This is a genomic window from Chloroflexota bacterium (assembly GCA_015478725.1).
In the GTDB taxonomy this organism is placed as follows: domain Bacteria; phylum Chloroflexota; class Limnocylindria; order Limnocylindrales; family CSP1-4; genus C-114.
In genome coordinates, this window is record JADMIG010000005.1 from 55,953 (window position 1) to 145,386 (window position 89,434).

Sequence of the window (89,434 nt, forward strand, 5' to 3'; positions counted from 1 at the left end):
GCTGCGGATCGGGCCTGCCTCGTCGCGAAGCGGTCAGGCCAGGGCCGAATCGCGACCGCCGACGAGGGCCGCTCGCTCGCCTCGGAATTCTCCCTTCAGCAGCCGACGCCGGTCGACCCACCGAGCCTCCCCGTCTGAGCGGCGACGGTCCACTGCGGCCGCGCCGGGTCGTCGCGCCTGGCGCTACAGGCGTCCGGCCTCCATGACTCGCTGGAGGAAGCGACGCGTCCGCGGCTCCGCCGGCGCCCCGAAGATGACGGCGGGCGGTCCCGACTCGAGGATCCGGCCCGCGTCGAGGAAGCAGACGCGGTCCGCGACGTCACGGGCGAAGGCCATCTCGTGGGTCGCGATGATCATCGTCATGCCCCCTCGAGCGAGCTCGCGGACCTCGTCGAGGACCTCGGCCACGAGCTCCGGGTCGAGGGCACTCGTGATCTCGTCGAGGAGCAGGAGATCCGGCTCCATCGCGAGGGCCCGCACGATCGCGACCCGCTGTTGCTGGCCGCCGGACAGACGGTCCGGATAGTCGCGGGCCTTGTCCGCGAGGCCGAACCGCTCGAGGAGCGCCGTGGCTCGGGCGGCAGCCTCCCTCTCGGACAGCCGGAGGACCTTGCGGGGCGCGAGGGTGACGTTGTCGAGGACGCGCATGTGGGGGAAGAGATTGAACGCCTGGAAGACGATCCCGACGCGCCGCCGGATCCGGTCGACCGGCGCACCCGGCGCGGTGATCTCCTGTCCCTCGAGGATGATCCGACCGGCGTCGATCGGTTCGAGGAGGTTGATGCAGCGGAGCAGCGTGGACTTGCCGCTTCCCGAGGCGCCGATGAGGCAGACGACCTCGTGTTCGCCGACCTCGAGATCGATGCCGCGGAGGACCTCCGTCGGGCCGAACGACTTGTGGAGGCCCTCGATCCGGACTGCCCGGCCGGTCGCGGGCGTCATCGGGCGACCCCGGCGAGCTGGCGGCGCCGCTCGCGGGCGACGAGCCAGTCCGTGAGACGCGCGAGGGGCACGGTGAGGATGAGGAAGAACGCCGCCGTCACGAGGTACGGCGTGAAGTTGAACCACCCGGATTCGTCGATCTGGGCCTGCTTGAAGACCTCCACGACCCCGAGGAAGCCGATGAGCGCCGAGTCCTTCTGGAGCCCGATGAAATCGTTGAGGAGGGGCGGGATGACTCGCCGGATCGCCTGTGGGACGACGACGTAGCGGAGCGCCTGGGCCCGGCTGAGTCCGAGCGAGCGGGCGGCCGCCTCCTGGCTCGGGTGGACCGACTCGATCCCGGCCCGGTAGACCTCCGAGACGTACGCCGTGTAGAGCAGGACCAGCGAGACGAGCCCCCAGAAGAAGGGATCGCTCGGCATCCAGTCGATGCCCAGGGTGGGCATCCCGAACCCGAGGGTGAAGACGATGAGGATGCCGGGAACGCCACGGAAGAAGTCCGTGTAGAGGATCGCGAGGAGGCGGACCGGGAAGAACACGGGGCCCGGCAGGCTGCGGAGGATCGCGAGCACCATCGCGAGCGGGAGGATGAGCACCTCCGCGATGAGGAACGCCTGGATGTTCGTGACGATCGCGGGCGCCTGACGCGGCCACGACTGCCACCAGTAGTTCGCGTTGAAGAACGCCTGCTGGACGAGCGGCCAGCCGGGCGAGCTCACGACGACGAGCGCGATCGCCCCGAAGACGACGACCGTGCTGGCGATGGCGATGACGACCGCGCCTCGTTCGCGGCCGGACTGGCGCGTCGCCATCGTGACGGCTCGGGCAGCGGCGCCGCCGCTACTTGAGCATCGGCACGTCGCCCTCGGCCTTGACGATGTACTCCTGGCGGAGGCTCTCGAGATCGCCGTTCGCGGTGAGGGCGGCGATCGCCTGGTTGACGCAGGCGGTGAGGCTGCTGCCCTTGTTGAGGACGACGGAGAAATGCTCCTGGGCTCCGACGGTCGGCAGCTCGCCCACGATGACGCCGTTCGTCAGCTCCACGTCCCGCACGAAGTACGCGGTCCCGAGGTCGACGACGACACCGTCGATCTGATGCGCCTTGAGCGCCGCCACCGCGGCGTCGAGCGTGTTGTAGACGAGGGGCGCCTTCGTGGGCTGGATGTTGTTCTGGATGTACGTCAGGCTCGTCGTCCCGACCTGCGTCCCGAGGCGGAACGCCTTGAGTCCGGCGACCGTGGTCACCTTCGAGATGGCGTTGCTCTTGAAGCCGACGACGGCCTGGTTGTCGTTGAAATACCCGTCGGACAGGTCGACCGCCTGGGCACGCTCCGGGGTGTACGAGACCTGGGTGAGGTAGATGTCGAACTTCTTCGGCCCGGGCTGGATCGCGTTCGCGAACGGGACCGCCGTCCACACCACGTCGGCCTTCGGGAAGCCGAGCTCCTGGGCGATGAGGTACGCGGTCGCCGCCTCGAGGCCGAGGCCGTTGTTCGGGTCGGCGTTCTGCCAGACGGAGCCGGAGGCCGGTGCGGGACCGGCGAACCACGGGCCGTAGGCCGGGTTGTCGGCGCCGATGGTCAGCGTGCCGGGCGTCATCGTCCTGAGACTCGGGCGGCTGCAGTCGAGGGCAGAGGCGCTCGCTGCGGCGGACGCGCTCGCTGCGACGCTGGCGGAGGCGGACGGAGCCGCAGCGCTCGGGGCGGCCGAGGCGGCGCTCGGTGGGGCCGCGCTCGGCGCCGGCGTCGCGGCGCTCGAGCAGCCGGCGAGGATGAGAGCGGCGCCGAGGACGGCGATCCGCGACAGGATCTTCATGTGAATTCCTCCTCCTCCGATCACGAACCCCCGAGAGTGTAGCGGGCGGGCCGCAGAATCCGAAGCGGCGCCTGGAGGAGGCCAGGCGCCGCTTCGGCTCTTGGTGGTCGTCTCGGCGGGAGGAGGGAGAACGCCTCGACGACCCGGGGATATTCGGTGCTGCGAGTCGGCCCGCCGTCCCCGTGCTGTGCGGTCCGTCCCGGTGCGGTGACCGCGTCATCGTTCCGGTGAGGGAACTCTCGCCCCCGCCCCGGGCCGCGGCGATGACCCATCCGTCCTGGTGGACCAGGTACTTCCGGCGCCCCGGGTAGACTCGCCTCCACGATGCGGGTCCGGACCTTCGAATTGCGGCTCATCGCGGCCGGGCTGACCGCGCTGTGGACGGTCGTCGCCGGACTGCTCCTCGTCGGCTACCGGCCGGGAGGACCGATCGACGTCCTCGTCGGCATGACGGCGATCCCTCCGGTGGCGATCGCGGCCGTCGCCCTCCGCTGGCCGCCGACGGCCCGCGACGATCGGGTCTTCGCCGGCACGCTGTGGCTCGGACTTCTCGTCGGGCTCCTCCTCATCCCGTCCATCGGCGGAGTCATCGGACAGCTGACGGCGCGCGGGCCCCAGACGATCGTGCCATCGTGGGAAGTCGCGTATCCGTGGCTCCTCGCGCTCGCCGGGACGAGCATCTTCAGCGGTCTCGGCATCGCCCGCCACACGCTCGGGCCGGGCGCCGCGCGACGGCGGCGGCTCGCCCGCGGCCTCGCGACGGGCATCGTCCTCACCGTCGCCGCCGGTTCGATCTTCGCCGGATCCGCGTTCGCCAACGGCCTGGCCCTCGCCGACCATCCCGCCGCGTCGTCGAGGTTCGGGCCGACGGATCCGGCCCTTGCCATGCCGCCGTGCGAAGGACCCATCCTCGACGGCTCGAGCGCGTCCGTCGAGCTGGACCTGACCGCCGACGTCGATCGACGACCGATCGGATCCGCCCGGATCGTCGGCCTGCGGGCCGGCTCGGACGTCCGCTGGACCGCGGATGTCGCGACGAGCGACGTGCTCGGTCAGTTCAGCGCGATCCGCTCTGGCGGTTTCGGCTGGCTCAAGGAGCCGGGCGGTCCGTGGACCCTCACGACCTTGAGCCGGATGAACGAGCTCACGCTCGACCGGCGGGCGATCCAGGTGGCGCTCACGGCCGGCGACCGGGCGGCCGCCGAGAACCGCGGCATCGAATTCGTCGAGGGCGCTCGCGCGCGTCACTGCCGGATCGCGATCGACGGATCGACGTTCGCCCGCGCGTTCCCCGAGATCGCGTGGTTCGCGAACGGGACGCCGGACCTCCATCGCTGGCGCGGCGAGCTCGACTACTGGATCTTCGGCGACGACGAGGTCGGCCAGATCCAGGTGACGGTCAACGGCGACGCGGCGGGTCTCGGGGCCACCGGCCTGCAGGCGACGATCAGAACGGCCATGATCGCGACGGATCGGGACCGCTCGATCACGATCGCGCCACCGGGCTGACCGGCTGGCGCCGCGGCACGCGAGGAGGGACGCGAGTGGACGACCGCGATCGGTTCGAGGGCAAGCGCGATCGCGTCGCCCGCATGCTCCGCATCGTCCGGTACCTCGAGGAGCGTGGCGAGAGCGGCGCCCGGCCGGACGAGATCGCCCGCGCCGTCGCGATGTCCCGCCGGACCGTATACCGCGACCTCCGAGCGATCGAGCGCGAGCTCGAGCTGCCCCTCTGGTCGATGAACGGCATCTGGGGTCTCGCCGAGCGTGGCCTCCTCCCGCCGCTCAAGCTCACCCTCGATGAGGCGATGGCGGTCTTCCTCGCCGCGCGGCTCATCGCCCGCTACGCGACAAGCCACGACCCGGACCTCATGGGGGCCTTCCAGAAGCTCGGCTCGGGGCTGCCGGAGGCGCTCGCCGAGCACGTCGCGACCACTCTCGACGTCATGGCCCGCCAGCCACCGGACGACCGGCTTCGAGCGCGGGTCCGGACGCTCACGCGAGCCTGGGCCGAGCGACGGGTCGTCTCGATCACCTACGACCCGGGGACCTACGACCCGGGCCGCGAACTCCGGGTGGCGCGCGTGCGGCCTTATCTCATCGAGCCGTCGTCCACGACGCACTCGCTCTATCTCATCGGCCATGACGAGACGCGAGCCGCCCTCCGGACGTTCAAGATCGAGCGGATCCTCGACGTCGCGATGACCAACGACCGATTCGAGCCGCCGGCCGGAGGCGCCATCGAGGACGCCCTCGCCCATGCCTGGGACATCATCGCCGACCAGCCGGCGGTGGAGGTCGTGCTCCGCTTCGCGCCGTCCGTCGCGGGCCGGGTCGCGGAGACGCGCTGGCATCCCTCCGAGCGTCGGGAACCGGCGGCGGACGGCTCGCTCGTCTGGCGGGCGACGGTCGCGGGCGTGCTCGAGGTCCGCCTGTGGGTCCTCTCATGGGGTGCCGACGTGGAGGTGCTCGAGCCGGCGGACCTCCGCCGCGAGGTGGCGCGGACCATCCGGGCGGCCGCCGCCCGCTACGCCGGCGACGGACCCGACTGAGACGCGGCGGAACCCGTCGCCGGGACGCCTTCCGGCCAGCCGGGGTACCCTTTCCGCGGATGACGTCTCGAGCCAGACCGCGAACGCCAGCTCCCCTCTTCAGCGCCACGATCCTGGCGAGCCTCGTGTTCGCCACGGCCGGCGCGACCGGGGTGGGTGCCGTCGGAGCGAACGCCGCCGTGTCCGCAGCTGCCGTGGTACCTGCCATCGCAGCGGCCGTCACGGCGATCCCCGCCTCGCCGAGCACGACCTCCGTCGAGGGCTATCTCCTCACCTGGGTCAACGCGGATCGAGCGGCCCTCGGCCTCCGGCCGCTCCGCCTCGACGGGCGGCTCCGCACGGTCGCCCGGACGCGTGCCGCGACGCTCGCGACGCTCGGCATCCTCAGCCATACGGCTCCCGGGGACCTCGCGTCCCAGCTCGCGGCGGCCGGCGTCCAGCGGTACGCCTGGGGCGAGGACATCGGGTGGACCTCGTACGCCTGGGGATTGAGCGCGGCCCGATCGCTCTACTCGATGTGGAAGGCGAGCCCGGAGCACTGGACGATCCTCACGAACGCGACGTACAACTACGTCGGGTTCGGACTCGGCTACCGGCCGAGCGGCGGCGCGACCTACGGGTCCGCCGTCCTCACGGAGTCGAGCGACCAGACGGCGCCTGCCGCGCGGATGACGAGCGCCTCCCGGATCGGCACGACGGTGCGGTTCACGTGGACCGGCACCGACGTCTCTCTTCAGACGCACACGGCGGGGTTCGTCTCGTTCGATCTCCTCTATCGCGCGAGCAACGGCGTGTCGCGGGTCATCCGCACCGGAACGACCGCGACGGCCATCTCGATCGCCTCGCGCCCTGGCGGGCACTCGTACTATCTGAGCGTCCGGGCGCGTGATCGCGCCGGCAACGTCTCTCCCTGGAGCGCGCCGCTCCACGTCTGGGTCCCTTAGGTCGCACGCGCTCCCGGAGGCAGGATGGGCCGCCACCCGTTCTCGGCGGTCAACCTCATCAGCGATCCGATCCACGGCTACATCGAGCTGACCAAGCGGCTCTCGGCCGCCGAAGCCGCTGCGGCCGGGCTCCCGACCGAGACCGCTGCTGAGGAGGACCTCGTCGATTCGACGTGGCTTCAGCGGCTCCGCCGGATATCCCAGCTCCAGAGCGCCCGCTGGGTCTTCCCGAGTGCCGAGCATTCCCGATTCACCCACGGCCTCGGCGTCATGCACGAGGCCGGCCTCTGGGCCCGCCAGCTGTACCCGTCACTGCGGGCTCGGCTGCTCGCCGACGGCGCCGCCCCAGGGGGCGGAGGAGGTCCGCCGGCTCTCCCGTCGGAGGGCCTCGTCGTCGAGACGATGCGGGTCGCCGGGCTCCTTCACGACGTGGGCCACGGACCATTCGCCCACTTCTTCGACGAGCACGTCCTCCGCGACTTCTCGGCGCCACCGGATCGCCGCCGTGACGGCGCGAAGCCGCTGACCCACGAGGATCTCAGCCAGCTCATCATCGAGCGCGAGCTCGGCTCGACCATCTCCGCCCTTCGCCGCGCACCCGGCGCCACGGCGGCGCGCGACGCGTTCGAGCCGGGCGAGGCGATCGATCCGCGCTGGGTCGCCTTCCTCGTCTCGAAGCCGGCCCTCGTGGACCCCACGATGCCACCCTGGGTGCGACTCCTCCAACCCCTCCTGTCCGGCGTCTTCACGGTCGACAACCTCGACTACGTCCGCCGCGACGCCTACTTCACCGGCGTCGCGACCGGCCCGGTGGACGTCGAACGGCTGCGGCGGTACGCGTTCGTCGGCGAGCGGGGCCTGACGCTCTACGAACCGGGGCTCGGCGCCCTGGAGGTATTCCTCTCCAGCCGCCTCTTCCTCTACCAGCAGGTGTACTTCCATCGCACGGTCAGGGCGATCGACCTCGACCTCGGCGAGGTCTTCGGCCCGAGCATCGGGGCGATCTTCGGCCTCCGCTCGCCGGCCGAGCACTTGGGGGCCTACGCCGACCTCGACGAGTACGCCCTGCTCCACCAGGCCGCCCTGTGGTCGCGGGGCGAGGCCGTTCGCGAGGACCCCACCCCCGGCGACGGGACCGTCACCCGTGCCGTGGCGGATTCGTGGCGGGCGATCCTCCTGCGCCGCCCGCGATGGCGGAGCGAGGCGGAGATCCGGCTCTCCTACGAGGACGTCGTGCCGGAGGCGGAGATCGCCGCGCTCGGCCCGCCCGAACCGGGCCGGGTCGTCATCGATCTCGCGGTCGTCGACGCCCGACCGGCGGACGCGACCGCCACTGATTCGCTGCTCGCCGTCGAGGGCCGCGACGGGCAGCCCGCGGCACCGCTGAGCCGGACCATCGGGCGGCTGCCGGCCTGGTCGCTGATCGCGCGGCGGTATCGGCGGATCGCGACCTGATGCCGCGCACCGCCTGCGTCGGGCGGGCCACGCCCGGCCTGCCGAACGCCGGATGGTGACCGACGGTCGCAGCGGCGACGGCGCGGCGGCCGGGGCAGCGGCCCTCTTCGGGTCCGCGTACGTCGCGACCGCGGTCGCGCTCCAGTCGTTCGGACCGCTGCCGATCGCCCTCTGGCGCGGCGTCGGCGCGGCCACGATCGTCGGCGTCCTCGTCCTCCGCGATCGGCGCCGCCTCGCCAGTGTGTCGACCGTCCATCGCGGTGCCGGGGTGCCGGTGCGGCCGTGGGCGGGGTGGCTCTCGTCGCGCCGGCTCTCGATCGGACGGCTCGGGCGCCTCGTCGTGCTCGGGCTCCTCGGCGGACCGGCCTTCATCGTCGGGATGAACCTCGCCGTCAGCGCGTCGGGTGCGACGATCGCCTCGTTCGTCGCCGGCCTGTACGCCGTCCTCGCCGCGGTCCTCGCTCCGTTCGTCCTCCGGGAGCGCCTTGGGCCGAGCGCGATCGCCGGCTTCGCCGTCGCCCTCCTCGGCACCGCGCTGCTCGCGGAACTCGATCCGGCGTCAGCGTCGATCGCCGGCATCGTGGCCGGACTCGGTGCGGCAGCAGCCTTCGCCGCCTATCTCGTGCTGTCGCGCCGCTGGGCCCGCGACCTCGGCCTGTCCGGGCTGGCCATCGTCGAGACGAACTTCACCGCGACGGCGCTCGTGCTCCTCCCCCTCGCGCTCGTCGTCAGGCCGGAGCCGGTCGTTCCGGCCACCATCACCCCGGATGCGCTCCTCGCGCTCGGGTGGCTCATCGTCGCGAGCGTCGGCGGCCAGCTGCTCATCGTGGCGAGCGTCCGTCGCATCGCGGCGCGGCGCTCGGCGGCCTTCCTCCTCGTCAACCCGATCACCGCCACGGTCCTGGCGGCGATCCTCCTCGGCGAGCGCCTCGCGCCGATCCAGCTCGTCGGTGCAGCGCTCGTGCTCGTCGGCATCGCCCTCGCCAGCGATCTCGCCGCGTCCGTCCGCGGATGGGTCGCGGTCCGGGCGGGCGCGCCGTCGTAGCTTGCGCGTTTCCCGCCGTCGCGCGTCGCTCCGCCGCTACGGCCCGAAGCCCGGCAGCCGCGCCCCGAGATACGGAGCGACCGCCGTCGAGAAGACCGCCGTCAGATGCTGGTAGTCGCGGTAGATCAGGACATTCCCGACGATCGCCGGGCACGGCTCGGACGGGCAGACGAGCCGCCCGGGATCGAGGAACGAGACGCCCGCCGACGCGGCCGCGGCGCCCTCAGCCGCGAGGTACACCGGATCGAGGGCCGTCGCCGTCAGCGTCGCGCAGGCCAGGGCGTCCGTCAGGTGGGCGGACAGACAGACGGGTGGATCGACCCCCGATCGAGGCGTATCCCCGATGAGGAGGACGTGCGGGGCGAGCTTCGCGAGGCGACCGAGCGTGCGAGCGAGCGCGGCGTTCCAGAGGGGCATCCGATCGGCGACCGGAACCGGCGAGCCGGCGATGGCGAGGGTGTACAGGCTGTCCGAAGCGACGATGAGTCGCGGACGCTCGGCCGCGATGCGGGCGAGGACGTTCGTCCGCCACGTCCCGCATTCGGTGTACGTTCGGCCGAGGGCGCTGTTCCAGACGTTGACATCCGCCGTCGGGCAGGCCGATTTCGTCAGCGACACGAGGCGCCACCCGTCCTGGATCGCAAGGCGCTCGAGGGCCGGGAACCACTGGGCCGCGTGCGAATCGCCGAACAGGATCATCGTCTTCGTCGAGGTCGTGAGGCCGAAGGCGCACGGACCCGGTCGAGTCGCCGCGAAGTCGAGATGGCAGCCGTCCGCGTACGTGACGGGAAGGCTGCCGCGAGCGGCCGCGAGCGATGGTCGGAGGTTCGCGGGAACGCGACCGGCGGCGGTCGGGGGCCGCGTGGGAGTCGCAGGCGGCGAGTCGGTCGGGCCGTTCGCTGCGGTCGCCGACGGCGCGGCGCCGGGCGTCGGGGCAGTCGGCGTCGAGCCCGAGGAGGCCGAGCCCGAGGAGGCCGAGCCCGTCGTCGGTGCCGACGACCCGAGGATCGTCCCGAGATCCGCCGGGAGGCTCGCCCCCGGACCGCCGCCGGTGGAGGCGAAGGCGGGCGACGAGAGGGCCGCGTTCCCGATCCCGATCGTGAGGCTCGCCACGAGGACCGTCGCGACCCCGGCGATGGCGAGGCTCCGGCCCGGGCGGAGTCCGACGAATCGACCGCGCCGGATCGGCTCCTCGACGAAGCGCTGGCTCAGCGCGGCGATCGGGATCGCCACGAGGGCGAGGAGGATCCGGACCGGCAGCGGGAGCGTCGTCTCGAGGGCGGCGGCCGGGATGACGAGGATCGGCCAGTGCCAGAGATAGAGGGAGTACGAGATCCGGCCGAGCCAGCGGAGCGGCGCCGTGGACAGCACCCGCCCCGCGACACCGAGCGAGCGGGTGAACCCACCGGCGATGACGAGCGCGGCACCCGCCGTCGGCAGGAGGGCGGCGGTCCCGGGAAAGGCGGTCGTCGTGTCGAAGATCATCCCGGCGATCACGATGAGCACCACGCCGATGGCGGTCAGTGCGGTGGCCAGTGCGGCCGGCAGCTCGAGCGATCGGAACGCCGCGAGCGCCAGGAGCCCGCCGAGTGCGAGCTCCCAGGCCCGGGCCGGGAGCGAGTAGAACGCCCACGGTTCGGCGACCCCGGTGAGGACGATCGAGAGAGCGAGCGAGGCGATGCCGACGCCGGTGATCACGGCGGCCAACCGGGCGACGCTCAGGGTTCCCGCCGACGACCTGCTGCCGGCCTGAACGCCGGGGAGTCGCGCGGCCTGTCCGCCGGAGCGGCGCCCGGACCACCGCACGGTGAGGAGGAGCAGGGCCGGCCAGAGGAGATAGAACTGCTCCTCCACGCCGAGCGACCAGTAGTGGAGGAGCGGCGACGGTGCGAGCTCGGACTGGAGGTAGTCGGTGGCCTGGAACGCGAAGCGGAGGTTCGACACATAGAGCGCGGCGGCCGTCCCGTCTGCGGCGATGTCCGGGACGCGGAGCGGCGGCAGGAAGATCGCGGCGGCGGCGACGGTGACCACGATGACGAGGGCGGCCGCCGGGAGGAGCCGGCGGGCACGTCGTGCATAGAACGCGGCGAGGGAGACCGTCCCGGTCCGCTCGAGCTCGCGGGCCACGAGCCCCGTGATGAGGAAACCGGACAGGACGAAGAAGACATCGACCCCGATATATCCGCCACCGAACCCGGGCACGCCCGCGTGGAACAGCAGGACGAGGAGGACCGCGACCGCCCGAAGCCCCTCGAGATCCGGCCGGAACCGATCGGTGGTCGTGTCCGGTGCGTGACCGTGGCCGGGCTCGGCCCGGGGCAGATCCGGATGGCGCGAGTCCGGGCGGCGGAGGTCCGAGCGGCGCGGGGCCGAACGGCCCAGGTCGAGTCGAGTCACCAGGTCGGGATTCTGACCGCTCCCGCCGATGACCGCCGTCGGGGGCGGAGTCGTGGACCCTCGGCCCGGGCCGGCACCTGGCCAGTCGCACGCCGCATGAGCGTTGGGACCGACGTCCCGCCCCCTCGGGCTCGATCCGGTGCGCTCCCTGGCGGCAGCCAGGGTGCTCCACGCACGGATCGGCAGGCCGCGACCCGTGCCGGCTCATCCGAGCAGCCACCGGACCGACCTTACGTTCGCTCGGCGTGCAACTAGCCACGTTCCGCTGCTTCGGGGTCGCGATCTCGACCCGACCCCGAACCCTCGGGGTATCATCGCCGCCCGCGCCCGTAGCTCAGTGGATAGAGCGACTGACTTCGGATCAGTAGGTCGGGGGTTCGAATCCCTCCGGGCGCGCCATGACAACCTGGGGCAGCGCGAGGGCCAGGCCGTTCGAATCGGGAGCTCGTGCGCATCGCCCCGGGCTGGCCCAAGGCGGATGCAGTGCATGCGGTGTCAGAAGACGATGCGTGTCCCGAGGATCTCCTCGCGCACGGCGCGGCCACTCAGGGCACGGACGAACTCGACGGCGTCGATCTCGGTCGGGGGCTCGCCAGTGCCGGCTTCGAACCGGCCCCCGGCCGGTCCGCCCAGCACCAGGTTGAAGGGGCGGCGGTGCTTCCTGGCCCAGTCCAGGACGCAGTCCTCAACGATGCGGCCGTCGTGCTCCGGCGTGAGGACCATGTCACGCCCGGTTGCCCGAGCGATATCCACGTGTTGGATCCATGTGTCGCGGGTGAGGATCACCTCGAACGGCTCGCGCAAGGTGAAGCGACCTCCGAAGTCGTTGGCTCAGCTGCCGAGCCATCAGCCTGAGGGCTGTCCCGAGCCTCCCGACCCAGAGAGTCCGGCCGGCCGACGACGAGACGGATCGCCTTGCGACCGCGTTCAAGCGCCAGCGTGATACCAGTCCCGAACTTCACGACCAGATGTGAAAGAAGATCCACGGCGCGATCGACGCCAACACCGAACGCTCACACGACGACGACGACCGCTGACCGCGGCCGCTGGAAGCCGTCCCAGGATTCGTGAAGGTCGAGCTTGCGATGCCCCTGCGGTGGCGGCCGGGCGGCTACTCCGCGCGGCGGCGCTTCGGACGCTCTTCCACCTTGACCTTGGGCTCATGGCCGGGTCGTGGCGGGCGCGGAAGGGTCCCCGGCGCCATGTCCGGGCGGCGAGGCTCAGGGCCTCGCGTGCGCGCACTCTCGACGGCCGCGGCGAAGGCCTTCGCGACGGCGGGCGGGACACTGGCGATCCACGCGGCCTCGACCTGGCGGACCCGCTCGTTGTCCGCAGCACGCCGCTCGCGCTCTCGCCTGGAATGTTTCGTCGCCACCGGTTCCTCCTCTGAGCATGACCCCGTCCGACGTGAGTGTACGAGCTATTCGCCGAGCAGCTGGAAATGGACGGTCCGATCGCGCGGGCGGACGGCGTCGAAGTCGACGAAGTAGACGTGACCGAACTCGCCCAGTTCGATGACTCCATCCACGATCGGGATCGTCTCCGAGCGACCGATCAGAGCGGATCGAATGTGCGCGTCGGTATTCAGACTCCAGACCGCCTGTTCCCCGAGATCCTGCTCGGCATGCTGGATGTGCTTCGGTCCTGGGTGCAGGTACTGACCCTCGCGTCGGCACGTCGGCACGATCGCTTCGAGGCGATCCAGCATGTCCTGGAGGAGATACTCCGTGCCGTCGAACAACGTGTCGTGCGATTCCTCCTGGATGATCACGCTGCACGTGGTGTGCTTCGAGTAGACGGTGATCGTGCCCATGAGGATCGCGGATCTGGCGACCGCCTCCCGAGCCGCCTCGGTCACATCGTGGAACATCGGCTTGTTGAGGTGGCTGTGAACGTCGACGGTGTGGTGATGGACGGTCATCTCATCGATCCTCTCATGTGCGACACACGGACTGCCCGATCGCTCCTGCGGTCCGCTGCGGACCGTTCCTCATCGGGCTCCGACGGCCGGATGCGCTCTCATCCAGGCGTGCTGCATGGCGGCGATCATGGCCTGCATCTGGGCGATCGGATCCGCCGCCCTGAGGATGCCGCTCGAGGACCCGGTCGCACCGACGCCGAGAGCGACCATCTGCGCAACGTCATCGGGCGTCTGGATCCCGGCGCTGCACATGACGATGATCTCGGGATCGATCCGGCTCACGAGGGCGATGGTTCGCTCGACGAAGCCCCGCATCGCGGTGGCTGCCGAGTGAGCGGCGCCGATCAGCTCAGGCGGCTCGGCAAGGACGATGTTCGGGCCGAGCTGGGCGACGGCCGCCGCCTCTTCCGGCGAGTCCGCGCAGACCATCGTCGCGAGACCGACCTCATCGGCTCGCCTGATGGCCCGGTGGATCTCGGCGAGCGTCATCCTCCGTTCCGAGTGGTTGAGCATCGTGCCGACCGCCCCGGCCTCCTTGAGCGCCTCGGGCAGGACGCTTCCTGCTCCGCGGCCCACCTCCACAGGGTCCATGTGCTGGGCGAACACGAGCAGGTGCCGGGTCTCCCGGGCGATCGCCGGTATGTCCACGTGCTGCGGATCGAAGATGACGGTGACGCCGTGCTCAAGGCTCAGGCGGTCCGCCTCTTTCGCCAGTCGCACGGCCTCGGCGCCGTAGAGGTAGCCCTTCAGGCCGATCTCGAACACGGGCGCCCTGAGGCGCGTCAGGTCATGCATCGTGGCCCTCGGCGGGTTTCGCTCCCGCCAACGCAGCCTCGTTCGTGCTCAAACGACGACCGCATCGATGCCGAGCATGCGGGCGAGATGGAGGAGCTGCGCCGTCCATCGCCCTGCCGCCGCGCCCATGTGGTGGGTCGCTCCGGCACGCAACCAGGCGTCGCACCAGCCGGCGATCGGCAGGGTGTCATGCCTGAACAGGGTCTGAGGGGCGGAGATGGGTCGGGGCGGGAACGGCAGGAGCTGGCCCTCGGAGATGACGAACCGCCACCGTCCGTCACCCGTCGTGACGAGCGCGAGATTGGTGATCGGGCCGGGCCGGTAGGCGAATTCGAAGCCAGCGCCGAAGCCATGGACACCACGGTAGTAGATCGAGTGCTTGACCTTGATCTCGCCGGGTGTGCCGAGGGCCGGGTTCCCGTGGCCGTCGTGCGAGAACATCACCGCCTCGTTGTCGAAGTCGATGACGTAATTCTCGAGGGTGGTGGCCTGGCCGGCGAGTTCCTGCAGGATCAGCTGCGCAACGGCAGTATTCACATCGCCCTCGGGTGAGGCGGGAATGCCGATCTCGCACAGGCGACCCGTCCCATACGAGGGGATGATCCCGATCCTCGGATCGCTCAGCCACACCTGGTCGAATGCGGTGAACGCATCGAAGCGGCGCTCCTTCGCCACGGACTCCAGGGCGAGGGCGAGACGGACGGAGCGCTCGAAGAGGGCGGGCTCCATCTCGACCGCGTACCTGGCCCGCTCCGCCTTCATCGTGGCGTCGACGTCGTCCTGCGCGATCTCAGCGAATCGTTCGGCGACCTTCTCGGGCTCCAGGGGCCACACGACCGGGCCGATCGCCTGGCGCAGCGAGAGTCCGTCGAACATGAGGTCCGTCATCCCCTCGAACGGGTGACCGACCAGGGCGATCCGCGCCTCGCGGAGCCGCCGCCGGATGGCGGCCGCCTGGATCACCTCACGGACTCGCCGGCGCCCGTCCGAATCGTCGAAGCGGGAGGTGACGAGCGCGAACTCACGCCCTGTTCGAACGAGCATCGCCGTGAGCTCGGGCATGCCGGCCATGCCGCTGTTGAGCATCACCACGTCGAAGCCGTCGTCCTCACCGAGCCGCCCGATCCGCTGGGTGTTCCACACGAGCACCGGGGCGGTGGTGTCGAGGAGACATCGTGCCGGCACGATGCCCTTCGTGTAGGCGAGTTCCGCGGCGACGATGATGTCGACGTCCTCGGCGTTGAAGCGGCGCGCGGCGGCCGCGGCCTGCTGCTCCTCCTCCACCAGGCCCGGGTGGACGACGTCGCCGTATTCGGCCAGCGCGTCGGCGATCTCCTGGGCAGCCGCGGTGGCGGCCGGGCGCATGTGGGCAGTCTTGTTGTAGTCGTCCTCGAGGAGTGCCGTCACGAGGACGCCGATCTTTGCCTTCACCGCCACGGTGCACCTCCCGTTCGTCCGTCCATCAGATCCGTCATGTTGACCAGGGTCAGCCGGCCGCGAAGAGTGGCCGGAGTGCGTCGAAGAGCGCGAGATAGCGAGCGTAGGCGTGATCGTAGGTGCCACGCACGGCCGGGTCGGGCTCGTAGCGGTCCGCGATCGCAACCATCGCCGCGCTCGCGGCAGCGAGGTCAGGGTAGATCCGGGCGGCCACACCCGCGAGCATCGCATCGCCCCGGATCGCGGCGTCCTCGCCCTCGAGCGTGACGACGGGGAGCCCGCAGGCGTCCGCCTTGATCCGGTTCCAGAGCGCGCTTCGCGACCCGCCGCCGTGGGAGCGGATCTCGACGGCCGCGGGTCCCACATCGGCCAGCTGCTCCACGTTGCGTCGGAGCATGAAGGCCACCGCCTCGAGGATCGCCCGCACCAGGTGACCCTTCCCATGACGCAGCGTCAGGCCGTAGAAGGCGCCGCGCGCCTCAGGCTCGTACTCCGGGCTGAAGGCGCCCATGAGGTGCGGCAGCATCGTCAGGCCTTCCGCTCCGGGCGGCACGTCGGCGGCGAGGGCGGTCAGGAGATCGTAGGCGTTGACACCGTCGTGCTTCCCCCGGGCGATCTCTTCGCCACCGAACTGGTCGCGGAACCATGTCAGCGCCATCCCGCCGGTCGGGCAGACCGGGCAATACAGGTAGCGATCAGGCGCCGAGTGGATGTAGACCGGCGTTTGCCGCGATCGATCGGCGCCGTGGCGATCGACCGAGGACTGCAGCGTGAGTGCGCCCCCGGTGCTCTCGGAAACAACCCCCGGACCGATGTTCCCGACCCCGACCGCTCCCGCGCCCTGGTCCATGCCACCGGCCACCACGAGCACGGTCGCGGGCAGGCCGAGCGCCTCGGCTGCATCCGGAGTGAGCGTGCCGACGACGTCGCCCGGCTCCACGAGCTCGGGCAGCCGCGCGGGATCGATCCCGACGGCCTCGAGCATCGGGTCCCACCAGCGCCGGGTGCGGATGTCGTAGAGGAGAGAGGTGCACTGGACGCCGCCCTCCGAGACGAACCGGCCAGTCAGCCGGTGGAGCATGAGTTCCTCGACGAGGAGAAAGCGCGCGGTCGCGGCGAACAGCTCCGGCTCGTGTCGTCGCCACCACAGGATCTTGCAGGCGGTCCACGTCGGGACGACGGACGGGACGCCCGTCGCGTCGTAGATCGCCGCGTCCCCGAACCGCTCACCGATCTCGCGCGCCTCGGCCGCGGCCCGGTTGTCCAGCCAGACGAGCGCGGGGCCCAGGGCCCGGCCACTCGAGTCGACGGGGATCACCGTCTCGCCCTGGCTCGAGACTGCGAGCGCGGCGACGCCCTCCGGGTCGATCGCGGACGCGGCGAGGGCTCCGCGGATCGCCCTTCTTGTGGCCGTCCAGTAGACCTCCGGGTCGAGCTCGGCCCGATCCGGCGCCGGGTGATCGATCCGATACTCCTCGCCGGCCGCAGCCACCTGGCGCCCGGCTGCCTCGAAGATGCCGGCCTTGACCGACGTGGTCCCGATGTCGAGGCCGATGAGGAGGGACATCGCCGCGTCGGCGCGGCGGTCAGCCGAGTCCGTGCTTCGCGGCGGCCACCGCCGGCTCCGCGCCATTCTTGACGACCTCCTGGAGCGCCTCGAGGAACCGTTCCGGGTCGCGCGCCTGGATGACGTTGCGACCGAAGACGACTCCCCGGGCCCCGTCGCGGACGGCGGTGGCGGCCAGTTCGAGGGCATCGACTTCGCGGGGCAGCTTCTTCGAGCCGAGCGCGAGGATCGGCACCGGCGTCGAGCGAACGATCTCGGCGAAGCGCTCGCCCGTATGGAAGGTCTTGACGAGATCCGCCCCCAGCTCGGCGGCGATGCGGCAGCCGATCGAGATCTGCTCGTGGCGCTCCTCCGGCGCCACGTCCTCATGGCCGGCCGGGTAGACCTCGCCCACGATCGGCACGCCGATCTCACGCTTCTCCGCCACGCACCGCGCGACGAGGGCGACGTTCTCTGCGTCCACCGCCTCCGAACCCGTCTTGATGGACATCCCGACGAGGACGACGTCCGCGCCGAGGGCGGCCGCCTGGCTGGCCGAGATCATCGGAACGCTGCGGCTCTCGTGGTACCCCCACTGGGTCGCGTACTGCGTGCCCCAGTTGAGACGGACGATGAGGGCGGGCGATCCGCGGTGCTCGAAGACCGATTGGAGGTGGGGCACCATGCCCGGGCTCATGAGGATGGCGTCGGCTCCGCGCAGGCGGTCGACGATCGGCCGAAGGTCCTCGAAGCCCGGTCGCGGCCCGTTGTACAGACCGTGATCGATGGCCACGACGACGACGTTCTGGCCGCCATCGAAGAGCCGCCGAAGCCTGATCGACTCGCCCGTCGACACCGAATGATCCCTCCTTCAGGTCGCTGCCACCGATCGGCGATCCGCCGCCCGTTTCCTGAGGTCTCGACCCAATGGCGTTCACATTCGAGCGGTCGCGCCTCTGTTGGACAGGCTACCACAGGGGTTCTGACCGTCAAGTCAAATTGTTCTGATTGACTTCCACTACGCGTTTGTCTATGTTCTGATATGTGCTCGATTGACCAACCACGTGAGCCCAGCGAGCACCAATCAGTCACGCTTGGGAGGTGAGAGTGGAGGCGGCGACGGCCTCGCGAACCCAGTCGGCTCGGCGCATGACGGCCACACTCGAGCGGACGATTGAGCAGGACGACAACCCACGCGCGGCCGAGAGCGTAGAGGCAGCGCCAAGGGTCCTCGCCCACGTGACTCCGCTTCAAGGCTGAGGTTCCGACACCCGTCGTGCGCAGGCATCGCGTTCTACAGGCGCAGAACTGAAGGAGGTACCAGTGAGACGGCAGAGGCGGGGCAAACTCAGCGTTGGAGTCCTGACGTTGGCGATGCTCGCGGCAGCGTGTGGGTCCGGATCAACGAGCTCCCCCAGTACGGGCGGAGGAGGCCCAGGAGGATCGCCCAACTCGGGCAAGGTCACCCTTACCCTCTGGCAAAACCTGGGGCAGGGCAACCAGGCCCTGGTCGTACCACCCCTCATCGCGGCGTTCGAGAAGACCCATCCGAACATTACGATCAACAACGTCCAGCAGCCGCGCGCGAATTACTTCGCCCTGCTGTCGGCGGCCGCGATCTCCCAGTCGGGGCCGGATCTCGTCAATATGTGGACCGGTCTGTTCACCATGCAGTACCGCTCCTACCTGACGAATCTGAAGTCCCTGGTTCCCAGCGCGGACCTCGCCAATGTGACCGGCCTTGAATGGAGTTCCGTTGGCTTCAACGCTCCAGACAGCCCCTATGTCCTTCCCCTGCAGGTGCAGTTCTACATCGGCTTCTATAACAAGAAGATCTTCAGCCAAGCCGGGATCGCGGCAGCGCCGACCACCTGGAGCGAGCTGACCAGTGATTGCCAGAAGATCCAGGCTTTGGGCATCACGTGCATCCAGATGGGAACTCAGAACCTCAGCGGCGAATTCTCCCCGTGGTATGACCTCTCCTACCTGATGGCCGGCGCTTTCTCTCCCACCCAGTGGCAGGACCTGTACAACGGAAAGATCCCGTGGACGGATCCAACCGTCCAGTCGCAGCTCGAGAAGTGGCATCAGCTGTACGTCGCTGGCTACATCAACAAGGACGCACTGACGGCGACGAACGTCATGAGCCGCTTCATCAATGGTCAGGCGGCCATGATCATCAAGATCAATAACGACGCCGGCCCCTTCTCCGACGCACTCGGGAGCAACGTCGGGGTCTTCGTTCCCCCGTTCTCGGACACCCCGATGCACAAGGTCGTTGAGTTCGCGGGAAACGGCTTTGCGATCACCAGCTACTCGCCGAACAAGGCAGCAGCAGCGGAGTTCCTTCGTTTCATGACCACCCCAGAGGCCGGCCAGATCATCGCGCAGGGAGGCCTGATCCCCGCCGTGAAGGGCGTCGCTGCCACGAACCCGCTCGCCAAGGACATGCTCTCGCTCGTGAGCGACCAGCAGTTCCAGGTGTACCCGATGCTCGACAACGTGCTGGCGACGCCGTTTGTCGACGCCGGAAGCAAGGTGCTGCCTTCGCTCCTGGTCGGCGGCACCACGGTCCAAAGCACCACCAGCGGCCTCGTGCAGACGTGGCAGCAACTCCCGGCCTCGGAGAGAACGCAGAGCTGGGCCGACTATCAAGTTCCCTGATCGTTACATTCGGAGTCGAGGCCGGCGGTGGAAGGAGTAGATGGGGACGCCCGCCGTTCCCCGGCCGGCCAAAGACGCAGCGGCCCTCTCAGCGCGCCAGCGTTGATGCGCGGGTCGGCTGTGCGACTCCAGGCGACGGCACACGGAGGGTCAACGCAGGGGTCTGACGGGAGTGTCAGCGTCGCGGTCCGCGCCGCGAGGCCTCGCCCCCACAGCGGTCGGGGCCTCCATCAGGACCGCGAGCGAACGGGTGCCCTGTTGGTCTTGCCGGCCCTCGTGGTCGTCCTCATCTTCATCCTCGTTCCGATCGGAGAGGCCGCCTATTACAGCATGACCAATTGGAATGGAATCACCTCCCATTGGATCGGCCCTGCGGCATATGTGGCGATGTTCCAGGACCCCACGTTCTGGCGCGTCCTCGGGAACAATGCCATCCTCTTGCTCGCCGTTCCGGCGACGCTCGCGTCCGGTGTCTTTCTTGCCGCTCTTCTTCACGAACGAGTATGGGGATGGCGCATCTTCCGCGCCGCGATCATCATCCCGACCGCGGTCTCATGGGTGGTGTTGGGCATCGTCGGGATCCAGGCCTTCGCGCAGAATGGCCTGATCAACCAGGTGTTGGCCGGCATCGGCCTCACGGCACTGACGCAGAACTGGCTGGGCAGCCCCTTGAGCGCTCTGGCTGCGGTGGCGCTCACGTTCGTGTACTCACTCGTCGGCATCAATACGCTCATCTTCGTGACCGGAATGTCGACCATCGATGCGTCGATTCTCGAGGCCGCCAAGATCGATGGCGCAAGCTGGGCACAGGCATTCCTGAAGATCACGATCCCGCTCCTCCGCCGCTACTTCCTGTTCGCCTTCGTCGTGACATCAATCAGCGCATTCACGGCCGTGTTCAGCCTCATCTACACGATGACGGGCGGGGGTCCGGACTACGGGACGACCACGATCGAATTCCTGGTCTACCAGCGGGCGTTCGCAACCGGATCGTTCGGACAGGGAGCGCTGCTCGGGATCGTGCTCTTCGGGATCTTGTTTGGAGTCACCGTGACCCAACTCCGATTGATGCGCCGAGACTCGTGACATGAACGCGCTCATCGACTCGCGGCGGCTTCGATCGAAGGCAGGGCGGCCCATGATCTTCGTGGTATTGGCCGCCGTCTCCGTCGCCCTCATGTACCCGTTCTACTTCATGCTGCAAACGTCCTTCATGTCGAATTCCCAGTATCTGCGCGGCAGTGGATTCTCACTGGACAGTTGGGGGGTGCTGTTCCGCAGCGTTCCTGTCGCTCAGGAGATTCTGAACTCGCTGATCCTGTGCGCTTGCGCCATCGCAGCCACCCTTGCCCTCGCAACGCCCGCCGGGTTCGCGCTGGCAAAGTTGACGTTTCGTGGGGAGCGTCTGGTCTTCCTCGGGATCGTGGGGAGCATGATGATCCCGCTGCAGTCAATCATCATTCCGGAGTACGTGAACTTCGCGCGGCTGCATCTCATCAACACGTACGTAGGCGCGATTCTCGTCTATGTGGCCATTGGCACGCCGTTCTCGACGTTCTTGATGGCGACATACTTTCGCGGGCTGCCAGACGAGTTGACGGACGCCGGGCTATGTGACGGGCTGAGCTATTGGGGCGTCTTTCGGCGGATCGCGCTGCCGCTCGCAGGCCCCGCGCTCGCGACAGTGATCGTGCTGCGATTCATCCCGGTTTGGAACGACTTCCTGATCGGGTTGCTCTTTCTGCAGGATCCCAACCTCCGACCCCTGACCGTCGGACTGGGTGTGCTCGCCTCGTCGCAGCTCGTGAATGTGCCGGCGCTGATGGCGGGAAGTCTGCTGAGCACGATCCCGGCGGCCGTAACGTACGTGGTGTTTCAGCGTTACCTGGTGAAGGGGCTGACGCTCGGTTCGTCGCTCTAGGGTTGGCGGCGTGGCGTGCGGAGCGACCGCGCGGACCGAAAATGGCGAGTCGATCTCCAAGGGAGGTTACATGGGCATCTACCTTCGGGCCGAACCCGGCGCCTATGCGGAGCGGGTACTCGTCGCCGGCGATCCTGGAAGGATCAGCCGACTGGCGTCGCTGCTGGAAGGGCCAACGCTGGTGACGGACAACCGTGGACTTCTCGGCTACACGGGACGCTACCGCGGAGAAGCGGTGAGCCTCCAGTGCACCGGCATGGGTTGTCCGAGCATGGCCATGGTCGGAGCAGAGCTGCTCGAGTACGGGGCGCGCACCATCGTGAGGATCGGCACCTGCAGCTCGTTCGCCCGAGGAGTGCGAAACGGAGACCTGGTCGTCGTGACTGGGTCCGCCGCCGCGGACGGGACGACGCGTAGCATGGCTGAGGGAATGCCATTCGTGGCAGTGCCCGACTTCCGCCTCACGAGTGCGCTCGTGGAGGCCGCCCAGAAACGAGGACTACCGACGCATGTCGGGCCGGTGGTGACCGTGGACGTTGAGCCACACCTTACGACCCTCTCGACGCAGGGTTGGCGTGAACGTGGTCTGCTTGCGGTCGAGATGGAAGCCGCCGCGCTCTTCTACCTTGCGCTGCGCGCAACGGCCCGTGGGCCACGCCGCGTGGAGGCAGCGTGTGTGCTCACGGTGAGCGATGGCTTGGAAGGACACCCAGACGGCCCGCAGCGCTATCTGTCCGACACAGAGCTCGAGGCGGCGACGGACGAGATGCATCTCGTTGCGCTCGATGTGGTCACGGCGCCGACCGTGGCGGTCACCTCGTAGCGGGGTCCGGGGATCTCGGCTTCGGACAACGTACCGATTTCGGGTTCGTGCGTGGCTCGTGGAGACGTGATCAGTTCGATGAACGGCAACGAGAGTGACAGGACGAACGTCGATGGGCGCTGCCCGGAGCAGTGGCCGTGACCACGGCACGCGAGCGGCGAGACTTCATCACGCGACTCGTCGAGGAAGCGGAACACGTCTCCGTCGCGGATCTCACCGAGCGTTTTCGCGTCACCGACACGTCGATACGGCGCGACCTCCGTCTGATCGAGGAACAGGGTCGCCTGAAGCGTGTCCACGGCGGCGCGGTCGCCATGCCGGGCTCGCCGCGTCTGGGAGTCAACACGGCCAAGGCGCGCGAGCATCTCGCCGAGAAGCGGCGCATCGCGGCAGCCGCTGCGACGCTCGTCGCTCCCGGGAACGTCGTCCTGTTCGACTCGGGGACCACCGTCGCCCAGGCCGCGGCCCAGATCGCCCGCGGCCTCCGAGTCGCGAACGCGATCACCGCCGTCACCCACTCGCTTCCGGTCATCCAGGAGATCGGGGCGTGGCCGGAGGCGAACCTCGTCTGCCTCGGCGGGCTGTACCTGCCCGACTACCAGGCGTTCGTTGGACCGCAGACGCTGTCGAGTCTCCGTGAACTCTCCGCCGACATCGTCTTTCTCGGCTGCGACGGCCTGACGGTAGAGCTGGGGATCACGACGCCACACGTGCTCGTGGCCGAGGTCGGCGCGATGATGGCGCGCCGCGCCCGCCGCGTTGTGGCGCTGGCCGACTCGTCGAAGCTGACTCGCTCGGGTTTCACGCCGATCATCCCGCTCAGCGCGGTGGACCTGCTCATCACCGACGACGCCGCAGATCCGGAGAACGTGGCCCGGATCCGGAAGGCCGGCTGCGAGGTCCTTCTCGCGTGAGCGAGCCGTACACGAGCCCGCCGATCACCGACGCTGCTCCGGACGAACCCGCGCACTGGACCGCGTCACGCCGCAGCGGCGCGAGACCGGCGCATCATTTGTGTTTCGCATCACTTCGGATTGACGTTCGTTCTTTGCACGGATATAAACACATCGAGCAGCCGATGTTGCTCGACACACGCGCCCCAGACCATGGCGGTCGGCAACCGTGATGCGCGGACCAACCCCGACTCGCCCCGGGCCAAGGCCCACGGAGGAGGAAGAGAAACCGATGGTGTACCGAAGGTTCGCCGCCCTGCTGGTCGCCGGCCTCCTCGCCGGCTGCAGCGCGAGTGCCACCCCGACTCCGAGTGCCAACCCGAGTACTGCCGGGTCCGGGGCACCCTCCGTCACGACCTCGGCGGCGCCATCGGCGTCCCCCACGACGGCGGCCCCGGTCAGCATCACGCTGTGGCAGAACTACGGCACGGAGGCGAATGCCCCCGCGACGTACGCGTTCGTCAAGGCCTATGAGGCGCTCCATCCGAACGTGACGATCGATGTCGTCAGCCAACCCGCGGCGAACTACTTCGCGCTGCTCACCGCCGCGGCGATCTCCAAGACCGGCCCGTGCCTGGCGACGCAATGGACCGGCCTGTTCACGCTCCAGGACAAGAGCTACCTCGAGCCGCTCAACAACTACATCCCGATGACCACGCTCAAGCAGTTCAAGGGCATCGAGTGGGGTTCCAACAACTTCAACCCCGACAGCGGCGTCTACGTGGTGCCCTGGGAGATGCAGACCTACAACGGGTTCTACAACAAGAAGCTCTTTGCCCAGGCCGGGATCACGTCCCTGCCGACGACGTGGGCCGAGCTGGCCGTGGTCGACCAGAAGCTCAAGGCTGCCGGGATCCAGCCGTTCGTCTACGGGACCGGGGCCCAGGGGTTGACAGCGGGCTTCTACCCGTACTACGACCTGAGCTACCTGATGATGATGATCCCGGTCACGGACTGGCAGAAGCTCTACGACGGCTCGCTGCCCTGGACGGACCCGACGATCCAGGCGCAGCTCGACAAGTGGGTCGCCCTGAAGGCGAACGGCTACACGAACAAGGATGTTCTCAACGACACGCAATCGTTCCAGCAGTTCCTGGCCGGCAAGGCAGCCATGACCCTCGAGGGAACGTGGGCGATCTCGGCCGTGGAGAAGGCGATGGGAAGCAACGTCGGCGTCTTCCTCCCGCCATTCGTCGATCAGCCGCTCAAGGGCATCGTCGAGTTCCCGGGTGACGGCTTCGCGATGACGAACTACTGCCAGCACAAGGATGTCGCCGCGGACTTCCTGAAGTTCCTGGCCGACCCGGCCGCCCAGAAGATCGTCGCAGACGAGGGGCTCATCCCGTCCGTCCTCGGTTCCTCGGCGAGCGATCCACTGGCCAACGCGCTCCTGAGCTTCGCTGCGACCCAGGGGTACACCCGCTACCCGATGATCGACAACGTGATCCAGGGAGAGGTTCAGGCGGTCGGGGCGACGGTCCTCGTTGCGGCTTTCGCCGGAACGATGTCGACGCACGATGCGCTGCAGAAGATGCAGGACGCCTTGATGGCGCTTCCGGCCGATCGGCGGTCTTCCTCGGGCTACAAGTAGGTCGCCCCTTACGTCACGGTGCTCACCCGGCGCGGCCCACGGCCTCGACGCTCGCGGCTCGGTTGGTCGCGGCGTCGCGCCGGGTTCCTGTTCTCGCTACCGGTGATCCTGCTGGAGCTCGGCCTCCTGGGTCTGCCGATCCTCCAGACGTTCTATTACAGCTTCACGGATTGGAACGGCCAGACGTCCAGCTGGATCGGCCTCGACAACTACGCACGGCTGTTCAACGACTCCACCTTCTGGCAGGTCCTCGGGAACAATGCCCTGTTGCTGGCATCGATCCCGATTGCCATCGTCATCCCGCTGGCCGTCGCGTTCCTTCTGAACGAGCACGTCACTGGCTGGCGATTCTTCCGCTCGGCCTATTTCCTCCCGACCGCGATATCGTGGGTCGTCATCGGCATCGTCGGGATCCGGTTCTTCGCGGCCGAAGGAATCCTCAACGGCGTTCTGAGGACAGTCGGACTCGGTGGGGTCCAGACAGACCTCCTCTCCAGCGAGGTCGGGGCGATGGTCGCGGTCATCATCACGTTCATCTGGTCCGTCTTCGGGACGAACACCATCATCTTCATCACCGGGATGGCCACCCTGGACCGGGAGGTGTACGAAGCGGCCCATGTGGATGGCGCGGGGGCCTGGGCGACGCTCGTCCACGTAACGCTCCCGATGCTCCGCAGGTTCATCCAGTTCGCGTTCATCCTGACGCTCATCACGGCGTTCACCGCGCTGTTCAGCCTGATCTTCGTCATGACGAGCGGCGGGCCAGGCTTCGGGACGACGACCCTGGAGTTCTTCGTCTACGAGAAAGCCTTCGCCACGGGCGTCTTCGGCCTGGCCGCAGCGATCGGCGTCGTCCTGTTCGTCATCGTGTTCGCGATCAGCATCACGCAGCTCCGTCTCTTCCGGAGTCGGGCTGACTAGGAGGTAGCAGCGCCCACATGATCCAGGCCAGGAGGCGGCTCAACCGGACGGCGATCTTCCTCGTGCTCGCCCTGATCGCCGTCGTGATGCTGTTCCCGTTCGCCTTCATGGCCCTGATCGCGAACCAGTCGTACGACCAGTACCTCGCCGGATCCGGGTTCTCCCTGGACAGCTGGCGGCAGCTCTTCGATACCATCCCGGTCCTTCAGGAGCTGCTCAACTCCGCCATCGTCACTGCCGGAGCCGTGCTCATCATCCTGGTCGTGAGCTCGATGGGCGGCTTCGCGTTCGCGAAGCTCGGGTATCCCGGCGGGTCGGTCGTCTTCCTGCTGCTGCTCGCGGGCATGATGGTGCCCGTCCAGTCGATCGTCATACCGGAGTTCGTGAACGTCAGCCAGCTGGGGCTGATCAACCAGTACCCGGGCGCGATCCTCGTCTACGCGGCGCTCGGGGCGCCGTTCGCGACCTACCTGATGACCACCTATTACCGTGGTGTCCCGACAGAACTCATGGAGGCCTCGCTGATGGACGGCGCCTCATACCTGCAGATCTTCGTCCGGGTGATCCTCCCGCTGTCCGTCCCGGCGATCGTCACGATCACCGTCCTGCAGTTCATCCAGATCTGGGACGACCTGCTGATCGGCCTCCTGTTCCTCCAGACGCCGGACGTCCGGACGATCACGGTCGGGCTGGCGACGCTTCAGAGTGGGCGCATGGTCAACGTCCCCGTCCTGATGGCCGGGTCCCTGGCGAGCGCGCTGCCGGCGATCATCGTCTACCTCATCTTCCAGCGGCACCTCGTGCGCGGACTCACGATGGGGATCGGCAAGTGAACGCCGGCCGACCGGCGGCGATGCGGCCGTGACGGCCGCACGAGAGCGCCGTGCCCGGATCGCCGAGCTCGTCGCGGAGTCCGAGGAGGTGGAGGTCTCCGCGCTCGCTCGACGCTTTGGGGTGACCGACGTCTCGATCCGGCGTGATCTGCTCCTTCTCCAGGGGCAGGGTCGGGTCAAGCGGATCCACGGCGGTGCGATCGCCCCACACCTCGCCCTGCGCCACGGGGTGTTCGGGACGAAGATCCGCGAGCATCGCGACGAGAAGCGACGCATCGCGGTCGCCGCCGCGGAACTCATCCATCCCGGCGAAGTCGTCCTGTTCGACTCCGGAACGACCGTCGCCCAGGTCCCGGCCCAGGTGGCGCCCGCGCTTCGGTCAGGGAGCTCGATCACCGCGGTGACCCACTCGTTGCGGGTGATCCAGGAGATCGGCTCCTGGGAGGGCCCGCACCTGATCGCCCTCGGCGGCCTGTTCCTCCCCGACTACGAAGCCTTCGTCGGGCCACAGACGGTGGCGAGCCTCAAGGGCCTCTCGGCGGACCTCGCCTTCCTGGGCTGCGACGGTCTGACCCTCGAGGCGGGGATCACGACGCCACACGTCCTGGTTGCCGAGATCGGTGCCACCATGGCCGCTCGCGCCCGGCGGGTGGTCGCCCTGGCCGACGCGTCGAAGCTCGGCCGCTACGGGTTCACGACCATCGTTCCGCTCAACCAGGTGGATGTGCTCATCACGGACGCCGGGGCCTCGCCGGAGCAGGTCGCCACGATCCGGGCGGCCGGCATCGAAGTGATCATCGCTTGAGCGCGCGGGTCACGGAGGGATGGAGCGTTCACGACAGCCCGGCGCTGATTCTCGAGAACGCCGCGCTGCGTGTCACGGTGCTGGCCGAACTCGGCGGGCACGTGCTCGAGCTCATCGACAAGGCTGCCGACCGGGATCTCCTCTGGGTGAACCCGCGCACGCGACCGCGACGGGCGCCGTACGGAGCGCACTTCGACGATTGGTGGTCCGGCGGCTGGGATGAGATCTTCCCGACCGGCGATCGGGCAAAGCTTCACGGCGAGGAGCTGCCGTACATGGGCGAGCTCTGGTCGGTCCCCTGGACGGCGGAGGCTGGCGCGGTGGACGACCGGGCCTGGGTCGCGGCAGCAGGTCTCGCGACGATGGCACCCGCGCGCCTCGAGCGGACCCTCGAGCTGCGCGACGACGAGCCCGTCCTTCGGGCCCATTACCGGCTGACGAACCTCGACGTTCGACCCCTTCCCTTCCTGTGGGGCATCCACCCGTCGTTCGCCATCACGCCTGCCCATCGGATCGACGCACCGGCCAGGGAGATGCGGGTGGGAGTCTCGTCCGGTCCGGCCATGGGCGTCGTCGGGACGACGTACTCGTGGCCCGCACAGCCGGACCAGACCGCCTCTGGAGGGCTGCGCGACGTCCGGCGGGTCCTGCCCGCGTCCGCCGCGGTCTTCGGCGGCCATTGGGCGACGGACCTGGCGGCCGGGTGGCTCGCGTTGACCGACACGTCGGCGCGCCGCGGCATCGCCATCGCCTTCCCCGTCGACGTGTTCCCGCATGCCTGGCTCTGGCAGGTCTATGGCGGCTGGCGAGGGCACCATCACCTCTGTCTCGAGCCGTGGACCGGATACCCGATGCAGCTCGAGGAGGCCCAGGCAGCGGGTCGGGAGCGAGTCCTTCAGCCCGGCGAGTCGCTGGAGGCCGACGTCGCCTTTGTCCTCTTCTCCGGGCTCGACGCCGTCGCCGCGGTCGAGCAACGGGGTGACGGCTTCCTCGTCCGCTGAGCCCGGACGTTCGCGCCTGACGCTGTCGCGGGGAGCGCCTGGGCACGACCCTGACCGACATGAGCAGGAGCCGGTCGAGTCGCCGCGAAACGATCGCCAGGCCGATGAGACCCATCGCCACGAGATATGCCACGTCGAGGACCATGGACGGACCAAGGACGCCGGTCGTGAAGCCACGGATGAGGTCCGTGCCCCGGTAGAGCGGCGTGAGCTGGACGATCGCCGCCAGCGGCCCGGGGTAGGCGGACAGCGGGTAGAACGTGCCGCTGAACAGGAAGAGCGGCAGGATGACGAGCTGGACGAGATCGAAGTCCTGCCACGTTCGCATGAAGGAGGTGGCCGCCATGCCGACCCCGGCAAACCCGAACCCGACGACCATTGCCGCGGGGATGGCGAGGATCGCGAGCGGCGAGGTGGTGAGGCCGAGGATGAGCATGACGACCATGAACCCCGTCGCGTAGAGCGTTCCCCGGATGATCGCCCAGCCGATCTCGCCGAGGGCGATGTCGCCCACACCGAGCGGCGTCGAGAGGATCGCGTCGTACGTCTTCTGGAACTTGAGCTTGAAGAACACGTTGATCGTGCTGTCGTAGATCGCGCCGTTCATCGACGAGGCGGCCAGCAGCGCCGGGGCGACGAACTGGGCGTACGTGATCGGTGTCCCGTTCGGCCCGGTCACGTTCCCGACGAGCGCACCCAGGCCGAAGCCGATCCCGAGCAGATAGAAGAGCGGCTCGAAGAAGCCCGACACGATCACGAGCCAGGTGCGGCGATACACGTAGGCGTTGCGTTCGATGAGGAGGCCGGCTCTGCGGCTCCCGATGCCGGCCGGCAGGACGCGCGCGAAGCCGCCCGCGAGCGTCACGAGACGAGCCGCCGCTGGAAGGTCACGAGGCAGGCGACCGTGCCGGCCGCGGCGAGGGTCGCCAGGTAGGCGATGTGGACGACGCCCGTTCCCGGATCGAGTGTCCCCAGGGCCAGACCGCGCGTCAGCGCGACGCCGTGGTAGAGCGGCGTGAGCGCCGCCACCAGCTGGAGGAATGCGGGCAGGCGCTCGATCGGGAAGAACGTCCCGCTGAAGAGGAAGAGCGGCGTCATCCCGAAGCGGAAGAGGGCATTGAAACTCTCGGCGTTCCTGCGAGTCGCCGAGTACGCGGCGATCGGCGTCGCGAATGCGAGCCCCGTGAGGATCGCAGCGGCCCAGGCGAGGATGAAGCCGCCGGGGCTGCGGTCCACGCCGAAGGCGAGCGTGACCAGGCTGAAGATCCCCGTCACGATCCACAGCCGGAACAGGATGAACGCGATCTCGCCGACGGCGATGGCGCGCGGCGTGACGGGTGTCGCGATCATCGCGAAGTACGTCCGTACCCAGTTGATCGCCGCGACGATGCGGTACGTCCCCTCGCTGAACGCCGTCTGCATGCCGGCAGAAGCGAGAAGCCCCGGCGCGAGGAACGCAAGGTACGAAACGCCCCCGAGGGAGACCGCGGCGCCGGACCGATCGACGATCCCGCCAAGGCCGAGGCCCATGGCGGCCAGGAACAGCGTCGGCTGGACGAACGAGCTGAAGAGCGACGCTCGGAACGACCGCCGATACGCGAGCAGGCAGTACTCGAGGACGTGGGCCGCCGACCGCAGGAGACCGGGCTCCGAGCGAGTGGCGGATCGAGTCGCGCCCTGGCTGGCCATCGGACGACTCAGTCGATCAGGCTGCGGCCGGTGAGCCGGAGGAAGACGTCCTCGAGCGAGCTCCGACGGACCAGGACGCTCTCAGGCCGAAGACCGAGGTCATGAGCCGCGACGCTCGCCGCCTCGCCGTCCTCCGCATACACGAGGACGCGGTCTGGCAGCCGCTCGAGGCGCCGGGCGTTCGTCCCGTCGACGAGCGCTTCGAGTTCGCGGTCGACTGTCTCCTGGACGCCGACAGGGAAGCGGAGTTCGAGCACCTCGCGGGTCGAATAGCGCTCGATGAGCTGGCGCGATGTGCCCTCGGCCACGATCGTCGCCTTGTCCATGACGACGAGCCGATCGCACAGCTGCTCAGCCTCGTCCATGTAGTGGGTCGTGAGGACGAGCGTGACGCCCCGCTGCTTGAGCCGGTAGAGCCGATCCCAGACCTGGTGACGAGCCTGGGGATCGAGGCCGGTCGTCGGTTCGTCGAGGAGCATGAGGCTCGGTTCGTTGATGAGCGAGCGGGCGATCGTCACCCGCCGCTTCATCCCACCGGACAGCGGTTCGACCTTGGACTTCGCCCGATCCGTCAGCTGGACGAAGTCGAGCAGTTCATCGGCTCGCCGGCCCGCCTCGCGGTACGAGAGATCGAAGTATCGCCCGTAGATGACGAGGTTCTCGCGGACGGACAGGTCCGTGTCGAGCGTGTCCTGCTGCGGGACGACCCCGATCTTCGCCCGGATGCGCGGCCCGTCGGCAGCCGGATCGAGGCCGAGCACCTGGAGCGTTCCGCCGCTCGCCGGCGAGACGCAGCCGATCATCCGCATCGTCGATGTCTTGCCGGCGCCGTTGGGCCCGAGGAATCCGAACGCCTCGCCGGGTCCCACCTCGAAGTCGATGCCGTCGACGGCGGTGAACGCCCCGAACCGTTTGGTCAGACCCTGGGCAAGGATGAGTGGTGTCGAGGGGGTCTCGGGCATGGGCGGGCATCGTACCCCAGCGACCCGGCCGGCCCGTACCGCCCCGGCCTCCCTTACTGCAGGTCGGTCGCCGGGTGGACCGGCAGCACCACCGGCTGCCGGGGTGGCTGGCTGAAGTCGAAATCGGCGACCAGGTTGCCCAGGCCGGGCGCGTTCTCGCGGACGTCGGGGCGCGGATCGGGCCGGCCGTCGGTCGCCGGATCCAGGCGTGCCCCGCCGAGGAAGTCGTCCTCGATGAACTTCAGGTAGGCGTCGAAGGACAGTGTCTGATGGTCGATGAAGCCGGTTCTGGCGTAGGGGCTGATGACGAGACCTGGGACGCGCAGTCCATACCCGTTCTGGTCGACCGACGGTGGCACGACGTGATCGTAGAAGCCACCCCAGTCGTCCCAGGTGAGGAAGATCGCGGTGCTCGACCAGTCGGGCCCCTGCATCACCGTGTCGATGAGATTCGTGACGTAGCTCTGGCCGGTCGAGATGAGGGCCGGCGGATGCTCGCTGTCCTTGCCGTTCGGGACCACCCAGCTGACCGCCGGCAGGGTCCCGGCCGCGGCCGACGAGGTGAAGGACGAGATGTCCTGGATGTTTCCCAGCTGGCCGTCCTGGTGGACATCGGTGAAGCCGGGCAACGGGTTCCAGATCTGGGGAACGCCGACCTTCTGGGGCTGCGGAGCGCAGCTGATCGCGTCGTTCGCACAATCGGGTTGGAACCCCTGATCGAGGTAGTAGCCCCAGCTGACACCGTGCTGATGGAGGAGGTAGGTGAAGTCGGTCCAGGCATAGGGTTGGGGTCTGGTCACCGTCGGGACGCCCGGCTGGTTGATGTCACTCGAACAACTCTGGGGATCGGACGGCACGGTGCACCTGGCGGACCAGGCGGATACCGTGAAGAGATGGGCCGGCAGGCTCCATGAGGCGTCAGGCTCGAACATCGCGTCCTGGAGCACGAAGTCGTGGGCATATGCCCAGTAGTTGGGGATCTCGCCGCCATCCACGTACCCCATCACGTCGGGCGTGCCTGCGCCCGCGCAGCCCGGGTTGAATGCGTTCTGGCAGCTCTTCTTCGCCTTCTCCGCCTGAGCCACGAAACCGTCCATCCGCCCGCCGTTCAGATCGGCACTGGCATTGGCCTGGCCGTGCGGCCCGCCGGCGGTGAGGTCGTGCAGATCATGGAAGGGTCGGTCGCAGCCACCGGTCGCGGGATCCGGCACGCAGGCGGCCGGCACACCGTTCGCCATCGGGATGCCGTTGGCGCCGGGGAAGGTCCCGAAGTAGGTGTCGAAGGAGCGGTTCTCCTGCATGATGATCACGACGTGCCTGATCTTCGAGATGCCGTCGCCGCCCGCTCCCGACGCCGCAGAGGATGCGGGCGGGCTGACGCTCGCGGTACAGGCGGCGGCCATGAGGGCCACGGCCGCCAGCACGATCGAACCTTTGCCGGGGGCGGATCGAACCATGCCGGTGAGGATGGGCCTCTCCTCGACGCCGTCAAGCCGGCAAAGGTCAGGCGGATGTAAGAAACGGCGCCACCTGGCGAAGCCCGAGCCGGTGCTCCGTCCGTCGTCAGGTACCGGGCTCGCCGAGCCCGCCGGGGTTACGGCTGCCGAATGACGGCGCAGCTCGTCCGGGCAGCGGCGCGGGGATCACATCGGCGTTCGGAGCGCGTTCGGCGTGCCGCGGGGCGACGAGGCCCTGCCGATACGGCTCGACGAGTGGGGCGAGGAGCCGCGCCGAGCGAGCCGTCGGAGCCCATCGGATGATGAGCCGCACCGCCACGTAGGCCGCGATCGTCGCCGTCGGCAGCCCCACGATCGGCAGGGCGAGGCCCACGGCGAGGATCGGGTTGACGAGTGGCAACGCGGCGACACTTGCGTACCAGCCGTTGATCGGGACGACGACGATCGTCGCGAGGAAACCTGCCTCGCGCCGGTCGACGGTGGCGAGGGCGAGGACCGAGACGATGCCGACCACGAGTGCGATCGCCGTCCCGCCGCTGGAGCCTCCACCCGACTCGACCGCATATCTCGCCGCGATCGTCGGCAGATCGCCCAGGAACGTACCGACGGGAAGGACGGCGATGAGCAGGAGTCCCAGGAGTGCCGTGACTGCGACGGCGCGCCAGCGTCCCTCGCCGAGGAGGGCGAACCCCATCTGCGGTCGGAGCAGGAGCCCGAGCGGACCGGCGACGCCAAGCATGAGAGCGAGGCTGACGATCGCCGGGTTGCCGTTGAGGATCCCATGGACGAGCGGCGGAAAGAGGAGCCAGGCCCAGGACAACCCGCACCTCCGAACGATGTACGCCGCGGCGAGCAGGTCGAGCGCGATCCAGAGCGCGACGGCCTGCCCTTCGCGGAGGGCGACGAAGGGGGCGAGCAGCGGGAGGACCCACGGCGGCGCGGCGAAGTGAAGGCCGTGGTAAACGGCCTGCCATGGGTCGCCGCCCTTGAGCCAGGCGACAGCTCCGCGGTAGTAGATATGGGCGTCATTGCCCAGCTGGTATCCGTGATGCATGAGCGGGTGATCGGCGAGGAGCCAGGCGCCGAGGAGGATGAAGGGTGCCGGCAACCAACGAACGAGGCGATCCCATCGGCGCTGACCGGACCGGGCGTTCGTGGGCTGGCGCGCTCGCCCTATGGGTTCTCGATCGAGGGAGTCATGGGGGACGGAGGATACCCGGAGCACGTCGATCGCGCCCCCGACGCCCTCTGGCGCGCGGGACGTCGTCGTCCTGAGCGTATGGACACGAGGGAACCGGTGTCGCACCATCGACCGCGTGTCGGAGCTCATCCTCGTCGGCCAGCTCGTGCGTCTTCGGCGCGCCGAGCCTGTCGACCGCATTCGCCTCGAGGCCATCCTCAGCGAACCGCCCGTCGCCTGATGGTGGAACCCGCCGGGGATCGATGGGGCCGCCGCGGACTGGCTCGCCGACGTCGGCCAGGTCACATTCGTCATCGAGCGCGCCGGGGCCGTCGTCGGGAGCATCCAGTTCGACGAGGTCACCGACGCCGACTATCGATGCGCGGCCATCGACCTCTTCCTGACCGCCGTCGCGCAGGGACAGGGCCTCGGCACGGACGCGATCAGGGCGGTCGCCCGCCACCTGTTCGAGGAGCGCGGGCATCACCGCCTGACGATCGACCCGGCGGCCGCCAACGAGCGGGCGATCCGCGCCTATCGGAAGGTCGGATTCCGCCCCGTCGGCATCATGCGCGAGTACGAACGCGGCGCCGACGGCGCGTGGCACGACAATCTGCTCATGGACCTGCTCGCCAGGGACCTGACCTGACCGCGCATCACGGCGGCGAGCTGGAGACAGGAGCGGTGACCCGGGGCGACGGCGCGTAGGTCGCGGAGAGCACGCCGCCGGTCGGATGGACCGCGCGTGGCACGGTCGCGAGCATGAGGGCGAGGAATCCGCCGATCACGAGCACCGCGGCGGTATCGCGGACGAGCCGTCGTCGCACGTCGTCGAGCACCGGGGCGTCGTCATCGGTCGGGCTGGTCCGAACCGGCGTCGGTCGGGAAGGATCCGCGTGGGCGATGCGGCCGAGACCGTCGCAACGGTCACCACCGCAGAACCGACCGCGGGACGGGCGCTCTCCCCCGCAGGACCTGCAATAGCCGTGGGGCGCAAGGGTCCGCGAAGCGGGCGGCTGAGTGCGATCGTCGCGATCGAGGAGCGCCATGTCGAAGTGACCTTCGGAATGCTTCGGACGGGTCCGCATCGTCGATGCCGCACGCGGTTCTGTCAATCTACGCTCGTCGACATCTATGCTCGTCGACGATGACTCATAGCGCACTGCGCCGGTTGACGCGCAACGCCGAGGCGGCCCCGCTCCTCGAGAGCTTCTTCATCGCGGCCGTCGTGTCGTTCCTCGGGATCCGCGGGTTCCTCGCGCTCACGGGCTACCCACGCATCGGATCCGGCGGGATCCACGTCGCTCACATGCTGTGGGGCGGCCTGCTCATGCTCCTGGCGCTCATGCTCATGCTCGCGTTCCTCGACCGATCCGTCCGGCACCTCGCGGCGGTGATCGCCGGTCTGGGCTTCGGCACGTTCATCGACGAGATCGGGAAGTTCGTCACGGCGGACAACGACTACTTCTATCGACCCGCGGTCGCCTTGATCTACGGGCTGTTCGTCATCGCGTTCTTCGTGGCTCGGACGTTCGTCGGTCGGCGCCGTCTCAGCGCGCACGAAGCACTCGCGAATGCCCTCGACCTGCTGGCGAGAACACCGCATGGGGCGATCGAACCCGACGACCGGACGCGGATCCACCGACTCTTCGAGCTTGCCGACCCGGATGAGCCCCTCGCCCGGCTCGGCAAGCGGTATCTCGCCGAGCTGCCGGAGACGACGGAGCGCGGCACCTTGATCGCCACTGCCTACCAGCGACTCGCGAACGGTTATGAGGAGCTCATGGCGAACCCGTGGGCCGAACGGGCCCTCACCGTCAGCGTCGTCGCGTATACGGCCCTGACGGTCGCAAGCATCGCGCTCCTCGCGACCGCGGTCCCGGCCCGTGGGGCGGCCGAGACCTCGAGCGTCGCGACGATCGGCCAGATCGGTTCGACGATCGTGGGTGCGGCGTTCGTCGCCCTGGGCATCGTGAGCCTCGCTGACTCGCGATCCGCCGCCTACCACTGGTTCATGCGCGGCCTGCTCGTGTGGATCCTCATCACCCAGATCTTCGTCTTCTACAGCTCGCAACTCGCGGGCCTCGGAGGGCTGGCCATCAACCTCGTGGCCTACGGCAGCCTCCGATTCGCGCTCAGCCGAGAGATCGTCGCTGGACGACGGCCACAAGGCACCGCCGTTCGCCACGGATGAGGACGCGGAGGACCCGCATCTCGAGAGCCGGGACTACCCGCTGGATCCACCACCTGCGTCGCCGGGCGAACCATCGGCGTCGCCGACGATCGCCTCCGCCTCGATCTCCACCTTCCAGCGTGGATCGAGCAGGCCGGCGACGACGATCATCGTGCTCGCCGGGCGGATCTCGCCGAAGACCTCCCCGTGAGCGCGGCCGATCGCCTCCCAGTCGTCACGGTGAACGAGGTACGTCCGCGTCCGGACCACGTCCGCGGGATGCCCGCCGAGCTCGGCCAGCGCGGCGAGGATGATGGTGAGGCAGCGGCGCGCCTGGTCGGCCGGGTCCGGATCGACGGATCCGTCTGGCCACACCGGCGCCGTGCCGCTGACGAGGACCCGCTCGCCGACCCGCACCGCCCGGCTGAACCCCACGCGAGGCTCGAACGGCGATCCGGACGACACCCGGCTGCGCTCCATGGCCGCCAGCGTAGCAGCGAACGGACCGCCGAGCGTCGGACGGCCGAGGACGCGGGACGGCCAGCGAACGGACCGTCCCGCGTGCGTTCGTCGATTGGACAGGTCAGCGCGCCGACCCGAAGTCGACCTCAACGCCGCCCCGGTGGGTAGGTCGCGCGAAGCCGTTGGATCTCGGCCGCCGCGGCCGCCTTGGTCGTGAAGCTCCGTTCCACCTGGTACTGACCCTTGCCGGTCATCTTCTCGCGCTCGACTGCGTAGCCCTTGAAGCCGTGGGCGCCGAGCCAGGCCACATACGTGTGGGCCACGGTCGGCAGGGTGAAGTTCCCGGCCATCGCCTCATATCGCGGGCTGGCCGCGAGCACGGACGCAGCGAGGACGGGGGTGGCGAGGGCGCCGAGTGCGATGCCGGCGGCGATCCGTCGGGTGTTGCCCATGATCGATCCCCTCTGGATGCAGTGGACTGGTCAGCGGGCATGTCCCGGACCTGTTCTCCACCTTCGACCGTCTTCATGAATCCCCGGTGAAGCGCCGATTCACGGTGGCTTCACGGGCGGCACCCTACGGTGGCCCGATGCGGACGCTGAACAACGACGTGACCAGCCGGCGCGTCGGCGCGTGGGTCGCCGATCGATGGGCACGCCCACATCCAGGTCTCGCCGGGATCGCGGTCGCCATCGCCGTCTTCGACCTCATCGTCGTCGGTGGTGGGCTCGACCAGCTCCAGGCGACACTCGGAGCGATGGGGTTCGACCCGGACCGGGCGCGGTTGCTCGTCGCCCTGGTGACGGCCGGCGCGACGGCCACCGGAGCGGGCTTCGCGAGTCGCCGATGGACATGGGGGGTCCTTGCGAGCGTCGCGACGGTGGCCGCCTGCTTCGGCCCGACCTTCGTCGGCGAGACGCGGATCGCCATCGCGTCGCCCGCCCACGATTTCGATCCACTGGGCTGGGCCGTCGCCGCGTTCAGTCTCCTGACGGCGGCGACCGTCGTCGGCTGGGTGACAGCAACGCTCGGGATCCATGTCCGGTCCGGCCTGGGTGAACTCACGGCGGCCATCGCGACGGTGAGGGCCGATCGGTCGCGCCGATCCATCGCGGGGCGCGCGGCGGTGCGGGCCATCGCGGTGATCGTGAGCCTCGCGATCGCGGTACCGGCCATCGGCGACATGGTCAACTTCAGCCCGGACATCGCGATGCACCACGGCCCGCCGACCGTCCCGGGACTCGTGACCGCTCCCGGGCGCGGTGGTGCCGGTGGCGGGCTCGCCGGCGTCGGAGCCCTGATGCGTGACGCCCTCGCCGGAATCGCCGTCCCCGGCGTCGCCGTCGTTCCCGGCGCCGTCATTGCCGGCAACGCCCTGCCAGGCGTTGGCGCAGCACCCGTCGCAATCCCGACACTCGACCCCTCGATGGTTGCCGGCCCCGTGCCGGGATCAGGCGTGACGGCCGGTGCGGTCTCCCTCGAAGCGCCATGGGCGAGCCATGCGCCGAGCGGCGCCGGCCGGGTCGTCACGGTCGGGTTCCCCGCTCCATGGATCGGCGGCATCTTCCCGACGGCCCTGGTGGACGTCTATCTGCCGCCGGGCTATGACGCCTCGGCCACGAGGCGCTATCCCGTCGTCTACTCCGCGCCGTGGGCGCTGGCACCGTGGGACAAGGGCACCGGTTTCCGAGGCCTGCTCGACCGACTCGTCACCTCCGGCGCGCTGCCTCCCGCACTGTTCGTCTTCGCCTCGCAGTTCGGCGCGCTCTATCCGAGCAGCGAATGCACGAACTCGTACGACGGGCGCCAGTGGTTCGAGCGCTACATCGTCGGGACGGTCGTCCCCTACGTGGACGCCCACTACCGGACGGTGCCACGGCCGGCGGGCCGCTCGCTCCTCGGGTTCTCCGAAGGCGCCTACTGCGCGGCATCGCTCCTCGTCCGCCACCCGGACGTGTTCGGCCAGGCCGCGGCCCTGAGCGGCTACTACCAGGCGGGCCTCCGATCCGCCGCGACCCCGGCCGCCTGGCGTGTGTTCGGTGGGGACGCCGCTCGTCTCGCGGCCGCCTCGCCGGCGCTCGTCGTGGGGACCCTGCCGGCCGCCGCCCGGAAATCGCTGTTCATCGTCCTCGAGGCGCAGCCGAACGACCCACTGTTCGGAGCCGAATACGCGAGGTTCGCGACCGCCCTCAGCGGCGCCGGGATCGCCCACGCCACGATCCCGATCCTCGGCGTGGGACATTCATGGTCCGCGGTCCGGACCACCCTCGAGTCGGTGCTCCGCCTCCTCGCCGAGCGTCAGGTCCGGATGGGCGTCGCCTTCTAGCCGTGATCGCCGGACACGTCGTTGACGAGGATGCCCATCGGATCGAGCCCTCCGTCCCAGGGTTCCGGCAGATGGCCATCAGGCGGGCACTGGTCTGCAGGTCGGTGACAGGTGGCCCTCACCCGGGCATCTGGCAGGATCGACGTGCCGACCCGGCCCGCTCCACGCTCAGGTCTACGAGCGCCCCGTGGAGAGTCGGTGACCAACGCCCGCCTGGGGGTCATCTGGCACGAACGGCATGCCGCGCGGTACCCCGTCCGATGGAACCGGAGCCGGCAGAAGCCGGGCGGGCCTGCGCTGTCGACCACGTCCGCGGGGATCACGGCGAGTGTTCCCCGGACCCCGGGATCAGGCGGCCGGCCCGTCGCCGAGCCGATCGAAAAGGTTGCTCGTCATGATCCCCACCCGCCGATCGAGCGGGGTGACGTAGCCTCGCCACGCCCGGGCACCGAAGTCATCGAGCGCCCACGACCATTGGAACGTCCCCGCCGCGAACACCGTCGCCCCCGAGTCGGCGGTGTACATGGTCGCCGTGTGGATCGGTGGACTCTGGACATTCCCGGAGCCGTCCGGGTCCGTCCCGACGGCTTCGACCCGGCCGCGAGCGAGGAGAATCGTGCCCGGAGGAGCCAGCTTCGGGAAGAACGTGTCGTACTCCTGCCCCACGAGGCGCTGAATCCGGTCGCCGTCGCGAAGACCGGTGCCCGCGTAGAGCCAGTGACCGGCGTTCCGGACGACCCACGGGCCAGGCGTCCGGACGACGTGGCCGTACATCTGGCCGATGATCGCCGCCTCCGGATCGGAGACCGGGGCCTCGCGCCATCGACATGTCGCGAGCGTCGGATCGGTCTTCGTCAGCGGGTCGCGGCTGGCGGACTTGTAGCAGGTGATCCGTCGCGACGACCCGCTCGGGGCGTCACCGAGGCGGACCTGCCAGTAGATCTCGTTGGCCGACAGGAAGGCGACATTCGTGCCGGACGCGATGAGGCCCGCCAGGGTCGAGCGCATCGGGCGTGACCAGTATTCGTGATGGCCGGCGAACACGATGAGCCGGCGACCCTGGAAGACCTCCGGATGCAGGGCGAGATCGACATCGGCGACGTACTCCACGTCGCGACCCATGCGCTCCTGCCAGCGGATGAACTGGAGCTCCCAGTTGAACAGGAAGCCCGCTCCCCGGGCGCGGTCGTACGGGCGGTCGAAGCCCACGGTCACCGCCGCTCGGGTGCCGGACGGCATCCGCGCCCCGTATGAGTTGTACGAGTAGAGGCTCTTTCCGCCCCAGCCGTTGTAGGCCTGGTAGGTCATCGCGGCGTGCACGAAGAGGATGGGCGCGCGCCCATTCGGCGCGGACGGGTCGACGCTCGGCCGCACGACGAACGGGACGTATCCCACGCCGCCGGCCGGTCCCGTGAGCGCCGCGACGTGCATCCCGCTCACCCACGACGGGTCGACTTTCAGCTGGACGGACGGGTCCCAGCCCGCTTCGACCAGGCCCGTGGCCGAGTCCGGAGCGGGCCGCAGGCGCGGAACCGTGGCGACCCCGCGATCCACCCGGAGGAGGCGCGCTCCCGTTCCGCCGTACCACCCGAGGCGGTACCAGGAGACATCGACGGGAGCGCCGTCCGCGCCGACATGGAGCGAGAAGGACTCGCCGGGGGCCACCGATGTACGCGACGTGTAGCCCTCGGCGGGAACCGGGCCTCCGAGACCGAGGAGCCAGCCCGTCGTGCCACGCCGACGGTTCTCCCGCCGCACCGGATAGTCGGGCCGGCGCGCCGGCGACGACGTCGGGACCGGCGCGGGTGACGTGATCGCCGCCCCGGTCGCCTTCGGCCCGGCCACGGTGCCACCTCGCCCCGCCAGTTTCGAGGACACGGGCGGGATCAGGCCGACGGACCCGCAGGCGGCCAGGGCGACCGATGTGAGCGCGGCCGCGCCGGTGCGGAGGAATCGTCGTCGGCTGACCAAGATGTCTCTCTTTCTGGGCGTCGGTCCGGGCCCGGGCGGGCCTGACGCAGGCACGCGAGGACCGACCGTAGCAGGTGCTGCGCCGGACGTCAGCGGATCGATCGACAGCCGGCCGGATCCGGCTCAGATGCAGCATGGGTCCGCGTATGTGAATCCCGGATGAACGCGGCCGTGGTCGATCTCCGCGCCCGTGACGGTCCATGCAGGCACGCACACATCCGAAGCGTCCGGCGGTCAGGACATCGGTACGCTTCATCGCGTGTCAGGGACCTACGATGAGCGTGCGCTCCTCCTCGAGCTCGAGCCTGAGGCCGGCCGCCTCTACGATCGCCACCTCACGGTGGCCCAGGAGTGGTTCCCCCACGACTACATCCCGTACCGGCTGGGCCGCGATTTCGACAAGGACCCTTGGACGCCGGACCAGCCGCGGCTGACCGGGGTCGCCCAGACCGCATTCGAGATCGGGCTGCTCACGGAGGACAACCTGCCTTCGTACCACCGGCTCATCCATGGCATGTTCGGGCGGGGCGATGGGGCGTGGATCGGCTGGGTCGGGCGCTGGACCGCCGAGGAGGGGCGCCACGCGATCGTCCTCCGGGACTACCTCACGGTGACCCGCAACATCGACCCGGTCGCCCTCGAGCGGGGCCGGATGACACAGCTCCAGCAGGGCTACGAGCGCGACGCCGGGGACACGCTCCACGGCCTGGCCTACGTCGCCTTCCAGGAGCTTGCGACGCGGATCGCCCACCGGAACACCGGTCGCTACTCAGCGGATCCGGTGGCCGACCGGATCATGGCCCGCATCGCGGCCGACGAGAACCTCCACATGGTCTTCTACCGGGACATCCTCGCGGCCGCCCTGCAGATCGAACCGTCAGCCGCGGTCCGGGCCATCGTCGACGAGGTCCTGGCGTTCCAGATGCCGGGCGCGGGCATCCCCGGTTTCCTGCGCAAGGCGGCCCAGATCGCCAGGGCCGGCATCTACGACCTCCGGGTCCACCGCGACGAAGTCCTCCTGCCGATCCTCCGGCACTGGCGGATCTTCGAGCTCGCCGGCCTCGATGGCGCCGCCGAGGAGGCCCGCCGCCGCCTCGCCAATCATCTCGAATCGCTCGATGTCGCCGCTCGGAGACTCGAGGCACGCCTCGCCGGTTCGACCACTCCGCGCCTCACCGAGACGGGATAGCGAGGCTGGACGAGGCCGGAACCAGGACCGGGGGTGTATACTGCCCGGGCTGTCGACTGTCGATGGCGCGTCGCGTGGTTCACCCATCTTCTCGGACGGGCCTTGCGTGCAGTTCGAGTTCGAGAAGACATGGAGGTCACTGTGACCACCGGCACCATCAAGAAGGTCGTCTCCGACCGCGGCTTCGGCTTCATCACCGCAGCCGACGGCAAGGAGTACTTCTTCCACCGCAACGCCCTGCAGGCGTCGCTCGACTTCGACCGCCTCATGGGCGGCGAGCAGGTCGAGTTCGACATCGAGCAGAGCCCCAAGGGCCCGCGCGCTTCGAGTGTCCGCCCGGCGAGTGCGACCGTCGCCGGCTGATCGCCGACGTTCATCGCCTGCGGCCCCCGGTCACGACCGGGGGCCGTTTCGATTCCCGGCCGTGCGCGACCTGTCGGTCGGCAACGGCGCGAGCGCATGGCTGGCGCAAGCGCATTCCGGGTGCGTCGGCTATCCTTCGATCGTTCGTACTCGATGGGCGCTCCGGTCCGCGCCCCGGTATCTCACCGCTCGACCTCGAACCACCATCTCGCCCTGACCGGGCCCCGCGACGCGCGGGAGGGCCCCCTCAGGAGCGTACCGTCATGTCCTTCGATCATCTGGGCCTTGCGCCCGAGCAGCTCCGCGCCGTCTCGGACGAGGGCTACGAGACTCCGACGCCCGTCCAGGAACAGGCGATCCCCCTCATCCTCCAGGGCCGCGACGTGCTCGCCGCCGCCCAGACGGGCACCGGCAAGACCGCCGCCTTTGTCCTGCCGATCCTCCAGATCCTCCACGGTCGACCGCCGACGGTCCGCCCAGCCCGTCCGACGACCGGCGGCCGACCCATCCGCACGCTCATCCTCGCGCCGACGCGTGAGCTCGCTGTCCAGATCGGCGAGATGATCAGGGTGTACGGCGCCCACCGGCCGATCCGGACCGCCGCGATCTACGGCGGGGTCGGCTTCGACCCACAGGTCCGGGCCCTGCGAGCCGGTCCGGCGATCGTCGTCGCCACCCCCGGCAGGCTCCTTGACCACGCACAGCAGGGGACGATCGACCTGAGCGCGGTCGAGATCCTCGTGCTTGACGAGGCGGACCGGATGCTCGACATGGGCTTCATCCAGCCCATTCGCAGGATCCTCGGCCTGCTTCCGCCCGAGCGGCAGAACCTCCTCTTCTCTGCGACCTTCAGTGACGACGTGCGCCACCTCGCGACCGGCCTCCTCCGAACGCCCGCCTCGGTCGAAGTCGCCGTGCGGAACTCGGCTCCCGAGCTCGTGGACCAGCTCGTGCTGCGGGTCGACCGCGAACGGAAGCGCGAGCTCCTCAGTCACCTCGTCCGGACCGGTCGGATCGATCAGGCGCTCGTGTTCACCCGCACGAAGCATGGCGCCAACCGGCTCGCCGAGCAGCTCGTCCGGGACGGAATCGTGGCGACCGCGATCCACGGCAACAAGAGCCAGGCACAGCGAACGCGCGCCCTCGCCGACTTCAAGGCCGGACGGGCCGCGATCCTCGTCGCGACGGACATCGCAGCCCGCGGGATCGACATCGACAGCCTGCCGCACGTCGTGAACTACGAGCTGCCGATGGTCGCCGCGGACTATGTCCACCGCATCGGTCGGACCGGCCGGGCGGGGGTGGACGGGCAGGCGATCTCGCTCGTCTGCGTCGACGAGGCGCCGCTGCTCCGCGAGATCGAGGCGATCGTGCGACATCCGATCCCGGCGAGCGTCATCCCGGGCTTCGAGCCGGACCGGACGATCCGCCCCGAGCCGATCCGCCTGCGGAGCGTTCCCGTGCGACCGATCCCGAGCCGTCCCTTCGCGGGTCGACCGCTGCCGGCGCAAGGTCGACCAGGGCCGGGTCGTCCCGCACAAGGCCGCCCGATGCAGGGCCGCCCGATGCAGGGCCGCCCGATGCAGGGCCGACCGATACAGGGCCGGCCCGGGACATCCGTCGGCCAGGCCGTCCGCCCGGGGGGCTCGGACCGGCACGTGACGGAGTTGCCCGGCGAGCGGATCGCGCGTGCTGCCCGCGGAGGGATCGTCGGACCCCGCCGGGGCTGACGTTCATCGATCGAGTCCCGCGGCGGACGGTCTACAGTGGATGCGTGGACGTCGCGCCGCGCCTTCGCCCGGCGGTCGCACTGAGGCGCCGCGCCGGCGTCTCGCGGTTGGTTGCGGTGGCGATCGTGGTCGTCCTCGTCGCGGCCTGCGGCGCGTCGACCCCCGGACCGTCCTTACCCGGCGCGAGCCGGACGGACGCGGCAGCGTCGCCGGGCGCCACGGCGGGCGCATCCACCCTCGGCACCTCCACGACCGGCGCGTCGTCGGTTCCCGCGCGAGCGACGACCAGCTCGCTCGCCGTCGTCACCGGCTTCTCGAACTATTCGGTGACGAGCGTCACGATGGCCGCGCTCGCCGCCGATCTGACCGCGGGGTCGCTCCTCGTCCCGTGCGGGGCGGAGGCCTTCGTCGCCGCCGCGCTCGGAGCGGCGGTGGCGCCGACACGGCAGGCGTGCGTCCCAGCCGATGGAATCCCGGCCCGGCTCGACCCGTCGTCTCGAACCCTCGCCCTGCTCCCGCCGGGTCTCGTGACACCCCGCGTGCGGGTCCTCCCGATCGGGCCCGCGGACCTGTTCGGTGAGACGCCCGCCCGGTCCCTTCCCTATCCCCTCGGTGTCCCGGTGCCGGCGTCATGGCCCGCCGCGTGGACGACCTACGATCCCACGGACGTCCGCGTCATCGTCACGACCGGCGTCAACTGCCCGGACCGCGGGGTGAGTCGCGAGACGAACGTCCTCGGCAAGGGCTGGGACTGGCTCCTTCAGGCGGGCACGGCTCGGTACACCGGCCGGCACTGGGATCCGGCATTCGGCTGGTGGGTGGTGGATGCCGTGCGGACCGGTCACGCCGGCGCGCTCGCCTCGCTCATCCGCAACGCCGACATCGCCGAGAGCGACTTCGAGTGCTCGATGACGACGGGTTTCCGGCAGCACGACAGCGGCACGGTCTTCTCGATCGACCCGCGCGTCGCGCCGCTCATGGCAAAGGCGGGCTTCGATGTGGCGACGATCGCCGCCGACCACAACACGAATGTGGGCCTCGGCCCGGTCGTCGAGACGGCGGATCTCTTCAGGGCGAACGGCATCCAGACCGTCGGCGGCGGGAAGGACCTCGCCGCGGCGCTCCGGCCCGCGGTCATCGACGTCCGCGGCGTGAGGTTCGGCTTCGTCGGCTTCGACGCCATCGGCGGGTCGGTGGCAGCGACGACAAGCCATCCGGGCGTCGCTCCGCTCACCGAGGCGAACGCACGGGCCGCGATCGCCGCCGCCCGACGCGCGGGTGCCCAGGTGGTGTTCGCCCTCCCGCAGTGGAGCTCGGTCGAATATCGGGCCGCGTTCACCGGCTTCCAGCGCGGGCTCATCGCCATGCTCACCCGCGCCGGTGCCGACCACATCATCGGTGCCGACTTCCACTGGGCGGGGGCGATCTCGATCACGCCGGGTTCGGCGTCCGGCGTTCGTTTCGTGACCGCGAGCCAGGGGAACTTCTGGTTCGGCCAGGACTGGAGCCGCCAGACCGAGGAGGGGATCGTCACGGTCCTCACCTTCGTCGGCACCAGGCTCGCCCAGGTCCGGCTCGTGCCGACGGTCGTCCTCGACAACGCCCAGCCGAACCTCATCGATCCGGCGACGGACGGTCGGTTCGTCCTCGACCAGGTCCTGTCCGTGTCCACCATGCTGCCGCGCTGACGCTGGTGTACCGTGACGCGTCATCGGACGCCGACGGCTCGCGTTGGACCGAGCCTGGTCGAGGCCGAGCGTCGAGGAGGTACATCGTGGGCGACAAGACACCGAAGCGACCCCCCAAGCCGAAGAAGCCGAAGACCGCGACCCGCTGATCCCGCGATCGGGGGCCGCCACCCCGGTCAGACGAGGCGGTAGAACCGCCAGGTCGGGTGCTCGACCGGGAGGATCGCGACATCGGCGAACCCCGCTGCCTGCGCGTACGCCCGGAGGGCGGCCGGTCGCATGACGGTGCCGGTCGCGACGGACGGATCCTCGGCCATCGAGTTCGTCAGGCAGAGGAGGATGCTGAACCCGTACATGAGCCGTTCGACATCGTCACCGGGGGCGGTGAACTCCTCGGCGACCCGTTCGTCCATGACGATCATCGCCCCGCCCGGCGCGAGGAGCGAGCGCGCGGCGGCGAGCACCTCCACCGGACGAGCGAGGTCGTGGACCGCCTCGAAGATCGTCACGAGGTCGTAGCGTCCCGCCAGGACCGGGTCGGCCGCGTCCTGAACGGCGAACGTGACCCGATCGCCGAGCTCGCTGGCGCGGAGGTTCAGCCCGGCGGCCGCGATGGACGGTTCGTCGAGGTCGATCCCGTCCACTCGGACCCGAGGGTACGCGCGGGCGATCGCGATGCTCGACCATCCTGCGCCGCACGCGATGTCCGCGACCCGGGCGGGTGGATCGGCTCGCAGCCGGGCATCGATATCGGGCATCGCCGGGAACCACTCCCGGCCGAGGAGCGCGGCGAACGCCGGTCGGTTGCCGGCAGCCTGTCCTTCGCGGATATCGGAGCCGTACACGCCCCAGCCGAGTCCACCGCCCGTTCGAACCACGTCGACGAGCTCCGGCAGGCGAGCGTGCGCGCCGATGAGGAGTCGTGCCATCGGGGCCAGATAGTCGAGGCTCGAGGCGTCGAGGAGCACCTCGTCATGACCGGCCGGCAGCGAGTATCGCCGCCGGAGTGCATCGCTCTCGCGGTCAGCCTGCAGGATCCCGGTGACCGCCTGTTGCTCGAGCCACTCGCGCACATAGCGCTCCACCGTGTCGGTCGCCGCCGCGAGCTCGACGGACGTCAGGGGGCCGCTCGCGGCCAGCGCGCGGTACAGGCCGAGACGATCCCCGAGGTAGACGGCCGCGAGATCCATCGAGCCGAGGGTCGCTTCGAGGAGACGCCCGGCAAGCGCGGCTCGTCGCACGGCCGGCTCCGGGCTCACATCGACCGGCATCGACGCCTCCTGTTCGTCCAGGGCGCTGCCAGGGTCCACCTCGGCGGGTGCGGAGCGGTCGCTCGCGCGGCAGGCTGGACCGAGGGTACGCGTGTCCGCAAGCGGTCCGGCGGGAAGAACGACCTGCCATCGGCAGGTCCGACCTGCCGATGGCGATAGACCTTTCGGCCCGGGGCGACGACAATGGATGCCGCGACTCGCCGCGGGGAACACCCTCCCGGGCTCGCATCGTGAGGAAACCATCCGATGGGCGCGATCACCCCGCTCCACCTTCTCATCGTCCTCATCGTCGCCCTGCTCGTCCTGGGGCCGGGCAAGCTCCCCGAGGTGGGGGCCGCGCTCGGCAAGACGATCCGCGAATTCCGCAAGGCCACGTCCGACGTCCAGGAGGCGACCAGCCTCAACCCGACGCCGTCGATCCCGGCCGCGTCGAGCGCCGTTCCGGTCGCGCCCGTGGCGGCACCGGCGCCCGTGGCGGCACCGGCGCCCGTGGCGGCACCGGCGCCCGTCGCGGCACCCGCGGCGGACACCGCGGAGACCACCCCGACGACCTCCGAATCGAGCCCCGCCTCCGGACCGACCGCCTCGGCGTCCTGACCACCCTGGCGTCCTGACCGGGCGCACCGCCGACACCACCGTCGGTGTCAGGCGCGTCATGCGGCTCCGTTGACCCTCAGGACGGGCGCGCCCGAGGTGCTGCGACCCGTGGCGCGGCGACCGGGTTGCGGATCCGGCCGACTCGTTCCACCTCGACCTCGATCGTGTCGCCCGCCCGGAGATAGACCGGCGGCGTCCGCTTGTACCCGACCCCCGGCGGCGTGCCCGTGGCGATGATGTCGCCGGGCTCGAGCGTCATGACCCGGCTGAGGAAGGCGATCGTCGCCGCCACGGAGAACACCATCTGCGCGGTGGTCCCGTCCTGCATGACGGTCCCGTTGAGCCGGCTCCGCACCCGCAGGGCCTGTGGATCGCCCACCTCGGCGGAGAGCGTGATGCCGGGACCCATCGGGGCGAACGTGTCGAGAGCCTTGCCGACGGTGAACTGGCTCGTCCGGAACTGGAGATCGCGGGCGCTCACGTCGTTGAACGCAGCGTATCCCGCGACGTACCCGAGGGCATCGCGTTCGCTGACATCCCGACAGCGCTGCCCGATGACCGCGGCGAGCTCCGCCTCGTAGTCGATCTCCGTCGAGGCCGCGGTGAGGACGATCGGGTCCGCCGGGCCCACGAGCGCGTTGCGGAACTTCGCGAACACGTTCGGGGCGACCGGCACATCCTCGCTGAGCTCCGTCGCGTGCTCGGCGTAGTTGAAGCCGAGACAGAGGATCTTGTCCGGATCCGGGAGCGGTGGACCGAGCCGCAGTCCGTCGAGCTCGCGGACCGGATCGGATCCCCGCAGCATTGCCGCGCCGGCAGCCGTTGCCGCCGCCGCGAGCGCGTCCGGTCCCGCCTCGAGCAGGCGCCGCACCGTGGGCTCCCCGGCGAACCGGTGGACCGACTCGGCATCGACGACGCGCCCGGCGTCCTCGAACGCCGGTCGCAGGGCGCCGTCCAGCCAGTAGCTAACGAGTCGCATCCCGATCCATCCCTCCCGGTTGTGAAACTGCCGCCGCCGGGGCCTGGCCGAGGAAGACCTGGCCGAAATCGCGCCGGGCGAGCAGCTCGCGGGCCGACCCGTCGAGGCTCGCGGTGCCCGACACCATGACGTAGGCCCAGTCCGAGATCTCCAGGGCCGCCGCAGCCCGCTGTTCGACGAGCAGGACGGCGGTCCCGGCGTCCGCGAGCCGGCGGACGTGGTCGCGGAGGAGGACCGTCGCGAGCTTCGGCGAGAGGTTCGCCGTCGGCTCGTCGAGGATGAGGACCTCCGGCTCGAGCATGAGGACTCGGGCGATGGCGAGCATCTTCCGTTCACCGCCGCTGAGCTTGAGTGCCCGCCTGCCGAGCATCTCGCCGAGGGCCGGGAAGACGGCAAGGACGCCAGCCATCCGATCCCGGACCTCGGCGGAACGGAGGAGATAGCCACCCATCTCGATGTTCTCGGCGACGGTCAACGGGTCGAAGATGTCGTTCACCTGCGGCACGTAGCCGACGCCACGCCGGGCGAGCCGCTCCGGGGCAAGGTTCGTGATGTCCGCACCGCCCAGGGTCACGGAGCCGCTCGTCGCCCGGAGCATCCCGACGATCGCCTTGAGGAACGTGCTCTTGCCGGCACCGTTCGGACCGATGATGCAGGCGACCTCGCCGTGCCCGACACTCGCCGACATATCGACGATCGTGGGGGTCGGGCCGTAGCCGGCGGTGACACCGCTGACGACGAGATGTGCCGCTGGCCGCCCGTCAGCCGACAAGGTAGGCCTCGAGGACCTGCTCGTTGCGCCGGACCTCCGCCATCGTGCCCTCGGCGATGATCCGGCCCTGGGCCATGACGACGACCGGATCGCAGAGGCGATCAACGATCGAGAGCTCGTGCTCGACCATGAGCATCGTGAGGCCCTCGTCGCGAAGACGCTCGAGGTAGGTCGCGATCGACTGGGCGAGGTTCGGATGGACGCCGGCCATGGGTTCGTCGAGGAGGAGGAGCCGCGGTCGGGTCATGAGCGCCCGCATGATCTCGACGAGCCGCTTCTGGCCCCCGCTGAGATTGCCCGCGTAGTCGGATTCCCTGGCCTCCATGCCGAACCGCGCGAGGAGCTCACGGGCCCGCTCGACGAGCTCGCGCTCCACCGCGCCCCAGTACCGCTCGCCGAGGAGCGCGCCCCACAGGCTGTCGCCGCGCTCGTGTCTGGTGGCGGCGAGGAGGTTCTCGAGGACGGTGAGGCGCGGGAACTCGCTCGACAGCTGGAACGTGCGGGTGAGGCCGAGCCGGGCCCGCTCGTGGACCGCGAGGGACGTGACGTCGCGACCGTCGAACGTCACCGTCCCGCCGGTCGGGGCGATCGCGCCGGCGACGATCCCAAGGACGGTCGACTTGCCGGCGCCGTTCGGCCCGATCAGCCCCCGGATGCCGCCCGGGCGCACGTCGAACGAGACGCCGTCGACCGCCTGGAGTCCCCCGTACGAGCGCCGCAGGTCCCGGATCGAGAGGAGCGCGCCAGTGGCCGGTGTCGCACCACCGGCCACCGGCGATGGCGAGAGCGTCATCCGGCGCCTCGCGATGGACGCTCGGTCGATCGGGCGAAGATCCGCCGTCGCTCCGGGACGATGCCCTGCGGCCGGAACCACAGGAAGGCGAGGATGAGCACCGCGATGACGATCCACTGCAGTGCGTCGACGAGGACCGGGTTGCCGATCTGCGGCAGGAACCGGGTCGCCTCGTTGAACGCGACCGGGACGAGGAGCGCCCCGACGGCGGCGCCGAAGTTGTTGCCGCGCCCACCGATGATGACCGCGGCGAAGACGACGAGCGTCTCCGGGTAGAGCCACGCCGACGGCGCCCACAGGCCGATGAACCCGACGAGCATCCCGCCGCTCGCCGCCGCGATGACGCCGCCGACGACGAACATGAGGAGGCGCAGCCGGGCGACGTCCTTGCCGACCGCCGCCGCGGCCGCCTCGTTCTCGCGAACGGACCGCAGGCTCCGTCCGAACGGCGAGTTCACGATCCGCTGGACGAAGAGGAACGTGACGAGGGCCACGACGGCGACGAGGCCGACGTACAGCCACGACTCGAGGAGTGGGTCCACGCCGAGGCCGTCGAGCGGGTTCGGGACGAGGGAGACGCCGGCCGATCCGTTGAAGATCGGGATGGCGTTCGAGACGACGGTCGTCGCCATGATCGACACGACGAGCATGACGACGGCTTCGTAGTCGCTGCGGAGTTTGCGGAGGCTGATGAGGCCGATGATGAGCGCGAGGAGCCCGCCGGCGATCCCGGCGCCGATGACGGTGATCGGGAACGGCAGGCCGAAGCCGAGGATGTACTGCTGGAACCCGCCGTTGGCCGTGTCGGGCGGCAGGGCGAGGACGGCGGCGGTGTAGGCGCCCGCCGCCTGGAAGAGGATGAACGCGACGTTGAGGAGCCCCGTCACCCCGTACTGGAGGTTGAGTGCCCAGCAGGCCATCATGTCCACGCCGGCATAGACGAGCAGCGTCGTGAGGTAGTACGCGACGGCGGTGCTCATCGGTCAGGCGTTCGATCGGACAAGGGAGAGGATGCCCTGTGGCCGGAGCAGCAGGACCACGACGAGGATGAGGAACGCGATGACGTCCTTGTAGCTCGGCGTGATGATCACGGCGCCGATCTCCGTGGCGAGGCCGACGATGAGGGCGCCGATCATCGCCCCGTTCGGCTGGCCGACTCCGCCGAGCACGGCCACGGCGATGACGACGACGAGGAACGTGCTCCCGGTCACCGCCGTGAACGATGCGGTGTTGATGACGAGGACCACGCCCGCGATCCCGCACAGGGCACCCGAGATCGCCCAGACGATGTCCGTCACGCGATCCGTCCGGATGCCGCAGCTCCGGGCGAGGGGAGCATTCGCCGCCGACGCCCGCATCGCCTTCCCGAGACGCGTACGGGTGAGGAGGATCGCCAGGGCGGCCATCGCGAGGACGGCGATGACCATGACGACGACCTGCGAGACGGTAAGGACGATCGAGCCGAGGCGGAGCGTCGGGCCCGGATCCATCTGGTAGCTGAACGCGGTGGGGCCGCCGATCCCGAGGAGCGTGTTCTGGATCGCGAGGCCCACGGCGAGCGACACGATGACCATCCCGAACGGCGACGTCCCGCGGCGAAGGAACGGCGTGTACACGATCCGGTTGAGGGCCACGGAGGCGACTGCTCCGAAGAGGCCGCCGATGAGGATCGCGATCCAGATGCTGACGCCGAAGGAGTTGGCGACGTAGGCGACGAACGCCGAGGCCGTCATGAGATCCCCGTACGCCAGGTTGAGGATGTTCGTGATGCCGAACTGCATCGTGAAGCCGACCGCGGCGATGGCGAGGATGCTCGCGGTGACGAGCCCGAAGCCGAAGGCGGCGGCGTAGAGGTCGAGGGACACGTCGTCTCCGGGTCGCTGTCGGGGAGGCTGACGATCAGGGGGTGGTGGATCGGCGCTCCCGGTCGGGCTGGGACTCGACCGGGAGCGCGAGTCGAAGGAGGATCTGCTGATTGACCTACGGCGCGGCGGCCTGCATGTCGGCAGCGGAGATCGAGCCCGTCGTCGTGATCGAGCCGTCCGTGCCGTACTTCACGACGCTGAAGCCGCCCGGCGAGTTGTGCCACTGGTTGAGCACGGTCTGGTCTCCGGGGCCGACGAAGTCGATCGTCTGGCCCGCCTGGAGGGCCTTCACCCCGTCGGCGAAGCTGTGGACGACCGTCGCGCCCGGCGATGCGGTGCAGACCTTCGCGATGAACGGCTGGTACGTCGCCGGGGACGTGCTGTTGGCCGCCACCATGGCGAGTGCACCGATCGTCACCGAGTCGTAGATGTGCATCGTGTACGGCACGGTGAGGTACTGGGTGATGTTCGACATCTGGGCCGTCGAGGCGTTGATCCCGGCGGCGAACGGGTCGTACGGCGCTCCGCTGAGGATGACCGACGGGTTATCTGCCGAGTAGGCCGCCGCGAGGTCCGCCGCGCCGACCGGGCCGGACGCCGCCTTCCACCACAGGGGATCCACGGTGGCGTCCGTCCCGACGATCGGAAGGAGCTTGCCGTTGTTGAGCTGCTTGAGCTCGGAGAGGTAGGTCCCGGCCGTCTGGCCGTCAGTCTCGGTGATGATCGCGTCCGGATGGGTGGCGAGGAGCTGGGTGATCTCGGTCCGGTAGGAGCTCTGGTCGAGGGCGATGGCCTGGTTGATGGCGATCGTGCCGCCGAGCTTCTGGAATGCCTTGGTGACCGTCGGCACCGTCCCCTGGGAACCGATGTCGTTGCCGAACACGAGGGCGACGTTCTTGTAGCCGAGGTTGTGGGCGATGATCGCGACAGCGACGCCGGTGAGGTTGTCGGCCGCGATGAGCCGGTAGTAGTACTGGAACGTCGACTTGTCGAACTCGGCCTGGCCACTCACGGAGAACATGACCATCGGGGCCCGGTTGAGGATCGGGACGACGGACGATGCCTCATCCGAGGTGACGCCGAAGACGAGCGCGAGGTTCGGGTTCGTGGCGAGCATCTGCTGCGCCGCGGGGACGGCATCGGCCGGATCGCCACGGGTGTCGAAGCTCTGGCAGTTGACGGGATGACCGAGGACGCCGCCGGCCGAGTTGATGTTGCTCGCCCCGGCGTAGCAGCCGGCCAGATAGCGCGGTCCGAGGAACGCGTCCGGCCCGGTGAACGGCGCCAGGTCGCCGAAGACGAGCGGCGCGCCGGGGGTGGCGCTCGCCGCAGCGACACTCGCGGGCGCCGACGGCGCACCGCTCGCCGCGGCCGGGGATGCGGTGGGTGCAGGAGTGGCGCTGCTGCCCGAGCACGCGCCGACCAGTGCTCCGACGATCGCCAGGGCGACCATCCGGCTGCCGATCCTGCCGAAGACGCCGGTGATCATGTGCACGCCTCCTCCGAGTGATGCGACCTCCGTCGCTGCGGGCGCACTGTAGGACGCCGATAGTCGACTGTCAACTCCAGAAACGATTACCAAGGGCTTGATAGAATCCACCGATGGCTCGCCGCGGACCCGCCAAGACCCTCACGGAGGGCGTGTACCTCCAGCTGCGTGCGGACGTGCTCGCCGGCCGGTTGTCGCCCGGCGAGCCGCTCAAGGCCGCCGAGATCAGCACCCGGTTCGCGGTCAGCGTCGCGGTGGTCCGCGAGGCACTCACCCGTCTCACCGAACAGGGGCTCGCACAGTCGGAGCCGAATCGCGGGTTCGTCGTCACCCCGCTCTCCCACGACGTGCTGCAGGCGCTCGTGGGGGCTCGTGCCATCAACGACGGGGCGGCCCTCCGCAGTTCGATGGAACGAGGCGATCTCGATTGGGAGGCAAACGTCCTCGCCGCCCATCACCGCCTCGCTGGGACACCAGAGTACGAGACCGATGATCCGGCCCGCATCACGGAAGACTGGGCCGCCGCCCACACCATGTTCCACGCCAGCCTCCTTCAGGCATGCGGGAACGCGACGCTCCTCGATATCTGCGCCCGGCTGTGGAGCGCGACGGAGCTGTACCGACGGTGGTCGCTGCCGCAGGACGCCCGCCGCGACGTGCGGGCCGAGCACGCTGCCCTCATGACGGCCGCGCTCGACCGCGATGTCCCGCGAGCCGTGGAGCGCCTGCTCGCCCACATGTACCGCACGACGGACGCCCTCCGCGAGATCACGGCCCGCACAGATTGACCGGCCCGCGCCTCGAAGCGGATCCCGCCGGGCCGTCTTCCGCGCCGCTGCGGCCGCCGCCGGATCAGGCGGCGGCGCGCGCCTGGGCCATGATCGCCTTCGCCGCGTCGATCGGGATCGCGAAGCCGAGGCCCGCGGCATTGCCGGCCGTCGCGGTGTCGATGCCGATCACTGCTCCGTTCGCGTCGACGAGCGGGCCGCCGCTGTTGCCGGGGTTGATCGCGGCGTCCGTCTGGAGAAGGTTCGTCAGCGTCCGCGGTTGCCCGGTCTGATCGTCGGCGACGGTGATCGATCGGCCCTCGGCCGAGAGGATCCCGCTCGTCACGGTGTCCGTGTACGTGCCGAGTGGGCTGCCGATGGCGACCACGAGCTGGCCGACCCTGAGCGCGTCGGATCGCCCGATGGCCGCGGTCGGAAGCCCGGTGGCACCGACCTTGACGACCGCGAGGTCCGCCGCGGGGTCGGCGACGACGACCGTCGCCGGGAGGACCCGGCCGTCGCTCAGGGTGACCGTGAGCGACCTCGCGCCTTCGACGACGTGTGCGTTCGTGAGGATGTAGCCGTCCGCGGCGTAGATGACACCGGAGCCCACCCCCACTCCCGTGCCACCGAAGCGGCCGCCCACGGCGATATCGGTGGTGATCGTCACGACGGCGGGCGTCACCGCGGCGGCGACGCTCACCACAGGATCGAGCGCGCGCGTCGCGGCGGACGAGCCGGTCGTGGCGGTCACGGCGGCTGCCTGCGCTGTGGTCACCGAGGTGCTCGACCCGATCGGTGTCGTCGTGGCGGGCGCCGCCTGAGACAGGACGACGATCGCCGTCGCGGTGGAGGCGACACTGGCGGACAGGAGCGCCGCGACGAGGACGAGGACGAGCTCGCCGCGGCGCCGCGGCGAGTGCGAAGAGTGGCCGACGTGCCCGATCGCCTCGTCTCGAGGGTCGGGCGGGGCGGGTGCGGTGAGGGGGGCGGGTGGGCCGAAGGGATCGATCGGATCGAACGGGTCCATGGCGGATGCCTCGATGCAGGTGGCCGTCGGCGGCCTGGTCCAGTGGTGGGGAGGATGAAACCGCGGACCTGTCGAACCGGTTACGGTGCGCCCCGTCGCGGGCGGTCGCGACCGACCGGCACATCCGCTACGCTCAGGACCCCGATCAGCCAGCCCGTCCGACAGGAGTCTCCGTGACGAATGTGCCCGCCGGGGTTCCGTACTGGATGACGATCGGCGACTCGCCCGAGGAGCCGCCGCTCACGGGCCGGACGGACGCCGACGTGGTCATCATCGGCGGCGGGTTCACGGGCCTGTGGACGGCGATCCACCTCACCGATACGCGGCCGGACATCCGCATCGAACTGCTCGAGCAGGAGGTGGTGGGTTTCGGGGCGAGCGGCCGGAATGGTGGCTTCTGCGAGGCGAGCCTCACCCACGGTCTCGCCAACGGCCTGCGCCACTTTCCGGATGAGATCGCGATCCTCGAACGAGAGGGAGCGGCGAATCTCCGGGCGATCGTCGCCTTCACCCGCGACCACTGGATCGACTGCGACCTCGAGGAGACCGGCACGCTCCGGGTGGCCGACCACCCGTGGCAGGTCCCGCAGTTCGAGGCCTGGGTGGGAACCGCGCGGAGTCACGGTCTCGACCTGCGCTTCCTCGATCGCGACGCGATCCAGGCGGAGGTCCACTCCCCGCGCTGGCTCGCCGGGATCGCCGCCCCGCCTACCGACAACGTCATGATCGACCCGGCAAAGCTCTGCCGGGGCCTCAAGCGCGTCGCACTCGAGCGCGGGGTGCGGATTCGCGAACGGACGCCGGCGATGTCCATCGAGGCCGCCCGCGGCGGCGTGGCGGTCGCGACGAGCCGCGGGCTCGTGCGGGCCGGTCACGCGGTCGTCGCGACCTCCGCGTACTCGGGCTGGCGTCGCGACCTCCGCTCGCGCTTCATCCCCGTCTACGACTACACCCTCGTCTCGGAGCCGCTGACGCCCGAGCAGCGGACGGCGATCGGGTGGCGAGGGCGCCAGGGGATGTCCGACGCGAACAACCGGTTCCACTACTTCCGGCTCACCGCCGACGACCGCATCCTGTGGGGCGGCTACGACGCGATCTACCACCCCGGAAGCCGGGTCGGGCCGGCGTACGACACCCGGGCGGCGACGTTCGCCCTCCTCGAGCGGCAGTTCCACGAGACATTCCCCCAGCTCTCGACCCTCCCCTTCCCGTACCGCTGGGGCGGCGCGATCGATACGACGACGCGCTTCACGGTGAGCGTCGGCACGAGCATGGGCGGTCGGGTCGTCCACGCCCTCGGCTACACAGGCCTCGGCGTCGGAGCGAGCCGCTGGGCGGCCGGCCTCGTCCGCGATCACATCCTCCGCCCGGATTCGGACCTGCTCAGGCTCCGCTTCGCCCGGTCCCGCCCGTTGCCGTTCCCGCCGGAGCCGCTCCGGACGCTCGCCGTCGCGGTCATGCAGCGTGAGCTGGCCCGCGCGGACCGCGACGACGGGCGTCGCGGTCTCGTCCTTCGGACGCTCGACCGGATCGGGATCGGCTTCGACAGCTGACCGGTCCGCGGACCGGCGCTCCCCTACCGGATCGCGGCCCGCCCGCGACGGGCGACCGCGTCGATCGTCACCGCGGCGAGGAGGACGATCCCGGTGATCATCGACTTCACGGCCGGGTCGAACGAGAGGAGGTCCATCCCGTTCGAGATCGACTGGATGACGAGGATCCCGAGCAGCGCCGCCCAGACCGTGCCCCGACCGCCGAACAGGCTCGTCCCGCCGATGACCGCCGACGCGATGGCGTTGAGGAGGACGGGGCCGCTCCCCGTGGATTGGGCGACGCCGAGGAGCCGCGAGGCGGCGAGCACACCACCCCACGCGGACATCGTCGAGGCGATGACGAAGACGGTCACCCGGACCCGGTCGACCGGGATGCCGGCCCGCCGGGCGGCCTCGGCGTTCCCGCCCACGGCGAAGACCATCCGCCCGAAGCGCGTCCGCTTGACGATGTAATCCATGGCGACGATGACGCCGACGAACAGGACGAGCGAGAGCGGCAGGCCCCGATCCTGCTGCAGGACGAAGAGGGCGACGAAGACGAAGATCGCCACCACTGTGATCCGGATGACGAGGGCCGGGGCACCCTCCGCGCCGAGCCCGGCGGCGAGACGGCTGCGGCGGGTGAGGAGCCACGAACCGGCAAGGTAGAGAACGAAGAGGACGCCGAGGCCCCAGGCGGCGATGCCGTTGAAGAACGTGCCGGCGAATCCGACGAGGAACGGGTCGCGGATGTTGATCGTCCCGGTGTCGCCGAGGATGAAGAGGAGGGCACCCTCCCAGCCGATGAGACCGGCCAGGGTAACGACGAACGACGGGATCCGGAACCGCGTGATCCAGAGGCCCTGGAGGAGGCCGATCGCGACGCCCGAGCCGAGCCCGGCGAGGACGGCGACGGGGCCCGGGAGCCCCATCTTCACGTTGACGACGGCCATGATCGCCGAGGTGACGCCGCTGACGATGCCGATCGTCAGGTCGATCTCGCCGAGCAGGAGGACGAAGACGACGCCGATCGCCATCGTCCCCACCGGCGCCATCTGGAGGGCGAGGTTCACGAGGTTCTCGGGCTTGAGGAAGATCCCGTTCGAAGCCCAGAAGAAGATGCCCCAGATGAGGATGAGCCCGATGACGACCGGCAACTGGCCGATGTCGCCCTGCCGGACGCGCCGCCGGTAGCCGGCGATGGCGCCGCCGAGACCGGGCTGCTCGCCGATGAGTCGCGGATCGGTGGGGAGCGTGCTGGCTGACATCAGTCGACTCCCTGGCCCGCGGCCGAGCTCGTGGCGCCATCCCCGTTCGACACCGCGCGGGCAGCGACGCTCTCGCCCGGGACGGCACCGGTCATGAGGCCGACGAGCTGCTCGCGGCCGACCGTCTTCGCGTCGTAGGTGCCGACGAAGCGGCCGAGCCGGAGAACGGTCACCCGATCCGCCACCTCGAACACGTCGGCGAGGTTGTGGCTGATGAGGACGACGGCATGGCCCTCCTCGCGGAGCCGCTTGACAAGGTCCAGCACCTCCTTGGTCTGTGCCACGCCAAGAGCCGCGGTGGGCTCGTCGAGGACGACGACCCGGTTCTCCCAGAGCACGCTCCGGGCGACGGCGACGGACTGGCGCTGGCCGCCGGAGAGCGACGCGATCGGCGTCCGGACGCTCGGGATCTTCACGGACAGGCGGCGGAGGACTTCGATGGATCGACGCTCCATCCCGACCTCGTCGAGAAGCCCGGCGGGACCGGCCGGGCGGCCGGCCTCCCGGCCGAGGAAGAGGTTCGCGACGACATCGAGGTTGTCGCACAGGGCGAGGTCCTGGTAGACGGTCGCGATCCCGAGGGCGGTCGCGTCCTTCGGGCTGTGGATCGCGACCTCGCGGCCGTCGAACCGGATCGTTCCGGCGTCGGCCGGGAAGATCCCGGAGATCACCTTGATGAGGGTCGACTTACCGGCCCCATTGTCCCCGACCAGCGCGACCACCTCGCCCTGGAAGACGTCGAAGCGGACGTCCATCAGGGCCTGGACGGCCCCGAAGGTCTTGCTGATCCCCGACAACTCCAGGAGCGGCGTGCCCGAGACTCCGACCATCGTCTCCTCCGCGGAATCGAAGCGGCGAGGAGCTGGTCGCTCCCCGCCGCGTATCTTGCGCTCGAACGGCGGCGGCCGCCCGACCCTGCGGTCAGGCGGCCGTCGGGTCGAGGCGCGCTACTTGACGCCGGCCGCCGTGCAGGCGGCCTGGAACGCGCTCGTGCAGATCTGCGAAACGGTGTTCGCTCCGTAGAACTGGTCCTTGACGACCGAGTTCTCGACGGAGGTGGTGCCGTTGCTCCCGTCCACGGTCACGGCGATCGGGGTGAGCAGGATCGATGGGACGTCGATCGTACCGTTGTTCACGGTCGAGGTCGACGTCGGGACGGTCCCGCCGAGGAGCTGGCAGGCGAGGTCGGCGGCCTGGGCGGCCTCCGGCTGGATCGCCTTGTAGACGGTCATGTACTGCTGGCCGGCGACGATCCGCTGGATCGCGTCGAGCTGGGCGTCCTGGCCCGTCATCGGCTTGGTCTTGGGATCGATGCCTGCAGCCTGCTCGGCCGCGTAGACGCCGCCCGCGCCGCCGTCGTTGGCGACGTAGACGCCGTCGTAGCCGGCAGCGCCGAACTGGGTGATGGCCGCTTCCATGATGGCCTGGGCCTCTTCAGGCTTCCAGTTCGCCATGGCGTCTTCCTTGACGATCGTCACCTTGCCGTCGAGGACCTTGTGGGCGCCCTGCTTGAAGAGCGTCGCATTGTTGTCCTGCGGCGAGCCGTTGATCCAGACGAGCTTGGGGTTCGTCTTGCCGTCGGCGGTGAGCTTGGCGAGGAGGGCCGTTCCCTGGAGTTCGCCAACCTTCTCGTTGTCGAAGGAGATGTAGTAGTCGGGCTTCGAGTTGGCCGCGGTGATGAGCCGGTCGTAGCTGATGACCTTGATGCCCTTGGCCGCCGCGTCGGTCATGACCTGACCGAGCGACTTGCCGTCCTGCGCGTCGAGCACGAGGACCTTGGCGCCCTTGGCGATCTCGGCCTCTGCCTGCTGCTGCTGCGTCGGCGCGTCGCCGCCGGCGTTCTGGTAGTCGAGCGTCGCGTTCGGGCAGACCTTCGCGAACTCGGCCGCGAAGAAGGGCTTGTCCGCCGCTTCGTAGCGAGCGGTCTGCTTCTCCGGGAGCAGCAGGGCGACGATGCCCGTCGCGCTGCTGCCGCCCGCGGCGCTCGACGCGCTCGGGCTGGGGGTCGCCGCGCTGCTGCATGCCGCCGCCACGACGGCTGTGACCGCGATCACCGCGGCCACGCGCTTGAGACTGGATACCATGCTCGGGGTCCTCCTCCAACACGTCGGGATCGCTGATGCGAGTCCCGTCCGTCCGGTCGTCGACCTCGACGACCGTGCCTGTGATCTCCTGGTATCGTGCCACCGATCGCGATCCGGTACCGCCGGCTCACGCCGGCACGCCGGCCTTCACCTCCTTTCCGACGAGGCGGCCGAGGGTGCCGGCCGGTCCGCTCGGCAGACCGGCGTCGGTGAGCGACGTCGGGTCGTCGAGGATCTGTTCGAAGGCGAGCTCGGCGGCGCCGTGGAGCGGGGCATCGAGCCCGAGCGCCGTCGGGACGATCTCGACCATCGAGCGAGGGGCCGCCATGGCGAGCTCGTCGAGGATCGCCTCGATCTGCGCGTCGACGAACGGGTGGATCGCTGCGAACCGCCCGCCGAGAGCGATCCGGCGAGGATTGAAGATATTGACGATGCCGGCCAGGCCGACGCCGAGCCACCGACCGACGGCTTCGAGAGCGGCGAGCGCTCGGGGGTCGCCACGCCCGGCCGCATCGAGGACGGCATCGAAGCCGGGCCTGCCACCGGCCGCGCCGAGCGATCCCGCATGGCCGAGGAGGGCGTCCTCGCCGATCTCCGTCTCCCAGCAGCCGCGGGCCCCGCAGTGGCAGGTCCGTCCGTCTGGACGGACCGAGAGGTGGCCGATCTCACCGGCGAAACCGGAGACGCCGGTGAGCGGCCGACCGTCGGCGATGATCCCGGCGCCCACGCCTACCTCACCCCACAGACAGATGAAGTGATCGCAGCCGGCACCGGCGCCTCGCACGTGCTCGGCGAGGGCCGCGAGATCGCCGTCGTTCGCGACGTGGACCGGGACCGCAAGCGGCAACGCCGTCCGGAGGAGGCGAGCGAAAGGTGCCTCCCGCCAGCCGAGGTTCGGGCCCACCATGACGACCCCGTCGCGTCTCCGGACGACGCCGGCGACGGCCACCCCCACGGCGACGATGCGTGGCGGCCGGACGGCCCCGGTGGGGTGAGCGTCGTCCGTGGGAGTCCGTGTGAGGCCTCCGAGCAGCGGCGACGAGAGCGCAACGAGCGCCTCAACGGTCGCCTCCGGCGAGAGCGGCGTCCGCGAGCGGTCCGTCCGCGTCGTCGCCCGCACGAGTCCGCCGATGCCGATCGTCGCCGCGGCGAGGGAGTCCGCGAACACCTCGAGCGCGAGGACGGCAGGCCCGTCTGGATTCGGCTCGACGACCGGTGACGGCCGGCCGGGGATGCCGACCGTGCCGGGGTGCCGTTCCCGGACGAGACCCCGGGCGGCGAGATCGGCGACCAGGGCGCCGACCGTGCTCCGATTCAGGCCCGTGTACGCGGCGAGTCGCGATCGCGAGGCCGGCCCGCCGACGTGGATGCGCCGGAGAACCTGGCTGAGGTTCCGGCGACGAACGTCGTCCTGCGGGACGCGTTCGGGCCGCCGTTGACCGATGCTCGCGGACTCGTCACGCACGATGGCGACACCCTGACAGGAGCGATGAGGCCGTCGCGGCCTAGGTTTGACGGACGATGCAACAAACACCGACCGGCTGTCAACCGGAACGCCTCCGCGATGCCGAGGGACAGCGACCCTGGAGGACGCCGTTCAGCTGGTGCGGACGCGCCCTCGCGGGACGGACGCTGATCGACGGCCGTCGATGACCGTCACGCGGCTCGCGCGGGCGGCATTGTTCCGATAGCCAAGCGGGTCGCGGACGGGCTCGAGCGGCTGACGACGGCCGGCCGCGTCCACGGCCAGCGCGACGATCACCGCCGGACCCGTGGATCGCGGACGCCACGTGAGTCGCCATTCGCGCCACGCATCTGGCGAGATGGCACGTCCGAGCTGCGCTCGTCGCCACGTCGCGCCCCCGTCCGTGGTCACCTCCACCCGGCGAACGCCGCCGCCCCCCGACCACGCGTAGCCGCGGATCACGACCGTGCCGCGTGCGACGATCGCCGCGTCCGCAGGCGCGACCACCACCGCTCGCGGCTCGATCCGTCCGAGCGGTTCGTCGCCGGCGACGTAGCGCTCCACCTGGTAGAAACCGCCGAACGGCTCGCTGGCTGCGGTGATCCGAGTGAGCCACTTGACCGACGCCATCCCGTACCAGCCGGGGACGATGAGCCGAACAGGCGCGCCGTGCTCCGCGGGCAGCGGCCTGCCGTTCATCGCCACCGCGACGATCGCGGTCCGGGCGACGCTCGGCGAGAGGGAGCGCTCGAAGGCGATCGTCCGATCGAGGTCGGCTGGCCGACCCTCGTCGGCGCCACGGAACCGGATCTCGACGACCCCCGGCCGGACACCGGCCTCGTCGAGCAGTCGGCCGAGTCTCACTCCCGTCCATTCTGCGGTGCCGACGGCCCCGAGAGCCCATGGCTCTCCCGGCGGCCTCGGGTCGAGGAACGCCCGACCGTTGCCGGCGCACTCGAGGGTGACGATCGCGGTCTCCATCGGACGGCTGGTGAGATCGTCGATGGTCAGCGTCAGAGGCCGGCGGACCGCACCGTCGAGCTCGAGCCGGCCGGGATGGTCCGGGCGGGGGAAGTGATCCCGGACAAAGTGCCGCTCGATCGGGGTGACGATCCCCACGAGGTCTTCGAGCGGCGTCTCGGCGTTGAATGGTTCGCGGCTCAGGATGCGAAGTTCGTCCCCGATCATCGGTGTCATGCGCCGCGACCCGGATCAGGCGGGCGCGGCGCCCAGGACTCCCGCAGGAACGTGACCACTCGCGGCGACGGCCGGACGGTCGTAGGGCTCGAAGGAGAACGCCGCACTGCCGAGGGCCAGCACGACACGATGGAATCCGAGCGTGTACGACTCGTACATCTCGCCGACGATCGCTGCCGCCTCGGCATGGGCCCGCCTGCCGGACGCCTCCCGGGCGCAGGCACGACTCTCCCACAGGCAGAACGACAGGCAGTCACCGGTCGCGTTCGCCGGCCCCTTGAAGTAGTGGACGAAGCCAGCCGATCCGCTCGCCTCGAGATGGGCGAGATCGTCGAGTGCGGTGAGACGGTCCTCGTCCGCTCCCGGCCTGCGCCGCGACCGGAACACGACGAGGTACCACTCCCCGGCGACGGACTCATCCGCGATGTCTGACCAGTTGAAGGCGGCATCCACCGGCAGCGTCGCATAGGCGTCCGAGACGGGCTCCAGGCGGTCGAAGTCGGGTCGGGCGGTGGCCATGGCCCGGGAGCATAGCGCCTCCCGATGAAGATTTCCACCGGTTGGGACCAGTACCTCCGTCCATGCGAGAAGGATCCATCCGGGTCAGCGGGGCTGGTCGGTCGCGAGGGTCGCGATGAGCGACGCCGCCGCCGTCTCGAGGAGCCGGCGACTCCGCGTGCGCCACGCGAGACCGCACCGTGTCGCCGGCCCGATCACCGCGAGCGATCCGACGATCTCGCCTTCCTGGAATATGGGAACGGCCACCGTCACGGATCCGGGAATGAGCTCGCCCTCGCTCGTCGCGCCCCCTGCGGCCACGATCTCCGCCAGTCCGTCTCGGAGGACGGCCTCGTCCGGCGTGTCGCGGCTCACCGGGACGAGCCCACCGCCGAGCACCTCGCCCAGGATCTCGACCGGGGCGAAGGCGAGGAGGACGCGCGACATCGCACCCGCGTAGAGCGGCGTCATGGCGCCCGGATCGAGTGCGACCCGGAGCGCCTGCGAGGACTCCACCTGATGGAGGCACACGGCGGAGAGGCCGATGCGGCGCATGACGAGCGCCGTCTCGCCCGTCTCATCGACGATCGCCCGGAGGACGGGGTCGGCGAGGCGGATGAGCCGCTCGCTGCTCACCTGTGTGCCGCTCCCGATCATGAGCCGGGGGCCGAGCCGGTACTGACCACCGCGCCGCTCGACGAACCCGAATTCGACGAGGGTCCGCAGGTAGCGATAGACGCTCGAGAGCGGCGTCTCGAGGAGGGTGCCCAGCTCGTCAGCCCGGACCTCGCCACGGTCGGCGACGGTGAGGAGGAGCCGAAGGCCACGAGCGAACGAGGTGTCCTCGGCCGCTTCCTCGGGCGGGCGATCGCGGGCCGTCATCGGGCGAGTCGCTCCGGCGCGAACGCACCGCTCGCGACGATCGCGACGAGCGCCTCGAGGTCCGGCACCGTCCGCTCGGCGGTGAGGTACGGGACGACATCGCGGATCACCGCCGCGGCCCGTCCGGTCCCGATCCCGCGCGGGCCGATCGCGCGGAGCTCGGCCGCCTGGGCCGCCACCGCGAGCTCGATCGCGACGACGCGCCGGCCGAGATCGGCCATCTCGGCGAGCCGCCGCACCGAAAGCGGCGCCATCGTGGTGCGATCCTCGATCCCCTCGGCATGGGCGGTCGAGACAAGGTCGTGGGAGACGGGCGTCGCGATGGACCGCGCCTCAGCCGCGAGCGCCTGGCTCGCGATCCCGAGGTATGCGAGTCCGGGCTCGGCCCCGTCCGACGTCGCGACGAGGCCGGTCGGCAGCCCGGACCATGGGGTCTCGAGGAGCTTGACCGTCCGTTCGCTCGAGGAGCTGAGCGCGGAGGCGAGAGCCGTCCGAAGGTGGTCCGTCGCGAGGACGAGCGGCAGGACCTCGTGGTTCGCGACGGAGATGAGGCGATCCTCGTCCACGACGACGATCGGGTTCCCCTGCGACGCGTTGAGCTCGATCGCGAGCTGGCCCTCCACGTGGGTGGATACGTCGCGGCACGCTCCGAGGATGTGCGGCAGGTTGCGGAACGTGAGCGGGTCCTGTAGCGATCGCGCCCGCGCGTCCTCCCAGATGAACGAACCGGCGAGGAGCATCCGAAGGCGGTCGAGCTCGGTCCGCAGGCCGGGATATGGGCGGACCCGGGCGATCGCCGGGTGCAGCATCGACGGGTTCGCGGCGAGTGCCTCGAGGCTCATCGCTCCGGCGGTCGTCATCGCGTCGAGCAGATCGAACGCGTCCGTGACCGCGAGTGCGGCCCATCCGGTGGAGAACGAGTTGCTGCTCACGAGGGCGAGACCCTCCCCGGGGGCGAGTTCGACGTCCGCGAAGAGGTCGATCGCGATGTCGGCCATCTGGGAGAGGTCCGCCTGGCCCACGGAGCCGAGGATCCGGACGATCGGGGTCCGGCCATCCTCAAGAGCCGCGACGAGTCGCTCCGCGAGCTCTGGCCGAACGCCCACGATACCGCTCGCGAACCCGTTCGCGAGCCGCAGGATCGTCGCCCGGACGACGTCCGGTGGCGCCGGCGGCCCCTGTCCCACGAGATGATGCCGGATGATCCGCCGCGACAGCTCGCCCGCGGATCCAACGTCCACCGCGACCCGTTTGAGAACGCCGACGGCGGTCGTGAGGCCGTAGACCGGATCCTGGCGGGCGAGGGCGTGGTCCACGACCGTCCGGGCGGCCGCCATACGCTCGACGGCCGCCGGTGCGAGCCGGACCGGCGCCCCGCTTCGCGCGACCCTCACCACGTCCCCGCGGGTGAGATCGCTCCCGGTCAGGACGACGGTCACGGTGAGCTCCGATGATCGCTCATGCTGACGGCCAGCCTAGACGCTCGACGGTGGGTCTGGCCAGCCTGTCCCCCCGGACCGCAGCGCTTCCGCGGGCGGTGAGCGCGATCCCGAGCGGGTGCGGTACAACGTGACGATGCAGCCCCGGACCGCGGTCCAGCTCGAGGTCGCCGCTCACCGTGCGTTCGCGTCCGCGCTCGAGTGGCCGGGCTGGTGCCGCAGCGGCCGCGACGAGGCGACCGCCCTCGCCGCCCTCATCGCCGTCGGACCGCGCTACCGGACTACCGTCGGCCGCACGGCAGCGGATCTCACGACCTCGGACGACACGAGTCGCTTCGAGATCGTCGAGCGCACCCCAGGCACCGCGACGACGGACTTCGGAGCCCCGGGCGTGCCCGCCTCGACCGACGATCGACCGATCGATGCCGCCGAGCTCGATCGACTCAGCGGCCTCCTTCGGGCGTGCTGGACGGCGTTCGACGCGGTCGCCGTGCGCCACGCCTCCGCCGTCCTGCGGAGCGGGCCACGCGGCGGCGGACGTGTGCTCGCCACGATCGTCGACCACGTCGACGGCGCGGATCGCGCCTACCTCGGGGCGCTCGGCGGGGCGCACCACCTCGCCGACGATGTCGCCGCGGCGACCTCAGCGACCCAGGCCCTCCGAGCGGCGTTCCTCGCCACGCTCGTCGATCGCGCCAGCCGCGTGCCGCCGCCGCCGAGCCGCCGCAGGAATCCGGTCTGGAGCGTCCGATACGCGATCCGGCGGTCGGCCTGGCACGCGGTCGACCATGCCTGGGAGATCGAGGACCGGGTGACACCCGCGCCCTGAGCGCGTCCCCTGGGCATGCTCAGGGACGAGCGATCCGCAGCAGCCAGATGCCGGACGCGGCATCGGCGAGGATGGGGACGATGCGGATGGAGCCGACGACCGTCGGTCGACTCACCTCGAGGACAGCGTAGCGACCCCCGCGACCGTCGACCGTCGCGTCGTGGAAGACCCACTGGCCCGGGCGGAGCAGCGTCGCCGGGTCGGTAGCCCGGAAGGCGAGGAAGGAATCGCCGATCGCCGGCAACGGGACGCCCGTGTCGGCGACGATCCGCCACAGCTCCGCCCGCGGTGCGATGAGCCGGGCCGCCGTCGGGTCGACGAGCGGCAGCTCGACGCCGGGCGCGACGACCACCGCACCCATCGCCCCGGCGAGGATGGGCCCGAGACGCGGCTCGACGAACTCGAGATGGGTGCTGGCGGTCCGGGACGCGGCGAGTGGCTCGTCGATCTCCGCCCGACCGATGACCGACCAGGCCAGGACGAGGGCCACGGCGATGCTGATCCCGGCGAGCGCCGGCTTCCGGAGGCGATCCGCGACCGAGTCGCGACCGAGGAGCGTACGGGCACGGCGCCCTGCGAGGCGGACCAGCCACCCCGCGCCGACCGCCGCCGCGAGCCGGAGCGCGACGTCCGCCTCCTCCCAGTAGCGATCGGAGACGTAGACGCCGCGGACCGCGAGCAGCGCGAGCGTCACGAAGACGCCCGCGGCGAGCGTGACGATGGCGGTCGCGAGGAGCCAGCGTCGGGACGCCGCGAGCCCGCCGATGCCGACGATCGCGAGGACGAGCGTCGGGACGTCGTGGGCATAGTGAGGGACGACCAGGCGGCCCCAGAACTCGCGGAGAGCGAGTGGCCGCAGGCCCGGATCCACGATCGCGGTGTAACTGGCCGGGACGCCGGCCCAGAAGAGCGGCTGCCCGGTGAGCAGCCAGTCATGGAGACACATGACGGCGAGCGCGAGCGCGCCCCCGATGACGACCGGCACCAGTCGGCGGATCGCGGCCACTCCCTCACCGCTGGTTGCCGCGGTGCGATGTCGCCCGAAGCCGCGCATCCCGAGGACGGCGATCGCCACAGCGGCCGCACCGACGAGCCAGAACGTCTCGATCCTCGCGAGCGCCGCGAGGAGCACGGCGCTTCCGACGAGCCACGGCCGCGGCGATCCGCGATCGAGTGCCCAGGCGGCGATGAGCCACCCGGCGAGCGCCCAGACGAGGGAATTCGCGTGAGCCACCTCGACGAGGAGCTCGGGCCAGCCCACGAGCGCGACGACGGCGAACGCGGCAGCGGCGGGCAGGCCGATGCGGAGCATGATGCTCGTCGCGAGCCCGACAGCGAGGGTGAAGACGACGATCGTCTCGAGGGTCAGGGCGGACCATGCGCCGGTCAGCCACCACGTGATGCCATAGACGATGGTGAGGAGCGGCTTCGGCGTCGTCGTCACCATCGCCTCGAGCTGACGCCCGCCGACGAGGTGCTGGAAATAGACGACCGACGCCGCCGAATCGGAGTCGTTCATCGCCGGGCCGAACGGCCGAAGGACGACGAGGCAGACGAGGAGCGTCGCGAGCATCGCTCCGCCGACCACGATCACGCTCGCGTCGAGCGGCCTCCGCGATCCCCCGAGCTGGAGCGTCATCGAGGGACGGGCTGGAAGGGCCGGTCGACGACCCGACTCACACCGGGGCGGCCGATCCCCGATCGGCGCCGCGGACCGCACGGATGTAGACGGACGGTCCCGGAGCGAGCGGGCCGAGCGGACCCTGGAGCCGTGCCTCGACGGCGGTGAGGAGGTGCGTCGGGACGTGCGCCTTGAACCACGGGGAGCGGAACAGCGAGACCGTGCGCGTCGCGTCGGCCGTGAGCCCCGCCTCGGCAAGCTGGCGGCGCACCGTTCCCGGCTGGTGGGCGAAATGGCTGTCGCGATATTCGTGTGATCCGCGACCGAAGGGCGACCACGGTTGGCGCCGAACGAGATACCGGGCGATCGCCAGGGCGTGCCGCCGATTCGCGAACTCGACGATGAAGACCCCGCCCGGGCGGAGGACCCGGCGGACCTCGCGGAAGAGCGGCTCGGGATCGCCGAGATGGACGAGCAGTCGGATCGCGACGACCGCGTCGAACGTCGCGTCCGGGAACGGCAGCCGGGTCGCGTCGGCCTCGACGACGCGGATCCGCGGGTCGGCGCCGACCCGCTCCCTGGCTGCCGCGAGCATCTCCGGTGAGGCGTCCGCGAGCACGACCCGCTCGAACGCCCGGTATTCGTCCACGAGGCGCCCGAATCCGGCGCCGATGTCGAGGATCTCGACGCCGGCGAGCGGCAGGAGCGCCCGCAGGGCGAGCCGATCGCAGCGGTCCTCGTAGTCGCGGGCCGGCCAGAACCGGTCCCGGTAGCTGAGGTCGTACTCCGGAGGCGCGTCCGTCGTCGCCCGTTCAGGCGGCGGAGGCGCCGCGGCGGCCGTTGTCGCGGCGGCCGCTGTCGGGCGGTCGAGCTCGGTCATGTCGGTGGTCACCGGCTCCCCGTGAAGACGCCGAGCGTCACCTGGCGCGCGGCGAGCATGGACAGGACGGCCGGGATCCCCTCCCGGACGGCAGCCCACGAGTGGCCGAGCGGCGTCGGCAGGATCGCGACCGACACCCCGTTCGCGTCGAGCACCTTGGCGAACGCCGTGATCTGCGCTCCGTAGAACGTGTTGCCCGGGTCCGCCGAGAAGGCGACGAACATGGACGATCGTACCGCGGCCGGGAGGTTCGCGACGATGTTGATCGGCGACAGCTTCGCCTCGAGCACGGGATCGTTGTTGAACGGGCGATATGCGGTCGGGGTCGTGGACGTGCGGATGCCGGTGACGAAGTAGCCGCTGAAGATGATCGCCGAACCGAACACGTCCGGGTGATGGGTGAGCGCCGCCGCCGCGCAGTAGCCACCGGTCGAGAAGCCGAGCAGCGCCCGCGCGGCCCGGGTCGGGATCGTCCGCAGGTTCGCGTCCACCCAGGCCGGCACGATCTGGCCGAGGTAGCGGTCGAACCACTCCTTGCCGTCGTAGCTGTCGGCACACTGGCTGTCGGCGTACGGTCCACCGTACTGGTCCACGAACACGACGATCTCGGGCGGCATGGCGCCGGTCCGGATGAGGTCATCGAGGATCGACGTGAAGTGCATCCCCTGCTGCCAGGCCCACGCCGGCTGATGCGGCTCGTAGATGACCGGGTATCGGGCAGTGCTCTTGTCGTAGCCCGGCGGCAGATAGATGTCGATCGTCGCGTGTTTCGTCAGGCCGCCGACCCACGGCGCCGCGAGCGCGACCGAGTACACCCGTCCGCCGCCGGTCGGGGGATTCGCGGCCCACGGACGGGCGGTCGAGAGCGCCCCCGCCGTGACGAGCGAACCCGGGACCGGACCCGGGACGAGGTCCGCCGGTGGCACAAGCACGCTCGCCCGGGTCGAGGTGGGTCCCGACGATGCGCCGGCCGCGGATCCCGTGGCAGAGCCCGGAACGAAGAGGCCCACCTGGCCCGGCGCGTCGCGACGCATGTGGACGTCCGGGGCGAAGTTCATCATGTCGCCGAAGATCGGGATCGCGATTGCGAGGAGGACGGCGGCGAGGATCGCCGCACCGACCCTCGGGAGCGCGCGCCGCCGACCCGTCCGATCGCGGACGAGAGAGCCCGCGGCGGCCGCCACGGCACGGATCGCGCGTCGGACGTCCGCGCCGAGGACCGCGGCCGCCCAGCCGACGATGAGGGCGGCGACAACAAGGGTGAGGACGGTGAGCGTCCAGCCGAGCGGGTCGAACACCCCGTCGGGCGGCTTGGACTTCAGCGCGGTGCCGCTCTCGTGGCGAAACGTCTTCCAGAACCCGGCGCCCACGGCGGCGGCGGCGGTCAGGGTGGCGACGATGAACCGCCCGCCGGCGAGCGAGACGATGGCGCCCGCCACCGCGCCGGCGGTGAGCGCACCGATGAGCGCTGCCCGGTCGGGATCGAAGCCCATGACCTGGAGGGTGTTCTCCGTGTCCGCCATCGATCCCGAGACGTAGAGGAGGGCGACGGCGACGGCAGCCACGGCGACCCCGATGACGGTCGATCGCTCGGACACGACGATGCGGCGGAGTCGCGTGGCGACCTCGCGGGGGCCGATGGGATCCTGGGTCATGAGTGGCGGGCGCTCTTCCTGATCGTCATGCGTCCCTTTCAGTCCACCTGAGATAACCCTGAGCCGCAACCGGCGAGGGATGAAGTCAGGATACGATTTCGTTAACCGAGCGCCGACGACGGAGGGGCGCCAGGAGCGCGCCGATCGCACCGCCGAGCCGCCCGTCGCTGCTCAGATGGAGTCGGACGAGCGCGACCGCCACCGCGAGGACGTCCCGGCGATGCCGGATGGCGATCGATCGCTCGATCCAGACGGGATCGAACTTCGCCTTGAAGAACGCGAGCCCGTCGATGTCGTACCAGCGTCCGACGGCCTCCGCGGCCCACCTGATGGACCGTTCCTCGATCGGACCGGCGTCCGAGCGCAGGCCATGGATCGGGGCGAGGCCGAGGGACAGCCGCAGGGCCCCGGCCGCGCGGAACCCGAGTGCCGCCTCGGCGATGCACGCCTCCACCGCGCCGGGCACGCTGCCGGCCCGACGACGGATGAGGTCGAGGACGAAACCGCCGTCGGCGCCGGTCGGGCGGAACGTCACGAACGCGATCGGGAGGCCGGCCGGATCGAACGCGACCGCGAGCGGCACGGTTCGGATGTCCGACGGCCGGAAGGCGCCGATCGTGAATCCGAGCTCCGGTCCGGCCGCGACGCGCCATGCGGCATCGATGCCGGCGAGCTCGGACCCGATCGAACCGGCCGTTGCGTCGTCGAGCCCCTCCGGGAACCACGCGGTCGAGCCGCCGTCACGCCGGAGCCGGGTGACCGTGTGCCGGAGGTTGGCCCGCCGCGAGCCGGCGAGGCTGAAGGTCGTCAGCTCGACGATCGCCTCCTGGCCGATCCGGAAGATCCGTCCGAAGCCGGCCGCTCCGAGAGCGTCGCGGGCGTCCACGGTGGCCTGGTACACGGTGACGATCCAGCCGGCCCTGCGAGCCGCGGCGCCGAACTCGCGGAGGACCTCAATCCAGCGCTCGGGCGGTCCGATCGGGTCGCCGAGGATGACGACGGTCCGGCCGGCCCGCGCGTACACGACGACGCAGTCCCCGGACCGGGCGACGAACGACCGCATGCCGGGCCGCCGCTGGAACGGGAGCAGCGCGCCGGTCCCCGACGCCGCGATGACCGCCTCGGCGGCGCCCGCCGACCCCTCGCCCACCGACCCCTCGCCGCCGGACGCGCTGGGGGCCGGCCGAAGGATGCCGATCGCCGCGATCGCGACCGCCACTCGAGCAACCTGCGGGAGCATTGGCACGGCGTCGGCGATCGGTCCGAACGAGCCGAGCCCGAGGAGGACGAGCGCGACCGCGACCCACCGACCCCAGCCGGGAGCCCCGCCCACGTCATCGTGGCGGCCGCTGACGAGGAACCCGACGACGAGAACCGCGAGGACCGCGACCCCCAGGTCCGCTCGACCGGCCACACTCGAGGGCAGGTCCGCGAGGACCGCGAGTGCGACCACGACGAGGGTCATCCACCAGGCCAGGGAGTTGCCGCGGGCGATCCCGACGGCCAGCGACCAGAGGGCGACCGCGCCGAGGATCCGGAGGAACGCCGGCGTCAGCGGGGCGACAGGTGTCGTCGGGACATCGACCGGTGGGCCGAGCGCGGACCACCCGAGGGCCGCCGCGAGGACCGCGACGCCGAGCAGACCGACGGTGACGACCGCGCCCACGCGCACGGATGTGCGGAGGATGTTCTTCGGCCCGACGCCAGCGGGCCGCTCAGGGATCGAGAAGCTCGCCGTGCTGCGCCTCCAGTCGGCTGGGGCCGGGATGATAGCGCGACGCCGGCGATAGGCCACGGTCACCGTCGGGAGGCAGGACGCGTCTGACGTGGAAGGACCCCCGGCCGAGTCGTTCGATCCGGGGGTCCCTTGGGTGAGTGGACGGTTCGGTCAGCCGCTCGTCGAAGGTGACGCGGGCGCCGCCGACGAGCCCGGGGTAGAGGAGCCGTTCCCATCGTTGTCGCCGGGCCGATGGCCCATGGCGGGTCCGTCCTTGCCGGGCCCGGGACGGGTGTTGTTCACCTGGTCGGTGGCGTGCTGGACGAGCTCCGCCTTCTCGGTGTCTGCCTGAGCCTGGGTCATCGTCCCGGCCTTGACCGCCGCGTCGAGCTCGCTCTGGCCGTCGGCCACGAGGGCGGCGATGACCGTCGCCGGATCGACGTTGTGCGCCTTGGCGATCGCGGCGAACGTCTGGCCCGTGCCGAGGGCGGTCGTGAGATCGGACTCGCTGATCCCGATCGCCTTGGCGACCACCGAGGTGTCGCTCACGGCCTCCTGGTGCCGGAAGCCCGGGCCACCCTTGCCGGGTCCGGGGTGGCTGTTGTTGACCTGATCGGTGGCGCGCTGGGTGATCTCAGCCTTCTCCGCGTCGGCCTGGGTCTGGGTGATCCTGCCGGCCGCGACCGCGGCCGCGAGTTCGCTCTGATCGTCGGCGACGAGGGCGGCGATGACCGACCCCGGATCGACGTTGTGCGCCTTCGCCACCGCGGCGATCGTCTGGCCGCCGCCCAGCGCTGTGGCGAGGTCTGACTCGCTGATCCCGATCGCCTTGGCGGCGACCGCGAGATCCCCGATGTGAGCGGTTCCTCCGCCCGCGCCGCCGTTCGTCGTACCCGGCGCGAACGAAGCGGTCGCGGTGGCGACCGCCGGCGCGGTCGGCGAGGCGGTGCTCGACTGCGCGCTGGCCAGCGCCGGGACGAAGACCGCCGCGCCGACGGCTCCGCCGATGAGGATGGAGCCGGCGATCATCGCCGCGGTCTTCGCCCGTGCCGCCTTCCGCTTCACGGCCGGGACCGGAGCGAGCTCCGGGATCTGGTCTTCTGGGGTCATTCGTTGCCTCCTGAGCGGCCGCGAGGGTCGCATGCGGTTGTGACGCAGCCGACTCTCGGGGAGGGCACCTTTCGGATGGGTTACGCCAGGCGGCGGTCCACCGCCAGTGCCACCGCCAGCGCGCCGTCACCGCCATCGCCATGTCGTCACCGCGCGCAGGCTGCCGCCCGGTTCGAGGCGGACGAGGCCGGTGCCCGTCACGCCAGCCGCCGCGAGCGCCGCCGCGTCCGGCCAGCCGGTCATCGGTTCGACGCAGACGGCCGCGCGGGGCGTGTAGACGACCACCGTCGAGACGGGTGGCATGAACTCCATCGTGAGGGTGAGGTCCGGCCACGCCAGTCGGACGGGAGACGCGACGTCGACGTAGACGGTGTCGAGACGACGGTCGGCGAGGGCCGGGCCGGCCCGGAGGTCCGAGTTCGCATCGACGGCGAGCCGGCGCCCGGTGGGGATGAGGTCCGTCGTCAGCTCGAGCGCCTCGCTCGCCGCGACGGTCACGGCGATGTCACCCGTGGCGGGCCTCCGGAACCACGGATGCCAGCCGAGCGCCGCCGGCATGGCGACGACGTCCGCCCGGAGCTCCGCGGTCATGGTCAGGTGCCCGGCAGTGAGGCGGATCGACTGGCGCGCCCGTCCGCCGAACGGCCAGCCAAGCGGTCCGAGCGCGATATCGAGGTCGACGCGGCCATCGCCGGCCTCGGTGACGCTCCACGGGCGGCCGAGCACGAGGCCGTGGAGCGCGTGGCGGCCATGGTCCGCCGGCAGCCGGTGGATTCGACCGTCCCACGCGAGCCTCGCCTCGGCCATCCGGCCGACCCATGGCGCCATGAGGAACGATCCCCAGTGGACGCTCCGATCGTCCGGGGCAGGCGAGCCGACGAGCCGCTCCTGGCCGCCGAGGACGAGCGACGCGAGCCGACCGCCGGCGCCGATGTCGACCACGGCGACAGCGTCTCCACCGGGAGCCCGGAGCTCGACCTGGGACGGGACCACGATCAACCGGTCGTCTGCAGGCCGGCGGCGATGCCGCCGAGCGTCGCGCCGACGAGGCGCCGAAGGAGCTGTTCCTCCGGTTCGCCCGAGCGGGTCGATCGAAGCCGGCCGAGCAGATCCACCTGGAGCGACGAGAGCGCGTCGATGTACGGCGAGCGGAGGGCGATCGACCGGGCGAGCGCCGGATCGTCGGCGAGGAGCCGATCGCGGCTGGACAGCGCGAGGATCGCCCGAACGGACCTCTCGTATTCCGTGGCGATCTCCGCGCCGACCGCCCGCGCCTCCGGCCCCTCGGAGAGGGCGAGATAGCGCTCGAACGTCGCGATATCCGTCCAGGCGAGCGAGATCTCCGCGGCGTCGAGGAGCGAGGCGAAGAACGGCCACACCGCCCGCAGGGCCCGGAGCCGGGCGAGGCCCTCCGGCCCGCCGGCGGCGATCGCCTCCCCCAGCGCGGATCCGATCCCGTACCAGCCGGGCAGGTTGACCCGCACCTGCGACCAGGCGAAGACCCACGGGATGGCCCGCAGGTCCTCGAGTGCGGCGGATGCGGCCGCCGGACGCGACGCGGGACGGGACCCGAGGGCGAGCCCGGCGATCTGCCGGATCGGCGTCGTCTCGGCGAAGACCCGCAGGAACCCCGGCGATCCGACGAGATCGAGGTAGGCCCGCAGGGCCCGGTCGGCGAGGTCGGCGAGGATCGGCGCTCCGTCGACCGCAGCCCGGTCGACCGCCGTTTCGTGGGTCGGGCTCGATGCGAGGAGGGTGGCGGCCGTGATCTGCTCGAGGTGCCGGCGGGCGAGGTCGGGGCTGCCGTAGTGGGCGGCGATGACCTCGCCCTGTTCGGTGAACTTGAGCCGCCCGGCGACCGAACCGGCAGCCTGGGCGAGGATCGCCCGATCGGCCGGCCCTCCCCCGCGGCCGATCGACCCACCCCGGCCGTGGAAGAGGGTGAGGCGCACGCCGTGGCGACGAGCCGATCGGATGAGGCCCTCCTGAGCTCGATGGAGGAGCCAGGTCGCGGCGAGGAATCCCGACTCCTTCGACGAGTCCGAGTAGCCGAGCATGACCTCCTGCCCGTCCGGACGGGTGTCGAGGTGACGGCGGTAGCCGGGATCATCGAGGAGGGCGTCGAGGATCGCCTCCGCATGCTCAAGTGCCACGGCGGATTCGAGCAGCGGCACGACGTCCAGGCTCGGCGTCCCGGGCGGGAGATCGGCGAGGGCCGTCGCGGCCCCTGGGACGATCGACGGGTCAGCGGCCCGTTCGGCGAGCTCGAGGACCGCGCGGACATCCTCGATCGACGTGGTGAACGAAACGACATAACGGCGGCAGGCATCCTCGCCGTGGCGGGCCTGGATGCGGGCGATCGCACGGAACGTCGCGATCACCTCGCCGAGGGTCACCCCCGGGGCGATCTCGGTTCGGAGGTCGACCTCGGCGCCGGGGCCGTGGCGGGCGGCGAGCGCGGCGAGGGCCGCCCGATGGACCGCGGCATGCTGGCGGATCTCGAGCGACGCGAGGTGGAATCCGAAGGTCGCGACCTGCCACCGCAGCTCGGCCACCTCGCCCCAGGCGACGCGTCCGAGGCCATCCGCGCCGAGCGCTGTCTCGACCACCGTGAGCTCGGCATCGAAGGCGGCCGCGTCCGGGTAGCGGCCGGTCCCGGGTCCGGGCTGTGCGGTCAACCCTGCCCGCGTCCGCCGAAGTCGCTCGCCCATCGCCCCGAATCGCTGGCGATACGGCTCGTTCGGGAAGCGCCGGGCGAGCTGACGGGCGGTGTCGGGCAGCTCCTCCGCGTCGCGGGCGAGGGCGCGCGCGAGTCCGGGATCGACACGATCCGGTGCGACCGCGACGGCGATCGTCTGCATGAGACGGGCTGTCACCGCCTCGTATCCGCGAAGGACGTGGTCGGCGTGGATCCGGATCGCGTGGACGGTCGCGTCGGCCGTCACGTGGGGGTTGCCGTCGCGGTCGCCGCCGATCCACGAGCCGTAGCGGAGGAACGGCCGGATCGCGGGCGGCCGCGCGCCGGTCCGGCCGGCGTCGGTGGCCACGGCCGGCGCGGCGGGCACGGTCCGCGCGGCAGGATCCCGCTCCGCGAGGGCGGCGCACGCCCGGTCGTACGCCGCGTCGAGCGACCGATAGAGCCGCGGAGCGGACGTGAAGAGCGACTCGTCGAAGAACGCGAGACCGGCCCGCACCTCGTCGAGCGGACTCGGTGCCACGGACCGGATCTCGGCCGTCCGCCAGAGAATGGAGATCTCCTCGCGGAGGCGGCGGCGGGCATCCGCGTCCTCCTCCAGCGTGGCCCGCGCATCCTCGAGTCGCCCGAGCAGGCGGCCGATGCGACGGAGCGCCACGAGGAGGGTTCGACGCCGAGCCTCCGTCGGGTGCGCCGTCAGGACCGGCGTGACGGCGAGCTGTCGGAGCGCCGGCCCGAGCGCGCCGACGCCGTCGTCGCGGACGAGCCGGAGCAGGGCCTCGTCGACGGAGCCGGGAAGCGGCGCCGCCGTGCGGCGCGCTGCGGTGCGGAGGCGACGCGTCCGGTCACGCTCCTCGGCGAGGTTGACGAGCTGGAAGTACAGGGTGAACGACCGGGCCACCGTCTCGAGCCGCTCGAGATCGAGTCCGGCGATCTCCGCGGCGACATCCCTCGCGGCACGATCGCGGGCTCCGGGATCCTCCGCGCGGCGAGCGAGGACGAGGCGGCGGCGGGTCCGTTCGACGACGTCGAAGAGCTCCCGCCCGCCCTGTTCCGCGATGACCTGGCCGAGGAGCGCGCCGAGGAGCCGGATCTCCCGTTCCAGGATGGCCCGGCCGCCGCCGATGCCCGGTCCGGCGGGTTCCGCGGCGACGGCCGGGAATCGTCTCTCGCGGCGTCCCGGCAGCCGGCGCGATCCTGGGCGGCCCGGTCGCGTCACGATCCGCCCGCTGCCGGCGACGGTCTGTCCACCACGGCAGCGATCCCCGCGATGGTCGCCGGGGTGACGCGGCAGCAGCCGCCGACGAGCCTGGCGCCGGCCGTCACCCACCGACGCGCCGCCGCTCCGTCGACCCGCGAGGACGGCGCCGCCGGCACCGCCTGCCACTGCCCCGCGACGGGATCCCATCGCTCGCCGCTGTTCGGGTACACCACGAGCGGCCGATCCGTGACCGAGCGCGCACGGGCAAGGAGCTCGTCAACGTGCTCGGGCGCCGTGCAGTTGACACCGATCGCGATGACCCGCGGTGACGACTCGGCCAGCGCGAATGCGTCCTCGACCGGCGCGCCGCCTGCGAGACGCTCGCCATCGGCGCAGGTGAAGCTCAGCCAGCCGGAGGTCTCGAGCTCCTCGAACAACCCGACGAGCGCGGCTCCCTCCTCGAGCTCGGGGATCGTCTCGCAGGCGAGGACATCGGCGCCCGCGCCGGCGAGGACCGCCATCCGGGGAGCGTGGAAGGCGCGGAGGTCGGCGGTCGAGAGCCCGTAGCGGCCTCGATACTCCGAGCCGTCGGCCAGCGTCGCTCCGTACGGCCCGACGGAGGCGGCGACATATCGAGCGACGGTCGCACCCGCCGGAGCCGGGCCGCCGGTCGCACCCGGCGGAGTCGCACCGGCGGCGACCTCGTCCGCGCAGCGGTGGCGAGCCTCGTCGGCGAGGCGCACGCTGAGCGCAAAGAGGTCCCTCGCTGCCGCGGCGTCGATCCCCCGTCGGGCGAACCCCGCGAACGACGCCTGGTAGCTCGCCGTCGTGGCGACCCGAGCTCCGGCTCGATAGAAGGCGAGATGGGCCCGCACGATCGCGTCCGGATCCTCGACGAGGAGCCTGGCCGACCACAGGGCATCGCGCAGATCGGCACCCTGCGCCTCGAGCTCGGTCGCGAGCCCGCCGTCGAGGACGATCGGGCCCTGGGTGACCGCGAGGCCGAACGACCGGCCGCCGTCAGCCCGATCGATCGACATCGCCCGTTCGCCCTCCTGTCCGCCCTGAGCGTCGGAGTGTAGCCGCGGTGTAGTCTCGAAGTCGTGGACACGTCCCCCGCCGGAGGCTCCGGGCCGATCTGGTGGCGCCGGCTCGGCCGGGCATTCGTCGCCGCCGCACCCCACCCGGGAGTCGCCGTCGTGACATCCCGGGATCGGGCCACGATCCGGCTCGCCGGCCTCGACCTGCCGATCCGCCCGGCGATCGCGATCGTCGCCACGGTCCTTGTCCTCCTCGCCGACTACCACCGCAACTTCCTGCCGGCGGACATCCTCTTCAGTCGCGACCCGGCGGCGATGCGGACGGTCGCCCTCGAGCGGCTTGCGCTCTTCGGGATCGTCCCGCTCGCCATCGTCGTCGGCCTGTTCCGCGACGATCCGCGACGCTACGGCCTCAGGCTCGGCGACTGGCGAGCGGGGGTCACCCTCGCCGGGATCGGCGTCGTCGTCCTCGCCCCCGTCGTGATCTGGCTCGGCCAGCGACCGGATTTCGGCGCCTACTACGCTCCGAGCGCGACCGGCGCCCCGGACCTCATCCTGACGAACACCCTCGATCTCGGGGCTGCCGAGTTCCTCTTCCGCGGCTTTCTCATGTTCGCCCTCCTGCGGACGATCGGCCCGCTCGCCATCCTCGTTGCGGCCGTGCCGTTCGCGTTCTCGCACCTCGGCAAGCCGGAGCTCGAGACCCTCTCCGCACTGTTCGGCGGCACCATCTTCGGGTGGCTCGACTGGCGGACCGGCTCGATCCTCTACAGCGCGGCCGCCCACGTCGCGCTGCTCACGCTCGTCACGCTCGCGGCCGGCGGCCGGATCTGACGTACCCGTCGAGCGGGCATGGCCGACGTTCGTCGATCCCACCGATTAGACTGCGCCCCGACACTCGAACCAACCCACGGATCCCTCTTCCCCAGGTGGTGGTGCCCATGAAGGTCGGCGTCGCCAGGGAGACCGCGGCCGGTGAACGGCGCGTCGCCCTGGTACCCGAAGCGCTCGGCAAGCTGACGGCGGCCGGGCTCGAGATCCTCGTCGAGGCCGGCGCCGGAGCCGGTTCTTCGATCCCCGACGCGGCATATGCCGACGCGGGCGCCACGATCGTGACGACGAATGCGCTGTACGCGACCGCCGACGTCATCCTGCGGGTCCAGAAGCCGTCCGCGGCGGAGGCGGTCAGGCTGCGATCCGGGCAGACCGTGATCGGTCTCCTCCAGCCGCTGCTCGATCCGCACCTCATGGCGGCGCTCGCGGCGGCGGGGGTGACCGCCATCAGCCTCGACGCGCTGCCGCGGACCCTGAGCCGGGCGCAGACCATGGATGCCCTCTCGAGCCAGGCGAATGTCGGCGGCTACAAGGCAGTCCTCATCGCGGCGAACGCGTACGGGCGGTATTTCCCGCTTCTGACGACCGCCGCCGGCACTGCCAAGCCCGCCAATGTCCTCATCCTCGGCATCGGCGTGGCCGGCCTCCAGGCGATCGGCACCGCGCGGCGGCTCGGCGCCGTCGTCAAGGCGTACGACGTGCGCGCGGAGACGAAGGAGCAGGCCGCCAGCCTCGGCGCGCAGTTCCTCGTCCTCCGCTCCGTCGCCGACGCGTCCGGGACCGGAGGCTACGCGCGCCAGCTCACCCCGGAGGAGCAGGCCGCCCAGCAGGCCGAGCTCAACGGCCACATCGCGGCCATGGACATCGTCATCACGACCGCCCAGGTGCCCGGACGGCGTCCGCCGCTCCTCGTCACGGCAGCGGCGGTCCACGGCATGAAGGCCGGGTCGGTCATCGTCGACATGGCGGCCTCCGCGCTCGGCGGCAACGTCGAGCTGAGCCGGGCGGGCGAGACGATCGTCACGGACAACGGGGTGACGATCATCGCCCCGGACAACCTGCCGGCCACGATGCCCGCCGGCTCCTCGATGTTCTACGCGCGGAACATCGGCGCGCTCCTGCTCCACCTCGTGAAGGACGGAGCGCTTGCCTTCGACTTCGGCGAGGAGATCACCGCCGGGACCGTCATCACGCACGGCGGCGCGGTGGTCCAGGAGGCGACGAAGAAGCTGCTGCAGCCGGCGACGCCGGCCGCCGGAGGTGCCACCGCATGAGCCCCGAGCTCCTCAACTCCCTGGCGATCTTCGCCCTGGCGATCCTCGTCGGGTTCGAGGTCATCAGCAAGGTCCCGGCGACGCTCCACACGCCGCTCATGTCCGGCGCGAACTCGATCCACGGCATCGTCCTCGTCGGAGCGATGCTCATCGCCGCGGACGCGAACGACCCGCTCGCCTACCTCCTCGCCTTCGTCGCGATGGTCTTCGGGGCGATGAACGTCGTCGGCGGCTACGTCGTCACGGACCGGATGCTCCAGATGTTCCGCAAGAAGCCCGTGACCCCGAAGGTCGCCGCCGATCCGGAGGGCGCCCCCGGGTCCGTCGGCGCCCCCGGCGCGTAGCCCAGGACCGCGCCGATGTCCCAGGAGTGGATCACCACCATCGCTTATCTCGCGTGGCTCAGCGGGGCCGCGTGCTTCGTCCTCGGCCTCCACCAGATGAACTCGCCGGCCACGGCCAGGAACGGGAACCGGCTCAGCGCCTCCGGGATGGCGATCGCGGTGGTTGCCACGCTCGGCTGGCTCGCCCTCCGTCCCGGAGGCATGAGCGCCGCGGCCTGGATCATCATCGTCGTCGGCTTCGCCATCGGCGGTGGAGCCGGACTCTACGCCGCGCGGAACGTGAAGATGACCGCGATGCCGCAGCTCGTCTCGCTCTTCAACGCGGTGGGCGGTGGGGCGGCGGCGCTCGTCGCGACCAGCGACTTCATCCGCCTCTCGAGCATCGGCGCGGACCTCTCGACGACGATCTTCGTCGTGCTCGGAGCTGTCATCGGGTCGATCACGTTCAGCGGCTCGCTCATCGCCGGCGGCAAGCTCCAGGGACTCATCGCCGGCAAGCCGATCCAGGTGCCCGGCGGGCGGGCCGTGACAGTGGCGATCGCGATCGTCGCGGTCGTGGGAACGATCGCCCTCATCCTCGACTCCGCGGGCAGCCTGAGCCTCGGCAGCGGGGCGACGGTCGTCGTCCTCGCGGTCGTCGTGGCGGCGGGACTCGTCTTCGGCATCACGATGGTCCTGCCGATCGGCGGTGCGGACATGCCGGTCGTCATCAGCCTGCTCAACAGCTTCACCGGGACGGCGGCGGCGATGGCCGGCTTCGTCATCGGCAACCCCGTGCTCATCATCAGCGGCGCCCTCGTCGGCGCGTCGGGCGGGATCCTCACGAAGCTCATGGCGGACGCGATGAACCGCTCCGTCCTCAACATCATCGCCGGCGGCTTCGGCGGCGGCGAAGGCGTCGTGTCGGCCGTCGTCGGCGCGGGAGGATCGGTCCGCGAGATCACCGCGGACGATGCCGCCATCCAGCTCGCCTACGCGCAGCACGTCATCGTCGTCCCGGGTTACGGCCTCGCCGTGGCCCAGGCGCAGCACCAGGTCCGCGAGCTCGCCGAGCTCCTCGAGTCTCGCGGCGTCGACGTGAAATACGCGATCCACCCGGTGGCCGGGCGGATGCCGGGCCACATGAACGTCCTCCTCGCCGAGGCGAACGTCCCGTACCCCCAGCTCAAGGAGATGGAGGAGATCAACCCCGAGTTCGACCGGGCGGATGTGGCGCTCGTCGTCGGCGCGAACGACGTGACGAACCCGGCTGCCCGGCGGCCCGGCTCGCCGGTCTCCGGCATGCCGATCCTCGACGTCGACCACGCGAAGTCCATCATCGTCATCAAGCGCTCCATGGGTCGCGGCTACGCCGGCATCGACAACGAGCTGTACGCGGACCCGAAGACGGGGATGCTCTTCGCGGACGCCAAGGACGGTCTCCAGGCGCTCGTCACCGCGGTGAAAGCGGTCTGACCCGGCGGTGGCGCGGCGCCTGAGCTCGTCCGCCTCCGTCAGGTCGGTTCCGGGTGGCGGATCCTGCCAGATGCGCATCAGGCGGGCGCTGGTCCGGCCGATCGTGCCAGATGCGCTCCAGGCGAGCGTTCGCCACGTTCGCGAGGCCCACCTCCCCGACGCCACGCTCAGCCACGGGCCCGGAGGATCGTCGGGGCCGACGCCGCGGTGACGAGCGCCCACCTGGTGACCATCTGCCGGTTTCCGAACCGCCCACGACGTGCGGACCGCCCACAACGTGCGGACCGTCAGCAACGACCCGTGGCGCTCGCCTGCCTCCCTGCGGCGGTGCCGGGCCTCGACCCGCTGGCCTTCAACCGGCCGATGGCTCGTCCAGGACCTCGACGCGGATCCGCTTGTTGATCCGACCCTTGCTCTCGTAGCCGGTGACCCGGATCGTGCCGACCTCCCGCGTGTTCGCGACGTGGGTGCCCCCGTCCGCCTGGAGGTCGAGCCCCACGATCTCGATGGTCCGGATCCGATCGATGCCCGCGGGCAGGAGGTTGATCTTCGTCCGGATGAGATCGGGGATGGCGAATGCTTCGTCACGCGGAAGGATGGCCACCCGGACGTCTCGCTCCGCACGAAGCTCGCGGTTCACGGTCTCCTCGATGGTCGCCACGAGCTCGCCGCTCATCCGCTCGAACTCGAAGTCCATCCGGCCCGAGCCGGGCTCCATGTTGCCGCCGGTGACCTGCGCCCCGAAGTCGCGCCACACGACGCCGCACAGGGCGTGGAGCGCCGTGTGCGTCCGCATCAGGAGGTGACGTCGGGCCCAGTCGAGCTCGACTTCGAGGAGATCGCCGACCGCCGGCGGATCGTCCTGGCCCAGGTCGAGGAGGTGGACGACGTCCGATCCCGCCCGGCGGGCGCTCGCGACCGTCCAGCGTCGTCCGTCGACGGAGCGGAGGAACAGTCCCCGGTCCGCGGGTTGGCCACCACCGCCCGGATAGAAGACGGTCCGATCGAGGACCACGAGGGACCGATCCGCCGGATCGATCGAGAGGACGCGCGCCTCCACGGACCGAGCGTAGGCGTCGATCGCGGCGATCGAATCAGCCACCGGCGAAGCCTCCGATCCCGAGAAGCGGGTCCCGATCCGGCTACTTGACCGTCAGCGTCCCGGTCATGTTCGGATGGACCGTGCACTGGAACGGGTACGTCCCTGCCGCCAGCGCCGGCACGTCGTACGTCGTCGTGATGACACCGGTGACGATGGCACCCTTGAAGGCGACGCTGCCGTCCGCCTGCTTGATCTCGATGTTGTGAGGGACGCCGGGATCCTCGTTGTCGAACGTGATCTGGAAGGCCTGGTTCGCGGGGGCCGTGAGGTCGGCCACGACGAACGCGATGTTCTGGGCCGTCTCCTTGATCGCGGTTCCGCCGCCGCCGCTGCTGGCGGGGGCGCCCGCCGACGATGCCGCGGACGGCGAGGCTCCGGTCGAGGCCCCGGCGGATGCTCCCGCGGATGGAGCGGCTGAAGCAGCCGGCGACGGCGTCGCCGGCGGGGGTGGCGCGAAGGTCCAGCCGGGTGCGGCCGTGCTCGTGCATGCCCCGGCCGCCAGGCCGATGGCGAAGGCGAGCGGGAGGAGTCGGGCGGGGCGCAGGTTCACAGATGAACGCATGTCGTCGATCAACCTCACAGGCGGGCGGTCGGGGGAGGAGGCGGACTCCGGGCGACGCAGGTCGATGGGTTCCGCGCTCACTCTACCGCCCGCCGCAGCAACGCGTTCAGTTCCCGTCGGTGATGCCGAGCCGGATGGCGACGGCAGCAGCCTCGACGCGGCCGGAGACCGCGAGCTTGGCGAGGATGTTCCCGACGTGGACGCCGACCGTCTTCTGGCTGATGAACAGCCGCTCGCCGATCTCGCGGTTCGTCCGGCCCTGGGCGATGAGGAGAAGCACCTCGCGTTCGCGCGGGCTCAGCCCGAACGGATCCGGGCGTCGAGGCGACGGGTCCCCGATGAACCCTCGAACCAGGTCCGAGATGGGCCCGGGCGTCGTCCGGATGGTACGTTCATCGCGGGCGAGCAGGGCGCTCGTCGCGGCGGCCCCGATGTGGGCGAGGGCGCCCCCGACGGGCGCGGCGGTGGTCGCCGACCCGGCCGTCCGGGTGCCGGCGAGAGACGCCTGGCTCGCCTCGTCCTCCGACTCGGATGTGGCCGCGAGACGGATCAGGGCCCTGCCGGCGAGCTCGATGAGGGTCCGCTGGAGCGGTCCCGCACCGAGCCCGACGGCGATGTCGTAGGCCTCGATCAGCGGCTCCCGAGCCTCCGATCGATTCGACCGCGCATCTCGACCGCCGCCGAGGTACGCCTCCGCCTGATGCCAGCGGGCCCGGGCGACCTGGTACGGCTCGTGCAGTCCGGCCCAACGATCGCCGACCGCGGCCCAGACGGTCGGGTCGTCGCGCCCGTCGAGTCGCAGGCGGAACGCGCGGGCCGTCGCGATCGCCGCATCGGCGGCCCGGCGTGAACCGATCGTCCTCGCGACCCCCGATCCCTCGACCGCCGCCTCGGCTTCGCTGAGGATGTCGCGGCCACGGGTCCTCGCCGCGGCGATCGTCGCGAGGTCTCTCCGGCTGCGTGCGTCGAGCGCGATCGCCGCCTGCACCTCAAGCGCCGTCTGTGCCGTCCGGGCGATGAGGACCCAATCCTCGGTCAGACGCGCGGCGGTCCACGCCCGCTCACTCGCCCGTCGCGCATCCCCGACATCGGTCCGCCAGAGGGCGTATGACGCCGCGGCCAGGTACACGGGGACGGACGACTGCGCATCGGGGACCACCTCCACCTCCACGAGGAGCTGTCCGAGGAGCCGGCCCGCTGTGTCGCCGCCATCCGACTCGATCTCGACGACCGCGAGGTTGACGATCGCGTTCACGAAGTCCGCGCCGCTGAGGCTCCACTCGAGCGCCCGAGTGGAGAGCGATCGGCTCTCCGGCCAGCGGCCGAGGAGGAACAGCGATTCCGCGGCGTTGCCGCGGAGGAAGTTGCCGAACGCGGCCTCGAGGCCGGCCATGCGCGCCTCGGCGATCCCGGTCTCGGCGATCGTCACCGCCTCGTCGCGACGGCCGATGAGATCGAGCACCGTCGTGAGATTCGCGAGGACGCGGAACCGCTCCTCGAGGTCACCCCGCTCGATCGCCAGCTGTCCGGTCTCTCGCAACTGATCCACCGCCGACTCGGGGTCGTCCCCCCAGCCGAGACTCACGCCGAGAGTGGTGAGCACGTGCGTCTCGACGTCCGCGGCGTCGAGCCCGACCTCGCGGGCGATGCGAAGGGCCTCCTCGCCAGTCTGTCGAGCCTCCCGGAACGATCCGTCGAGCATCTGGACCTGGGCCAGCGAGGCGAGGACGAGGGCACGCTCTCGCGTGGACGTCCTGGGTGCGAGCTCCACGGACCGACGATGGGCGACGAGCGCGCCCTGTGGATCGCCGAGCGAGCGTCGATACCGGCCCAGCCGCTCGTGGAGCAGCGCCAGGCGAACGAGATCCCGACGCTCGTCGAGGCGGACGATCGCGGCCTCCGCGAGTGCGGCGGCGCGCGGCGCGCGACCGGCGGCGAATGCAGCCTCGGCGGCGCGCGCCAGCAGCCCCGGGAGGCCCTCGGCCGCCGTGGTGCCGCTCGTCAGGTCCGCGGTCCGGCCGACGGGCTCGACGAGCTCGAGGGCGAGCTCGAGGAACCCGAGCGCGTTCTCCGCGGCGCCGACCGCCTCGGCCTCTCCGGCCGCCTCGAGCGCGGTGGTCCGTGCGCGACCGACGTCGTGGGCGGCGAGCCAGTGACCGACGGCCGCGGCCGGACGATCGTGGAAGGCTGCCGCGAGCGCCGCCCGGTGTCGCCGCAGTTCGTGCGGCAGGAGATCGGAGGCGACCGCACGACCGATGAGCTCGTGCCGGAACCCGATGACCGGGATCCCGCTCGCCGCCGTCGACTCGACGACCCAGTCCGATCCGATCGCCTCCTCGAGACCGGCCTCGAGGCTCGGATCGAGATCGTCGGCAGCCCGGCGATGATGCGCCGGCGTCTGGCGCAGCTGGCGCTCGGTCGGGACATCGACGCCGGCGGCGATGATCGTCAGCTCGCGGCGGGTCACGGGACCCTCGGCGACCGAGAGGAGGCGCAGGACCGCGCGGCATTCAGGCGATCGACGCCTGAGGCGGGTGAGGACGGGTTCCTCGAGTCCGCCGGCTCCCGTGCCGCCGCCGCCGTCGCGACGCGCGAGCAGCACCTCCTCCGCCACGAGGGGATTGCCGCGCGAGCGCTCGGCGACGAGGAGGAGCAGGGCCGCGGACGGCCGCTCGCCTTCGATCCCTCCGACGAGCTCCGCGAGCTCGGGTCGATCGAGCGGGGCCAGGTCGATCCGTTCGGCCGGATGCGGCGTGGCGGCCATCGCTCCAAGGTCCGCGCTGAACGGATGAGGGCGGGTGATCTCGTCCGGCTGGAACGTGGCGAGTACGGCGAGGCGTCCGCGCCGCGAGATGCGGGTGATGAACGTCACGAGCGATCGAGTCGCCGGGTCGGCCCGGTGCAGGTCCTCGATCGCGAGCAGGACCGGCCTCCGCTCTCCGAGCGCCCACAGGACGCCGAGAAAGCGTTCGAGGACCCGCGTCTGTCGACGTTCCGGGGCGATGTGCGCGCTGTGGCCGATGGCGACCGAGCGCTCGAGGCGCGCCGACTCGACCGGAAACAGGCGGCCGAGCTCGGCGATCCCGGGACCGAGGATCGCGCCCAGGTCCTCGTCGTCCAGCGCGGCGAGCACCGGTGCCAGTCCGGCGACGACCGGGCCGTAGGGCGATTCCCGGTCGGCGGCGCGAACGGTGCCGCGGATCATCGTGAACGGATCGGTCAGCGACGCGAGGCGGAGGCTCGTTTCATCGAGCAGACGCGACGACCCGATGCCTCCGGAACCGGCGAGGAGGAGGGTCGTCGAGGTCCCCTCGCTGGCGTGCTCGAGGGTCGCCGCCACCCGGGCGAGCTCACGCTCACGGCCCACGAAACGGGCGCTCGTGTAGCTGCTGGGCATGGGCCCATTCTATGGTCGGCCTCTGCCGGGCGTCCTCATCCGACGCCCGCGCGCATCACCCGGTGAACCTGGCCGATCGCGCCGGACGCGCTCGCCGGGTACGCTCACGCGATGACGGAACCGCGCCGATCCGCCCACCCGGCGAACACGCTCAACGAGCTGCCTGGCGAAGAGTGGCTCTACTTCACCAAGTCCGTCTGGACCACCGCGTATCCGTCGGAGCTCGGCCACGCGCTCCGCAAGGTCCACGGGGCGAACAAGCCGCCACGTCTCATGGCCCGCCTCATCGAGTTCTTCAGCCGCAGCGGCGAGATCGTCCTCGACCCGTTCGCTGGCGTCGGTGGGACGCTTCTCGGCGCGGCCATCGCCCGGGGCCCGCGCCGGGCACTCGGCATCGAGCTCGATCCCCGCTGGATCTCGACCTACGAGAACGTCGTCCGAACGCTGTGCGCCGAACGGGATGGCCGGGGGCCGCTCCTCGTCGACCTCGGCACTGCCGATCCCGGCGGGGTGCGGTCGTTCGACCCGGCCGGCTGCGACCTTCGCCTCGGCGACGCCCTCGCGATCCTGCCGACCCTCCCGGATCGCTCGGTCGATGTCATCGCGACGGACCCGCCGTACAACGTCCAGCTCGCGCTGACGATGGCGGGCGGACCCCTCGCTACGGCGCATCCGAACCGCCGGACCGACTACGCGATGATCACGGCCGACCCCGCCGACCTCGCGAACAGCCCCGACTATCCGGCCTTCCTCGACCGGATGACGATCGTCCTCGGGGAGCTCCGGCGCGTCCTCCGCCCGACTCGCTATGCGTGCCTCATCGTGCGGGACGCCTACCAGGACGGTCGGTACTGGTTCACCGGTGCGGATCTTGCAGCCCGGGCCGCGGGTGTGGGGCTCGTCCCGAAGGGCGACCTCATCTGGTACCAGGCGGGGACCCGCCTGCGCCCATACGGCTACCCGCGATCGTTCGTCCCGAACATCGCCCACCAGCACATCCTCGTGTTCCGTCGCGAGGACGCGGGGGGCGCTCGTCGACGGGCGCGCCGATCGACCGAGGTCATGCCTCCTGGCCGCGGATCCTGAGGTAGGTCTGAAGGAGGTCGGGAGCGAGATCGTCCGTGGCCTCCGCGAACGAACGGTCCGCCGACGCGGCGCCCTCATCCACGGCGTCGTCGAGGGTCATCCTGTGGACCCAGCCGCGCCCGCCGTCCGGACAGAGCACGAGCCAGTAGGCGCCGGAGCGCTCGAGGAGCTGGACCTCGTCGCCCTCGTCGAGGGCGCCGATCTCGGACGAACGGAGCTCGTCGGGGGCGTCGAGGAGACGAACGACCCGGTACCGGATCCGGCGGCGTTCCCGGCCCTCGATCGGCCCGACGAGGCCGTGTTCGAACGACAGCCGAACCTCCGTCGATCCATAGCGGAGCGGGTCGGACTTCCGGGCCGCCATGAGCGACGGACGCCGCCACCGCGGCATCGCCAGCTCGTCGGCCGGGATGCCCAGGGTCGTGCCGGCGCCGCGGTTCGTGCCCATGCCCATCGCCGCATCGGCGCTCGATGTCGTCGCCATGCGTCGCGCGTCCGCGGCGAGGGCCTCGTCCGGCGCCGGCGGCAGTCCGTCGCGCCGCCGCTTGTTGAAGAAGAGGAACGCCATGGCGGCGGTCGTCGTCGTGGTCGTCGAGATCGCGGCGATGATCATCCGCTCGGTTGCCGGCATGCCCCCACCGAATCCGAGCCCGGCGATACCGCGGTCGGTCGGCGTGGAAGCCTGACCACCGCCGGTGGTCCCGGCCGGCGAACCGCCGACGCCGAGGATCCCGGACCCCGCAGCCGCGCCGCCATCAGCGAGAGGCCCGACGCCCGACTGCGTGCCGGCCGAGCCCGGCGAACCGGCCGGACCGCTGCCGCTGGATCCGAGTGTGCTGCCAGCGCCCGCCGGATTCGGTCCCGGACCGCTCGGGGTGGGACCCGTCTGTCGCGGCGGCTGGCCCGTCGTCGTGGCACTGGCCGCCAACGGCGTGGCCGACGGCGTAGGTGCCGGCGTCGACGACGGCGAGGCCGCCGACGGCGTGGCGGTGGGGATCGGCGCCGGCGTCGGGAGGACGGACGGGGCCGGGGTCGGCAGGGGGACCGGCGAGGCGCTCGGCGGTGGTGGTGGCGGCGGCGGCGGCGGCGGCGGCGGCGTGTTGAACGTGCAGCCGTTCGCGGGGGTGCACGGGATCGGGATCGGGGTGGGCGT

The 89,434-nt window shown here is 70.6% G+C and carries 79 protein-coding genes, 1 tRNA gene and 1 pseudogene (1 of these 81 running past the window's edge); 33 read left to right on the plus strand and 48 right to left on the minus strand.

The window, feature by feature from the left end; genetic code table 11:
• Positions 1-138: the 3' end of a GAF domain-containing protein gene (locus IVW53_05815; GenBank protein MBF6605083.1), read on the plus strand. 2,751 nt of this gene lie to the left of the window's left edge; only the last 138 of its 2,889 coding nucleotides appear in the window; its start codon lies off the left edge, out of view; it ends in the stop codon at positions 136-138.
• Between the two features lie 45 nt (positions 139-183).
• On the opposite strand, the gene IVW53_05820 is transcribed toward IVW53_05815, so the two are convergent.
• The 3 genes from IVW53_05820 to IVW53_05830 are packed head-to-tail and all read right to left on the minus strand — an operon-like array spanning position 184 to position 2,757.
• Complete coding sequence (locus IVW53_05820) at positions 184-942, minus strand: amino acid ABC transporter ATP-binding protein (protein ID MBF6605084.1); 759 nt, start codon at positions 940-942, stop codon at positions 184-186.
• Positions 939-1,754 (minus strand): amino acid ABC transporter permease, encoded by an 816-nt coding sequence (locus IVW53_05825; GenBank protein ID MBF6605085.1) that lies wholly within the window; start codon positions 1,752-1,754, stop codon positions 939-941. Before IVW53_05825 ends, IVW53_05820 begins: the two co-directional genes overlap by 4 nt.
• 28 nt (positions 1,755-1,782) lie before the next feature.
• Entirely contained in the window at positions 1,783-2,757 is a 975-nt protein-coding gene (locus IVW53_05830) for an amino acid ABC transporter substrate-binding protein (protein MBF6605086.1), read from the minus strand.
• Between the two features lie 324 nt (positions 2,758-3,081).
• Between IVW53_05830 and IVW53_05835 the strand changes: the two genes are divergently transcribed.
• From IVW53_05835 to IVW53_05855, 5 genes are read left to right on the plus strand one after another with little or no spacing between them, the layout of a single operon-like run.
• On the plus strand, positions 3,082-4,266 hold the full coding sequence (locus IVW53_05835; GenBank protein MBF6605087.1) for a hypothetical protein: 1,185 nt from the start codon (positions 3,082-3,084) through the stop codon (positions 4,264-4,266).
• 35 nt (positions 4,267-4,301) lie between these two features.
• Positions 4,302-5,309 (plus strand): WYL domain-containing protein, encoded by a 1,008-nt coding sequence (locus IVW53_05840; GenBank protein MBF6605088.1) that lies wholly within the window; start codon positions 4,302-4,304, stop codon positions 5,307-5,309.
• 59 nt (positions 5,310-5,368) lie between these two features.
• Positions 5,369-6,253 carry a CAP domain-containing protein gene (locus IVW53_05845; GenBank protein MBF6605089.1) on the plus strand — a complete coding sequence of 295 codons (885 nt, stop codon included), beginning with the start codon at positions 5,369-5,371 and terminating at the stop codon, positions 6,251-6,253.
• Positions 6,254-6,277: 24 nt separating this feature from the next.
• Positions 6,278-7,708 carry an HD domain-containing protein gene (locus IVW53_05850; GenBank protein ID MBF6605090.1) on the plus strand — a complete coding sequence of 477 codons (1,431 nt, stop codon included), beginning with the start codon at positions 6,278-6,280 and terminating at the stop codon, positions 7,706-7,708.
• Positions 7,709-7,760: 52 nt separating this feature from the next.
• Positions 7,761-8,753 carry a DMT family transporter gene (locus IVW53_05855; protein ID MBF6605091.1) on the plus strand — a complete coding sequence of 331 codons (993 nt, stop codon included), beginning with the start codon at positions 7,761-7,763 and terminating at the stop codon, positions 8,751-8,753.
• 36 nt (positions 8,754-8,789) lie between these two features.
• Here IVW53_05855 and IVW53_05860 read toward each other — a convergent pair whose 3' ends face one another.
• Positions 8,790-11,150: an acyltransferase gene (locus tag IVW53_05860; protein MBF6605092.1), complete on the minus strand. Its 2,361-nt coding sequence runs from the start codon at positions 11,148-11,150 to the stop codon at positions 8,790-8,792.
• A gap of 323 nt (positions 11,151-11,473) precedes the next feature.
• Between IVW53_05860 and IVW53_05865 the strand changes: the two genes are divergently transcribed.
• Positions 11,474-11,549, plus strand: a tRNA-Arg gene (locus IVW53_05865).
• A 96-nt stretch (positions 11,550-11,645) separates the two neighbouring features.
• Here IVW53_05865 and IVW53_05870 read toward each other — a convergent pair.
• The 7 genes from IVW53_05870 to IVW53_05900 form a co-directional block, all read right to left on the minus strand.
• Positions 11,646-11,954, minus strand: coding sequence for a hypothetical protein (locus IVW53_05870; GenBank protein MBF6605093.1), 309 nt, complete (start codon positions 11,952-11,954; stop codon positions 11,646-11,648).
• A 307-nt stretch (positions 11,955-12,261) separates the two neighbouring features.
• A complete protein-coding gene (locus IVW53_05875; GenBank protein MBF6605094.1) occupies positions 12,262-12,525 on the minus strand; it encodes a hypothetical protein in 264 nt (87 codons plus the stop codon).
• A 45-nt stretch (positions 12,526-12,570) separates the two neighbouring features.
• Entirely contained in the window at positions 12,571-13,071 is a 501-nt protein-coding gene (locus IVW53_05880; GenBank protein MBF6605095.1) for a YjbQ family protein, read from the minus strand.
• A 69-nt stretch (positions 13,072-13,140) separates the two neighbouring features.
• Complete coding sequence (locus IVW53_05885) at positions 13,141-13,866, minus strand: triose-phosphate isomerase (GenBank protein ID MBF6605096.1); 726 nt, start codon at positions 13,864-13,866, stop codon at positions 13,141-13,143.
• Positions 13,867-13,914: 48 nt separating this feature from the next.
• Positions 13,915-15,303 carry a hypothetical protein gene (locus IVW53_05890; protein MBF6605097.1) on the minus strand — a complete coding sequence of 463 codons (1,389 nt, stop codon included), beginning with the start codon at positions 15,301-15,303 and terminating at the stop codon, positions 13,915-13,917.
• Between the two features lie 49 nt (positions 15,304-15,352).
• Positions 15,353-16,870, minus strand: a complete 1,518-nt coding sequence (locus IVW53_05895) for a hypothetical protein (GenBank protein MBF6605098.1) — start codon at positions 16,868-16,870, stop codon at positions 15,353-15,355.
• A 19-nt stretch (positions 16,871-16,889) separates the two neighbouring features.
• Positions 16,890-17,705: a hypothetical protein gene (locus IVW53_05900; protein ID MBF6605099.1), complete on the minus strand. Its 816-nt coding sequence runs from the start codon at positions 17,703-17,705 to the stop codon at positions 16,890-16,892.
• 512 nt (positions 17,706-18,217) lie between these two features.
• Between IVW53_05900 and IVW53_05905 the strand changes: the two genes are divergently transcribed.
• The 9 genes from IVW53_05905 (at position 18,218) to IVW53_05945 (ending at position 27,360) form a co-directional block, all read left to right on the plus strand.
• Entirely contained in the window at positions 18,218-19,513 is a 1,296-nt protein-coding gene (locus tag IVW53_05905) for an extracellular solute-binding protein (GenBank protein MBF6605100.1), read from the plus strand.
• A 258-nt stretch (positions 19,514-19,771) separates the two neighbouring features.
• On the plus strand, positions 19,772-20,599 hold the full coding sequence (locus tag IVW53_05910) for a sugar ABC transporter permease (GenBank protein ID MBF6605101.1): 828 nt from the start codon (positions 19,772-19,774) through the stop codon (positions 20,597-20,599).
• A gap of 1 nt (position 20,600) precedes the next feature.
• Positions 20,601-21,434, plus strand: coding sequence for a carbohydrate ABC transporter permease (locus tag IVW53_05915; GenBank protein ID MBF6605102.1), 834 nt, complete (start codon positions 20,601-20,603; stop codon positions 21,432-21,434).
• A 70-nt stretch (positions 21,435-21,504) separates the two neighbouring features.
• Positions 21,505-22,257, plus strand: coding sequence for a purine-nucleoside phosphorylase (locus tag IVW53_05920; GenBank protein MBF6605103.1), 753 nt, complete (start codon positions 21,505-21,507; stop codon positions 22,255-22,257).
• A gap of 137 nt (positions 22,258-22,394) precedes the next feature.
• The gene (locus IVW53_05925) at positions 22,395-23,171 is read left to right on the plus strand and encodes a DeoR/GlpR transcriptional regulator (protein ID MBF6605104.1); all 777 of its coding nucleotides are present in this window, start codon (positions 22,395-22,397) and stop codon (positions 23,169-23,171) included.
• A 271-nt stretch (positions 23,172-23,442) separates the two neighbouring features.
• Positions 23,443-24,801, plus strand: coding sequence for an extracellular solute-binding protein (locus IVW53_05930; protein MBF6605105.1), 1,359 nt, complete (start codon positions 23,443-23,445; stop codon positions 24,799-24,801).
• 102 nt (positions 24,802-24,903) lie between these two features.
• On the plus strand, positions 24,904-25,722 hold the full coding sequence (locus tag IVW53_05935; GenBank protein MBF6605106.1) for a sugar ABC transporter permease: 819 nt from the start codon (positions 24,904-24,906) through the stop codon (positions 25,720-25,722).
• Positions 25,723-25,739: 17 nt separating this feature from the next.
• Complete coding sequence (locus IVW53_05940; protein MBF6605107.1) at positions 25,740-26,555, plus strand: carbohydrate ABC transporter permease; 816 nt, start codon at positions 25,740-25,742, stop codon at positions 26,553-26,555.
• A 28-nt stretch (positions 26,556-26,583) separates the two neighbouring features.
• Positions 26,584-27,360, plus strand: a complete 777-nt coding sequence (locus IVW53_05945; GenBank protein MBF6605108.1) for a DeoR/GlpR transcriptional regulator — start codon at positions 26,584-26,586, stop codon at positions 27,358-27,360.
• A gap of 495 nt (positions 27,361-27,855) precedes the next feature.
• Here the strand turns inward: IVW53_05945 and IVW53_05950 are convergent, their stop codons facing one another.
• From IVW53_05950 to IVW53_05970, 5 genes are all read right to left on the minus strand, one after another.
• A complete protein-coding gene (locus IVW53_05950) occupies positions 27,856-29,226 on the minus strand; it encodes an ABC transporter permease (protein MBF6605109.1) in 1,371 nt (456 codons plus the stop codon).
• Complete coding sequence (locus IVW53_05955; protein ID MBF6605110.1) at positions 29,223-30,050, minus strand: ABC transporter permease; 828 nt, start codon at positions 30,048-30,050, stop codon at positions 29,223-29,225. Before IVW53_05955 ends, IVW53_05950 begins: the two co-directional genes overlap by 4 nt.
• Positions 30,051-30,058: 8 nt before the next feature.
• Complete coding sequence (locus tag IVW53_05960; GenBank protein ID MBF6605111.1) at positions 30,059-31,012, minus strand: ABC transporter ATP-binding protein; 954 nt, start codon at positions 31,010-31,012, stop codon at positions 30,059-30,061.
• A gap of 53 nt (positions 31,013-31,065) precedes the next feature.
• A complete protein-coding gene (locus IVW53_05965; protein MBF6605112.1) occupies positions 31,066-32,469 on the minus strand; it encodes an alkaline phosphatase family protein in 1,404 nt (467 codons plus the stop codon).
• Positions 32,470-32,575: 106 nt separating this feature from the next.
• Positions 32,576-33,577, minus strand: a complete 1,002-nt coding sequence (locus IVW53_05970; protein MBF6605113.1) for a hypothetical protein — start codon at positions 33,575-33,577, stop codon at positions 32,576-32,578.
• 67 nt (positions 33,578-33,644) lie between these two features.
• On the opposite strand from IVW53_05970, the pseudogene IVW53_05975 reads away from it, so the two are divergent.
• A pseudogene (locus IVW53_05975) lies at positions 33,645-34,298 on the plus strand (GNAT family N-acetyltransferase).
• 7 nt (positions 34,299-34,305) lie between these two features.
• On the opposite strand, the gene IVW53_05980 reads toward IVW53_05975, so the two are convergent.
• Entirely contained in the window at positions 34,306-34,488 is a 183-nt protein-coding gene (locus IVW53_05980; protein MBF6605114.1) for a hypothetical protein, read from the minus strand.
• Positions 34,489-34,796: 308 nt separating this feature from the next.
• On the opposite strand from IVW53_05980, the gene IVW53_05985 reads away from it, so the two are divergent.
• On the plus strand, positions 34,797-35,843 hold the full coding sequence (locus IVW53_05985) for a hypothetical protein (GenBank protein MBF6605115.1): 1,047 nt from the start codon (positions 34,797-34,799) through the stop codon (positions 35,841-35,843).
• Positions 35,844-35,876: 33 nt separating this feature from the next.
• On the opposite strand, the gene IVW53_05990 is transcribed toward IVW53_05985, so the two are convergent.
• Both IVW53_05990 and IVW53_05995 read right to left on the minus strand, forming a co-directional pair.
• Positions 35,877-36,302 (minus strand): RidA family protein, encoded by a 426-nt coding sequence (locus tag IVW53_05990; GenBank protein ID MBF6605116.1) that lies wholly within the window; start codon positions 36,300-36,302, stop codon positions 35,877-35,879.
• A gap of 128 nt (positions 36,303-36,430) precedes the next feature.
• Positions 36,431-36,736, minus strand: coding sequence for a hypothetical protein (locus IVW53_05995; GenBank protein ID MBF6605117.1), 306 nt, complete (start codon positions 36,734-36,736; stop codon positions 36,431-36,433).
• Between the two features lie 137 nt (positions 36,737-36,873).
• Here IVW53_05995 and IVW53_06000 point away from each other — a divergent pair, with 137 nt between their 5' ends.
• Positions 36,874-38,610: a hypothetical protein gene (locus IVW53_06000; GenBank protein ID MBF6605118.1), complete on the plus strand. Its 1,737-nt coding sequence runs from the start codon at positions 36,874-36,876 to the stop codon at positions 38,608-38,610.
• Between the two features lie 348 nt (positions 38,611-38,958).
• Here IVW53_06000 and IVW53_06005 read toward each other — a convergent pair whose 3' ends face one another.
• Entirely contained in the window at positions 38,959-40,455 is a 1,497-nt protein-coding gene (locus tag IVW53_06005) for a hypothetical protein (protein ID MBF6605119.1), read from the minus strand.
• 385 nt (positions 40,456-40,840) lie between these two features.
• Here IVW53_06005 and IVW53_06010 point away from each other — a divergent pair, with 385 nt between their 5' ends.
• The 4 genes from IVW53_06010 to IVW53_06025 all read left to right on the plus strand — a co-directional run bounded on the left by IVW53_06010 (position 40,841) and on the right by IVW53_06025 (position 45,551).
• Positions 40,841-41,770 (plus strand): acyl-ACP desaturase, encoded by a 930-nt coding sequence (locus IVW53_06010; GenBank protein MBF6605120.1) that lies wholly within the window; start codon positions 40,841-40,843, stop codon positions 41,768-41,770.
• A gap of 129 nt (positions 41,771-41,899) precedes the next feature.
• Complete coding sequence (locus IVW53_06015) at positions 41,900-42,133, plus strand: cold shock domain-containing protein (GenBank protein ID MBF6605121.1); 234 nt, start codon at positions 41,900-41,902, stop codon at positions 42,131-42,133.
• 263 nt (positions 42,134-42,396) lie between these two features.
• Positions 42,397-43,863: a DEAD/DEAH box helicase gene (locus tag IVW53_06020; GenBank protein MBF6605122.1), complete on the plus strand. Its 1,467-nt coding sequence runs from the start codon at positions 42,397-42,399 to the stop codon at positions 43,861-43,863.
• A gap of 44 nt (positions 43,864-43,907) precedes the next feature.
• The gene (locus tag IVW53_06025) at positions 43,908-45,551 is read left to right on the plus strand and encodes a CapA family protein (GenBank protein MBF6605123.1); all 1,644 of its coding nucleotides are present in this window, start codon (positions 43,908-43,910) and stop codon (positions 45,549-45,551) included.
• 176 nt (positions 45,552-45,727) lie between these two features.
• On the opposite strand, the gene IVW53_06030 is transcribed toward IVW53_06025, so the two are convergent.
• The gene (locus IVW53_06030) at positions 45,728-46,822 is read right to left on the minus strand and encodes a class I SAM-dependent methyltransferase (protein MBF6605124.1); all 1,095 of its coding nucleotides are present in this window, start codon (positions 46,820-46,822) and stop codon (positions 45,728-45,730) included.
• Positions 46,823-47,068: 246 nt separating this feature from the next.
• Between IVW53_06030 and tatA the strand changes: the two genes are divergently transcribed.
• Positions 47,069-47,419 carry a twin-arginine translocase TatA/TatE family subunit gene (tatA, locus tag IVW53_06035; protein MBF6605125.1) on the plus strand — a complete coding sequence of 117 codons (351 nt, stop codon included), beginning with the start codon at positions 47,069-47,071 and terminating at the stop codon, positions 47,417-47,419.
• A gap of 76 nt (positions 47,420-47,495) precedes the next feature.
• Here the strand turns inward: tatA and IVW53_06040 are convergent, their stop codons facing one another.
• The 6 genes from IVW53_06040 to IVW53_06065 all read right to left on the minus strand — a co-directional run bounded on the left by IVW53_06040 (position 47,496) and on the right by IVW53_06065 (position 53,317).
• Positions 47,496-48,398 (minus strand): fumarylacetoacetate hydrolase family protein, encoded by a 903-nt coding sequence (locus tag IVW53_06040; protein MBF6605126.1) that lies wholly within the window; start codon positions 48,396-48,398, stop codon positions 47,496-47,498.
• Positions 48,385-49,170, minus strand: a complete 786-nt coding sequence (locus IVW53_06045; GenBank protein ID MBF6605127.1) for an ABC transporter ATP-binding protein — start codon at positions 49,168-49,170, stop codon at positions 48,385-48,387. The genes IVW53_06040 and IVW53_06045 overlap by 14 nt, the downstream gene beginning before the upstream one ends.
• Entirely contained in the window at positions 49,160-49,963 is an 804-nt protein-coding gene (locus IVW53_06050) for an ABC transporter ATP-binding protein (protein MBF6605128.1), read from the minus strand. Before IVW53_06050 ends, IVW53_06045 begins: the two co-directional genes overlap by 11 nt.
• Positions 49,960-50,943 (minus strand): branched-chain amino acid ABC transporter permease, encoded by a 984-nt coding sequence (locus IVW53_06055; GenBank protein MBF6605129.1) that lies wholly within the window; start codon positions 50,941-50,943, stop codon positions 49,960-49,962. The genes IVW53_06050 and IVW53_06055 overlap by 4 nt, the downstream gene beginning before the upstream one ends.
• Before the next feature lie 3 nt (positions 50,944-50,946).
• The gene (locus IVW53_06060) at positions 50,947-51,828 is read right to left on the minus strand and encodes a branched-chain amino acid ABC transporter permease (GenBank protein ID MBF6605130.1); all 882 of its coding nucleotides are present in this window, start codon (positions 51,826-51,828) and stop codon (positions 50,947-50,949) included.
• 115 nt (positions 51,829-51,943) lie between these two features.
• Entirely contained in the window at positions 51,944-53,317 is a 1,374-nt protein-coding gene (locus IVW53_06065; protein MBF6605131.1) for an ABC transporter substrate-binding protein, read from the minus strand.
• Between the two features lie 113 nt (positions 53,318-53,430).
• Here IVW53_06065 and IVW53_06070 point away from each other — a divergent pair, with 113 nt between their 5' ends.
• Entirely contained in the window at positions 53,431-54,105 is a 675-nt protein-coding gene (locus IVW53_06070) for a GntR family transcriptional regulator (protein ID MBF6605132.1), read from the plus strand.
• A gap of 64 nt (positions 54,106-54,169) precedes the next feature.
• Here the strand turns inward: IVW53_06070 and IVW53_06075 are convergent, their stop codons facing one another.
• Positions 54,170-55,114, minus strand: coding sequence for a trypsin-like peptidase domain-containing protein (locus tag IVW53_06075; GenBank protein MBF6605133.1), 945 nt, complete (start codon positions 55,112-55,114; stop codon positions 54,170-54,172).
• Positions 55,115-55,320: 206 nt separating this feature from the next.
• On the opposite strand from IVW53_06075, the gene IVW53_06080 reads away from it, so the two are divergent.
• Positions 55,321-56,667 (plus strand): FAD-dependent oxidoreductase, encoded by a 1,347-nt coding sequence (locus tag IVW53_06080; protein ID MBF6605134.1) that lies wholly within the window; start codon positions 55,321-55,323, stop codon positions 56,665-56,667.
• A gap of 23 nt (positions 56,668-56,690) precedes the next feature.
• On the opposite strand, the gene IVW53_06085 is transcribed toward IVW53_06080, so the two are convergent.
• The 8 genes from IVW53_06085 to IVW53_06120 all read right to left on the minus strand — a co-directional run bounded on the left by IVW53_06085 (position 56,691) and on the right by IVW53_06120 (position 65,479).
• Positions 56,691-57,914, minus strand: a complete 1,224-nt coding sequence (locus IVW53_06085) for a sugar ABC transporter permease (GenBank protein MBF6605135.1) — start codon at positions 57,912-57,914, stop codon at positions 56,691-56,693.
• Complete coding sequence (locus tag IVW53_06090; protein ID MBF6605136.1) at positions 57,914-58,744, minus strand: sugar ABC transporter ATP-binding protein; 831 nt, start codon at positions 58,742-58,744, stop codon at positions 57,914-57,916. The genes IVW53_06085 and IVW53_06090 overlap by 1 nt, the downstream gene beginning before the upstream one ends.
• 117 nt (positions 58,745-58,861) lie before the next feature.
• The gene (locus IVW53_06095) at positions 58,862-59,998 is read right to left on the minus strand and encodes a substrate-binding domain-containing protein (protein ID MBF6605137.1); all 1,137 of its coding nucleotides are present in this window, start codon (positions 59,996-59,998) and stop codon (positions 58,862-58,864) included.
• A 127-nt stretch (positions 59,999-60,125) separates the two neighbouring features.
• Entirely contained in the window at positions 60,126-61,463 is a 1,338-nt protein-coding gene (locus tag IVW53_06100) for an ROK family transcriptional regulator (GenBank protein MBF6605138.1), read from the minus strand.
• Between the two features lie 132 nt (positions 61,464-61,595).
• Positions 61,596-62,651 carry a sulfite oxidase gene (locus IVW53_06105; GenBank protein ID MBF6605139.1) on the minus strand — a complete coding sequence of 352 codons (1,056 nt, stop codon included), beginning with the start codon at positions 62,649-62,651 and terminating at the stop codon, positions 61,596-61,598.
• Positions 62,652-62,675: 24 nt separating this feature from the next.
• The gene (locus IVW53_06110) at positions 62,676-63,179 is read right to left on the minus strand and encodes a hypothetical protein (protein MBF6605140.1); all 504 of its coding nucleotides are present in this window, start codon (positions 63,177-63,179) and stop codon (positions 62,676-62,678) included.
• Between the two features lie 84 nt (positions 63,180-63,263).
• Complete coding sequence (locus IVW53_06115; GenBank protein MBF6605141.1) at positions 63,264-64,040, minus strand: IclR family transcriptional regulator; 777 nt, start codon at positions 64,038-64,040, stop codon at positions 63,264-63,266.
• The gene (locus IVW53_06120; GenBank protein ID MBF6605142.1) at positions 64,037-65,479 is read right to left on the minus strand and encodes an aromatic amino acid lyase; all 1,443 of its coding nucleotides are present in this window, start codon (positions 65,477-65,479) and stop codon (positions 64,037-64,039) included. The genes IVW53_06115 and IVW53_06120 overlap by 4 nt, the downstream gene beginning before the upstream one ends.
• 136 nt (positions 65,480-65,615) lie before the next feature.
• Between IVW53_06120 and IVW53_06125 the strand changes: the two genes are divergently transcribed.
• Positions 65,616-66,308 (plus strand): hypothetical protein, encoded by a 693-nt coding sequence (locus IVW53_06125; protein MBF6605143.1) that lies wholly within the window; start codon positions 65,616-65,618, stop codon positions 66,306-66,308.
• Positions 66,309-66,327: 19 nt separating this feature from the next.
• Here the strand turns inward: IVW53_06125 and IVW53_06130 are convergent, their stop codons facing one another.
• The 8 genes from IVW53_06130 to mmuM all read right to left on the minus strand — a co-directional run bounded on the left by IVW53_06130 (position 66,328) and on the right by mmuM (position 78,227).
• Positions 66,328-67,947: a hypothetical protein gene (locus IVW53_06130; GenBank protein MBF6605144.1), complete on the minus strand. Its 1,620-nt coding sequence runs from the start codon at positions 67,945-67,947 to the stop codon at positions 66,328-66,330.
• A gap of 37 nt (positions 67,948-67,984) precedes the next feature.
• The gene (locus tag IVW53_06135; protein ID MBF6605145.1) at positions 67,985-68,821 is read right to left on the minus strand and encodes a class I SAM-dependent methyltransferase; all 837 of its coding nucleotides are present in this window, start codon (positions 68,819-68,821) and stop codon (positions 67,985-67,987) included.
• On the minus strand, positions 68,818-70,464 hold the full coding sequence (locus IVW53_06140; protein MBF6605146.1) for a hypothetical protein: 1,647 nt from the start codon (positions 70,462-70,464) through the stop codon (positions 68,818-68,820). Before IVW53_06140 ends, IVW53_06135 begins: the two co-directional genes overlap by 4 nt.
• A gap of 85 nt (positions 70,465-70,549) precedes the next feature.
• Complete coding sequence (locus IVW53_06145) at positions 70,550-72,265, minus strand: DUF2156 domain-containing protein (protein ID MBF6605147.1); 1,716 nt, start codon at positions 72,263-72,265, stop codon at positions 70,550-70,552.
• 87 nt (positions 72,266-72,352) lie between these two features.
• Complete coding sequence (locus tag IVW53_06150; GenBank protein MBF6605148.1) at positions 72,353-73,291, minus strand: hypothetical protein; 939 nt, start codon at positions 73,289-73,291, stop codon at positions 72,353-72,355.
• 126 nt (positions 73,292-73,417) lie between these two features.
• Complete coding sequence (locus IVW53_06155) at positions 73,418-74,284, minus strand: aldose 1-epimerase (GenBank protein ID MBF6605149.1); 867 nt, start codon at positions 74,282-74,284, stop codon at positions 73,418-73,420.
• Positions 74,285-74,286: 2 nt separating this feature from the next.
• On the minus strand, positions 74,287-77,112 hold the full coding sequence (locus IVW53_06160; GenBank protein ID MBF6605150.1) for a phosphoenolpyruvate carboxylase: 2,826 nt from the start codon (positions 77,110-77,112) through the stop codon (positions 74,287-74,289).
• Between the two features lie 89 nt (positions 77,113-77,201).
• Complete coding sequence (mmuM, locus tag IVW53_06165; GenBank protein ID MBF6605151.1) at positions 77,202-78,227, minus strand: homocysteine S-methyltransferase; 1,026 nt, start codon at positions 78,225-78,227, stop codon at positions 77,202-77,204.
• A gap of 63 nt (positions 78,228-78,290) precedes the next feature.
• On the opposite strand from mmuM, the gene IVW53_06170 reads away from it, so the two are divergent.
• From IVW53_06170 to IVW53_06185, 4 genes are all read left to right on the plus strand, one after another.
• Positions 78,291-79,061 carry a CPBP family intramembrane metalloprotease gene (locus tag IVW53_06170; GenBank protein MBF6605152.1) on the plus strand — a complete coding sequence of 257 codons (771 nt, stop codon included), beginning with the start codon at positions 78,291-78,293 and terminating at the stop codon, positions 79,059-79,061.
• A gap of 107 nt (positions 79,062-79,168) precedes the next feature.
• Complete coding sequence (locus tag IVW53_06175) at positions 79,169-80,335, plus strand: Re/Si-specific NAD(P)(+) transhydrogenase subunit alpha (protein MBF6605153.1); 1,167 nt, start codon at positions 79,169-79,171, stop codon at positions 80,333-80,335.
• A complete protein-coding gene (locus tag IVW53_06180) occupies positions 80,332-80,679 on the plus strand; it encodes an NAD(P) transhydrogenase subunit alpha (GenBank protein ID MBF6605154.1) in 348 nt (115 codons plus the stop codon). Before IVW53_06175 ends, IVW53_06180 begins: the two co-directional genes overlap by 4 nt.
• A gap of 15 nt (positions 80,680-80,694) precedes the next feature.
• Positions 80,695-82,134 carry an NAD(P)(+) transhydrogenase (Re/Si-specific) subunit beta gene (locus tag IVW53_06185; GenBank protein MBF6605155.1) on the plus strand — a complete coding sequence of 480 codons (1,440 nt, stop codon included), beginning with the start codon at positions 80,695-80,697 and terminating at the stop codon, positions 82,132-82,134.
• A 352-nt stretch (positions 82,135-82,486) separates the two neighbouring features.
• Here the strand turns inward: IVW53_06185 and IVW53_06190 are convergent, their stop codons facing one another.
• From IVW53_06190 to IVW53_06200, 3 genes are all read right to left on the minus strand, one after another.
• Positions 82,487-83,236: an alanyl-tRNA editing protein gene (locus tag IVW53_06190; GenBank protein MBF6605156.1), complete on the minus strand. Its 750-nt coding sequence runs from the start codon at positions 83,234-83,236 to the stop codon at positions 82,487-82,489.
• A gap of 40 nt (positions 83,237-83,276) precedes the next feature.
• Positions 83,277-83,798, minus strand: coding sequence for a cupredoxin domain-containing protein (locus IVW53_06195; GenBank protein MBF6605157.1), 522 nt, complete (start codon positions 83,796-83,798; stop codon positions 83,277-83,279).
• 106 nt (positions 83,799-83,904) lie between these two features.
• Positions 83,905-87,195 (minus strand): AAA family ATPase, encoded by a 3,291-nt coding sequence (locus IVW53_06200; GenBank protein MBF6605158.1) that lies wholly within the window; start codon positions 87,193-87,195, stop codon positions 83,905-83,907.
• Positions 87,196-87,306: 111 nt separating this feature from the next.
• Here IVW53_06200 and IVW53_06205 point away from each other — a divergent pair, with 111 nt between their 5' ends.
• Positions 87,307-88,281, plus strand: coding sequence for a hypothetical protein (locus tag IVW53_06205; protein ID MBF6605159.1), 975 nt, complete (start codon positions 87,307-87,309; stop codon positions 88,279-88,281).
• Here the strand turns inward: IVW53_06205 and IVW53_06210 are convergent.
• Positions 88,256-88,912 (minus strand): SH3 domain-containing protein, encoded by a 657-nt coding sequence (locus IVW53_06210; GenBank protein MBF6605160.1) that lies wholly within the window; start codon positions 88,910-88,912, stop codon positions 88,256-88,258. The two genes, IVW53_06205 and IVW53_06210, sit on opposite strands and share 26 nt — an antisense overlap.
• Before the next feature lie 151 nt (positions 88,913-89,063).
• Here IVW53_06210 and IVW53_06215 point away from each other — a divergent pair.
• Positions 89,064-89,434, plus strand: a 371-nt coding sequence (locus IVW53_06215; protein ID MBF6605161.1) for a hypothetical protein, incomplete at its 3' end; no start/stop codon positions are given.

What these genes read in the sequence shown, in the direction of transcription:
- IVW53_05820 (MBF6605084.1), bottom strand. Translation starts at nt 942, where the DNA reads ATGACGCCCGCGACCGGCCGGGCAGTCCGGATCGAGGGCCTCCACAAG.
- IVW53_05825 (MBF6605085.1), bottom strand. Translation starts at nt 1,754, where the DNA reads ATGGCGACGCGCCAGTCCGGCCGCGAACGAGGCGCGGTCGTCATCGCC.
- IVW53_05830 (MBF6605086.1), bottom strand. Translation starts at nt 2,757, where the DNA reads ATGAAGATCCTGTCGCGGATCGCCGTCCTCGGCGCCGCTCTCATCCTC.
- IVW53_05835 (MBF6605087.1), top strand. Translation starts at nt 3,082, where the DNA reads ATGCGGGTCCGGACCTTCGAATTGCGGCTCATCGCGGCCGGGCTGACC.
- IVW53_05845 (MBF6605089.1), top strand. Translation starts at nt 5,369, where the DNA reads ATGACGTCTCGAGCCAGACCGCGAACGCCAGCTCCCCTCTTCAGCGCC.
- IVW53_05850 (MBF6605090.1), top strand. Translation starts at nt 6,278, where the DNA reads ATGGGCCGCCACCCGTTCTCGGCGGTCAACCTCATCAGCGATCCGATC.
- IVW53_05855 (MBF6605091.1), top strand. Translation starts at nt 7,761, where the DNA reads ATGGTGACCGACGGTCGCAGCGGCGACGGCGCGGCGGCCGGGGCAGCG.
- IVW53_05880 (MBF6605095.1), bottom strand. Translation starts at nt 13,071, where the DNA reads ATGACCGTCCATCACCACACCGTCGACGTTCACAGCCACCTCAACAAG.
- IVW53_05885 (MBF6605096.1), bottom strand. Translation starts at nt 13,866, where the DNA reads ATGCATGACCTGACGCGCCTCAGGGCGCCCGTGTTCGAGATCGGCCTG.
- IVW53_05895 (MBF6605098.1), bottom strand. Translation starts at nt 16,870, where the DNA reads ATGTCCCTCCTCATCGGCCTCGACATCGGGACCACGTCGGTCAAGGCC.
- IVW53_05915 (MBF6605102.1), top strand. Translation starts at nt 20,601, where the DNA reads ATGAACGCGCTCATCGACTCGCGGCGGCTTCGATCGAAGGCAGGGCGG.
- IVW53_05920 (MBF6605103.1), top strand. Translation starts at nt 21,505, where the DNA reads ATGGGCATCTACCTTCGGGCCGAACCCGGCGCCTATGCGGAGCGGGTA.
- IVW53_05930 (MBF6605105.1), top strand. Translation starts at nt 23,443, where the DNA reads ATGGTGTACCGAAGGTTCGCCGCCCTGCTGGTCGCCGGCCTCCTCGCC.
- IVW53_05940 (MBF6605107.1), top strand. Translation starts at nt 25,740, where the DNA reads ATGATCCAGGCCAGGAGGCGGCTCAACCGGACGGCGATCTTCCTCGTG.
- IVW53_05955 (MBF6605110.1), bottom strand. Translation starts at nt 30,050, where the DNA reads ATGGCCAGCCAGGGCGCGACTCGATCCGCCACTCGCTCGGAGCCCGGT.
- IVW53_05960 (MBF6605111.1), bottom strand. Translation starts at nt 31,012, where the DNA reads ATGCCCGAGACCCCCTCGACACCACTCATCCTTGCCCAGGGTCTGACC.
- IVW53_05965 (MBF6605112.1), bottom strand. Translation starts at nt 32,469, where the DNA reads ATGGTTCGATCCGCCCCCGGCAAAGGTTCGATCGTGCTGGCGGCCGTG.
- IVW53_05985 (MBF6605115.1), top strand. Translation starts at nt 34,797, where the DNA reads ATGACTCATAGCGCACTGCGCCGGTTGACGCGCAACGCCGAGGCGGCC.
- IVW53_05990 (MBF6605116.1), bottom strand. Translation starts at nt 36,302, where the DNA reads ATGGAGCGCAGCCGGGTGTCGTCCGGATCGCCGTTCGAGCCTCGCGTG.
- IVW53_05995 (MBF6605117.1), bottom strand. Translation starts at nt 36,736, where the DNA reads ATGGGCAACACCCGACGGATCGCCGCCGGCATCGCACTCGGCGCCCTC.
- IVW53_06000 (MBF6605118.1), top strand. Translation starts at nt 36,874, where the DNA reads ATGCGGACGCTGAACAACGACGTGACCAGCCGGCGCGTCGGCGCGTGG.
- IVW53_06015 (MBF6605121.1), top strand. Translation starts at nt 41,900, where the DNA reads ATGGAGGTCACTGTGACCACCGGCACCATCAAGAAGGTCGTCTCCGAC.
- IVW53_06020 (MBF6605122.1), top strand. Translation starts at nt 42,397, where the DNA reads ATGTCCTTCGATCATCTGGGCCTTGCGCCCGAGCAGCTCCGCGCCGTC.
- IVW53_06030 (MBF6605124.1), bottom strand. Translation starts at nt 46,822, where the DNA reads ATGCCGGTCGATGTGAGCCCGGAGCCGGCCGTGCGACGAGCCGCGCTT.
- tatA (MBF6605125.1), top strand. Translation starts at nt 47,069, where the DNA reads ATGGGCGCGATCACCCCGCTCCACCTTCTCATCGTCCTCATCGTCGCC.
- IVW53_06040 (MBF6605126.1), bottom strand. Translation starts at nt 48,398, where the DNA reads ATGCGACTCGTTAGCTACTGGCTGGACGGCGCCCTGCGACCGGCGTTC.
- IVW53_06050 (MBF6605128.1), bottom strand. Translation starts at nt 49,963, where the DNA reads ATGACGCTCTCGCCATCGCCGGTGGCCGGTGGTGCGACACCGGCCACT.
- IVW53_06055 (MBF6605129.1), bottom strand. Translation starts at nt 50,943, where the DNA reads ATGAGCACCGCCGTCGCGTACTACCTCACGACGCTGCTCGTCTATGCC.
- IVW53_06065 (MBF6605131.1), bottom strand. Translation starts at nt 53,317, where the DNA reads ATGATCACCGGCGTCTTCGGCAGGATCGGCAGCCGGATGGTCGCCCTG.
- IVW53_06070 (MBF6605132.1), top strand. Translation starts at nt 53,431, where the DNA reads ATGGCTCGCCGCGGACCCGCCAAGACCCTCACGGAGGGCGTGTACCTC.
- IVW53_06075 (MBF6605133.1), bottom strand. Translation starts at nt 55,114, where the DNA reads ATGGACCCGTTCGATCCGATCGATCCCTTCGGCCCACCCGCCCCCCTC.
- IVW53_06080 (MBF6605134.1), top strand. Translation starts at nt 55,321, where the DNA reads ATGACGATCGGCGACTCGCCCGAGGAGCCGCCGCTCACGGGCCGGACG.
- IVW53_06085 (MBF6605135.1), bottom strand. Translation starts at nt 57,914, where the DNA reads ATGTCAGCCAGCACGCTCCCCACCGATCCGCGACTCATCGGCGAGCAG.
- IVW53_06090 (MBF6605136.1), bottom strand. Translation starts at nt 58,744, where the DNA reads ATGGTCGGAGTCTCGGGCACGCCGCTCCTGGAGTTGTCGGGGATCAGC.
- IVW53_06095 (MBF6605137.1), bottom strand. Translation starts at nt 59,998, where the DNA reads ATGGTATCCAGTCTCAAGCGCGTGGCCGCGGTGATCGCGGTCACAGCC.
- IVW53_06105 (MBF6605139.1), bottom strand. Translation starts at nt 62,651, where the DNA reads ATGATCGGGGACGAACTTCGCATCCTGAGCCGCGAACCATTCAACGCC.
- IVW53_06110 (MBF6605140.1), bottom strand. Translation starts at nt 63,179, where the DNA reads ATGGCCACCGCCCGACCCGACTTCGACCGCCTGGAGCCCGTCTCGGAC.
- IVW53_06115 (MBF6605141.1), bottom strand. Translation starts at nt 64,040, where the DNA reads ATGACGGCCCGCGATCGCCCGCCCGAGGAAGCGGCCGAGGACACCTCG.
- IVW53_06125 (MBF6605143.1), top strand. Translation starts at nt 65,616, where the DNA reads ATGCAGCCCCGGACCGCGGTCCAGCTCGAGGTCGCCGCTCACCGTGCG.
- IVW53_06130 (MBF6605144.1), bottom strand. Translation starts at nt 67,947, where the DNA reads ATGACGCTCCAGCTCGGGGGATCGCGGAGGCCGCTCGACGCGAGCGTG.
- IVW53_06140 (MBF6605146.1), bottom strand. Translation starts at nt 70,464, where the DNA reads ATGACCCAGGATCCCATCGGCCCCCGCGAGGTCGCCACGCGACTCCGC.
- IVW53_06150 (MBF6605148.1), bottom strand. Translation starts at nt 73,291, where the DNA reads ATGACCCCAGAAGACCAGATCCCGGAGCTCGCTCCGGTCCCGGCCGTG.
- mmuM (MBF6605151.1), bottom strand. Translation starts at nt 78,227, where the DNA reads ATGTCGATCGATCGGGCTGACGGCGGCCGGTCGTTCGGCCTCGCGGTC.
- IVW53_06175 (MBF6605153.1), top strand. Translation starts at nt 79,169, where the DNA reads ATGAAGGTCGGCGTCGCCAGGGAGACCGCGGCCGGTGAACGGCGCGTC.
- IVW53_06180 (MBF6605154.1), top strand. Translation starts at nt 80,332, where the DNA reads ATGAGCCCCGAGCTCCTCAACTCCCTGGCGATCTTCGCCCTGGCGATC.
- IVW53_06185 (MBF6605155.1), top strand. Translation starts at nt 80,695, where the DNA reads ATGTCCCAGGAGTGGATCACCACCATCGCTTATCTCGCGTGGCTCAGC.
- IVW53_06195 (MBF6605157.1), bottom strand. Translation starts at nt 83,798, where the DNA reads ATGCGTTCATCTGTGAACCTGCGCCCCGCCCGACTCCTCCCGCTCGCC.
- IVW53_06200 (MBF6605158.1), bottom strand. Translation starts at nt 87,195, where the DNA reads ATGCCCAGCAGCTACACGAGCGCCCGTTTCGTGGGCCGTGAGCGTGAG.
- IVW53_06205 (MBF6605159.1), top strand. Translation starts at nt 87,307, where the DNA reads ATGACGGAACCGCGCCGATCCGCCCACCCGGCGAACACGCTCAACGAG.
- IVW53_06210 (MBF6605160.1), bottom strand. Translation starts at nt 88,912, where the DNA reads ATGCCGGCAACCGAGCGGATGATCATCGCCGCGATCTCGACGACCACG.